The 115,343-nt window shown below is 43.2% G+C and carries 103 protein-coding genes, 1 tRNA gene and 1 rRNA gene (1 of these 105 running past the window's edge); 35 read left to right on the forward strand and 70 right to left on the reverse strand.

Features of this window, described 5'->3' with window-relative positions; translation table 11 throughout:
- The 4 genes from FPZ43_RS04435 to FPZ43_RS04450 all read right to left on the reverse strand — a co-directional run.
- Positions 1 to 101 (reverse strand): 16S ribosomal RNA (locus tag FPZ43_RS04435); the annotation flags it as partial.
- 808 nt (positions 102 to 909) lie between these two features.
- On the reverse strand, positions 910 to 1,422 hold the full coding sequence (locus tag FPZ43_RS04440; protein WP_146380659.1) for a shikimate kinase: 513 nt from the start codon (positions 1,420 to 1,422) through the stop codon (positions 910 to 912).
- Complete coding sequence (locus FPZ43_RS04445) at positions 1,422 to 2,570, reverse strand: BT_3928 family protein (RefSeq protein WP_146380660.1); 1,149 nt, start codon at positions 2,568 to 2,570, stop codon at positions 1,422 to 1,424. The genes FPZ43_RS04440 and FPZ43_RS04445 overlap by 1 nt, the downstream gene beginning before the upstream one ends.
- Before the next feature lie 2 nt (positions 2,571 to 2,572).
- The gene (locus FPZ43_RS04450) at positions 2,573 to 3,055 is read right to left on the reverse strand and encodes a DUF1599 domain-containing protein (protein ID WP_146381115.1); all 483 of its coding nucleotides are present in this window, start codon (positions 3,053 to 3,055) and stop codon (positions 2,573 to 2,575) included.
- Positions 3,056 to 3,281: 226 nt separating this feature from the next.
- Here FPZ43_RS04450 and folP point away from each other — a divergent pair, with 226 nt between their 5' ends.
- Entirely contained in the window at positions 3,282 to 4,136 is an 855-nt protein-coding gene (folP, locus tag FPZ43_RS04455; protein ID WP_261380983.1) for a dihydropteroate synthase, read from the forward strand.
- Between the two features lie 8 nt (positions 4,137 to 4,144).
- Here the strand turns inward: folP and FPZ43_RS04460 are convergent, their stop codons facing one another.
- The 4 genes from FPZ43_RS04460 to recJ form a co-directional block, all read right to left on the reverse strand.
- Positions 4,145 to 4,546 (reverse strand): hypothetical protein, encoded by a 402-nt coding sequence (locus FPZ43_RS04460; protein WP_146380661.1) that lies wholly within the window; start codon positions 4,544 to 4,546, stop codon positions 4,145 to 4,147.
- Between the two features lie 98 nt (positions 4,547 to 4,644).
- On the reverse strand, positions 4,645 to 6,165 hold the full coding sequence (locus FPZ43_RS04465; protein WP_146380662.1) for a GH3 auxin-responsive promoter family protein: 1,521 nt from the start codon (positions 6,163 to 6,165) through the stop codon (positions 4,645 to 4,647).
- A gap of 80 nt (positions 6,166 to 6,245) precedes the next feature.
- Positions 6,246 to 6,983: an LPS export ABC transporter ATP-binding protein gene (lptB, locus tag FPZ43_RS04470; protein WP_146380663.1), complete on the reverse strand. Its 738-nt coding sequence runs from the start codon at positions 6,981 to 6,983 to the stop codon at positions 6,246 to 6,248.
- A 76-nt stretch (positions 6,984 to 7,059) separates the two neighbouring features.
- Positions 7,060 to 8,760: a single-stranded-DNA-specific exonuclease RecJ gene (gene recJ, locus FPZ43_RS04475; RefSeq protein ID WP_146380664.1), complete on the reverse strand. Its 1,701-nt coding sequence runs from the start codon at positions 8,758 to 8,760 to the stop codon at positions 7,060 to 7,062.
- Between the two features lie 133 nt (positions 8,761 to 8,893).
- Here recJ and FPZ43_RS04480 point away from each other — a divergent pair, with 133 nt between their 5' ends.
- From FPZ43_RS04480 to FPZ43_RS04490, 3 genes are read left to right on the forward strand one after another with little or no spacing between them, the layout of a single operon-like run.
- The gene (locus FPZ43_RS04480) at positions 8,894 to 9,481 is read left to right on the forward strand and encodes a TetR/AcrR family transcriptional regulator (protein WP_146381117.1); all 588 of its coding nucleotides are present in this window, start codon (positions 8,894 to 8,896) and stop codon (positions 9,479 to 9,481) included.
- A gap of 39 nt (positions 9,482 to 9,520) precedes the next feature.
- On the forward strand, positions 9,521 to 10,006 hold the full coding sequence (locus FPZ43_RS04485; RefSeq protein ID WP_146380665.1) for a hypothetical protein: 486 nt from the start codon (positions 9,521 to 9,523) through the stop codon (positions 10,004 to 10,006).
- Complete coding sequence (locus FPZ43_RS04490; protein WP_146380666.1) at positions 10,003 to 10,326, forward strand: DUF3817 domain-containing protein; 324 nt, start codon at positions 10,003 to 10,005, stop codon at positions 10,324 to 10,326. Before FPZ43_RS04485 ends, FPZ43_RS04490 begins: the two co-directional genes overlap by 4 nt.
- Before the next feature lie 2 nt (positions 10,327 to 10,328).
- Here the strand turns inward: FPZ43_RS04490 and porD are convergent, their stop codons facing one another.
- The 20 genes from porD to FPZ43_RS04590 form a co-directional block, all read right to left on the reverse strand.
- The gene (porD, locus tag FPZ43_RS04495; protein WP_146380667.1) at positions 10,329 to 11,219 is read right to left on the reverse strand and encodes a type IX secretion system protein PorD; all 891 of its coding nucleotides are present in this window, start codon (positions 11,217 to 11,219) and stop codon (positions 10,329 to 10,331) included.
- A complete protein-coding gene (coaBC, locus tag FPZ43_RS04500; RefSeq protein WP_146380668.1) occupies positions 11,219 to 12,418 on the reverse strand; it encodes a bifunctional phosphopantothenoylcysteine decarboxylase/phosphopantothenate--cysteine ligase CoaBC in 1,200 nt (399 codons plus the stop codon). Before coaBC ends, porD begins: the two co-directional genes overlap by 1 nt.
- Before the next feature lie 95 nt (positions 12,419 to 12,513).
- Positions 12,514 to 12,858, reverse strand: coding sequence for a DNA-directed RNA polymerase subunit omega (locus FPZ43_RS04505; protein ID WP_146380669.1), 345 nt, complete (start codon positions 12,856 to 12,858; stop codon positions 12,514 to 12,516).
- 18 nt (positions 12,859 to 12,876) lie between these two features.
- Entirely contained in the window at positions 12,877 to 13,806 is a 930-nt protein-coding gene (locus FPZ43_RS04510) for an outer membrane protein assembly factor BamD (RefSeq protein WP_146380670.1), read from the reverse strand.
- Between the two features lie 138 nt (positions 13,807 to 13,944).
- Complete coding sequence (locus FPZ43_RS04515; RefSeq protein WP_146380671.1) at positions 13,945 to 14,454, reverse strand: phosphoribosyltransferase family protein; 510 nt, start codon at positions 14,452 to 14,454, stop codon at positions 13,945 to 13,947.
- 47 nt (positions 14,455 to 14,501) lie between these two features.
- Entirely contained in the window at positions 14,502 to 14,825 is a 324-nt protein-coding gene (locus tag FPZ43_RS04520) for a hypothetical protein (protein WP_146380672.1), read from the reverse strand.
- A 4-nt stretch (positions 14,826 to 14,829) separates the two neighbouring features.
- Positions 14,830 to 15,234, reverse strand: a complete 405-nt coding sequence (locus FPZ43_RS04525; protein WP_146380673.1) for a hypothetical protein — start codon at positions 15,232 to 15,234, stop codon at positions 14,830 to 14,832.
- Between the two features lie 26 nt (positions 15,235 to 15,260).
- Positions 15,261 to 16,361 (reverse strand): hypothetical protein, encoded by a 1,101-nt coding sequence (locus FPZ43_RS04530; protein ID WP_146380674.1) that lies wholly within the window; start codon positions 16,359 to 16,361, stop codon positions 15,261 to 15,263.
- Positions 16,362 to 16,415: 54 nt separating this feature from the next.
- The gene (locus FPZ43_RS04535; RefSeq protein ID WP_146380675.1) at positions 16,416 to 16,631 is read right to left on the reverse strand and encodes a DUF2442 domain-containing protein; all 216 of its coding nucleotides are present in this window, start codon (positions 16,629 to 16,631) and stop codon (positions 16,416 to 16,418) included.
- Between the two features lie 138 nt (positions 16,632 to 16,769).
- Positions 16,770 to 17,495 carry a YebC/PmpR family DNA-binding transcriptional regulator gene (locus tag FPZ43_RS04540; RefSeq protein ID WP_146380676.1) on the reverse strand — a complete coding sequence of 242 codons (726 nt, stop codon included), beginning with the start codon at positions 17,493 to 17,495 and terminating at the stop codon, positions 16,770 to 16,772.
- Between the two features lie 100 nt (positions 17,496 to 17,595).
- Complete coding sequence (locus FPZ43_RS04545) at positions 17,596 to 18,546, reverse strand: NAD-dependent epimerase/dehydratase family protein (RefSeq protein WP_146380677.1); 951 nt, start codon at positions 18,544 to 18,546, stop codon at positions 17,596 to 17,598.
- 257 nt (positions 18,547 to 18,803) lie between these two features.
- Complete coding sequence (locus FPZ43_RS04550) at positions 18,804 to 19,481, reverse strand: fatty acid desaturase (RefSeq protein WP_261380984.1); 678 nt, start codon at positions 19,479 to 19,481, stop codon at positions 18,804 to 18,806.
- 43 nt (positions 19,482 to 19,524) lie between these two features.
- Positions 19,525 to 20,376, reverse strand: a complete 852-nt coding sequence (locus FPZ43_RS04555; RefSeq protein ID WP_146380678.1) for a 4-hydroxy-3-methylbut-2-enyl diphosphate reductase — start codon at positions 20,374 to 20,376, stop codon at positions 19,525 to 19,527.
- A gap of 67 nt (positions 20,377 to 20,443) precedes the next feature.
- A complete protein-coding gene (locus FPZ43_RS04560) occupies positions 20,444 to 20,665 on the reverse strand; it encodes a hypothetical protein (protein WP_146380679.1) in 222 nt (73 codons plus the stop codon).
- A gap of 31 nt (positions 20,666 to 20,696) precedes the next feature.
- A complete protein-coding gene (locus tag FPZ43_RS04565) occupies positions 20,697 to 21,350 on the reverse strand; it encodes a carotenoid biosynthesis protein (protein WP_146380680.1) in 654 nt (217 codons plus the stop codon).
- A complete protein-coding gene (locus FPZ43_RS04570; RefSeq protein WP_146380681.1) occupies positions 21,329 to 22,417 on the reverse strand; it encodes a glycosyltransferase in 1,089 nt (362 codons plus the stop codon). Before FPZ43_RS04570 ends, FPZ43_RS04565 begins: the two co-directional genes overlap by 22 nt.
- A 1-nt stretch (position 22,418) precedes the next feature.
- Positions 22,419 to 23,039, reverse strand: coding sequence for a lysophospholipid acyltransferase family protein (locus tag FPZ43_RS04575; RefSeq protein ID WP_146380682.1), 621 nt, complete (start codon positions 23,037 to 23,039; stop codon positions 22,419 to 22,421).
- A 5-nt stretch (positions 23,040 to 23,044) separates the two neighbouring features.
- Positions 23,045 to 23,671, reverse strand: a complete 627-nt coding sequence (locus FPZ43_RS04580) for a lysophospholipid acyltransferase family protein (protein WP_146380683.1) — start codon at positions 23,669 to 23,671, stop codon at positions 23,045 to 23,047.
- Positions 23,668 to 24,486 (reverse strand): alpha/beta fold hydrolase, encoded by an 819-nt coding sequence (locus FPZ43_RS04585; RefSeq protein WP_146380684.1) that lies wholly within the window; start codon positions 24,484 to 24,486, stop codon positions 23,668 to 23,670. The genes FPZ43_RS04580 and FPZ43_RS04585 overlap by 4 nt, the downstream gene beginning before the upstream one ends.
- A 45-nt stretch (positions 24,487 to 24,531) precedes the next feature.
- Positions 24,532 to 25,755 (reverse strand): 3-deoxy-D-manno-octulosonic acid transferase, encoded by a 1,224-nt coding sequence (locus FPZ43_RS04590; RefSeq protein ID WP_146380685.1) that lies wholly within the window; start codon positions 25,753 to 25,755, stop codon positions 24,532 to 24,534.
- A gap of 248 nt (positions 25,756 to 26,003) precedes the next feature.
- Here FPZ43_RS04590 and FPZ43_RS04595 point away from each other — a divergent pair, with 248 nt between their 5' ends.
- Genes FPZ43_RS04595 through FPZ43_RS04610 form a run of 4 tightly spaced genes read left to right on the forward strand, consistent with a single transcriptional unit; the run spans position 26,004 to position 29,830 of the window.
- Positions 26,004 to 26,993: a UDP-glucuronic acid decarboxylase family protein gene (locus FPZ43_RS04595; protein WP_146380686.1), complete on the forward strand. Its 990-nt coding sequence runs from the start codon at positions 26,004 to 26,006 to the stop codon at positions 26,991 to 26,993.
- A gap of 14 nt (positions 26,994 to 27,007) precedes the next feature.
- The gene (gene galE, locus FPZ43_RS04600; RefSeq protein ID WP_146380687.1) at positions 27,008 to 28,027 is read left to right on the forward strand and encodes a UDP-glucose 4-epimerase GalE; all 1,020 of its coding nucleotides are present in this window, start codon (positions 27,008 to 27,010) and stop codon (positions 28,025 to 28,027) included.
- Between the two features lie 10 nt (positions 28,028 to 28,037).
- The gene (gene rfbB, locus FPZ43_RS04605) at positions 28,038 to 29,090 is read left to right on the forward strand and encodes a dTDP-glucose 4,6-dehydratase (protein ID WP_146380688.1); all 1,053 of its coding nucleotides are present in this window, start codon (positions 28,038 to 28,040) and stop codon (positions 29,088 to 29,090) included.
- 2 nt (positions 29,091 to 29,092) lie between these two features.
- Complete coding sequence (locus tag FPZ43_RS04610) at positions 29,093 to 29,830, forward strand: tyrosine-protein phosphatase (RefSeq protein ID WP_146380689.1); 738 nt, start codon at positions 29,093 to 29,095, stop codon at positions 29,828 to 29,830.
- 107 nt (positions 29,831 to 29,937) lie between these two features.
- Here the strand turns inward: FPZ43_RS04610 and FPZ43_RS04615 are convergent, their stop codons facing one another.
- The gene (locus FPZ43_RS04615) at positions 29,938 to 31,176 is read right to left on the reverse strand and encodes an ABC transporter permease (RefSeq protein WP_146380690.1); all 1,239 of its coding nucleotides are present in this window, start codon (positions 31,174 to 31,176) and stop codon (positions 29,938 to 29,940) included.
- Positions 31,177 to 31,322: 146 nt separating this feature from the next.
- Here FPZ43_RS04615 and FPZ43_RS04620 point away from each other — a divergent pair, with 146 nt between their 5' ends.
- Positions 31,323 to 32,186, forward strand: coding sequence for a peroxiredoxin family protein (locus FPZ43_RS04620; protein WP_186461762.1), 864 nt, complete (start codon positions 31,323 to 31,325; stop codon positions 32,184 to 32,186).
- A gap of 74 nt (positions 32,187 to 32,260) precedes the next feature.
- Here FPZ43_RS04620 and FPZ43_RS04625 read toward each other — a convergent pair whose 3' ends face one another.
- A complete protein-coding gene (locus FPZ43_RS04625) occupies positions 32,261 to 32,614 on the reverse strand; it encodes a HesB/IscA family protein (protein ID WP_146380692.1) in 354 nt (117 codons plus the stop codon).
- A gap of 36 nt (positions 32,615 to 32,650) precedes the next feature.
- Between FPZ43_RS04625 and FPZ43_RS04630 the strand changes: the two genes are divergently transcribed.
- The 4 genes from FPZ43_RS04630 to FPZ43_RS04645 all read left to right on the forward strand — a co-directional run bounded on the left by FPZ43_RS04630 (position 32,651) and on the right by FPZ43_RS04645 (position 36,629).
- On the forward strand, positions 32,651 to 33,235 hold the full coding sequence (locus FPZ43_RS04630) for a DUF7935 family protein (protein ID WP_261380985.1): 585 nt from the start codon (positions 32,651 to 32,653) through the stop codon (positions 33,233 to 33,235).
- 660 nt (positions 33,236 to 33,895) lie between these two features.
- Positions 33,896 to 35,320 carry a chromosomal replication initiator protein DnaA gene (gene dnaA, locus FPZ43_RS04635; protein ID WP_146380693.1) on the forward strand — a complete coding sequence of 475 codons (1,425 nt, stop codon included), beginning with the start codon at positions 33,896 to 33,898 and terminating at the stop codon, positions 35,318 to 35,320.
- A gap of 302 nt (positions 35,321 to 35,622) precedes the next feature.
- Positions 35,623 to 36,081, forward strand: a complete 459-nt coding sequence (locus FPZ43_RS04640) for a nuclear transport factor 2 family protein (RefSeq protein WP_146380694.1) — start codon at positions 35,623 to 35,625, stop codon at positions 36,079 to 36,081.
- A 47-nt stretch (positions 36,082 to 36,128) separates the two neighbouring features.
- The gene (locus FPZ43_RS04645) at positions 36,129 to 36,629 is read left to right on the forward strand and encodes a hypothetical protein (protein ID WP_146380695.1); all 501 of its coding nucleotides are present in this window, start codon (positions 36,129 to 36,131) and stop codon (positions 36,627 to 36,629) included.
- A 65-nt stretch (positions 36,630 to 36,694) separates the two neighbouring features.
- Here FPZ43_RS04645 and ettA read toward each other — a convergent pair whose 3' ends face one another.
- Entirely contained in the window at positions 36,695 to 38,377 is a 1,683-nt protein-coding gene (gene ettA, locus FPZ43_RS04650; protein ID WP_146380696.1) for an energy-dependent translational throttle protein EttA, read from the reverse strand.
- Positions 38,378 to 38,472: 95 nt separating this feature from the next.
- On the opposite strand from ettA, the gene FPZ43_RS04655 reads away from it, so the two are divergent.
- A complete protein-coding gene (locus FPZ43_RS04655; protein ID WP_146380697.1) occupies positions 38,473 to 39,345 on the forward strand; it encodes an FkbM family methyltransferase in 873 nt (290 codons plus the stop codon).
- A 447-nt stretch (positions 39,346 to 39,792) separates the two neighbouring features.
- Complete coding sequence (locus tag FPZ43_RS04660) at positions 39,793 to 42,327, forward strand: ATP-dependent Clp protease ATP-binding subunit (protein ID WP_146380698.1); 2,535 nt, start codon at positions 39,793 to 39,795, stop codon at positions 42,325 to 42,327.
- 70 nt (positions 42,328 to 42,397) lie between these two features.
- On the opposite strand, the gene FPZ43_RS04665 is transcribed toward FPZ43_RS04660, so the two are convergent.
- The gene (locus tag FPZ43_RS04665) at positions 42,398 to 43,474 is read right to left on the reverse strand and encodes a carboxypeptidase-like regulatory domain-containing protein (RefSeq protein WP_146380699.1); all 1,077 of its coding nucleotides are present in this window, start codon (positions 43,472 to 43,474) and stop codon (positions 42,398 to 42,400) included.
- A gap of 142 nt (positions 43,475 to 43,616) precedes the next feature.
- Between FPZ43_RS04665 and FPZ43_RS04670 the strand changes: the two genes are divergently transcribed.
- The gene (locus tag FPZ43_RS04670) at positions 43,617 to 44,018 is read left to right on the forward strand and encodes a hypothetical protein (RefSeq protein WP_146380700.1); all 402 of its coding nucleotides are present in this window, start codon (positions 43,617 to 43,619) and stop codon (positions 44,016 to 44,018) included.
- A 73-nt stretch (positions 44,019 to 44,091) separates the two neighbouring features.
- Here FPZ43_RS04670 and FPZ43_RS04675 read toward each other — a convergent pair whose 3' ends face one another.
- The 4 genes from FPZ43_RS04675 to FPZ43_RS04690 all read right to left on the reverse strand — a co-directional run bounded on the left by FPZ43_RS04675 (position 44,092) and on the right by FPZ43_RS04690 (position 49,330).
- A complete protein-coding gene (locus FPZ43_RS04675) occupies positions 44,092 to 44,904 on the reverse strand; it encodes an enoyl-ACP reductase FabI (protein ID WP_146380701.1) in 813 nt (270 codons plus the stop codon).
- An 83-nt stretch (positions 44,905 to 44,987) separates the two neighbouring features.
- Positions 44,988 to 46,709 (reverse strand): DNA repair protein RecN, encoded by a 1,722-nt coding sequence (gene recN / locus FPZ43_RS04680; RefSeq protein WP_146380702.1) that lies wholly within the window; start codon positions 46,707 to 46,709, stop codon positions 44,988 to 44,990.
- An 87-nt stretch (positions 46,710 to 46,796) separates the two neighbouring features.
- Positions 46,797 to 48,836, reverse strand: coding sequence for a M56 family metallopeptidase (locus FPZ43_RS04685; RefSeq protein ID WP_146380703.1), 2,040 nt, complete (start codon positions 48,834 to 48,836; stop codon positions 46,797 to 46,799).
- 119 nt (positions 48,837 to 48,955) lie between these two features.
- Positions 48,956 to 49,330, reverse strand: a complete 375-nt coding sequence (locus tag FPZ43_RS04690; protein ID WP_146380704.1) for a BlaI/MecI/CopY family transcriptional regulator — start codon at positions 49,328 to 49,330, stop codon at positions 48,956 to 48,958.
- 192 nt (positions 49,331 to 49,522) lie between these two features.
- Here FPZ43_RS04690 and FPZ43_RS04695 point away from each other — a divergent pair, with 192 nt between their 5' ends.
- Positions 49,523 to 50,293, forward strand: a complete 771-nt coding sequence (locus tag FPZ43_RS04695; RefSeq protein ID WP_146380705.1) for an MBL fold metallo-hydrolase — start codon at positions 49,523 to 49,525, stop codon at positions 50,291 to 50,293.
- Here the strand turns inward: FPZ43_RS04695 and FPZ43_RS04700 are convergent.
- Together FPZ43_RS04700 and gcvP are read right to left on the reverse strand one after the other, a co-directional pair.
- Positions 50,290 to 50,709, reverse strand: a complete 420-nt coding sequence (locus FPZ43_RS04700) for a response regulator (RefSeq protein WP_146380706.1) — start codon at positions 50,707 to 50,709, stop codon at positions 50,290 to 50,292. The two genes, FPZ43_RS04695 and FPZ43_RS04700, sit on opposite strands and share 4 nt — an antisense overlap.
- 257 nt (positions 50,710 to 50,966) lie before the next feature.
- Positions 50,967 to 53,876, reverse strand: a complete 2,910-nt coding sequence (gene gcvP / locus FPZ43_RS04705) for an aminomethyl-transferring glycine dehydrogenase (RefSeq protein WP_146380707.1) — start codon at positions 53,874 to 53,876, stop codon at positions 50,967 to 50,969.
- Positions 53,877 to 54,142: 266 nt separating this feature from the next.
- Between gcvP and FPZ43_RS04710 the strand changes: the two genes are divergently transcribed.
- The gene (locus FPZ43_RS04710) at positions 54,143 to 55,975 is read left to right on the forward strand and encodes a gliding motility-associated C-terminal domain-containing protein (protein ID WP_186461763.1); all 1,833 of its coding nucleotides are present in this window, start codon (positions 54,143 to 54,145) and stop codon (positions 55,973 to 55,975) included.
- A 152-nt stretch (positions 55,976 to 56,127) separates the two neighbouring features.
- The gene (locus FPZ43_RS04715; protein WP_186461764.1) at positions 56,128 to 59,229 is read left to right on the forward strand and encodes a gliding motility-associated C-terminal domain-containing protein; all 3,102 of its coding nucleotides are present in this window, start codon (positions 56,128 to 56,130) and stop codon (positions 59,227 to 59,229) included.
- Here FPZ43_RS04715 and FPZ43_RS04720 read toward each other — a convergent pair.
- Positions 59,226 to 59,942: a pyridoxine 5'-phosphate synthase gene (locus FPZ43_RS04720; protein ID WP_146380710.1), complete on the reverse strand. Its 717-nt coding sequence runs from the start codon at positions 59,940 to 59,942 to the stop codon at positions 59,226 to 59,228. The two genes, FPZ43_RS04715 and FPZ43_RS04720, sit on opposite strands and share 4 nt — an antisense overlap.
- 119 nt (positions 59,943 to 60,061) lie before the next feature.
- Here FPZ43_RS04720 and FPZ43_RS04725 point away from each other — a divergent pair, with 119 nt between their 5' ends.
- Positions 60,062 to 61,054, forward strand: a complete 993-nt coding sequence (locus FPZ43_RS04725) for a polysaccharide deacetylase family protein (RefSeq protein WP_261380986.1) — start codon at positions 60,062 to 60,064, stop codon at positions 61,052 to 61,054.
- Positions 61,055 to 61,223: 169 nt separating this feature from the next.
- Here FPZ43_RS04725 and FPZ43_RS04730 read toward each other — a convergent pair whose 3' ends face one another.
- A complete protein-coding gene (locus FPZ43_RS04730) occupies positions 61,224 to 62,837 on the reverse strand; it encodes an aminopeptidase P family protein (RefSeq protein WP_146380711.1) in 1,614 nt (537 codons plus the stop codon).
- A 91-nt stretch (positions 62,838 to 62,928) separates the two neighbouring features.
- On the opposite strand from FPZ43_RS04730, the gene FPZ43_RS04735 reads away from it, so the two are divergent.
- Positions 62,929 to 63,459, forward strand: a complete 531-nt coding sequence (locus FPZ43_RS04735) for a hypothetical protein (RefSeq protein ID WP_146380712.1) — start codon at positions 62,929 to 62,931, stop codon at positions 63,457 to 63,459.
- 84 nt (positions 63,460 to 63,543) lie between these two features.
- On the opposite strand, the gene ahcY is transcribed toward FPZ43_RS04735, so the two are convergent.
- On the reverse strand, positions 63,544 to 64,860 hold the full coding sequence (gene ahcY / locus FPZ43_RS04740; protein ID WP_146380713.1) for an adenosylhomocysteinase: 1,317 nt from the start codon (positions 64,858 to 64,860) through the stop codon (positions 63,544 to 63,546).
- 225 nt (positions 64,861 to 65,085) lie between these two features.
- Entirely contained in the window at positions 65,086 to 65,940 is an 855-nt protein-coding gene (locus tag FPZ43_RS04745) for a M23 family metallopeptidase (RefSeq protein ID WP_146380714.1), read from the reverse strand.
- A 207-nt stretch (positions 65,941 to 66,147) separates the two neighbouring features.
- Here FPZ43_RS04745 and FPZ43_RS04750 point away from each other — a divergent pair, with 207 nt between their 5' ends.
- Positions 66,148 to 66,558: a BrxA/BrxB family bacilliredoxin gene (locus FPZ43_RS04750; protein ID WP_146380715.1), complete on the forward strand. Its 411-nt coding sequence runs from the start codon at positions 66,148 to 66,150 to the stop codon at positions 66,556 to 66,558.
- Between the two features lie 180 nt (positions 66,559 to 66,738).
- Here the strand turns inward: FPZ43_RS04750 and FPZ43_RS04755 are convergent, their stop codons facing one another.
- The 3 genes from FPZ43_RS04755 to FPZ43_RS04765 all read right to left on the reverse strand — a co-directional run bounded on the left by FPZ43_RS04755 (position 66,739) and on the right by FPZ43_RS04765 (position 68,988).
- Complete coding sequence (locus FPZ43_RS04755) at positions 66,739 to 67,152, reverse strand: VIT1/CCC1 transporter family protein (RefSeq protein ID WP_222430940.1); 414 nt, start codon at positions 67,150 to 67,152, stop codon at positions 66,739 to 66,741.
- A 403-nt stretch (positions 67,153 to 67,555) separates the two neighbouring features.
- A complete protein-coding gene (locus FPZ43_RS04760; RefSeq protein WP_146380716.1) occupies positions 67,556 to 68,551 on the reverse strand; it encodes an NHL repeat-containing protein in 996 nt (331 codons plus the stop codon).
- Positions 68,552 to 68,900: 349 nt separating this feature from the next.
- Positions 68,901 to 68,988 (reverse strand) — tRNA-Ser (locus FPZ43_RS04765).
- Positions 68,989 to 69,235: 247 nt separating this feature from the next.
- Here FPZ43_RS04765 and FPZ43_RS04770 point away from each other — a divergent pair.
- Entirely contained in the window at positions 69,236 to 70,207 is a 972-nt protein-coding gene (locus tag FPZ43_RS04770; protein ID WP_146381121.1) for a polyprenyl synthetase family protein, read from the forward strand.
- 59 nt (positions 70,208 to 70,266) lie between these two features.
- Entirely contained in the window at positions 70,267 to 71,058 is a 792-nt protein-coding gene (gene cdaA / locus FPZ43_RS04775; protein ID WP_146380717.1) for a diadenylate cyclase CdaA, read from the forward strand.
- A 7-nt stretch (positions 71,059 to 71,065) separates the two neighbouring features.
- On the opposite strand, the gene FPZ43_RS04780 is transcribed toward cdaA, so the two are convergent.
- Both FPZ43_RS04780 and FPZ43_RS04785 read right to left on the reverse strand, forming a co-directional pair.
- A complete protein-coding gene (locus tag FPZ43_RS04780; protein ID WP_146380718.1) occupies positions 71,066 to 71,446 on the reverse strand; it encodes a hypothetical protein in 381 nt (126 codons plus the stop codon).
- Positions 71,447 to 71,584: 138 nt separating this feature from the next.
- On the reverse strand, positions 71,585 to 74,074 hold the full coding sequence (locus FPZ43_RS04785; RefSeq protein WP_146380719.1) for a M1 family aminopeptidase: 2,490 nt from the start codon (positions 74,072 to 74,074) through the stop codon (positions 71,585 to 71,587).
- Positions 74,075 to 74,232: 158 nt separating this feature from the next.
- On the opposite strand from FPZ43_RS04785, the gene FPZ43_RS04790 reads away from it, so the two are divergent.
- The 6 genes from FPZ43_RS04790 to FPZ43_RS04815 all read left to right on the forward strand — a co-directional run bounded on the left by FPZ43_RS04790 (position 74,233) and on the right by FPZ43_RS04815 (position 84,078).
- Complete coding sequence (locus FPZ43_RS04790) at positions 74,233 to 75,561, forward strand: Gfo/Idh/MocA family protein (protein WP_146380720.1); 1,329 nt, start codon at positions 74,233 to 74,235, stop codon at positions 75,559 to 75,561.
- Between the two features lie 22 nt (positions 75,562 to 75,583).
- The gene (locus FPZ43_RS04795) at positions 75,584 to 76,954 is read left to right on the forward strand and encodes a 3-keto-disaccharide hydrolase (RefSeq protein ID WP_146380721.1); all 1,371 of its coding nucleotides are present in this window, start codon (positions 75,584 to 75,586) and stop codon (positions 76,952 to 76,954) included.
- 186 nt (positions 76,955 to 77,140) lie between these two features.
- Entirely contained in the window at positions 77,141 to 77,395 is a 255-nt protein-coding gene (locus FPZ43_RS04800) for a hypothetical protein (protein WP_146380722.1), read from the forward strand.
- A gap of 315 nt (positions 77,396 to 77,710) precedes the next feature.
- Positions 77,711 to 80,176 carry an ABC transporter permease gene (locus FPZ43_RS04805; RefSeq protein ID WP_146380723.1) on the forward strand — a complete coding sequence of 822 codons (2,466 nt, stop codon included), beginning with the start codon at positions 77,711 to 77,713 and terminating at the stop codon, positions 80,174 to 80,176.
- Positions 80,177 to 80,184: 8 nt separating this feature from the next.
- On the forward strand, positions 80,185 to 81,651 hold the full coding sequence (locus FPZ43_RS04810; RefSeq protein WP_261380987.1) for a serine hydrolase: 1,467 nt from the start codon (positions 80,185 to 80,187) through the stop codon (positions 81,649 to 81,651).
- A gap of 159 nt (positions 81,652 to 81,810) precedes the next feature.
- On the forward strand, positions 81,811 to 84,078 hold the full coding sequence (locus tag FPZ43_RS04815; protein ID WP_146380724.1) for a GH92 family glycosyl hydrolase: 2,268 nt from the start codon (positions 81,811 to 81,813) through the stop codon (positions 84,076 to 84,078).
- An 84-nt stretch (positions 84,079 to 84,162) separates the two neighbouring features.
- Here FPZ43_RS04815 and FPZ43_RS04820 read toward each other — a convergent pair whose 3' ends face one another.
- The 9 genes from FPZ43_RS04820 to FPZ43_RS04860 all read right to left on the reverse strand — a co-directional run bounded on the left by FPZ43_RS04820 (position 84,163) and on the right by FPZ43_RS04860 (position 98,960).
- Positions 84,163 to 86,226, reverse strand: a complete 2,064-nt coding sequence (locus FPZ43_RS04820; RefSeq protein WP_146380725.1) for a beta-L-arabinofuranosidase domain-containing protein — start codon at positions 86,224 to 86,226, stop codon at positions 84,163 to 84,165.
- 10 nt (positions 86,227 to 86,236) lie between these two features.
- Positions 86,237 to 88,075, reverse strand: coding sequence for a glycoside hydrolase family 2 protein (locus FPZ43_RS04825; protein WP_146380726.1), 1,839 nt, complete (start codon positions 88,073 to 88,075; stop codon positions 86,237 to 86,239).
- Positions 88,076 to 88,220: 145 nt separating this feature from the next.
- Positions 88,221 to 89,096 carry a glycerophosphodiester phosphodiesterase family protein gene (locus FPZ43_RS04830; protein ID WP_146380727.1) on the reverse strand — a complete coding sequence of 292 codons (876 nt, stop codon included), beginning with the start codon at positions 89,094 to 89,096 and terminating at the stop codon, positions 88,221 to 88,223.
- Positions 89,097 to 89,160: 64 nt separating this feature from the next.
- Positions 89,161 to 90,714: a DUF5689 domain-containing protein gene (locus FPZ43_RS04835; protein ID WP_146380728.1), complete on the reverse strand. Its 1,554-nt coding sequence runs from the start codon at positions 90,712 to 90,714 to the stop codon at positions 89,161 to 89,163.
- Between the two features lie 29 nt (positions 90,715 to 90,743).
- Positions 90,744 to 92,183 carry a SusD/RagB family nutrient-binding outer membrane lipoprotein gene (locus FPZ43_RS04840; RefSeq protein WP_146380729.1) on the reverse strand — a complete coding sequence of 480 codons (1,440 nt, stop codon included), beginning with the start codon at positions 92,181 to 92,183 and terminating at the stop codon, positions 90,744 to 90,746.
- An 11-nt stretch (positions 92,184 to 92,194) separates the two neighbouring features.
- Positions 92,195 to 95,620 (reverse strand): SusC/RagA family TonB-linked outer membrane protein, encoded by a 3,426-nt coding sequence (locus FPZ43_RS04845; protein ID WP_261380988.1) that lies wholly within the window; start codon positions 95,618 to 95,620, stop codon positions 92,195 to 92,197.
- A 9-nt stretch (positions 95,621 to 95,629) separates the two neighbouring features.
- Positions 95,630 to 96,598 carry a FecR family protein gene (locus tag FPZ43_RS04850; RefSeq protein ID WP_146380730.1) on the reverse strand — a complete coding sequence of 323 codons (969 nt, stop codon included), beginning with the start codon at positions 96,596 to 96,598 and terminating at the stop codon, positions 95,630 to 95,632.
- A 213-nt stretch (positions 96,599 to 96,811) separates the two neighbouring features.
- A complete protein-coding gene (locus tag FPZ43_RS04855; RefSeq protein ID WP_146380731.1) occupies positions 96,812 to 98,311 on the reverse strand; it encodes a calcineurin-like phosphoesterase C-terminal domain-containing protein in 1,500 nt (499 codons plus the stop codon).
- Positions 98,312 to 98,384: 73 nt separating this feature from the next.
- On the reverse strand, positions 98,385 to 98,960 hold the full coding sequence (locus FPZ43_RS04860) for a sigma-70 family RNA polymerase sigma factor (RefSeq protein WP_146380732.1): 576 nt from the start codon (positions 98,958 to 98,960) through the stop codon (positions 98,385 to 98,387).
- A 208-nt stretch (positions 98,961 to 99,168) separates the two neighbouring features.
- Between FPZ43_RS04860 and FPZ43_RS04865 the strand changes: the two genes are divergently transcribed.
- The 3 genes from FPZ43_RS04865 to FPZ43_RS19220 are packed head-to-tail and all read left to right on the forward strand — an operon-like array spanning position 99,169 to position 101,078.
- On the forward strand, positions 99,169 to 100,467 hold the full coding sequence (locus tag FPZ43_RS04865; protein ID WP_146380733.1) for a BamA/TamA family outer membrane protein: 1,299 nt from the start codon (positions 99,169 to 99,171) through the stop codon (positions 100,465 to 100,467).
- Positions 100,468 to 100,490: 23 nt separating this feature from the next.
- A complete protein-coding gene (locus tag FPZ43_RS04870) occupies positions 100,491 to 100,856 on the forward strand; it encodes a cupin domain-containing protein (RefSeq protein ID WP_146380734.1) in 366 nt (121 codons plus the stop codon).
- 48 nt (positions 100,857 to 100,904) lie between these two features.
- Positions 100,905 to 101,078, forward strand: coding sequence for a hypothetical protein (locus FPZ43_RS19220; RefSeq protein ID WP_186461765.1), 174 nt, complete (start codon positions 100,905 to 100,907; stop codon positions 101,076 to 101,078).
- A gap of 60 nt (positions 101,079 to 101,138) precedes the next feature.
- Here FPZ43_RS19220 and FPZ43_RS04875 read toward each other — a convergent pair whose 3' ends face one another.
- The 7 genes from FPZ43_RS04875 to FPZ43_RS04905 form a co-directional block, all read right to left on the reverse strand.
- Entirely contained in the window at positions 101,139 to 102,101 is a 963-nt protein-coding gene (locus FPZ43_RS04875) for a hypothetical protein (protein ID WP_146380735.1), read from the reverse strand.
- 9 nt (positions 102,102 to 102,110) lie between these two features.
- Positions 102,111 to 103,211: a toxic anion resistance protein gene (locus FPZ43_RS04880; RefSeq protein WP_146380736.1), complete on the reverse strand. Its 1,101-nt coding sequence runs from the start codon at positions 103,209 to 103,211 to the stop codon at positions 102,111 to 102,113.
- Positions 103,212 to 103,251: 40 nt separating this feature from the next.
- Complete coding sequence (locus tag FPZ43_RS04885) at positions 103,252 to 103,866, reverse strand: TerD family protein (RefSeq protein WP_146380737.1); 615 nt, start codon at positions 103,864 to 103,866, stop codon at positions 103,252 to 103,254.
- A 6-nt stretch (positions 103,867 to 103,872) separates the two neighbouring features.
- Positions 103,873 to 104,427, reverse strand: coding sequence for a TerD family protein (locus FPZ43_RS04890; RefSeq protein WP_146380738.1), 555 nt, complete (start codon positions 104,425 to 104,427; stop codon positions 103,873 to 103,875).
- Positions 104,417 to 105,265: a phosphoribosyltransferase family protein gene (locus tag FPZ43_RS04895; RefSeq protein WP_146380739.1), complete on the reverse strand. Its 849-nt coding sequence runs from the start codon at positions 105,263 to 105,265 to the stop codon at positions 104,417 to 104,419. The genes FPZ43_RS04890 and FPZ43_RS04895 overlap by 11 nt, the downstream gene beginning before the upstream one ends.
- Complete coding sequence (locus FPZ43_RS04900) at positions 105,237 to 105,953, reverse strand: HAD family hydrolase (RefSeq protein ID WP_146380740.1); 717 nt, start codon at positions 105,951 to 105,953, stop codon at positions 105,237 to 105,239. Before FPZ43_RS04900 ends, FPZ43_RS04895 begins: the two co-directional genes overlap by 29 nt.
- Positions 105,954 to 106,135: 182 nt before the next feature.
- Positions 106,136 to 106,951, reverse strand: coding sequence for a TerC family protein (locus FPZ43_RS04905; protein WP_146380741.1), 816 nt, complete (start codon positions 106,949 to 106,951; stop codon positions 106,136 to 106,138).
- 228 nt (positions 106,952 to 107,179) lie between these two features.
- Here FPZ43_RS04905 and FPZ43_RS04910 point away from each other — a divergent pair, with 228 nt between their 5' ends.
- Positions 107,180 to 108,700 (forward strand): choice-of-anchor I family protein, encoded by a 1,521-nt coding sequence (locus tag FPZ43_RS04910; protein WP_146380742.1) that lies wholly within the window; start codon positions 107,180 to 107,182, stop codon positions 108,698 to 108,700.
- 9 nt (positions 108,701 to 108,709) lie between these two features.
- Here FPZ43_RS04910 and FPZ43_RS19485 read toward each other — a convergent pair whose 3' ends face one another.
- From FPZ43_RS19485 to FPZ43_RS04925, 4 genes are all read right to left on the reverse strand, one after another.
- Entirely contained in the window at positions 108,710 to 108,835 is a 126-nt protein-coding gene (locus tag FPZ43_RS19485) for a hypothetical protein (protein ID WP_261380989.1), read from the reverse strand.
- A 26-nt stretch (positions 108,836 to 108,861) separates the two neighbouring features.
- Positions 108,862 to 109,881: a cytochrome d ubiquinol oxidase subunit II gene (locus FPZ43_RS04915; RefSeq protein WP_315897958.1), complete on the reverse strand. Its 1,020-nt coding sequence runs from the start codon at positions 109,879 to 109,881 to the stop codon at positions 108,862 to 108,864.
- Positions 109,878 to 111,206 (reverse strand): cytochrome ubiquinol oxidase subunit I, encoded by a 1,329-nt coding sequence (locus tag FPZ43_RS04920; RefSeq protein ID WP_146380743.1) that lies wholly within the window; start codon positions 111,204 to 111,206, stop codon positions 109,878 to 109,880. Before FPZ43_RS04920 ends, FPZ43_RS04915 begins: the two co-directional genes overlap by 4 nt.
- Before the next feature lie 166 nt (positions 111,207 to 111,372).
- Positions 111,373 to 111,813: a DUF4395 domain-containing protein gene (locus FPZ43_RS04925; RefSeq protein ID WP_146380744.1), complete on the reverse strand. Its 441-nt coding sequence runs from the start codon at positions 111,811 to 111,813 to the stop codon at positions 111,373 to 111,375.
- A 164-nt stretch (positions 111,814 to 111,977) separates the two neighbouring features.
- Here FPZ43_RS04925 and FPZ43_RS04930 point away from each other — a divergent pair, with 164 nt between their 5' ends.
- A complete protein-coding gene (locus FPZ43_RS04930) occupies positions 111,978 to 113,402 on the forward strand; it encodes a DUF3943 domain-containing protein (RefSeq protein WP_146380745.1) in 1,425 nt (474 codons plus the stop codon).
- On the opposite strand, the gene FPZ43_RS04935 is transcribed toward FPZ43_RS04930, so the two are convergent.
- The 3 genes in view from FPZ43_RS04935 to FPZ43_RS04945 are tightly spaced (at most 37 nt apart) and all read right to left on the reverse strand, a layout consistent with a single transcriptional unit that may run on beyond the window.
- The gene (locus FPZ43_RS04935) at positions 113,365 to 113,829 is read right to left on the reverse strand and encodes a luciferase domain-containing protein (RefSeq protein WP_146380746.1); all 465 of its coding nucleotides are present in this window, start codon (positions 113,827 to 113,829) and stop codon (positions 113,365 to 113,367) included. The genes FPZ43_RS04930 and FPZ43_RS04935 overlap by 38 nt on opposite strands.
- A gap of 1 nt (position 113,830) precedes the next feature.
- Positions 113,831 to 114,757: an SRPBCC family protein gene (locus tag FPZ43_RS04940; RefSeq protein ID WP_146380747.1), complete on the reverse strand. Its 927-nt coding sequence runs from the start codon at positions 114,755 to 114,757 to the stop codon at positions 113,831 to 113,833.
- Between the two features lie 37 nt (positions 114,758 to 114,794).
- Positions 114,795 to 115,343 carry the 3' portion of a TIGR01777 family oxidoreductase gene (locus FPZ43_RS04945; RefSeq protein ID WP_146380748.1) on the reverse strand. It continues 378 nt past the right edge of the window, so 549 of the gene's 927 nt are visible here — the last part of the coding sequence; its start codon lies off the right edge, out of view; the stop codon is at positions 114,795 to 114,797.

Genomic DNA, 115,343 nt, shown 5'->3' on the forward strand with positions numbered 1-115,343 from the left:
CGCCACTCTCATTAGGAGCAAGCTCCCAAATCCCGTCCGACTTGCATGTATTAGGCCTGCCGCTAGCGTTCATCCTGAGCCAGGATCAAACTCTCCATTGTAAAATGTGTTTGTTTGTATCCAGACCCTATTAACTCAATCAATAGAAATCTGTAAAAAAAAATATTCTCTTACAGTATTTTCAGATAACTGAGCTCTCTTTTGTTTGTTAACAGTTCGTGTCTCCACTCACCGTTACGCTGCATTATTTTATTTTCTAATCTCTTTAAGAACTTCTTCGCTTCATCTCTCGAATCTGCTTTTATATCTTCAGCCGTTGCGGCTTCAAATCTTCAATCTTTTCGCTCCTGAGAATTGCTCTCAGGCTTAACGTTTTAAAGTCCGTCGTTTCCGATTTCCTCTCCCCCGTTTCGGGTTGCAAAGGTAATAACCTTTTCTATTATTTCCAAACTTTATTTTTTTAAATTTTTAAAGTCCGGTTTTTCAATTAACAACCGCTTCTCCTTTCGTCGTTGCGGGCTGCAAAGGTAGCAGCTTTTAGTTAATTCACAAACTTTATTTTTAAATTTTTGTTTGCTTTATTTCAGAGAACATCCCGCTATTTCGTTTGCGGAGTGCAAAGGTACGCATCATTTTTGCTTTTGCAAATCATCCTTGCAAAAAAGTGATAGTGTAAATTTAACACGCTGAAAATAAGCTTTAAAATTTTGTCTCTCATTTATCATTACGCAGTTTTAATAGCGCTAATGGCAGTCTTGTAGTAATACCACTACTTAAAACGATTAGATAAAAAAGGGTCGTGTTAGGGATAGCAACGGATACCGGCCGTGAAAAGGGTTTATGCCGAGGGATAGCTTAATGCATGCAGGCGTATGAGTGGAGAGCCCGGCCGTTAGGCAACGCCCATAACTATACTAAAGGTAAATCCAGTTTTTGGGCAAGTTTTTCAACATTCATATCTATACCACTAATATGGTAGCTGGCTTTTAAATAATACTGCTCGCGTTCGGCAAGTTTTTCGGTTATCAATTCAACAAGGTCGTCGCCCTTTTTTCCCTGCAATACCGGGCGCTGTGTTTTAGCGTTTTCGAGCCGGCCAGCCAATGCTCTTGGCGATAGCTCAATATACAGGGTCTTGCCGTGCTTGTTCATCCAATCCATGTTATCGAAAAAAACAGGCAGCCCCCCACCTGTAGATACTACCGTGTTAGTTTTGTAAGGAGTGGTTTTTAATATATCCGACTCAAGCCTTCTGAAAGCATCTTCGCCATGTATGGTAAAATACTCAGGAATGGTCATACCTGCACGATCTTCAAATTCGTGGTCAAGATCAATAAACTCGTACCCTAAAGCCGCCGACAGTTTACGGCCCCATGAAGTTTTGCCGCAACCCATAAATCCTACTAAAAAAACCAGGCTCATTATTTATTGAAGTAATTTTTTACCAGATCATCATACTTAGGCATGTTGTGATAATGCCATTTATTAACAACCGTACCATTCTTTATTAATATAACGCCGGGGTTTGAGCGGACCATTGTTTTAAGCGGCACGCCGTCTGCATAAAAAAGTTCGCTTACAAGGCGATGCTCTTTGGCAAACTTCTGGGCATTCTCGGGCGAGGTAGCTGTTAATAATATCGTGCGGGTATTAAAGTTTTGCGTAAGATTAATGGCCAGGGCGTTGATACGGTTCAAAGCGTCGGCATTGGTTTCGTTTAAGTCGTAAGCAACTATCCATAGGGTATAAAAAGGATTATTAAGCAATTCTTGGTTGTAGGCATTTCCTTGTGCATCTTGTATGGCAAGGTCACGAATTTTAGGTTCAAAGCCCTTTTTAAGCAATTTACTTTCCGGGTTACCCTCAACTACCCATGTACTATCTTTCCAAATGCCGGTTTTAAGGTATTCTTTATCCGTCATAGTTTTGGTTTGCTTAGTTTTTTTGTTTGTTAGGTGATAGGTTATCTCAAACTCATCAGTTGGTGCGCCCGGCGGCGTTTGCATTTGCTGCCAAATGTTCGCCCCTATTTTATAAGGTAGGAAATCTACCACGGGCAAAAAATTGTATGTATAAACCCCAAATCCAACCGAAACAACGGCAGATGCTGCCAACGCTACATCACCTGCTTTTTTATCAAATAAAGGCCGTAAGCTTTTGCGGTTTACAAACAGTACCAATACAAGCACTAACAAAATAAGGTCTTTAGTGAACGATTGCCACGGCGTAAGCGGTATGGCATCGCCAAAGCAGCCACAGGTTTGTACCACTTTAAAATATGCAGAGTAAAAGGTAAGAAATGCAAAAAAGATAATTAACAGCAACAATCCCCAAACTACCTGCACGGCTCGCGCCCCGATAAGCAGGGCAAAACCCAATATCATTTCAAGCGCGCAAAGCACTATGGCAAGGCTTAGCGCCAGGCCGTTTAACGAAGTTAGGTGGAACACCTCGAAGTACTCTTCCAGTTTGTAGGAAAATCCAAGCGGATCATTGGCTTTTATCAACCCGGAGAAGATAAAAAGCAAACCCACCGCTAAGCGGCACAACCACACTAAACTATTCTTCATACTTACTTTACTCCTAATTTAATCAGCGCAAACACCGCGTAATTAAGCATATCCTGGTAATTGGCCTTTACACCTTCCGAAGCAAGGGTTTGGCCCTTGTTATCTTCTATTTGTTTTACGCGTAACAGCTTCATTAGTATTAAATCTGTTAATGAACTGATGCGCATGTCGCGCCATGCCTCGCCGTAGTCGTGATTTTTGGCAAACATCAATTCTTTTGTTTCGTTTGATTTTTCGTCGAACATCTTCTCTACAAAACCCGCCTCCAATTCAAACGGCGTTTCAGATGCTATTTCGAGTTGCATCATGGCAATAAGGCAGTAGTTTACAATGCCTATATATTCGCCGGTGATGTCTTCATCTATCTTGGCCACCTTTTTTTCTTCGAGGGTGCGGATGCGCTGCGCTTTGATAAAAATCTGATCGGTTATAGATTCGGGCCTGAGTATGCGCCACGCCGTTCCGTAATCGCGGGTTTTTTTCATGAAAAGGCCTTTGCAAAGGCTAATTACTGCTTCGTATTCGGTTGCGGTGTTGTTCACGGTTTAATAATGGTGCTAATTTATTGGTGTCGTCTATCCTGTTCGGGTGCCGGGCGAATGATTACCTTGGTGCCTTTTAAAGAAAAGTGCCGAACAGGAATATAAAGGCCTTTATAAAGTAGATTTTACTTTACAACTTTGCAGCCTTCGGTGACCTCAACATAATAAAGTGGCTAAAGATACATTTTTTCGGAAAAAACTAACCCTTAACGCCGGCGGCAGATTAATTGATTTAACCAACCCGCTTGTTATGGGTATCATTAATATAACGCCCGACTCATTCCATGCCGATAGTCGCAAAAATGGTATTGATGAAATTGTTAAACAGGCAGGTGCTATGCTGGCAGATGGCGCTGCAATACTTGATATTGGCGGATACTCCTCACGCCCCGGCGCAGCCGAAGTGAGCCCGCAGGAAGAAGCCGACCGTGTGATACCTGGCATTGAAGCGATAGTGAAATCCTTTCCTGATGTTATTATTTCTGTGGACACCTTTAGGGCAGATGTGGGGGAAGCTGCTATAAATGCGGGTGCGAATATTATCAATGATATATCCGGCGGGGAACTGGACGATAAGATGTTTACGACGGTAGCCAGGCTGCAGGTACCTTACATACTGATGCATATGCGTGGCACCCCGCAAAGCATGACACAGCTAACCGATTATGATGATGTATTTGCCGAAGTATACAATTATTTTGCAAAGAAGATTTACCAGCTAAGGCAGCTTAATGTGCATGACATTATACTTGACCCTGGTTTTGGTTTTGCTAAAAAGGCCGAACAAAGCTACACGCTTATGAACCGCCTTGAAGATTTTGCACCGCTTGAGCTACCGATACTTACCGGTGTATCGCGCAAGCGAATGATTTATAATTTATTAGGTAACACAGCTGCCGAGGCTTTGAACGGAACAACCGCACTTAATACCATTGCGTTAACTAAAGGTACCAACATACTGCGGGTACATGATGTTAAGGCAGCGGTAGAAGCTGTAAAGATTTGGGAGGCCTGTGATGCTTAACCTATTATTTATTTGCTACTAATTTTACGATACTCGTAAGACGGACCATCTGCAGCGGATGAACCGATAATAATGCGGCCCGACACGGATTGCATCCAGGCATCCTTGTAAGTGGGATTGGTAAAAGTGATTATCCCGAATTTCAGCGAGTCGCGGGTTTCCGTTATGTTGATGCTGAATTTGCCTTGGGCGGTTATCTTATTATCTATATAACGTGAATAGGTACTGTCTTTATTGAACTGGTACATATCGCCATTACCAGTAGGTGCCGGCCTCGGCATGGAGAGGCCACCGTGTGTAGCAGCAAGTTCCCAACGGCCAAATAAATTCGCACTCATCGGCTTGCTATCCTGCTTTTGGCAAGATATAACTCCCGCCGCCGCAAAGAAAATCAGTAATGCTTTTTTCATTTTACAGGCTTTATAATAGCATTACGCGGCAGGTGCAGATAGTGCAACAGCTTGGATGATATATTATTGTGCTGATATGGCTAGTGTAGACCCTTAAATTACCCTACCAACTCCAGCATTTTCAAAATACTGTCTACGTATTCCCGATTGTTGGCCAGGCGGGGTACTTTGTGCTGGCCGCCAAGTTTACCTTTCTCTTTCATCCAGGTAAAAAACGTGCCGTCAGCTACTTTGCGCACAAGGGGGCGGCGCAGGGCCATGTCTTTAAACCGCTTGGCATCGTAATCTGAATTTACGCGGCGCAGGGTTTCATCCAGCAGGTCTACAAACCTCTCAAACTCGGCTGGCTTTTTTACAAACTCAATGAGCCACTCGTGAGCGCCACATTCGTCACCGTTAAAGTATACCGGTGCGGCTGTATAATCACGGATGATAGCACCTGTTTGCTGGCAGGCCTCGAGCAGGGCGCGCTCAGCATTATCAATTATAAGCTCTTCGCCAAAGGCATTTATGAAGTGCTTGGTACGCCCGGTTATTTGAATGCGGTATGGCGAAAGTGATGTAAACCTAATAGTATCACCTATCATGTAGCGCCATAAGCCTGCGTTGGTGGTGATGATGAGTGCATAATTCTTGTCCAGTTCCACCTCGTCAAGCGTAAGTGTCTTTGGATCATCGTCATGCAGATACTCCAGTGGTAAAAACTCGTAGAATATCCCGTAATCCAGCATCAACAGCATATCGCCGGGCTCTTCCAGATCCTGAATGCCAAAGAAACCTTCGGATGCATTATAGGTTTCCAGATAGTACATGTCGCTTTTAGGGATCAGCTTGGCAAACTGCTCGCGATATGGTGTAAAGTTAACCGCACCATGAAAGTAAAGCTCAAGGTTTGGCCAAACTTCTAACAGATTGCTTTTCCCGGTAATTTCAAGGATACGTTTAAACAGTAATATATTCCAGGTAGGTACGCCACTAATACTGGTAACATTTACATCTTTAGTGGCATAAGCCATCTTCTCAATCTTCTCTTCGAAGTTTTCGAGCAGGGCGATATCTAAGTGCGGGGTGCGGTAAAATTCGGCCCATAGGGGCAGGTTTTTCATGATAACTGCCGATAAGTCGCCAAAAAAAGTATCGTCATTAAGCTGGCTTACCTGATGGCTACCACCCAATGTTAGGCTTTTACCTGTAAATATGCGGGCGTTTGGTCTGTTATTAAAGTAAAGGGTAAGCATATCCTTACCGCCTTTGAAGTGGCATTCCTCCAAGGACTCTTCGCTTACAGGTATAAATTTGCTTCTGTCGCTTGTAGTGCCTGATGATTTTGCAAACCAACGGATCTCCGACGGCCAAAGCACATTTTGCTCGCCCTTTAGCATCCGCTCTATATAGGGCTTCAGCGTATCATATGTTTGGATAGGTACGCGCTCCTTAAAGTGCGCAAGATTCTGAATGCTTTTATAATGATGGGTTTTGCCCCACTCGGTATTTTCGGCCCCCGCTATAAGTTGCTCAAACCATTCTTCCTGCACCTCATTAGGGTATTTCATAAAAAGCTCAATCTGATGGATGCGCTTTTTCATGAACCAGGTAAATACCGAATTAAAAAGAGTCATAGGCTGCTTGGCGGGGCTGGGTTAGTGTTGGTTTGCCGCGCTATTGGTGATCTTGGCAAACTTCTCAAATATATTATTTACTAAGCAAATGTCTTTCTTTTTAAAACGAAGTTGGCCCCAAGATAAACCTTACGTACCAGTTCGTTCGCGGCCAAAACTTCCGGCACGCCCGACTCAAGAATTTTACCTTCAAAGAGCAAATAAGCCCTATCAGTAATCGATAACGTTTCCTGTACGTTGTGGTCGGTTATCAAAACACCAATATTACGGTTGCGCAACTTGGCCACCATGGATTGAATTTCCTCTACGGCGATAGGGTCGACCCCGGCAAAGGGCTCATCAAGCAGTACAAAGTTTGGTTCGGCAGCCAGGGCGCGTGCAATCTCGGTACGCCGGCGCTCGCCGCCCGATAGCAGGTCGCCACGGTTTTTACGCACTTTATGTAAACTAAATTCGTCTATCAACTCTTCCAGCTTGTCGCGTTGCTGTTCCTTGGTCATTTTGCCCATCTCTAGCACCGCTTTAATATTATCCTCAACAGATAGTTTACGAAATACAGACGGCTCCTGCGCAAGGTAACCTATACCCTTTTGTGCCCGGCGGTACATGGCATCGTTGGTAATGTTTTCATCATCCAAAAAAATCTCGCCGCTGTTTGGCCTAACCAAACCCACTATCATATAAAATGATGTGGTTTTACCTGCACCGTTTGGGCCCAGCAAACCCACAATTTCGCCCTGCGAAACGTTGAACGATACATCGTTAACCACGGTGCGCTGTTTGTATTTCTTAATTAAATGATCTGCTCTTAGTATCATTAGCGAAAATTCAAAAGTTAAAAATCGAAATTAAAACCAAAAGCCGCAGCTCTTTTTACTTTAAAACTTTGACTTTTTAATTAAATCTAATCCCTTTTATATTCAATTGTATAATACGTTGGTCACGCCATACATTTTCTTCAATGCTGTAACAAACGTCGAACGGAACGTTAGGTTTTAATTGGGGCAGGTATTGGGCATGATTAAACGCTATGCAGCTAAACGATGCCGAGCCGGGCTGCATGATAAACATTTTTACATGATTGCCGCCAACCAAACCTGCATTGCCGCTAACATACACATTTTTACTCATGAACACCGGTGCCATATTTTCCGGCCCGAAGGGCGCAAACTGGTTCATGACCCTAAAGAATTTCGACTCGATATCTTTTAATTCCAGTTCAGCATCAATATTTATTTGTTGGATAAGCAATTCGTCGGGAATGGTAGCACTTACCACCTCTTCAAATTTATCTATAAATGCCGGTACGTTTTCGGGCTTCATGGTAAGGCCGGCAGCATACTTATGACCGCCGAATTGAATGAGCAAGTCGCTGCAACCACATAGGGCTTCATACAGATCATATCCAAGAACCGACCGGGCCGAACCCGCAACATGCCCGTTGGATCGGGTTAGTACAATTGTAGGCCGGTAATACTTTTCGGTAAGGCGAGATGCTACAATACCTATCACACCTTTATGCCAGTTCTCATTAAAAACCACAGTCGATTTCCTGTTGATCATTATCTCATCATTATCTATGAGGCTCAATGCTTCGTCGGTAATTTGTAGATCATGACCTTTGCGTTCGATATTATGCGTGTTGATGAGTTCACCCATTTCCCGGGCTTCCTCCTCATGGCAGGATATCAGTAAGGCAACGGCATGCTTGGCGTCGTCAATCCTCCCGGCAGCATTAATGCGCGGGCCCAGTAAAAAAACTACGTCGGCTATACTTAGGTCTTTGCTTTTTCCGGCAACCTGCATCAAAGTTTTTACACCCGTACAGGGGTTGTCGTTGATTTTTTGCAAACCCAAATGCGCCAACACGCGGTTTTCGCCAGTTATGTGTACAATGTCGCAAGCTATACTGATGGCAACCAAATCCAGGTATGAGGCCACCTCTTCAAAATCAATATCATTTTTTTGAGCGTAGGCCTGTATTAATTTAAAGCCAATGCCACAGCCAGAAAGTTCTTTGTAAGGATACTCGCAATCGCTCCGCTTTGGATCCAGCAATGCTAAGGCATCCGGCAGTTCATCCCCGGGCAAATGGTGATCGCATATAATAAAATCTACGCCAAGTTTATTGGCGTAGGCAACCTTATCCACCGACTTTACGCCGCAATCTAATGCGATTATTAACCCGAAGCCGTTTTGAGCCGCGAAGTCAATACCCTGAGTTGATATACCATAGCCCTCCTTGTAACGATCGGGTATGTAGTAAGCAATATTGTCGTGACACTTTTTAAAAAATCTATAAACCAATGCTACAGCTGTGGTGCCATCAACGTCGTAATCGCCGTAGATCATCACCTTTTCATTTTGGGCAATGGCTTGCTCTATACGCAGGATGGCTTTTTCCATATCCTGCATCAAAAAAGGATCATGCAGGTGCAGTTCGCTCGGGCGGAAGAAAAACCGCGCTTCTTCAAAATTAGTTATGCCACGATTTACCAGTAAACGGCTTAAGACAGGGTTAATGTTGAGGTCGGCAGCTAATTGCTGTACAACGTTTTCATCTGCCGTATTTTTTAACACCCACCGTTTACTCATGTAGTAATATCGCTTAAAAAAGATGTAAAGATAGCCATTGCATGCAAAACGTAAATAACAGGCAATAATTTTAATTGCTTGTGTATTTCAATTTAACAGCTTATGTTTGCAAACATACCAATTAGTATTTTTAATGTCCAAAGCTGAAATTACACGTAAAATGATCCTTCAAAAGTCTTTCGACTTGATTTATAGGCAAGGTTACCAAGCTACTAGTATTGATACTATTTTAGCAACCACACAAGTTACAAAAGGTGCTTTCTTTTATCATTTTAAAAGTAAAGACGATATGGGCCTGGCTATGATTAACGAGATTGTTTATCCGGGTATGTATGAAACGCTTGTAAAACCTTTGCAGCTAGCTGATAGCCCTATACAGGACATCTATACAATGATGAAAAATCTGCTGTTCAAAGTCCCTTTCATGACGGCAAAATATGGCTGCCCTGTGGTGAACCTTATCGAAGAAATGTCGCCTGTTAACGAGTCATTTAAAAAAGCGCTACTTAAACTTACCGACCAATGGCAGTCAGCCATTGCCCAAAACTTAGAAATGGGAAAGGAGAAGGGTGAGATACGTGCCGATGTGGATGCCGGCCAAGTGGCGTGCTTTGTTATTGCCGGCTACAGCGGCATACGTAATATGGGTAAAGCCGCCGGTGCAGGATGCTATGAGATTTTTCTACAAGAGTTTAAAAATTACTTGAACAGACTCTCTTAATATTTTTTAATCTAAAACATACCGATCAGTATTTTTTATATGTATTTAACATTATTATTTTTTCACTCTGCTACGCGCTGGCTTTTACTATTTGCATTGATCTATACTGTTTATAGCGCTTTTGCAGGATATACAAAAGGCAACAGATTCACCAACGCGGATAACGCATGGCGCCATTGGACGGCTACCATCGCCCATATACAATTGGTGCTTGGTATGCTGGTTTATACCCAAAGCCCTACTGCAAAATTTTCACTCAATGCCATTGGCGGCAATGGCCATATACGCGAGCCCTTCTTTTTTGGTGTGATGCATTTGATATTGATGCTCACTGCAATTATTGTATTAACCATAGGCTCGGCAATGGCTAAGCGTAAGGCAACAGACGCAAAGAAATTCAAAACGATACTGATATGGTTTGGCCTGGCTTTGTTAATCATATTAATCGCTATTCCGTGGCCGTTTTCCCCTGTGGTACAACGCCCTTATATACGCACACTTCAATCCACCAATATTTTATTATGATACAACTATTGAAAAGCAGCGTTGGCCGCTTGCGCATTATTGCATTTTTAGAAGGCATTTCTTTATTAGCACTCATATTTATAGCAGTACCACTCAAACATTTCGGCAACACCCCCTCAATGGTGAAAGCAATGGGGCCGGTGCATGGCGTGCTTTTCCTACTATTTATATTTAACACCATAAGTGTAGGTGTCGAGCAAAAATGGAATTTTAGGAACACCACCCGCAAGGTGTTGCTGGCCTGTATTATTCCATTCGGTACGTTTTATATAGACTATAAAATCTTAAAAAAAATAGATTGCAGCAAGCAGGGAAAGTAGCGCTACTTAAGCGTTTGGTATTTATTGCCGTTGGAAGGATCGATCTGCATCAGGATGTTCATGGCCTGTACGCGCTCCGGCGGCGCGGCTTTGCTGTATATGGACACAAGCTCATCATCCTTAGCGGTAAAAAAGGCCAGCGGAAAGTATGAGCCAAGCCGCTTACGATCTACTTGCGAAAGTAGCGGTAAGATAGCGCTGATGGTCTTACGTCCTTTTGACGGGTTATCGGCCATTACATCCAACCCGTTACGATGATAGTCATACATAAAGCTGCGCAGATTAAGATATAGCTTATTGTTAAGGTTTTCGGCAAGCCAGTACCGGTTGAGCGTATTGTCGAAAGCTTTCCACCCTCTGAAAGATGATGTTTGGGCATTAACAGCTACGGTTTGCGCAGCCTGAAAATATGGCGTACCGCCATAGCGTGAAAACGAATCATAATCCATGCCTACAATCACGTAAGCGTAGAAAGCCATTATCGAGCTTAAATTGCTCTGAAAAGTTTGATCGGTGTAATCTATGGTCTGGCCTTCGGTATACGTGAAGTCAACATCCCTATCATTAATATTAAGCAGTGTACTGGTGTAAGTTGAGTTAAACACCGGCCTTGACGACTGCACCTGTAACTCTCCGCTAAAACCCGTGCTGCCATCCCAATTGGTAATATTAAATACAAAGTTGCAGTTGATACGCTCCTGCGGGGCAATAACATCTGCACTCCATTTGCGGCCATTCAAAAAGTCGCGCATGGCTGTTTCCAGCGTTTGCAAAATGCGCCTGTTGGTTATTTGCACCTTGGGCGCTACTACCCTTACCCGCGCATTCAAATCCTGCCCTTGCGAATAGCAAAAACAGGTAAGCAACAATGCAAGCAACAGCAGTTTTTTCATCAGTTTATTAATTGTAGCAACTTGGCGCAAATATCCTTTGCCACCTCGGTTTTTGATTTAAGATCATAAACCGTTTTTTTAAGTTGGCGGTCTATCAAAGTTACTTTATTAGTATCGCTTTTAAAACCCGCGCCAGCATCATTTAAGCTGTTTAGCACAATTAGATCCAGGTTCTTTTTGTTCAGTTTTTCAATGGCGAATTGTTCCTCATTTTCCGTTTCCAGCGCAAAGCCAACGAGCACCTGCCCCGGCTGCTTTTTGCTACCAAGGGTTTTTAAAATATCGATTGTCTTTTTTAAGTCGATAGTTAAACCGTCATCATGCTTTTTGATTTTCTGCGTGGCCACATTGGCCGGCGTATAATCGGCCACGGCAGCACACATTACACAGGCATTGGCGTGCTCAAAGTTTTCCAGGCAGGCATTAAGCATTTGCGCGGCGCTGATTACATCTATCCGCTTAACAGATTTTTGTTTACTTATCTGTGCAGTTGGCCCGGCGACAAGCGTTACTTCGGCACCCAGACTCGCCAACTCATCGGCAATAGCAAACCCCATTTTGCCCGATGAGTGATTCCCAATAAAACGCACCGGATCAATAGCCTCATAGGTTGGGCCCGCAGTAACCAATATCCTTTTGTTTACCAACGGTAATTTACCTTTGATATCCGCCTCAACAAAAGCAATGATTTCTTCAGGTTCGGCCATTCGGCCCTCGCCATGCAGACCGCTCGCCAGTTCGCCACTGCCGGGGGGAATCAAAATGTTACCAAATTGCTGTATTGCTGCGATGTTGGCACGGGTGGAATTGTGTTTCCACATATCCAGATCCATTGCCGGGGCAAAATATACCGGGCACTTGGCCGAAAGATATACGGCAGTAAGCAGGTTATCAACCAATCCGCCTGCCATTTTTGCCATGGTGTTGGCGCTTGCCGGCGCTATAATCATGGCATCACCCCAAAGGCCAAGCTCTACATGGTTGTTCCACTCGCCAGTGTCAGGTTTAAAGTAGTCCACATAAACCGGCCTTATTGAAAGGGTAGAAAGTGTAAGGGGTGTAATAAAATTGGCTGCATCGGGCGTCATCACAACCTGCACATTGGCGCCCGCCTTAATTAGTAGCCTTACAAGGGTTGCCGTTTTATAAGCGGCAATACTGCCACATACACCTAAAATGATATTCTTACCCTCAAGCATAAATTAAAGTAAAAAATAAAAAGTCAAAATTCAAAAGCAGCACTAAAGCTATCTTTATGAATTTTGACTTCTAAGTTTTGAATTAAGCCTACGGCTTATAACTCCCTTGCTTCTTTAGCCGGGTTGCGGTAATAAATTTTGCTATCCAAAAACTCCTGAACGGCTACCAAAGTAGGTTTAGGCATTTTTTCGTAATGCTTAGATATCTCAATTTGCTCGCGGTTTTCAAAAACCTCTTCAAGGTTGTCATTTGCTGATGCAAACTCTGATAATTTTTGATGTAACTCTTCCTTGATATTGTTTGATATCTGGTTTGCCCTTTTGGCCATAATAACCAGCGACTCGTAAATATTTTCAGTCTTTACGTCCAACTCACGTAAATCGCGAGTTACTGTGCTGCTGGCAACAGCTGGTTTGGCGTTATTATTTGTATTGCTCATGTCTTGATATATTAAATATTAATATGGTATTTTTTGATTGCCTCTATCCTTAACAGATGGCGGCTGGGTTGCAACAGTATCTTTATCGGCCAGCTTTTTAGCTAATTTCTGGTCAATTTCGGCCTGGGCTATTACTCGTTTTGCGCGCTCGATACCGCGTTCGCTATCCTTTTTCAGGTCCTGGGCATCTCTTAAATATTTGCTGCCTTCGTACTTCTCGGCAAACTGATCGGCGTAGGTCATTGCCTGGCCAAAACGCTCTTCCTGTTTGTACTCACGGCTAATGCGCGCGTACTCATATTGGGCCTTAATAATTAAAAACTCCATTTCCTCGGCATACTTGGTATCCGGGTAATCGCGCAAGGCATTGTTGAATGCGATAACGGCCGCCTGGTAGTCATTAATTGTTAAATAAAGCTTTGCATTTGCATAGGCTTTTTGCTCAAGTTTATCGCGCAGGTTTTGAATCAGCTTACTGGCCTCGGTCACGCGGTCGCTTTTTGGGTAAAGGTTAATAAACAACTGCAGCGACTCAATTGCCTTTGTAGTATTCTCCTGATCTAAAGAGTATATAGGCGAATCCAGATAAAAACAATACGCAGCAATAAAACGGCACTCTTCCGCTTTAGGGCTCGATGGATAGGTATCTGCAAATGTTTTAAAGTGATAACGTGCCGATGTATAATCTTTTAGCTTATAGTTGGTATAAGCGTAATAATAATATAAATCTTCATAACCGGTACGGCCACGATAACGCTGTACCAGATCCTCAAATAAACCAAGCGCTTTTGAGTAATCCTTTTTGTTATAGAACTTTACAGCCTCCTGGTATTTTTTGGTATTATCATTACTCGCTTTAAGTTTTTCGTATTTGCTTTTGCATCCGCTAAATACAGCGAGAATCAACAGCAATACGGCCGAAAAAGTGAGTACTTGTTTTTTAAACATTTTGCAAAGATAGTTGAATATTATAAATCAGTCAATTATTTATTTATGAGCGAATATATAACGACGGTTTTGCTCCTTTTATATAAGGCCAATGTATTTAACATCTTTTAACGTTACGACTGATTTTTAGAACCGAGATTACTTTAAATAAACAGCATCTTCCTGCCCTTCCTTATTCAAAATAACATCAACATGTTCTTTAATTACGGTTGACAGCGCTATACCGGCATAATCTGTAGTTACCGGGAAGCTTTTGTGGTTACGATCAACCAATACCACCGTGCGCAACTTTTTTAGCGGCACATCCAGGAAAACGCCAAAACCATACGCAAGGGTTTTACCGCTATTCAATACATCGTCTACCAAAATTATAACCTTGTTGCTGCATTCTTCAATATCAAAATTGATATGTGCCTGCAAACTGGTACTATCTTTTTCCAGCTCTATGGTTAGTAAACGGCTGCTAAAAGGAGCAATTTTATCCAATACATCCTTTAAACGCTCGGCCACCTGGTTGCCGCGCGGCAATATGCCGGCTATCAGGATTTCCTGCTCATCAAAATTGTCTTCCAATACCTGGTAAGCAATCCTATCTATTTTTTGCTGTATCTGTTTGCTGTTTAAAACAAGGATCTTTTTGTCAGGCATGGTGTAAAGCTATATTGAGAATTGTCAAATATAATATTCTATTATGGTTAAGCAGACTTTCCGTCAATCTCATCAATTAAGTTAGCACAAATGGATTGATCTGAAAGGTAAACGCCTTCTTGGATTTTTGATTTAAAGCAATGATAATACACATCGAATTCATGTCCAAAAATACTCTGCCAATCATTATCTTGATGCTCGAATAAACTAACCTTAGCGGCAACTATTAACATGAAGCTGGCTAAGTATTGCCGATATTTACCTAAGATATTGTTGGTATCGTCAAATGACGGGGGGCTATCACTAATTATCTGCTCGACATCGATAAAATACTCGGCCAAAGAAGGAGCCACATCCAAAATATTCCTCATTCGCTTATCCCGTTACATACGGATAATACACGAAGTTTGCCCCTTCCGGCACCACTACAAACAGGCACATAAAGTCATTTGGATTTTTATATGTGCTTAAAAAGCGCTCTTTCAATTCCTTTTTAATGATGCCCTTCTCAACAAATTCCTCGATGGTTGACGCATGGATGCTCCACTCGGTGTTAAGTTCGTCGCGGTTAAGGATCATCTCGCCCAATGCAATTTCATGCTGATGAGCTACAAATATCGGCGTAGCAGACAGGCCCTCAACCATTATCTCGATGGCTACTTCTTTGATGGATTCATTAAAAAGTTTCAGATCGCGTTCCAGGCTTATAAGCGGGCTTTCTTTTTTGGGCTTATTATCACCGCTGCCGCGTTCCTGGTTAAAAAGTTGTTCGGTATCCATATATTTTAAGTTGGATATATTTAGAATTATTCCTGCGGCGGTTTGGGTTTAAACCTTGGCTTGAAACCGGCAGGTTTTGTAATTGGCGCATCAGCAGGTTTACCTTCTTCCGGTGCTTGTTGCACATCGGGCTTAACCTCATTAGCAATTTCGTCAGGATTGTTTGCAGGCTCAGCGGCTTTTGCACCCAGTTCTTCCGCATTTTCTATTCCAGATGGCTTTGGTGCCATCTTCATATTAAATCGCGGTTTAAAACCTGCAGGCTTTGATACCTGCTCTCCCACTTCCGGCTCATCTGTTTTTGGAGATTTATCTTCAGCCGCAGCACTATTAACTTCAGGTTTTTCGCCTTCTACATCACTTTTCGGCGATGCCATCTTCATATTGAATCGCGGCTTAAAGCCAGCCGGTTTTGGTGCAGTGGTTTCTGATGTCGGCTCATCAGTCTTTTCCGCGTCAACGCTTTTGACTTCAGGTTTTGAATTTTCACCTTCAGAATCCGCGCTTTCAACTTCAGTCTTCGGCGCAGCCGTTTTTATGTTAAAACGCGGCTTAAATCCTGCAGGCTTTGATGTTGGTGTTTCCGTTGCTGAGTTTTCCGATTTCGCACTTTCGACTTCGGTCTGCGGATTTTCAACTTCCGGCTTGGGCGCGGTCATTGCTTTATTGAAGCGTGGTTTAAAACCGGCAGGTTTTGGTGCTGGTGTTTCACTACCTACTTCCAACTGCGGACTTCCGGTTTCCTGACTTTCCACTTTAGCCTCTGAACTTTCGACCTCCGGCTTCGAATTTGTAATTGCTGCTTTAAATCTCGGTTTAAAACCAACTGACGGCGCTGCAACCGTTTCTCCAAGAGACTCGGCAATGGTTTGTTCGGCAATCTGGTTTTCGATATGTACCTTGTCGGTCTTTACCTCGGATGCAAGATGATATTGTAACCTTAATTTATTAAACCAGTACTTTTTGGTATGGTCGAAAGATTTTTCGCCCATTTGTTCGAAGTGCGATTTAAATTCCCAAAAAAGCCCGGGCTGGCCAACCTGCAAAGCAGCCAGATCAATCTTCTTTTTAGCGAAAAACTCTTCGAACGTCATTATTGTAGATTTGATATATGAGATTTTAGACATGAGACCCAGATAAAGTCTTGTCTAAAATCTCACATCTAATGTCTCATATCTCCTTTAAAGGTCAACATTAACATCAAGCTTATTAAACCTGATGCCTTTTTCGGTTTGTTCCCAGTCTTCAAGTTCCTCTTCGGTGGCTTCCATAAGTTTGGGGAACCACTCCAGGGGTATAGCTTGCTGTTTACCATCAGCCTTTTCAACAAAAAGTAAGCCGTGGGCAAAAGTTACTTTAACCTTTTTTTCCTGTTTGCGTGTTGATAGTAAAGGCATGGTAGTAAGTCAAAAGTGTAAAGTTAAAAGTCAAAATACGTGTCATTGCGAGCGATAGCGTGGCAATCTCAACGCTCTCTAAAAACGCGAGAAGATTGCTTCGTCGTTACACTCCTCGCAATGACGCAATTACTACAATTACTCTGCCATATTATGGTAAACGGCCTGCACATCGTCGTCTTCCTCTAAGCGGTCAACAATTTTAAGTACATCGGCAGCTTGCTCTTCGGTAACGGCAGTGCTCGATTGTGCTATACGCTCCAACTTGGCAGATTTAGTTTCGATACCCAACTCCTCTAATGCTTTCTGCATTTTGCCGAAATCCTCATAAGCGGCATGGATTACAGCAACGCTGTTACCTTCCTCATCAGCCTCCACAAAAAGATCCTCTAAACCGGCGTCGATAAGTTCAAACTCCAGCTCTTCCAGATCGCGGTCGCCCGGATCAAAAGTGAATACCGATTTACGGCTGAAGATAAAATCAAGCGAGCCCGTTTTACCTAAAGTACCACCATATTTTGTAAAATAGCTGCGTACGTTAGCAACCGTGCGGTTGGTATTATCTGTAGCGGTTTCAACCAATATGGCAACGCCGTGCTGGGCGTAACCTTCGTATACCAACTCTTCGTAATCCTTTTCGTCGCGGCTGCTGGCGCGCTTAATGGCTGCCTCAACACGGTCTTTAGGCATATTTACCGCTTTGGCATTTTGCATAGCAGTGCGCAGGCGCGAGTTTGAGTTGGGGTCGCCGCCGCCGGCCTTAACCGCCATTACAATCTCTTTACCTAAACGTGTAAACTGCACGGCCATTTTGGCCCAGCGTTTAAACTTTCTTTCCTTACGAAATTCAAATGCTCTTCCCATAATTCCCCCCAGCCCCCTAAAGGGGGAGCCGGAATTTTATATTTAAATATATTGTATATGTTAAGCTATACTCCAATTCCCCCTTTAGGGGGTTAGGGGCTTAAACTAACTCTTTTAAATTTTGCAACATATCCTGCGTCATTCTCGGCAGGTCGTACTCTAATTTCCAACCCCAATCCTGCTGTGCCTGACTATCATCAATTGATTTTGGCCAACTATCGGCAATTGCCTGGCGCGGATCAGCATCTGCATAGCTTATCTCGAAATCAGGCAAATGCTTTTTAATTTCATCGGCCAGTTGTGTTGGCGTAAAGCTGATGCCACCCAGGTTATAGCTCGATCTGATACTGATTTGTTCGGCAGGTGCATCCATTAATGTAATAGTGGCGCGAATAGCATCTTCCATGTACATCATTGGCAAGGCTGTATTTGCCGATAAAAAGCTTTGGTATTTACCATGCTTTAAAGCTTCATGGAAAATATGTACGGCATAATCTGTAGTGCCGCCGCCCGGATTGGCCTTCCAGCCTATTAAGCCCGGATAACGAATGCTGCGCACATCTACGCCATATTTTGTGAAGTAATATTCGCACCAGCGCTCCCCTGCCAGCTTGCTAAAACCGTAAACCGTATTAGGATCCATCACACAGTACTGAGGCGTATCATATTGCGGCGAATGCGGGCCGAACACTGCTATAGAGCTGGGCCAAAAAACTTTAGCCGTTTTAAATTCAACAGCAAAATCCAATACGTGAAGCAAGCCTGTCATGTTTAAATCCCAAGCCATCTTTGGCTTTTGCTCCCCCACTGCCGATAGCATTGCCGCTAACAGGTAAACCTGTGTTGGGCGGTGCTTGTCAAATAAATGATGCAGGTTGTCTTTATCAAGCACGTTCGCAAACTCGAACGGGCCATTGTTACGTATAGCGTATGTAGGGCTGTTTATATCTGATGCTATCACGTTTTCGGCACCGTGTATTCCGCGTAATGCAGTTACCAGTTCGGTACCTATTTGCCCGTTAGCACCTATCACTAAAATCTTTTCGCTCATTCAATCACAGGTTTGGCTACAAAGGTAAATTTTTTCGGCTGAACGCAAATTTGAGTAGTAAAGAAATTACGTTGGGTTGTGAGTGGCTTTAAGGGTGATAACTATCACAAGAAGCCATTTCTATAAACTATCTTATTACACACCCCACTTTGTCATTCTGAGCGGGATCGAAGAACCTGTTGGCAAACTATTCGTCGGCAAGTAGATGCTTCACTACGTTCAGCATGACAGAATTGTAAGTTATTGAATAGCGTAAGTTACTTTTCTTTAGCTGTCCATAACTTCCACCACGGTAGCCATGGTGCGTCATGGTGTTCATAATGGTAACCGAAAAAGTAACAGGTTATAAAGGCAAAAAAGTGATTCCGAGGTAAACTGCGCGACTGGTGTTTATTATCGTGCTCGCCTTTATGGGGCAGATAGGTGCCAAAATAAAACAATTGAAGTGTACTTAGTAACGATGGCGCTACCCAAAACAGCAACAGGTTTTGCTGCGGGATCCAGATTTTTAGGATATTAAATACAGCAGCCATAACTACTATTTGCCACAAGGACAGATAATTTCGGATAAACCTTACGTACCAACTAAAAAAGCCGCCGTTGTGGTAGTCAGGGTCGGTATCGGTATGTACGTGGTTATGGTGCTGGTGGTGCTTTGTATAAAGCTTAGGGTACCAAAAACTGGCGTATAATAACGTGCTTAAAAATCCTACAAAATTGTTGATGCTTTTGTTGGGCGCCACGGTGCCGTGCATAGCATCATGAGCGGTAATAAATAAGCCTGTGTAAAGGTGCATCATTAGCAACACTGCCAAATAAAGCAGCGGGTTGCCAAAATCTATCTGCCACTGCATTAACAATACGAAGCTGACCGACCAGCTGCCTAGTACCAGCAGGGCTACAAAAAGGCCAAAATATGATGGAAATTTTTCCAAGTGTTTTAGTTACTATGGAATGTATACAACAAATAGCGTGCTGCTAATAAGTTTCAATTGCGGCTTTCACCTGCTGCATAAGCCACATTGGTGTTGATGTTGCACCTGCTATACCAACAGTATCGCCGGGTGCGAACATACTTCTGTCCAATTCATCAACCGATGACACGAAATAAGTGTCAGGATTATGCTTGCGACAAACTTCAAACAACACCTTGCCGTTAGATGATTTTTTGCCCGACACAAATACCACTTTATTAAACCGAATTGCAAAAGCAGGCAGATCCTTATCGCGGTTTGATACCTGGCGGCAAATAGTATCATTGGCCTTTACCTCGTACCCACGGGCAAGCAATTGATCTTTTACATTGTAAAATTTCTCCATGCTTTTGGTGGTCTGGCTATAAAGCGTAAACTTCTCGGGCAAGTCAGCATCATCAAGTTCGGCAATATCCTGAAACACCAGTGCGTTTCCGTTGGTTTGCCCTTCCAGGCCAATAACCTCGGCGTGGCCGTGTTTACCAAAAATCAGGATCTTCTCGTTGGCATCGTACGATGTTTTGATGCGGTTTTGCAGCTTTAATACTACAGGGCAACTTGCATCAATTAAAGTGATGTTATTTTCGAGCGCTACCTTATAAGTTTCGGGCGCTTCGCCATGTGCACGGATCAGCACTTTTTCATCGTGCAGATCAACCAGGTCTTCATGGGCAATAATGCGCAAGCCCTGCGCTTTAAGGCGCTCAACTTCCTCATCGTTATGTACAATGTCGCCAAGGCAATACAGGTAGCCATCTTCGGCCAGTATTTCCTCGGCCATATCAATGGCATAAACAACCCCGAAACAAAAGCCGGAATCCTGATCGATAGTTACTTTTAAATTATAGTCGCCCATTGGGTTACAAAAATACAGCAATTAAGATGAAAGGAGAAAGTGTTGTGGTAAAAGGTTTGTAAATCAACTACCAGTCGATATTATATGAGCCTTTGTCAGGCCATAAAGCCAAACAAAAGCGTCCCTTATACTCACTTATCTGCAAATCTATAATGCGACCGGATGCTGCAAACAATTCAACTTTGATATTTTCTCCCGGCAATAACTCAAGTAACGTTCCTTCAGGCTCTAACGATAAATAAAGCTTTTTACTCAAGGTGTTTGTTAGCGTTATTTCATTTGGTTCCATTTTTGAAGTTTTAAAATATTCAATTGTTTATTTATATCACCAACCCCAACAACCCAAAAAACACAAACTCCACCAATATCAATACAGGGCCAACAATGCTTTGCTTTTTAAATTTAAAAGCTTCAAAAATGTAAAGCAATATAAAGCTGAGCAAATACCAGCACAGGTAGTTTTTAAAAGGGATGATATTATCCTGCCATTGCCAGTAATCAAGTTTAATGGCTACGGGCTCAATCAGTAAATCAAGCAGCACCATTATGGCTGCGCCTATTGCAACCCTGGCAAATAGGCTTTTCAACCTGCTGCGCTGCAGGGTAACGCCCACGCCATATATTAACAGAAACCAGTTAATGCCAATTGTTAGCGGGATATCATTGAGCTTTGTACCCAGCGTTGGCCCGTAAGCGTAATTGCCGAAAAGCCAGTAGCCATGCACACCAAGCCACTCTGCCGTGTAACCGGCTAAGTATATTATTGTTGCAAACAGCAGGAGTTTTGTATTGATGGTGTCGTGACTTAACAAAATAATCGCCAGCATCAACAGTAAATGAAACGGCACTATCTGCAAAAACAACGGCCGGCTAACCGGCAATGCTAACCCTACCAAACCAACTAAGTGAAATAGAATGATAATGCCGGATGCGAGGCGCGGTTTAATGGTCGTCATATTTTGCGGCCCTTCCATGTGGTGGTTTTGGTAATGCGTTTTTGTATAGATGTTATGCCAATAAGCAACAGGCTTATCATTTGTATGGGATGCAAAAGCAGGTTTTTTGCAACGTTTTGGCCCGACAGGTAAGATATCATTAACCGCCCAAGTAAAATAATGCCTATCATCATAAAGGCAAAATTGATGTTCATGGTAAGGATGATGAGTACCGGGCCGCCAATTATTAACAAAAGATATATCAAAAAGCCAAATATGTTATAATTGAAGGCAGCTAAAAAATTCTTCCCAAAACCGTTTATAGCTTCCGTATAGCTTTTATACATACGGCAACTAATCATGCCGTTTGCTAACAGCGCCTCGCCATTAAGCTTTGCCTGTTTTACCAATTTCATGATCTCTACATCTTCCACTACCTTTCCCTTCGCTACCAGGTGCCATTGGTAATCGATATAGGTCTGCGCATCAAAAAGCATAAACTGCCCGCTGGCCGCTGCTACCGATGGGCTCTTGATAAGATAAACCAAGCGCAATGGCAGCAGGTTAAGCAATATATAATGCATTAGCGGCACTACCAAAAGTTCGCCGTTGGTACGCATATCCTGGTTGGTAAAAAGGCTTAGCAAACTGAGTTTGCGCAGATACATGCGGTGCAGTGCGCTATTTATAAGTCCGTTATTTACCTGTTCGTCAGCGTCTAAAAACAAAAAGAATTTCCCTTTTGCCAATTGTGCCAGTTGATAACAGGCAAAGTTTTTACCTAACCAACCGGTAGGCAGGGGCTGCCCTTTTATCACCCGGAAAGCATGATGCTGCTGCGCAAAGGCCTCGCAAACGGCAAAGGTATCGTCGGTTGAGTTATCGTCAAGTATAATTACCTCATAATTGGGATAGTCCTGCTTGTGTATAGATTCCAGGAGCGGCAATATGTCTTCGGCCTCGTTGCGGGCCGGTATCAATATCGAAACCTTGTCTGTGTATGCCTTACTTATTTTTGGCAGTTTAGGGTTCGACACAAAATTGAACAGCGTTACTGCAAAGCGGAGTATAATAAATACAGATACTATTAATAGTGCTATGATCAATTTAAGCTGTTTTTTGTGATTGTACTGCCAGCGCCTTATTATAATGTGACGCGTAAACCTGGCCTATATCTTCGGCAGTAAAGCTTCCCTGAGCCGGTGCCGTTAAATAAACGCTGGCCGTAGGCTTTTCGTGCTGCATGTTTTCAATAAAAGTTGCCGACAGTAACGCCTGATATTTACCCGCTGCCGCTTTCATGATTTTGAACAACCCTTTTTCGAAATTTACAACATCAGTAAAGTTTGAGTGCAATTTACCCTGCGGAAATATCAGTAACAAGTTTTCCGGATCCTGAAGCAACTGCGCAGCATAATTTAATGATGTAACCATATCCCGCGATTGCTTATTTACTGAGAAAGCGCCCATATATTTAAAGAACGATACTTTTTTAACGGTGTCCTCGATAACCATTACATGAAAGTTTTTTTTAATGGCTCTTTGGTTTACGTAATACATCAAAAACCCGTCCCACCAGCTAAAATGGTTGGCTATTAACAACACCGATTTGCCGGCATCTATAGTTACATCATTATTGTCAACGCCATTGAAATTTGTTTTGATAATCCTGTTGATATACCAGTCGAAAAAAATGCGGACAAGTTTGTTGCGTTTTGGGTAAATCATAAAACTTAATGCTTAACGTGTACCTGGGCTTCGAGCGCCTGTTTGTGAAAAGCATCTATTTTGGCAGCAAGCTCGTGAAACGGCACTTCGCCGGCTATACCGCAATCATATAAATGAAAATAAGCTGATGGCTTAAGGCTTTCAAAGTATTCTACAAAGCATGCGTTATAAATGATCTGGCATGGGCCTTTTATGTTTTTTATCAAGCGGTCTATCCCCTGCTCAACCTTTAAATCTGTTGTGTAATTCGATATCAATTCGCCCTGGGGAAAAACTACCACTAAGTTTTCCGAATCATCCAACAAGCCCGCTGCATGTTGCAGGGATTTAATCATCTCGCGCGATTTTCTCGGCATTGAAAAAGCCCCTAAATGATTTGCCCACATGCGTGCCTGCAAATGGTCTTCCTGCATCATTATGTACGATTGCCGATGCAGGTATTTATAAGCCAGATAATTTGCCCAAAGCCCGTCCCACCAGCCAAAATGATTGCAAAGCAACAATACAGAGTGCCCGGGCTTAACACTTACCGGAGTAGCTACCTCCAGCCTGTTGAATATCCTCCGCATCCTGAAGAACAGGTATTTGGCAAACATATCGGCCATAAACTTTTTGCGTTGGGCAGGTATCATCGGGGTAAATTTACTAAATACTCATCCAGTTGTTTAATTACCAGCCAGTGCCCTAAAGGCAGTTCGTGCACGTCGGCGTTATCAAGCATACTAATAAACGGCATCGCAGCTGATTTCGGAAATAACTTATCATCCCTGCCAAAAATCAACGTACAATTAATTTTATGCTGATTGATGAGCGATGCCACTTTGCTAATATCCGGCTTTAACATGCGGATGAGGTTTAGCGTATAATACACATCCTGCCGTTTTTGTTCGGTATCAACCTCGTTATAGGCTATAGTATAAAGGCTTTGGTCAATAAATCCTGCTTTGAGAGCATTTTTAAGCAGGCTTGGCGCAAGCCATTTGCTTTTGCAAATGTTACGAAACAGGAAGCGACCAACAGGTTTGTGTAACATCAGGTTAAAACCCTTATGTACTGCAAGTCCATCAGGTGCCATCAATATTATAGCATCTATCAGGTCGGCATATTCTTCCAAAAGTATTAAAGCTATATTTGCCCCGATAGAGTAGCCCATTACCGAGAAACGCTGCCTGCCATAAACAGCAAACCATTGCTCAACGTATTGCCTAACCATGTTGCGGGGCATCCCGTCAACAATTTGCTGCTCGGCCCATCCGCTTAGTTTACTCTCACCATGAAAAAAATGGTCGAAACCGTATACGTGATATTGCTGTAAAACCGACTGCTCAAGCACATGGAATTGTTTCCCTGTCATGCCATAACCATGAAACGCCAGCATAGGTTTATTACCTATGCCATATTCATGAAAATGTGCCTTGCCCAAACCGGGAATGTCCAAAAAACCCATAGCAGGCAATATTAATAAATTAAAGGGTAATTGCCGCTTTCCTGACTACAACAGAGGATGCTTATCTATTATGTAACTCATAATAGTGTTAGTAGCACCAATGTGGCTGTCTACATAATGCTTTGCAATTTGTGCAGCTGCGTTGCTAAGATCTTCGTTGGCCATTAACCGGTTGACTGTGGTAAGCAATTCTTCCTGGTTATTTATGCTAAAACCCGCGCCTTTTTCAATAAGATCACGAGCCTCTTTAAACTTTTGATAATTTGGCCCGAAGATTACCGGCACGCCAAAGGCAGCAGCCTCAAGCGTATTATGAATACCCGCGCCAAAGCCTCCGCCAATATAAACCATATCCGCATACTGGTACAATGCAGACAGCATCCCCATGTTGTCGATAATCAGCACGCGCGTCTGCTCGTTTAAGGCTTCGATGTTTGAATGACGCACTGTTAATATGCCCGACAATGTTTGTTCGAGCCCGGCAATTTTTGAATCGCCTATTTCATGCGGTGCAAATACAAAGCGCCATCCGGGATGCTGGTTAATAAGTTGTGTAAACAAAGCCTCATCGGCAGGCCAGGTGCTGCCGGCCACAAAAAGTTTTTTCCCATTTTTAAATTCTGCTATATGTTGTAATGCTTTTGGCGCTTGGGCGTTTGCCCACACCCTGTCAAACCTTGTATCGCCGCTTATGGTAACATTGCTTATGCCTAAATTTTGCAGCAAATGTTTCGAAGGGATATCCTGCACAAAGAACCAGGTAACCATTTTAAGCATTTCGCGGTGCAAGCTGCCATACCATTTAAAAAAAACCTGCCCGGGCCTGAATATGCCCGAGATTACATACAAAGGAATATGCCTGCTGTGTAATTGCTTAAAATAATGATACCAATACTCGTACTTGGTAAAAACTGCCATTACCGGGTTTATGCTATCTATAAATTGCCTGGCATTTTTGAAAGTATCCTGCGGAAGGTAATACACAGCATCAGCCAGCGCCGTATTTTTACGAACCTCGTAGCCCGACGGCGAAAAAAAAGTAATGACTACCGGCACATCAGGATATTTGCTTTTCACTTCTTCCAGTACAGGCCGCCCCTGCTCAAATTCACCTAATGAGGCAAAGTGAAACCATAAAGATTTGGGCAGGGCCTTTACAACCTGGGCCTCCCTCCCTTTAACCAGCAGCTTTGCCTTGTTGTTAAATAATGCAGCAAGGGCTAATAGCTTGGTGTACAGGTATATGATAATGTTGTAGGTAGCAACCATTTTTTATAATAGTTATTATTATCTTCGTCGGGTTTAAAGTAGCACTTAAAAAAAGCCCTTGCGAAGATAGTTACATGTTTTAAAATGTGTTTACGCGTTGCGCTAAAAGCTACTTACGGCAAAGCCGTTTCTCTGGCATAATAAGCTTGTACAGGGGAATAAGTTTTGCAAAATCCGGAATGCAGTCACAGAAAAAACGTCCGAATTGCTATTTTATAACTACACCGAAAACAAACTAAGATAAGCTAATGGCTCGCAAACGTATTTTAATTACCGGCGCAGCCGGCTTTTTAGGCTCGCATCTGTGCGACAGGTTTATTAACGAGGATTTCCATGTAATTGCCATGGATAATCTTATCACCGGCGATTTACGTAACATAGAACATCTTTTTAAACTCGAAAATTTTGAGTTTTATAATCATGATGTTTCAAAGTTTGTACACATCCCCGGCGAGCTGGATTACATACTTCATTTTGCTTCGCCTGCAAGCCCTATAGATTATTTAAAAATCCCTATTCAAACCTTAAAGGTAGGCTCATTAGGTACCCATAATTTATTAGGATTGGCACGTGCCAAAAATGCGCGCATGCTTATTGCGTCAACTTCAGAAATTTACGGCGACCCATCTGTTAATCCACAACCCGAAGAATACTGGGGTAATGTAAACACTGTTGGTCCCCGTGGTGTTTATGATGAAGCTAAGCGTTTTCAGGAATCTATTACCATGGCTTATCACACCTTCCACGGTGTAGAAACCCGTATAGTACGGATATTTAATACGTACGGCCCGCGTATGCGCCTTAATGATGGCCGCGTATTACCTGCATTTATTGGTCAGGCTATCAGGGGAGAAGATTTGACCGTATTTGGCGATGGTTCGCAAACCCGCTCTTTTTGTTATGTAAGCGATTTGATCGAGGGGATTTATCGTTTGCTTTTTAGCGACTACGCTTACCCGGTAAACATTGGTAACCCAAGTGAAATTACCATTAAACAATTTGGCGAAGAAATTATCAAGCTAACCGGCACTAAGCAAAAAATGATTTTTAAAGATCTGCCGGTAGACGACCCTAAACAGCGCCGCCCCGATATAACAAAAGCTAAAGAGTTATTGGGATGGGAGCCCAAGGTATCTCGCGAAGAGGGCTTAAAAATAACTTACGAGTATTTTAAATCCCTTCCTACAGATGTGCTTGAAAAGGTTGAACATAAAGACTTTACCACCTACAATAAATAAATTAAATACTCCCTATGAAAATTTTAGTTACCGGCGGGCTTGGTTTTATAGGCTCACATACTGTTGTTGAACTGGTAAATGCCGGCTACGACCCTATTATTGTTGACGACTTGTCCAATTCCAATATCCGTATACTGGATCAGTTGGCTAAAATAATCGGATACAAACCTGCTTTTTACCAATTTAACCTTTGTGATGCACAGGCTATTAAAAGCTTTATGGAACAAGAGCCGGATATTAAAGGCATTATTCATTTTGCGGCCTTTAAAGCGGTAGGCGAATCTGTAAAAGAACCGTTAAAATACTACCGTAATAACTTTTATTCGCTTATTAACATACTCGAGGCATACAACAGCAAAGGTGTAAACCTTGTATTTTCATCAAGCTGTACTGTTTATGGCCAGCCGGATGTTTTACCGGTAACAGAGGATGCGCCGGTTAAAGCAGCTCAATCGCCTTACGGCAATACCAAACAAATTGCCGAAGAAATTTTGCAGGATGTTATAGCTGCGGGCAGTAAGCTAAAAATTGTATCGTTAAGGTATTTTAACCCGGTAGGCGCTCATGATAGCGCGCTTATTGGCGAATTACCGTTAGGCGTACCGCAAAACCTTGTACCTTTTATTACGCAAACAGCCATTGGCAAACGCGAAAAACTAACCGTTTGGGGTGGCGATTACGACACTCCGGATGGCAGTTGCGTTAGGGACTATATACACGTAGTTGATTTGGGCAAGGCGCACGTTGCCGCCCTCAAACTGATGGAAAAACAGGATTTTAAAGGCTATGACATGTTTAACATTGGCACCGGCAACGGCAGCTCGGTGTTACAGGTAATTAAAGCTTTTGAAAATGCTACGGGCGTTAAACTGAATTATGAGGTCGGCCCCCGCCGCCCGGGCGATGTGGAGAAAGTTTGGGGCGATGTTACCAAATCAACAGAGAAACTTAATTGGAAAACAGAACTTGACCTCGACACAATGATGTCGTCGGCATGGCAATGGGAAAACTATATTGCAAAAAATCCGTTGTAAACTACTTATCATGAAAAAAATTATCATTACTGGTGGTGCCGGTTTCATTGGCTCGCACGTAGTACGCAGGTTTGTAACTACCTATCCCGAATACCAGATCATAAACCTGGACAAATTAACTTACGCGGGCAATCTTGCTAACTTAAAGGATATCGAAAATGCGCCTAATTACAAATTTGTAAAAGGTGATATTGTTGATCTGGAGTTTATAAACAATCTTTTTGCTACAGAGCAGCCAGACGCAGTAGTTCACCTCGCTGCCGAATCGCATGTAGACCGTTCCATTACCAACCCGCTGGAGTTTGTAATGACCAACGTTGTTGGTACCGTAAACTTGTTGAATGCCGCTAAAAACCTTTGGAAAGGCGAGTATGACAAAAAACGCTTTTACCATGTGTCAACAGATGAGGTTTACGGCACACTGGGCGAAACAGATATGTTTACCGAGCAAACTGCGTATGATCCACATTCGCCATACTCGGCTTCTAAAGCCAGTTCAGACCATTTTGTGCGTGCTTACCATGATACCTACGGCATGGATACCGTAATATCAAACTGCTCTAACAACTATGGCTCATACCACTTCCCGGAAAAGCTGATTCCGCTTGCTATACACAACATTACAGAAAACAAACCTGTACCAGTTTACGGCAAAGGCGAAAACGTGCGCGACTGGCTTTGGGTTGAAGACCATGCCCGCGCTATTGATGTAATTTTCCATAACGCAGCTACAGGCACAACTTATAATATTGGCGGCCACAACGAGTGGAAAAACATAGATCTGATTCAATTACTTTGCCGTATATTGGATAAAAAACTTAACCGCGAAGAAGGCGAGTCGGCTAAATTAATTACTTATGTAACAGACCGTGCCGGCCATGACTTGCGTTATGCTATTGATGCCACCAAACTTAAAAATGAACTTGGCTGGACCCCATCAATAACATTTGAAGAAGGGCTTGAGAAAACTGTAGATTGGTATTTATCAAACAATGAATGGCTTAAAAACGTAACATCGGGCCATTACCAGGATTACTACAGCGAGCAGTACAATAACCGTTAATAATGTTTGGATTTTTTAAGAAGAAGGAAGTCAGGAAAGCGGTAGATTTTAACTACAGCGCTATTGCTACGGATATGCACTCGCATGTGCTGCCGGGTATAGACGATGGCGCGCAAACACCTGAAGAATCAATTGTACTGATCAAAAAAATGATGGAGCTGGGGATAAAAAAAATTATTGCTACCCCGCACATCATGATTGATTATTATCGTAATGATCACGACAGTATCTTTAACGCGCTTGCTATTCTTAAGGAAGAGCTAAAAAGGCAGGAAATTGATATTGATATCAGCGCCGCTGCTGAACATTATTTTGATGAAACGTTTGAATCCCGTATAGACGAACGCAAAGTTTTAACAATGGGCGATAACTATGTACTGTTCGAGTTTTCGTTTGTTAACCAGCCGCTCAACGCCTTTCATGTAATTCAAAAAATGCGAGACATGGGCTATAAACCAATTTTGGCTCACCCTGAGCGTTACAGTTATATGGATATTGAGCAGCTTAAACGCTTCAAGTTAATGGGTTGTAATTTACAGCTTAACACCATATCACTTACAGGCTATTACGGCAAAACGTCAAAAAAAATGGCGGAAGATATGGTAGACAATCAACTGGTTGATTTTATATCAAGCGATATGCACCACCCAAGGCACGCTCAAGCGCTTGAAGATGCGCTGCAATTTCCTCATCTTGAAAAACTACTTTTTAATTATCCGTTGAAAAACGTGCTATTGTAAAAGCAATATGTTATAAAAAAAGAGAAGGCCTTGCTTAAACAAGGCCTTCTCTTTTTTTATATATTTCCTGCTAACTATATACTAATCACTGACAACTACTATAAAATTTACTCGTACCGCAATGCCTCAACAGGATCAAGCCCGGCTGCTTTTTTGGCAGGATAAAAACCTGATAACAGTCCTATTGCAGTACATAATGCAACCGCGGCAAACAGCCATAACCATGGCACAACAAACGTACCGCTTATTTGCACGGCTATAAGGTTGCCAACTGCCATGCCCAATATCATGCCCGCAATGCCGCCCAATAGGCAAATTACAATTGCTTCTATCAAAAATTGCTTGCGTATAACAGCCGGGGTGGCTCCTATGGATTTACGCAAACCAATCTCCCGGGTACGCTCGGTAACCGATACCAGCATAATGTTCATCAAACCTATTGCGGCACCTAATAACGTAATAATACCAATAGCAAAACCTGCAACCGTAACATTGTTTAACTGGCCGGTAAGTTCTTCCTGTATCGAGTCGCTCCGGAATATTTCAAAATTATCCGGCTGACCAATGCGCAGCCCGCGAACATTGCGAAAAAGAGATGTAGCCTCGCCAGTGGTAGCATCGAGCGCTCCCGGACCGCTAACGGCAATGGTAATACTAAAAGTTGGTTTTGATGTAGCCGCAATTTGCCTGGCTTTTAGCACCGGGATAATACAAAATTTGTCACCCCCGAAGCTATTTGCACCTTTAGAGGCAAGCACACCAATAACCCTAAATTTATTACTACCCAGCAATATTGTTTTGTTTATAGCATCGTCCTTTTTAAAAAGCTGTTGCTTTAAGTCGTCGCCGATAATAACCACGTTTGCCCCGTGCTCCAATTCTGAAGATGAAAAATTGCGGCCAAAAGCAATAGTGTGTCCTTTGATAGCTACGTAATTATCATTACTCCCAATAACGCGCAGGTTAGGGTTAGTTTTTACGCTATTATATTTTGCTATCGCCGTACCGCTTACCGTGACATCTACACTACTGCGCACAGGCATCTTAAAAAGTTTTATAAAACGGTCGGCTTGTTCGTAAGTAATCACAGGGTATATTTTGCGGTGCCCACCTTTGCCAAAGCTAATGCCCGAGCCACGGTTTTGTATGGTGAAGGTATTGGCACCTAACCCCGCAAAGGCATCGTTGGTGTACTGGCGTATGCCTTCTATAGCGGTTAATATCCCAACAAGTGCCATAATACCAATAGCAATGATGAGGGCCGTAAGAGATGTGCGCAAACGGTTACCACCGATTGACTGCAGCGCTATTGATATGTTTTCTTTTAAAGTAGTTTTTACAGCCATGCTTCAGCGTAATCATTTAAGCAATTGTTTGACTGCTATGACAGGGGATTTGTTACACAGTATCATACTACATTTTTCACCTTCAAACTAAAGTATTTTTTGCTATGTACATGGCTTTAGTTAACTTAAAGGCATATTATCACCAAATGAAAAAGCATATCATTTTAGCAGCTACAATGTTGGCATTCTTGCTGCCAGCAACTGCGCAAAAAACGATAATACGCAATATAAAAACCTTACCCTCTAAGGTCGGCCAACGCATACCGGATGAAACATCAGTAGTTAAAGATTCAACCGGGAAAGTGTTAACATATAATCAGTGGCACACTATGATGATTGAAGGTACGCATAGCTTACGCAGAAGTAGCCTCGATCCCGAAAATCAGTATAAGTTAGTAAGGTTGAGCCCAAGAGAACAGAAAGAACGTAAAAAAAGATTAGCCCTATATCAGTCTGGCCAACTGCAACCAACAGCAGCACCACAGGAAATTCAACGAGCTATCGGGTCAGCGCCTTTGGCACAAAAAGACACCGAAGAGGAAAGGATGGCAAGGTTGCCAATGCCTCGCGAAAGCGGCTCATTTGTTAACGGAACAATTCCGGCAAATTTTCACCTGTTTGATATGGATGGAAAGCGCGCTGATTTAAAGGAACTAAAAGGCAAAGTTGTTGTGCTTAACTTTTGGTTTATTGGATGCCCACCTTGCCGCCAAGAGATACCTGAACTTAATAAAATTGTAGATGGACATATCAATAACCCAAATGTTGTGTTTTTGGCTATCGGCTTGGACAGAAGGAAGGATATACAAACCTTTACAGGCGTAAATCCCTTTAAATACCGCCAGGTTGCAAGCGGGCAAAGCGCTGCTGATATTTACGGAGTGCATTTATACCCCACCAACGTTGTTATTGACAAAACAGGAGTAGTAAGATTCAACTCATGCGGTTTTGCTGCAAACACTCCCTACTGGATAAATAAAACTATTAATGAAAGTCTGGCAGCCAATTAATTTAAAATTCGGCGTAAAATCAAAAAAGCTTCTGCAAAATGCAGAAGCTTTTCTATTATAGACTTTTAAAATACTTATACCGAGAATGAGGAACCACAACCGCAGGTGCTTGCTGCGTTGGGGTTATTGAAGGTAAAGCCACGGGCATTAAGGCCGTCCTGAAAATCAATTTGCATCCCGGCAAGGTAAAGGCCATGCGCTTTGTGCATATAAACTTTAACACCATCTATATGATACTCCTGATCGCCGTCCTTTTTTTGATCAAAACCTAAAACGTAGTTCATGCCCGAGCAGCCGCCGCCTTCAACGCCAACGCGCAGGCCAAAATCGTCGTTAAGTTCCTGCTGATCTCTTAATTTAAAAAGTTCTTTTACCGCCCCTGGTGTAAAGGTTACCGGTGCAGTTAAGGTTTCAACACTTGCGCTCATCTTATTTTAATTTAACTATAACAAATATAAGGTAAAATGCAGAGTTTTGTTGGCCGGGCCATATTTATGACCCTTGCCAAACACTTTCAAACAATGCTTTACAATCTTCTTTTAGATATTATAAAATATACCATTGCCGGCATTGGCATTATATATATAGCCTTTTACTTGTTTAAGCCATATCTCGATAAAAGTAATAATATACAATTGCTTGAACTTAAAAAGGAGATAGCCGCCCAAACCCTGCCCTTACGCCTGCAGGCATATGAAAGGTTGATTTTATTTACCGAACGCATCAACCCCAGCAACCTGTTAATACGGCTTAACGATAGCAGCTACACCGCCGCAGATTTGCATGCCGTAATAGTATCGGACATCCGCACCGAATACCAACACAACGTAACCCAGCAAATTTATGTAAGCTTGCAAGCCTGGGGCGTGGTAAAGCGAATGAAAGATGATACCCTTGCCTTAGTAAATAGCGCCGCCAAGGGCATGCCCGCAAACGCAACCGGGCTTGACTTAAGCAAAGTGATACTAACCCACCTTGGTACGCTTGAGAAAAATCCTTACGATGTTGCTACAGCCATGATACGCCAGGATATCGAGGAGCTGTTTTAATTAAATCTGCTTACCTATATAAAGGTGTACTGTTAATTATATTGTTAATTTAACAGCCTGCAACTCCTTTAAAATTTATTGCTCTGTATTTGTGCTACATAGCATTGTCTTTTAAAAATTATCAACATAGCAACAAACAATGTAAAGCTACTGCCCGTTTAAGATGCCGAAAGAAGTGGTGACAGGAAACAGCAAAAAATAGCCAAGCAATTTGGCTGAGTCAATGCAGCGGATTAATAACCGTTCTGCTTAATTGAAAGCGACCGGTGCGATGCCAAAATCTCAATTAGGGACACAAATTTTGGCTCCTGCTTTTTTAGAGATAACAATTACAAGATTTGCGTTTTAAGATATTTAATATCTTAATCCATAAGGATTTTGCAACGATGCTTTTCGTTCAAAAAACGCAAATTCCTTGTTCAAACTTTAAAAAATGCAACAGGGCTTTGCAGAGGCAGTTTTCCACACTTTCACGCAAAATATAAATATTAAAAGTTGATTTGGTGGCAATTAGCCCACATTTTTTTAAAAATATATTTCTAAAAAAAATGTTAATAACTGTTTTTTAATCCGCTTTTTTTTAGAATATTCGATGTTCCGAAACGGCCGAAAATTGCCACACCCGGAACACTGTAAATCAAGATATTACTCGATCCCCATATGGAAAAAACTTGTACTAACGTTTGGAATAGCTGCCTTCAGATCATTAAAGACAACATACCGGCCCAGAGCTTTAAAACCTGGTTTGAGCCGATAAAAGCTTTGAGGATGGAGGGAAGCGTTCTTACTATACAGGTACCAAGTTTATTCTTTTATGAGTGGCTTGAAGAGCATTATGTAGGCTTGCTGCGCAAAACAATAAAGAAACAACTTGGCGACGAAGGCCGGTTGGAGTATAATATTGTTGTTGAGCAATCATCCGCTAAGCCATATACAACCAACATGCCCTCTAACGGAAATGGTGCCGAAGCAAAATCGCAAAGTATGCCGATACCTATTTCTATTAATAAGGACATTAAGAACCCTTTTGTGATACCGGGTTTAAAGAAACTCAATGTCGACCCTCAACTTAACCGTAACTATACGTTCGAAAATTTTGTAGAGGGCGATTGCAACCGTTTGGCCCGATCTGCCGGCTACGCAGTGGCAGCAAAACCAGGCGGCACATCATTTAACCCGTTGATGATTTATGGTGGTGTAGGTTTGGGCAAAACCCACCTTGCACAAGCCATTGGTAACGAGATAAAGCGTACCCTTCCGGACAAGCTTGTATTATATGTAAGCTGCGAAAAATTTACCCAGCAGTTTGTTGATGCGCTTAAGCATAATAACATTAATGACTTTGTGAATTTTTACCAGGCCATTGATGTGCTGATCATGGATGATGTGCACAACTTTGCAGGTAAAGAAAAAACACAGGATTTCTTCTTCCATATATTTAACCACCTGCACCAAAGCGGCAAACAACTGATCATTACCTCAGATAAAGCGCCTAAGGATTTGGCTGGTTTAGAAGAGCGTTTGCTATCGCGTTTCAAATGGGGCCTATCTGCAGATTTGCAGGTGCCTGATCTGGAAACACGCATGGCTATCCTTAAAAACAAGATCTACCAGGATGGTATCGACCTGTCTAACGAGGTGGTTGAATACGTAGCCCACAATATTGATAACAATGTGCGGGAGCTGGAAGGCGCAATGGTATCATTACTGGCACAATCAACCCTTAACCGTAAAGAGATTGACCTTAACCTGGCCAAGCATATGCTGAAGAATTTTGTAAAAAATTCGGCAAAGGAAATTTCAATGGAATACATACAGAGCCTTGTTTGCGAATATTTTGAGGTGCCTGTTGATATGGTAAAATCACAAACCCGCAAACGCGAAATTGTACAGGCCCGCCAAATCTCAATGTACCTGGCTAAGGCACATACCAAAAGTTCCCTTAAGTCAATCGGTAGCTTCTTTGGCGGCCGCGACCACTCTACCGTTATCTATGCCTGCCAAACGGTTGAAGATCTAATTGACACCGATAAAAAGTTTAAAGGCTATGTTGCCGATATCCAGAAAAAACTAAAAATGTCTTAATTGACTTGACATATTTTGAAGCCTCGCATTCGCGGGGCTTTTTTTGTTTATCAATTCAATATCACTACATTAGATAAACCATAACCATTATTCAAATGCCCCTGCTAAGACGATTCTACTTATTCGTTATATCAGTAATTATCTGTGGCCTTATAAATTTTTGCGCATTGGCTTTTCTTTTTAAAGAAGACTTTCATAGAAGTTTTATAACATCTTTAATAAGTGGACTGGGCGCAGGCATAGGCATATTATTGGCTATCCACTTCAAAAAGACACAGCCAAGTAATTCTTAAATTACTTCTATGAAAAAGCTTTTTATCATTTGTACCTTAATTTGCGTTTCATCCCTTTTGCGCGCCCAGCAAAGCGAGGCCAATGCCGTTAAACAAACTATAAATACCATGTTTGCTGCCATGAAAGCGGGTGATAGCACAGCGCTTAAAAATACATTTGCAAAAGGGATGGTATTGCAAAGCGTTGTTAACAGAAAAGACGGCACAACTGCTTTGATAACCGAACAGCCAGAAGTGTTTATTAAGCAGGTTGGCGCCCCGCATAAGGAAATTTACGATGAACGCATAACCTTTGGCGATATAAAAATAGACGGCACACTGGCAAGCGTATGGACGCCTTACAAGTTTTACCTGGGCGACAAATTCAGCCATTGTGGTGTTAATTTCTTTCAATTGATGAAAGGAGCTGACGGCTGGAAAATTATTTACATTGTTGATACCCACCGAAAAGACAATTGCCCTGAATAAATTTCGATAATGAATCTTAAAGAGTATATTGACTTGATTCTATCATTATGGAACGAATTTCATTTACTATTTTTTTAACCTTGTTGCTGTTCTCTTGTAACAGTAACAAGCAAGATAAGTTCGATACATTTAAGACATTGACGGATATGATGAGTAATAACTTGCCAAACGCAAATTATACTATTTCAATACCTGCAGACTATACGATTGTTGAGAGTCGAGCTGGAGACTTTTCAGTATACTATATAAAACGAAAAAATTCAGCGAATAAATCAGGATTTAATGCCACTATGTATATAGGAAATCATCCATCAAAATTTCCAGTTGTAGAAAAATGCAAACTGAATAATAAAAACTCAATTATATTACAGAATAATGTACTTTGGGAAATTTATAGTTGCAAGGATGATTTTTTTACACAGACGTTTTCAAAAAATAAATTTAATCATGGATGGGATCAAATGATCCACGCGGCAGGCCGTTCAAAATCAAGGGCAGGAGTTGATACGATTCTCTATATTTTTTCAACATTAAAACCGAAAAAGTAACCAAAAACGGCCGGGCAATTTGCCCGGCCGTTGTCTTGTATCTTGATTTCTTTTTGTTAAATTATTTACACAGTCAGCTTTTTATACTTAATCCTTTTAGGAGCAGCATCGCCAACGCGTTTCTTGTAATTTTCTTCATAGTCGCTGTAGTTACCTTCAAAGAAATAAACCTGAGAATTCCCTTCAAACGCCAAGATGTGGGTACAAACCCTGTCGAGGAACCAGCGGTCGTGGCTGATGATAACGGCACAGCCGCCAAAGTTTTCAAGGGCTTCTTCCAGGGCTCGTAAGGTATTTACGTCGATATCATTGGTTGGCTCATCCAGCAGCAACACGTTCGATCCTTTTTTCAGCGTAATGGCCAGGTGCACACGGTTGCGCTCTCCACCAGATAATACGCCAACTTTCTTCTGCTGATCCGCACCGTTAAAGTTGAATTTGGATACATAAGCGCGCGAGTTAAGCGGGCGGTTACCCACCATAATATTATCTAACCCATCGGTTACATTTTCCCAAACAGATTTATTCGGGTCAAGGTCGTCATGCATCTGGTCAACATAGCCAAGCGCAACAGTTTCGCCTACACGGAAGTCGCCAGCGTCCGGTTTATCCTGACCTGTAATTAAACGGAACAGGGTAGTTTTACCGGCACCATTTGGCCCTACAATACCCACTATGCCGGCAGGCGGCAAACTAAAGTTCAAATTCTCGAACAATACTTTATCACCATAAGCCTTGGTAACGTTATTGGCTTCAATAACCACATTACCCAAACGCGGCCCCGGCGGAATAAACAGCTCCAGCTTTTCTTCGCGTTCCTTAGTTTCTTCAGAGGCTAATTTGTCATAGTTTGATAAACGCGCTTTTGATTTGGCATGGCGGCCTTTTGCGCCCATGCGCACCCACTCCAACTCTCGCTCCAGCGTTTTCTGCCGTTTGCTTTCGCTTTTCTCTTCTTGTGCAAGACGTTTTGATTTTTGATCAAGCCATGATGAGTAATTACCTTTCCAAGGCAGGCCCTCGCCCCTGTCAAGTTCCAGAATCCAGCCTGCAACGTTGTCAAGGAAATACCTATCGTGCGTTACAGCTATAACGGTACCCTTGTATTGTTTAAGATGCTGCTCCAACCAGTCGATAGATTCGGCATCCAGGTGGTTGGTAGGCTCGTCAAGCAGTAAAACGTCCGGCTCTTGCAACAGCAAGCGGCATAAGGCCACGCGGCGGCGCTCCCCTCCCGATAATACTGAAATTTTGGTATCGGGCTCGGGGCAACGCAATGCATCCATTGCACGTTCCAGTTTGGTATCAAGTTCCCAGGCGTTTACAGCATCAATCTGATCCTGCAGCTCGCCCTGGCGGGCCATCAGCTTATCCATTTTGTCTGCATCGCTGTAATATTCCTCAAGGCCAAACTTCTCGTTGATATCTTCGTATTCTTTTAAAAGAGCTGTAGTAGCGGCAACGCCTTCTTCAACTATCTCTTTAACTGTTTTTTCCGGATCAAGCTCGGGCTCCTGGCTTAGATAGCCTACCGAATAACCCGGTGAAAAAACAACCTCGCCAATGTTAGTTTTATCGATACCGGCAATGATCTTTAACAATGATGACTTACCAGATCCGTTTAAACCTATAACGCCAATTTTAGCGCCGTAAAAAAACGACAGGTATATATTTTTAAGTACTGTTTTTTGTGGCGGGTAAACTTTGCTTACGCCAGCCATTGAAAATATTATTTTTTCGTCAGCCATGTGGTTCAAAAATTATGTTGCAAATATCTATTAAAAGGACAATTAATGCACTATGTTTTTAACATATGCTACCATCTTAATTGCTATTTTGCACAATGCTCCGCACCATAAAATTCATACTCAATCATCCATTTACCAAGGGGCATAAGCTGCAGGCAATATTGGGGTTTGTTAAGTGGCAAATAACATCAAGAATAACAAAAAGGCCTGCTGTATATCAGTTTACGAAAAACAGTAAGCTTTGGGTATGGAAAGGCCTTACCGGTGCCACCGGAAATATTTACTGCGGCTTACATGAATTTGAAGACATGGCATTTTTGCTGCACTTTTTACGGCCGGGTGACTGGTTTACCGACGTGGGGGCTAATATTGGAAGCTACACCATATTGGCATCAGGAGAAGCCGGCGCAAATTCGATAGCGGTTGAACCAGTTCCTGCCACATTCTCAAACCTGCAGCATAATATCAACTTAAATGAGCTTGCCATTAAGGTAAAAGCTCTTAATATAGGCTTGGGGAGCAAAAAGGATATTTTAAGATTTACCAAAGGGCATGATACAGGTAATCATGTGGCTAATGACAACGATACCGACATCATAGAAGTGCCGATTGATACGCTCGATAACATCATGACAGACAATGCGCCAATTTTGATAAAGATAGATGTTGAAGGATTTGAAACCGAGGTTTTAAATGGAGCAAAAAAAACACTGGCATCTGCCAAATTAAAAGCAATTATTATTGAGCTAAATGGCGCAGGCCGCCGTTATGGTTTTGAAGATGCTAAGATACATACTATGCTATTAGACCATGGCTTTAAGCCCATGCGATATTTGCCCTTTAAACGGCGGCTTGAGACCGGCAGCCTCAACACCGAGCATAACACACTATATATACGCGATTTAGCCTTTGTTGAGAAGAGGCTTATAACAGCAAAAACCGTTTATATCAAACATCGCCCGCTTTAGGTACCAATTTTAACAGAGTGTTCACAAGTTTTCATGATATTTTCACGGGTTGCTTTGTATCTTACAATATAAATCGTTTGATTTATTTTATTCGTATATCAATTACGGCGCAAAAACCGGGCTATGCCGTATTGTCATAGTTAGTGACTAATTGCCTGTTAGGGCAGGCCAATTTAAAATAGCTTAATACTATTAAACTATTTTGCAGACGAGGTATCAAATAGACTATAGATTACGTTTTTATACTTACAATCAAGGGTTTTAATAAAGATTTAAAAACAAATTACCAGGCGTTCAATTATTCTTTGGGTAGGCATTCATCATTAAATTGTCTGATTGCATCAAGGTTAAGAAACTGGCAATATTGTTGATAATTGTTTAACATCGTCTTGACAGATAAAAACAAATATTTAGATTAGGGACGATCAATTAATCAGAAAGGTATATATGGAAGCTAAATTTTCGCCGAGGGTTAAAGATGTGATACAGTACAGCAGGGAAGAGGCGTTGCGCCTTGGCCACGATTACATTGGTACTGAGCATCTTTTGCTTGGCCTTATCCGTGACGGAGATGGCGTGGCAATTAAATTATTAAAAGGGCTAACCGTTGATACCGCTAAACTACGCCGTGCTGTTGAGGATGCTGTAAAAGGAACAATAGGCACTAATGTACATATAGGCAGTATCCCGTTAACCAAACAGGCCGAAAAAGTATTAAAGATCACTTACCTTGAAGCCAAAATATTTAAAAGTGACGTGATAGGCACGGAGCATTTGCTGCTGTCTATCCTTCGCGATGAAGACAACATCGCTTCACAAATACTAATGCAGTTTAATGTAAACTACGAGGTATTTAAAAGCGAAGTTGAATCGAATAAACACGATGTTACCGACGAAATGCCGGGATCATCAACAGGTGGAGATGACGACTTTAAAGATGATGACTCATTTACGCAACCTAAAAAGGTATCTGACATTAAATCAAAGACACCTGTACTTGACAACTTTGGCCGCGATTTAACGAAAGCTGCCGAAGATGGTAAGCTTGACCCGATTGTTGGCCGTGAGAAAGAGATTGAGCGTGTATCGCAAATCTTATCGCGCCGTAAAAAGAACAATCCTATTTTGATAGGTGAACCTGGGGTTGGTAAAAGTGCCATTGCCGAGGGTTTGGCGCTGCGCATTGTTCAACGCAAGGTATCTCGTGTATTGTTCAATAAACGTGTAGTTACTTTAGATCTGGCCTCTTTGGTTGCAGGTACTAAATACCGCGGCCAGTTCGAGGAGCGTATGAAAGCGGTAATGAATGAGTTGGAGAAATCTCCGGATGTTATCCTGTTTATCGATGAGATCCACACTATTGTAGGTGCGGGTGGTGCTTCGGGCTCGCTGGATGCATCAAACATGTTTAAACCGGCTCTTGCCCGTGGAGAAATTCAATGCATTGGCGCAACCACTCTTGATGAGTATCGCCAGTATATCGAAAAAGACGGCGCGTTGGATCGTCGTTTCCAAAAGGTAATGGTTGAGCCTGCTACTCCTGATGAGACAGTAGAAATACTTAACCGCATTAAGGAGAAATACGAGGAACACCACGGTGTTACTTACACACCTGAAGCTGTTAATGCTTGCGTTACTTTGACCACCCGCTACATTACCGACAGGTTTTTACCGGACAAGGCGATAGATGCGCTTGATGAAGCCGGCTCACGTGTGCACCTGACTAACATCCATGTTCCACAGGAAATTTTGGATATCGAGCAAAAAATCGAGCAGATCAAAATCGAGAAGAACAAAGTGGTTCGCAGCCAGAAATACGAAGAAGCTGCAAAACTACGCGATACAGAGAAACATTTGCTTGAAGAACTTGAGCAGGCCAAGGCGGCGTGGGAAGCTGAAACAAAATCTAAACGTTATACTGTAACCGAAGATAACGTTGCCGAAGTTGTTGCCATGATGACAGGTATACCTGTACAACGTGTTGGCCAGGCCGATAGTGCAAAACTATTGGGCATGACAGATACCATCAGTGGTAAAATCATCGGTCAGGATGATGCCATCAAAAAGCTTACACGCGCTATACAACGTACTCGTGCAGGCTTAAAAGATCCTAAAAAACCAATCGGATCATTCATATTCCTGGGGCCTACCGGTGTCGGTAAAACCGAGCTTGCCAAAGAGCTTGCCCGCTTTATGTTTGATACCGAGGATGCGCTTATACAGATAGATATGAGCGAGTATATGGAAAAATTTGCTGTATCGCGTTTAGTAGGTGCGCCTCCGGGCTACGTTGGTTACGAAGAAGGTGGTCAACTTACCGAAAAGGTACGCCGCAAACCATATGCAGTAGTGTTGCTTGACGAGATTGAAAAAGCACATCCTGATGTATTTAATATACTGTTACAAGTGCTTGATGAAGGCCAATTAACTGATTCGCTTGGTCGTAAGGTCGATTTCAGGAACACCATCATTATTATGACATCAAACATTGGTGCACGCCAGTTGAAAGATTTTGGACAAGGTGTAGGTTTCACAACCAATGCAAAAACCACCCAAGCAGAAGCGCACTCACGCGGTGTGATTGAAAATGCTTTGAAACGTGCTTTTGCCCCTGAGTTCCTGAACCGTATCGACGATGTTATCGTGTTCAACTCGTTAGGTAAAGACGAGATCTTCAAGATCATAGATATTGAATTGGCTTCATTATTTGGCCGTATCAACAGCTTAGGTTACACTATTGAGTTAACTACCGAAGCCAAAGAATTTATTGCCGACAAAGGTTACGATTCGCAATTTGGTGCAAGGCCGCTTAAACGCGCCATCCAGAAATACCTGGAAGACCCAATTGCCGAAGAAATACTCAAAGGCGAACTTACCGAAGGCGATATTTTAGTTGTTGACTTTAATAAGGAAACAAGTGAGATAACGGTATCTTCAAGAAAAAATGAAGACAAAAAAACTGAGGAAGAAGAACAGAAATAATTTTCTGCAGTAAATATCAAAAAGCCCTGTTTGCATTGCAAGCAGGGCTTTTGTTTTGTAATAATGCTTACTACTTTTCCTCGGTTGGTACAAAGTCTATAGGTAACTGATCGCCCACTCGCAAGGTTCCCCACCTGTAATTAAACAATACGCTTTCCGGGTTTAGCAAAACGCCATTATCATCAAAGAATGCATTTGGTTGCAACAGCTCGATTTTCCCAACATTTTCACCAGGCTCCCGCCAAACTGGTGCTCCGTTTTTATCAAAAGTAACTGCGGTATACCAAATGTATAATGGGATGTTGTTAGTCAGCATGTATATGCCAGGCATTTTTGTACGTTTAGCAAACGTATAGGCACTTGCCGTATCCTGCGCCACAACGTAAATTTTCTGACCAGGCTTTAATCGCCTGTCCGACCTTACAATAATAAAATCGTCGTTTAGTTTATTAGCTACAAGATCTCTAAAGAATTGCATAGGAGAGCCCTTGTACACGGCATTCCTTTTTTTTCTCCATTTACTTTGCTGCCGCGGTGTACCCTCCATTTCTTCATAAAGTGCGGTGCCCTCATAAAATACACGCCTATTTTTATAATTCACTATGCAGGTTTTTAGATAGTATTTTACTTTATAACCCAACGCTTTGTTTTCGAGCTCTATATAGTCTGGCCCGCTATCGGCTGTAAGCATTTTAGTCTCGGGGTCATAATCAATATTTACCACATCGGGATTTATTATAATTGTTTGGCGAGCAAGATCCGATGTTCCTAAAAATTCCTTTTTAAACTCATTAAAATATTTTTCGCGGTTGAAGTTAGGCCTGATTTTTACTTCACTTAGGGCAATTGTTTTGGGTAACAGCTTGATATCACCTAATGCTATTGCATCATTGGTAACCATTACTGTTTTTTTGTAACCCTCGAAACCAACTATAGTCACTACAAGGTCGTACTGCCCTGACTTCACGTTATTGAGGGTGAACCGCCCCTGTTCGTCTGTTTTATCCCCCACTGTGGCATTGCTTAAAAAAACACTGGCGCTAACTAAAGGCGTATTGTCTATTCCATTAACCACACGGCCTTTAATTTTGACCTGGGCAAGTAGCCCTAACGGGAACAATACCAAAAGCAGAATAAAGCGTTTCATGTAAGGAAGGTATCAGTAGAAATAAATATAAACTATTCGGTTAGTTTGTTAAACCTTTTTGTAAAACTTTCGTCTTTATTAATATAAACAACAAACCTCCATCGCTGCGTTGCGATGTATCAATTCTTTAAACCACCAGTAAATGAAAAAACTCTTATCTATCCTATGTATTGCGGTTATCGGGCTTACTGCCTCATCATGCAAGAAAGAAACTATTGTAGCGCCAAATAACAATCAAACCATCATCCAATCAGTTAATTCAAGCGCCTGGGTTAGTACCGATGGCGGTGCAACCTATGCTGTTGATTTAGACGTTCCTGAAATTGATAGCTACGCTAATGACAATTATGCTATTTTAGTATACATATCTTTTACAAACGGCGTGTGGGAACAAGTACCTGAAGTTTACCAGGGCAATGCCTTTAGCTTTACACACAACCCTGGCTTTGTATCACTTTATGCGCAACGTGCTGACGGTGCACAGGCTGCCACCCGGCCAGACAATATGCAGGTAAAGATTGTATTGGTAGATTCACAGCCGTAACAATATGATGTTGTTATAACAAAAAAAGGTCGTCTTGATATCAAGGCGACCTTTTTTGTTTATATAATAATCCTTATTTCTCCATTTGCTCGATAACGGCCTGGGTAACGCCGGTGAAAGAAAAACCACCGTCGTGAAACAGATTTTGCATAGTAACCATGCGGGTAAGATCGCTAAACAGGCTAACACAATAATCGGCACACTGGTCGGCATTGGCATTGCCAAGCGGGCTCATTTTTTCTGCGTAGTTTATAAATCCGTCAAAGCCCTTTACGCCGCTGCCCGCAGTGGTACGCGTAGGTGACTGTGATACGGTATTGATACGCACGTTCTTTTTAACACCATACTGGTATCCAAAATTACGTGCAATACTTTCCAGATAAGCCTTGTTATCGGCCATATCGTTATAGTCCGGAAATACACGCTGGGCAGCAATGTACGTTAGTGCCAATACAGATCCCCACTCGTTGATTGCATCCATTTTCATGGCAGCCTGCAAAACGCGGTGAAAACTAAGTGCAGATATATCTAAACCTTTGTGAGTGAAGTCATAGTTATTATCGGTGTAAGCAATGCCTTTGCGCACATTAAGACTCATGCCTATCGAGTGCAGGATAAAATCAACACCGCCGCCAAAATGCTCCATTGATTTTGTGATCAGGTTGTTGATATCATCAGTACTGGTAACGTCGGCAGGGATAACCGGTGCGTTGCATTCTTCGGCAAGCTTATTAAGCTCGCCCATGCGCAATGCCAGCGGTGAATTGGTTAAAACTATTTCGGCACCTTCGGCTACACAACGCTGTGCTACCTTCCAGGCAATAGATTGCTCATTTAAAGCACCGAATATGATGCCTTTTTTTCCCTTTAATAAATTGTAAGCCATTTATTTTACGTTTGGTTTTAATGTGGCAAAGTTATAAAATAAGTTTACAGTTTGCAGCGGGTAGTTTTGCAGATAAGATACTGTTAGGCATTTAACAACTCACGTGCATTTTGTATTGCACTTTCGCCTGGCTTATCTCCGCTTAACATTTTAGCTATCTCAAGTACACGCTCGTCGTTATTAAGCTTCTTAATACGGGTATAAGTAGTTTTAGCGCTGTCGTCTTTGTATACAAAATAATGGCTGTTACCCTTGCCGGCAATTTGCGGCAGGTGGGTTATGGTAATTACCTGCAGGTTTTGCGACAAGCGCTCCATTACCTGCCCTACTTTGTTGGCAACCTCTCCGCTTACACCGGTATCTATCTCATCAAAAATAATGGTAGGCAATGCTGTGTATTCTGCTATGATTGATTTAATGCTCAGCATCAGTCTGCTCAATTCTCCTCCCGATGCTACCTTGCTCATATCCGCAAGCGCATGACCCTTATTGGCCGAGAATATAAACCGAATAGTATCTATCCCATTTTTAGTAAGGTGGTCAGAAAGTCCGGAAGACCGTAAGTCCACAGATGGAGTTATCTTTCCGACTTCCTGACTTTCCGATTCTGCTACTATTTGCTCTATCTGCATGGCAGAATTACTCATGCCCATTTCGCTCAGGTTTGCCAATACTTTTTGTATGATAACGGGGATAGCCTTTTTCCTATTGGCCGATAGCTTCGCTGCAAGTTTTTCAAGCTCCTGCCTGGCAACACTGATTTGCCTATGCAACTTTTCAATCATATCATCGCCTGATGTAGCCTGAAGTATTTTTTCGGAAAGGTCATCCTGTATTGCAAGCAGTTCGGCATTTGTCGTAACGCGATGCTTTTTTTGCAGGTTGTATAACATACCAAGCCGTGTGCTGACTTCCTCGGCACGGGCCTCGTTTGTTTGGGTGCTCTGCTCGATCGTTTCAATCTCGGCCGCAATGTCCTTCAGTTCGATAAGCGTGCTCTTCAAACGTTCCTGCAATTCCTCAATTGTCGGGTTGTATTTTTCTATAGCCGATAATTGCTGTCCTGCTTCGCGTAGCTGCCCTATCGCAGCGGTCTCGCTCTCCTGCATCAAATAATTTGCATTCAGCAGGCTCCGTTTTATCTCCTCGGCGTTATTTAAAGTGTACAATTCCTTTTCAAGTAGTTCCTGCTCATCTGCTACAATAGCTGCCTTTTCCAACTCATCAAACTGAAACTGGTAATAATCCAGGTCGGCCTTGGCTTTATCATTTTGCTCAATCAGCTGCTGTAACTGTGTTTGCGACTTTTTGTAAGCCTTGTATTTTGTCTGGTAATTGTATAAAACATCGGCGTGGCCTGCAACGCCATCAACTACCATTAGTTGAAAGCCCGCATCGTTTATTTCGCGGGTTGCATGCTGCGAATGGATGTCTATCAAACGCTCACCAAGTTGCTTAAGGGTGGCTAGATTTACCGGCGTGTCATTTATAAAGGCACGCGATTTACCATCGGCAGAAATCTCTCTGCGCAGCACAGTTTCATCTTCGTAATCCAGATCATTATCCTCAAAAAAGTCGTTGAGCGGGAAGCCGGTTATTTTAAACAGTCCCTCAATAACACACTTCTTTTGCTGATTAAAAAAGTAACGGCTTTCTGCACGTTGTCCCAACAATAACGACAAGGCACCCAAGATAATAGACTTACCCGCGCCGGTTTCGCCCGTAAGTATATTCAATCCCTTATCAAAAACGATTTCGAGATTATCTATCAGCGCGTAATTTTGTATGGTTAGCTTTTGAAGCATAAAAAAAGTATCCCCTTTTATGAGGATACTAAATTACGGTTTTTCTTTTTTGCCTTAACGGGAAGACAAACTATTTAACTAATTTTTTTAGTTATTTTCGGTTTTTTCCGGTGCTTCTGCAGGTTCGGTTTTTTCCGGTTGTTCTGCTCTTTCGGGCACTTCATCCACCTCAACGTTGTCGCTATAAATACGGTACTGCTTTTTGTAGGCTGCTAACTTCTTTTTAAACTCCGGCGTATTCATGTAGGCGCGCAGTTTAAGGTTTGCCACCCTCATTTGTTCTTTAATAGCTTTAATTTGCTGGCTATTGCCATATTGATGCATTTGCATACCCAACTTGCGCATCTGCTCCTGCTGATCCTTAATAGCCGGATTGTTATAAACTTTGCGCATTTCATCGCCATACTGCCTCATTAATTCCTGCTGCTTTTTCAACTCCGGATCCTCAGTGTATTTGCGCATTTGCTGGCCCAGCTCCTTCATTTTGTCCTGCTGTGCCAATACATCTGCCGGTATATTCTTATTAAGCTCGGCCTGGTATGCTTTGTAATTTTCGCTTTGATATTCGTTCTTATTGTAATAAGTTTTTTCGGGAATATTATATTTTTTAGCGAGTTTGGCGTTCATATCTTTAAACTCTTTCGATTCGTAATATTTACTCATCACGTCGCCCGCTGCGGACATCTGTTTTCCCAGCTCTTCAATTTTACTGCCTTTGCCAGACCATGCCTTTTCATAGTCAGCCGCTGCTTTCTCTTGAGCCGCCGTTGCTTTCTTTACAGCATCGCTTTCATAAAACGCACTGATCTGTTTGCCTAAACGCTCCATGTCGGCAGTTTTGGCCTTAAAGTCGGCGCTTTCGTAATACTGGCTAATCAGTTCGCCCTGTTTTTCAATGTCCTTGCTTAGCCTGCTCAATTCAGGATCGTTCAGGCCTTCATAGGTCTGGCCAAATTGCTGTACCCTAACCGTTCTGCTGCGATTTTTTGCTGCAGCTTTTTTGGCAGCCGCAGTACCTTTATCACTTGTAACCACTTGGGTTGCTTTTTTTACCGGCACCGTATCGGTTTGCGTTACCAGTTGCTTAATAGCTGGTACAATTGCTTTTACAGATATGCGGCCCTGGGCAACCTCGGGTTTTAATATGGTAAGAGCACTTATACTTACGGTGAGTATCAGCATAGCCACTACTGTAGGCCGCACGCTTAATGTTTGTTTTTTAGTTTTCATGATACGTTCAATTCTGTTTAGTAAATGGTATTTTTTGCCAGTGACAGCCAGCGCTAACTGTAACGTATTTTGGCGGGTTTGCTCCAGCTTGTACAGGGCCTTCGCATATATAATGGGATTTTGCGTAGCATCCACAACCATATCGTCGCAGGCATTTTCGCGTTCCTCTCCAATTATCTTGTTAATAAGCAACACACAGGGGTTAAAGAAAAGTATAGCCGTAATAACCTGCTGTGCAAGGTTTACCAGGTAATCATTACGTTTAATATGGGCCAGCTCGTGCATTAGGATTGCTTCAATTTCATCGGCGTTAAGGTACGTAGCAAGGCTAAAAGGCAGCAATATTACCGGCTTTACGTATCCCGTAATGCAGGGCACATCAACTAACCTGCTCAGGCCTACTGTTACTTTCTTAGCAATTCCGAATTTTTTAGCGAAGCGGCTTATCTGCTGTTGCAATTGCACATCAAGGCTCATGGTTTGCTTTACAATACGGATTTGCCTGCGGGCAACTAAGGCCCGTGCCGAGTTAAACAACAATCCAAAGGTGTACAACACCGATATGTACGGCAGGTACTGCTGTATGCTATAATAATAGCGCATGCCTTGCTGATTAAGTTTGTGCACGTTGGCAGGTAAATCAATTAACACTTCGGTACCGCCTGCTGGCACAGTCGACCAATCATAAGCCTGCACCTCGTTTATAAGTGTTACAACAAACCAACCTGTTATACCAGCCAATGCAGTAACAGCAATCTTATACTTTTTTGAAGCAGATAAATCTCGTGCTGCGGTAAAAGTTATCCTCAACAAAAAATAAATAAGCAAAGCCTGCCATAACGAGTGTATAATGGTTATACCTATTACCTGGCTGATGTTGTAGAGTATTGCTGACATATTTTTTAAATTTCTAAATACTAATTGATAACTCCGGATCCTAAAACCAAAACTCTAAATCAGTCTACACCTATTAACTACTCGCTGATAACTGCCTACTGATGACTGACAACTGCTAACTAATCCTTACCCTCAAACTGATCAAGGAAACTCTTGATAGCATCGATCTCATCTTTTGAGGCCCGATGTTGCCCAAGTGCCTGTATAACCAAATCTGAAGTTGAGCCTTTAAATACAGTATTGATAATTTTATCTAAAGCTCCTTGTTGGGCTTGCTCTCGGGTTATCAACGCTTTGTATAAATGCGTTTTAGATGATGCATCGCGTTCCAACAACCCCTTTTCAAACATGATCTGCATCAGTTTTAAGGTGGTGGTATAACCTGCATCTTTGCTTTTAGTCAATTCATCATGTACTTCGCGCACGCTGCACTGCCCCTTTTTCCAAATAACCTGCAATATTTCTAATTCGCTTTCGGTCGGCTTAATATCCATCTGTAATTATGTATCTACGAAACTTGTCGTACAAATATGTACGATATATTTCGTAGATCAAAATTTTATTTAAATATTTTACAAAAAAGACGCAAGCAGCAGCAAAACGTTACGCCAAGGTCATTTATAATGCATTAGAAACAAGGATTAAGCTATACTGGTTATATTTGCACTGCACACAGGCAGCTATATATGGAAGTTTTTGTTTTAGGAGAAGGTTCGTACTCGGTAGATGTTACCAAGAAGTTTGTTCCGTTTAACCCAGAATTGGATAAACGTGCCGACAGGCCGGGCTCACTGTTTATTCATGTAAATCCTTTTTTGATTAAAACATCAACTGATCTGATTCTGCTGGACGCAGGGCTTGGTTATAAAGATACCCGCGACGAATTACTGCTGCACCAACATATCCGCAATGCAGGGTTCGACCCGGAAGATATTACGCTTGTGTTAATGAGCCACCTGCATTACGATCATTCGGGCGGCCTGGTAGTTGAGCGCAACGGTAAATTGGAGCCGAGCTTTCCTGCGGCAACGCACGTTATACAACGGCAGGAGTTTGAATTTGGCCTTAGCGGCAAGTCATCTTCATATCACCAGGAAATTTTTGAAACGCTGCAACAATCTGCAAAAATTGATTTTGTTGAGGGCGATGGCGAATATAAACCGGGTATCAGGTATGAATTATCTGGCGGGCATAGTAAATATCACCAGGTATTTTGGCTGGAAACAGAGGGCGAAAAAGTGTTTTTTGGCGGAGATGAACTGCCCGAGCCTGAGCAATTACTACGAAAATTCGTTGCTAAATATGATTACAACGGACACCGCGCGGCCGAATTGCGCATCCAATACGGTAAAACCGCTGCACAAGAGGGCTGGACCTGCCTGTTCTACCATGCCCGCATAACGGCAGTGGGCACAGTTAAATACACAGACGAGGCATTTACTGTTATCCCTACTTAATTTGCAGATAATTCAAAAAGCTCTTTTATTTTTTCCACATTAAGTGGTTTTGATACAAAATCTTTTACCAGCGGGTATGAGCGTGCCTTGTTTATATCATTACTGAACACAGATGATGAAATGATGTAGATTTTACTTTTGCCCAGCGGATCCAAATTCAACCGCTTGTACTCGTCCAAAAATTCCCAGCCGTTCATAATCGGCATGTTGATATCAAGAAGTATATAATCGGGCAACTTTGATGGATCTTTCTCCTGTATCTCAATCAGTTGCTCAATAGCAAACCTGCCGTTAAGGCAAGCCATTATATCAGTATTAATTAATGCCTTTTTGATAAGTTTAATAGAAATAAAGTTGTTTATTTCATCATCATCAACCAATAAAACACTTACTGTTTTGGTACTATTAGGGCTCATGCTTTTTTATACGTGTGCTTGAAATAAAAGGTTATATTCCCTTTGGTTGTAAATATAAGTTTTCAGTAATAAAACTCAAAAGTCGTTATAAATTCACCTCTTAAACAATGTAACACATTTTGTAGTAGAAACTACTATGCATTTTGGTCATTTTTTTTTAAGCGATGTTAATCCAACTTTAGATAAGGGCTACATATTTATGTAAACAAAGCTAGGCCCCATATCGGGGCCTTTGCTATGTTTAGTTATCGGTTTACTCAGGTACCGTATTCTGGTGTGGTTACTTCGCTTTCTTCAAACTCATAGTCGGTAAGCGGCGGGCATGAACAAATCAACGTACGATCGCCGTAGGTATCATTAACCCTGCCTACTGATGGCCAGAATTTATATTGCGCCACATACGGCAGCGGGAAAGCTGCTTTTTGGCGGGTGTAAGCATGCTCCCATTCGTTGCCGGTAATTACGGCAGCGGTGTGAGGTGCGTTTTTAAGCGGGTTATCGGCTTTGTTGCTTAGTCCGCTTTCTACATCAGCAATTTCGTGGCGGATAGAGATCATAGCATCGCAGAAGCGGTCAAGCTCGTGCTTAGGTTCCGACTCGGTAGGCTCAACCATCACGGTACCCGCAACCGGGAAAGATACGGTTGGTGCATGGAAACCATAATCCATCAAACGTTTTGCTATGTCAGTAACTTCGATGCCGAATGATTTAAACGAGCGGCAATCCAATATCATTTCGTGTGCGCAACGGCCTTTCGATCCGCTGTAAAGCACCGGATAATGGCTCTCTAAACGTGCCTTGATGTAATTAGCGTTCAGGATAGCGTATTTGGTTGCGTTAGTTAATCCGTCACCACCCATCATGGCGATGTAAGCGTGAGAGATGATTAGGATAGACGCAGAGCCCCATGGCGCAGCAGATACTGCGTGGATCGCCTTACCATTATCAATATCAACCACCGCATGGCCCGGAAGGTACGGAACAAGGTGTTTTGCAACACCGATAGGACCCATACCAGGACCACCGCCACCGTGAGGTATACAGAATGTTTTATGCAAGTTAAGGTGGCAAACATCGGCACCTATATTAGCCGGGCTTGTTAAACCAACCTGGGCATTCATGTTGGCACCGTCCATATAAACCTGGCCGCCGTTGTCATGAATTATCTGGCAAACTTCAATGATTGACTCTTCAAACACACCGTGGGTAGATGGATAAGTTACCATCAGGCACGAAAGGTCATTTTTGTATTGCTCGGCTTTTGCTTTAAGATCCGCTACATCAATGTTACCGTTATCATCACATTTAACAACAACTATTTTCATACCGGCCATAGCTGCAGAAGCAGGGTTGGTACCGTGTGCCGATGCAGGGATGAGTGCTACGTTACGGTGTGCATCGCCCCTATCGTTGTGATAAGCGCGGATAACCATTAAACCTGCATATTCGCCCTGTGCACCTGCGTTTGGCTGCAGGCTCATGGCTGCAAAACCGGTAATTTCGCTAAGCCAATTGTTCAATTCATCAAACACCTGCATGTAGCCGCCTACCTGGTCGGTTGGTGCAAAAGGGTGCATTTTGCTAAACTCCGGCCAAGTTACAGGAACCATCTCGGTTGTAGCATTAAGTTTCATGGTACATGAGCCCAAAGCAATCATCGAGTGGCAAAGCGAAAGATCTTTTGCCTCTAATGATTTGATATAACGCAACATCTCATGTTCTGAGTGGTGCGAATTAAATATTGCGTGTGTAAGGTAATCTGACGTACGTTGTAAAGCTGCCGGTATAACTCCAGAAACATCGTTTCTTAAGCCATCAAAATTTGCATCGGCAAGTGTTTTACCTTTAACCTTAGCAAAAAAGCGCACCATTGTTTTAATATCTTCTGGCGATGTAGTTTCATCAACAGAAATAGTAACCACGCTCCCGCTGAAGTTAAGATTGCTCTCGTTGTTCAGCGCCTCAGATTTTACCGGGCCTGCCAGCTCGCCAACATCAAACTTAATAGTATCAAAGTAAGTAGTGTTAAGCTGCTCGTAACCAAGTTCGTTAAGTGCCGATGCCAAAAGCACGGTTAAACCGTGTATGCGTTCAGCAATCAATTTTAAGCCTTGCGGGCCATGGTACACCGCATACATACCAGCCATAATAGCCAGCAATGCCTGCGCGGTGCAAATATTTGATGTTGCTTTATCCCTGCGGATGTGCTGCTCACGTGTTTGGAGCGCCATACGCAGCGCATAATTACCGGCACTGTCAATAGTAACGCCAATTATACGGCCCGGGATAGAGCGTTTATATTCCTCTTTGGTTGCAAAAAATGCAGCATGCGGCCCGCCAAAACCCATAGGTATACCAAAGCGTTGAGATGTACCTACAACAATGTCGGCACCCCACTCGCCCGGAGGCGTTAACAGCACAAGGCTCATCAAATCGGCCACTACCGTAAGCTTGATGTTTTTTGCATGCAATGCCGCTGCAAAATCAGTATAGTTGTAAACCTCGCCATGGCCTGCAGGGTACTGCACCATAGCGCCAAACATATCAACATTAAGCTGAGCTGTACGGTGGTCGCCAATTTCTAATTTAATGCCGTAAGGTTCGCTGCGTGTTTTAAGGATATCGATTGTTTGCGGGAACACTTCCTCGCTCACAAAAAATACATTTGCCTTTGGATTTTTGCGGAGGCTGTATTGCATAAACATAGCCTCGGCTGCTGCGGTACCTTCATCAAGTAACGATGCATTTGCAATTTCCATCCCGGTAAGGTCAATCACCATGGTTTGGAAGTTTAGGAGCGCCTGTAAACGGCCCTGGGCAATCTCGGCCTGGTAAGGAGTATATTGCGTGTACCAGCCAGGGTTTTCAAGAATATTACGCTGAATTACACCCGGCACTATAACATCATAGTAGCCCTGGCCAATGTATGATTTAAAAACTTTGTTTTTTGAAGCTGCCTGCTTCAGGGTATTTAAATAATCAAACTCACTTTTCGCGGCGGGCAAATTAAGCGTATTTTTAAGCCTGATCTGGTCAGGAACGGTTTGCGCTATCAATTCGTCGAGCGAATCAACACCGATTGTTTTCAACATTTTATCGGTATCTGCCTGGTTTGGCGCTATGTGCCTGTGCTGGAATTTTTCCTGATAATCTATGTTCAGCTTCATTGAGGATGGGTGCCTTAAAATTTACCGCAAAGGTACAAAAACCCAATCGAATAACAATTGAGTAATAGTATAGTGACATTGGTTTTACAGGGGTTATTGTACTCTTTCTTTAACAAGCACTCCCAAAGGTATATTGGTAATGTGCAAAGATTTAGTTAAATTAGGAGTATCAACTGGCTATGCTTTATCGCTTAATGTTATTGTTTGCATTTCTGGTGCCCTTATCTGCACTATGCCAGTTATTACCTCAAAAACCGAAAGCAGCAGTGGATTCATTTTCACATGCAGACAGCCTTAAATGGGATGGAACGGGTTTGATCGTGGACACGTCTTATTTATCCATAGTAAACATAAACAGCAAAAAACGTTTAGGCTCCATAACCGGGATTAAAATAATCGGTAAACATCATATCAGATACAGTTGGCGTAACACCTATAATAAAGAAATTTCAACCAGCCGAAATTTAACTAATCAGCCCGCCGGGTCATACACCTTAATTGTAAGCGCGAAAGTGAATTCAAAGCTGATTGAACAAAAACTGGGGCCATTTGACATATCGTGTACTGACGGACCTGTTATTGACTCAACAGGCTACACGGTAATATCCCCAGATTGCGACGGTAAAGGTGGTTCCATAAGAAACATAAAGGTATTTGGAACAGGAACAATCAAGTATGCATGGTATTCAATTAATTTAAATACAAAGGAAGCTACGTATTTAACCAATACGCCTAATTTGCCTAATGCACGGGTAGGCACATATCAGCTAATGGTTTCAGATGAGATCTGCGGACCAGTTTATAGCAAATATATTTCCGTATTACCTTATAAGGAAATAGCTTTCAACTTAAGTAAAGTTGTCGTAACACTAGCAAGTTGTGATGCATACCCATCTGTGACAGGTATTGCCTCACAAAATTTAAGAAATTTTTTATTTCAATGGGAGTATCCCTTTGGAACTATCATAGCCACCACTGCAGATTTACGTGATTGGTCTGGCGGGGGGAGGGTTTATCTACGAATGAAGCATAAGTGCAACCCAAACGAATCGTACCAGTATGTGTTTGACCTTGGCCCAGCTATTACCAGGAATATCCCTGTTTTTAGGTACACAATCAGAAATACATGCGGTGCTCAAAACACAGGTTCTGTAACAATAGACGCATATCCGGCATATGTTACAAATTTTAGATGGGTTGATGAAGCGGGCAAAAACATGGGCTTCGGCAACGAAATAGTTAATCTTCCACCTGGCAAATACACACTTTATGTAACGGACGAAATGGGTTGCGAAAGGTTATACGATATCTTCACAATTGATGAAACGTATCCAGTAACTATTACAAACAACGCCGAAACAATTACATCCGATACCTGCAACTCCTATACAGGAAGTATTAAAAATATTAAAATAGAAAACGGTTACCCACCTTACACTTACCGGTGGACGGATGCCGGTGGCAAGCTGGTTTCAGACCAATTGGATTTAACAAATGCCGTTGCCGGAAACTATACTTTACAAGTGCTTGACGCAACAAGTTGCGAGGCCGCTGAAAAAAAATATACCATAGGAAACCTTAACGTATATGATGATGCCCCGATAAATACTACCACTTACATATGCACAAGTGGTGAGGCCACATTTAGGGTGAGTAGGGCACTGCCTGGCCGCCGTTACCGGCTTTATGATGCTGAAAACGATGTTACACCTATAGATGAGAATGCAAATGGGGAGTTTAAAATCAATGTTTTTAACGAACGGGATTTTTATGTAAGTGTAATAAGAGGCGACTGCGAAGGCCCGCGTAAAAAAGTAGCAATCCGTATTGGTTTTATACTAACCGATTTGACTAACACCTTCACCCCCAACAACGATGGTATTAATGATTTTTGGCTGATACGTAACGTGGATAAATACACCGATGCTTTGGTACAGGTTTATGACCGGTCCGGCTTGCAGGTGTTTCAGTCGCGCGGATACGCAAAGCCCTTTGATGGCATTTTCAGGGGCAAAACGTTACCGTCAGGCACGTATTACTATGTAATAACTTTAGACAGGGGTTGCAAGGTATCCGGCAATGTCACTATATTGCGGTAGCAAACCTTTACCCATTACAATGCGCTTTTCTACGGCAAAAATACAGGTTTTCTTTGCACTTGATATAAGCTGTCTACACCATCGCACCTTGGTTGTAACTACTAATGCGCCATCAATTTTTTATGTATTGTAGGTGGGTTCTAATCTTTGTCTTGTCAATAATATTTGCTGTACAAACCCATGCGGAAACATTTACTGTAACCAGCAATGGTGATAGCGGCCCCGGTACTCTCCGTGAAGCTTTGACAAAGGCAGCGGCCAATGGCGATGCTGAAAAAGACTTTATATATTTTAACCTGCCGGATGTGAGCGAGGCGGGCAGGACGATAGCTATAAAAAGTTTATTACCGAAAATGACATCAAACTTAGTGATAGACGGTAGTACGCAACCAGGAGCTAATTTTGGTGTTGCTGATGCGAAAGTCCAGATTACCTATAAATTCATATACCCTGATCAACTCAACCTATTCTATAGTGACAATGCTAATCTTATCGAAATCTATGGTCTTTATTTAAACTGCGATTCAACAGGTTGGGGCGGAGCCGCAATCGGCATAAGCAATTTTGACAAAGTAATCATTGGCGCACCGTCAAAAGGGAACATGATAAATGGCGCCAACGTTGGTATCCATAATGGCAATACATGCATTTATCAAAGCAACAATTCCGGAACTGACCCAACCGGAGAAACCGTAGCATATTCTACGGTTGGAATCACTTGCGCCGATGTTACTGTTGGAGGGGCTGAGGTAGCTGGGAATGTTTTTTTCAGGTTATATATAAACTTCGATAGATTAGTTGGCAATAATTTAATTTTAAGCCACAACAAATTCGGGACTAACTATAATGCCACAAAACAAGTTCCTACTAATATTTATTCTCAAATAACGCGTTGCACTATACAGAGCAGCAATGCAACCAACCCTCAGCCGTCGGTTAATGCCTTAATTGCCGACAACATATTTGTAGATGAATATGTGGGTATTTTATTATCAATTTCAAACTTAGACGGACAAATTAAAATAAAGGGAAACGGTTTTAATACCGACCGTTCGGGGACAATAAATTATCTTGAAAATGTCAATGATATGTCCATGTACGCCTTAATATTAAATGGCAAAGCTAAATTTTTGGTAGGAGGAGATATGCCTGACGATAAAAACTTTATAACATACGCTCATACGGCAATTGCATATACCCCTAACGATAACGTAATCTTAAAACGCAATAGCATATTTTGCGTTAGAGGGATAACGTTTTTAGGAAACGAAAATGAAGAAATAGTACCCAAAGTGAAAATAACATCGGTTTCGGTAAACGGAATTGCAGGAACAGCAACGCCTAATACAGATATCGAATTGTTATACAGCAATTGCAACTGTTATCTTCCTGCTCCTAAAACATATTTTGCTACAGTTAAAGCTAACGCCACCGGAAGCTGGTCTTATGTAGGCCCACTGTTAGGAAATGTTATGGCCTCAGCCACATCGAATAGAATTACAGGAATGTTTGCAGGGACAAGCTTCAATGAAGACGATGCACTTGTAGAACAAACACCTTGCAGTAATACGGGGACTATTAAAATAATGAATACCGTATATAATTTCGGTTACCGCTGGTATAACAGTAATAATGAACTTGTAGCCACAACGCCAGATTTAATAGATGTTGCTGCCGGAGTGTATACATTAAAAGTGGGTGTAGGATCCGAGTGCGACTTCACCAAAACCTATGAAATAAAAGACAATACTATAACTGTAACTACTGATGACTTAGAAAAAACAAACGCATCATGCAATAGTGGGGGCTCGTTAAAAGGCATTAAAATTACATCGCAATCTTCTTATCGCAGCCGTTGGATTGACAAAAATGGAAGCGTTGTTTGTGACAATTGCCTTGATCTGACAGGAGTTCCCGCAGGGCAATACAGCTTAGTTGTTGGAAGTACAACCGGACAATGTGAGCAAATTTTTGGTCCTTATGAACTTCAAAACACCAACGGCGTACAGCTTGTAACCACCAACGTCAGTGTACGTCCATCAACCTGTGGGCTGGCCAACGGATATATCAGGGGTCTGCAGGCGCCAGGAGCCACTACCTTTATATGGACGCGCGATGATGGCAGCGTTGCAGGCAATACGCTCAACCTGGAGAATATCCCGCCAGGTAATTATCGCCTTACAATCAGCAACGCCACGTGTGCAAACTATGCCGACTTCCGCATTGATGCTGTTACACCTACCGTTTACCCGCAATTTGCGGCTACCATTACAAAAACATGTGCCGCCTTCCCTACCGGCACCATCAGCATAAATACGGATGGTGCGCAAGATCAGCCAGGAATTTTCAGATGGGTGGATAGCCAAAACAACACAGCAGGCTACGGAAAAACAATTCAATATTTGCCTGCCGGTACATACAAACTTTACCTTACAGATGCCGGCAGTTGCGAAAGCTTCTATAAAGAATATACCGTAGATGCATATCCCGAACTTACCATTGCGTTTGGCAACGCGCATGATATTTATTGCGGGGTGGGCAAGGGAAGTATCGATGCAGCCATTGTGAGCGGTGGTACGGGCAATTACTTTTACGAATGGAAAGATGGCAACGGCAACGTAATCCCTGGTAAAACACAACCTTTTATAAACGATCTTGATGCCGGCACCTACACCCTGTCCGTAACAGACGGCGGCTGCAACCTTGCGATGCTTACTTATACCATAAAAGAACAAACGCAAATTATCCCGGCGCCAATCATAGCAGATGTAGAGGTAACGCGCACCGGCAACACCACTTTACAGGTTACAGATCCTTTCCCTACTGCAATTTACAGGCTATATGATTCGGAAACCGGTTCAACTCCACTAGCCGAAAGCAAGGGCGGCAGCTTCACGGTAAATGTTACCGGCAATCGCAGCTATTATATAGAACTGAGTTATGGTGAGTGCGAAAGCCCGCGCACACGTGTGCGTGTTGTGTTAACTATCCTGAACGTAAACATCCCTAATACATTTACCCCTAATGGTGATGGCTTTAACGATTATTGGACCATTACTGGTATTGAAGAATCGAAGATAGCTACGGTAAAAATATTCGCCAGATCGGGGCAAATGGTGTTCCAATCTGTAGGTTATCCAAAACCCTTTGATGGCACACAAAATGGCCAGCAGCTCCCGGCAAGCACCTACTATTACATCATCGAACAAAAAAACGCAAAGCCTATTTCCGGCTATGTAACCATACTACGTTAAGCCAGTTGGCGCAGATACATTTGCACAGTATTTTCTAACCCGTAATAAAGGGCATCGCTTATAAGGGCATGGCCTATACTTACCTCATCAAGCGCAGGTATATTTTCGGCAAAGTATTTTAGGTTTTGCAAATCCAGGTCGTGCCCGGCGTTTATGCCAAGCCCTGCCCTCTTTGCTGCTTCTGCAGCTTTTACATACGGTGCAATGGCCTCTTCGCGGTTTGCAGCATAGCCATGTGCATAGGCTTCGGTATACAACTCAATACGGTGTGTGCCTGTAGTAGCTGCGGCCTCAACTATCTCAACCACTGGATCCACAAATATGGATACGCGGATACCTGCGTCGGCAAATATCTTAATAGTATCTTTTAAATACTGCTGATGGGTTATGGTATCCCAGCCATGGTTTGATGTTATTTGCCCTAAAGCATCGGGCACAAGGGTAACCTGCTCGGGCTTCACAGCCAATACCAAATCAACAAATTTTTGCTCCTGGCAATTACCTTCTATATTAAATTCGGTTGTTACAATCTTCTTCAGGTCGTAAACATCCTGATAACGTATATGCCTTTCATCAGGCCTTGGGTGTACAGTTATGCCCCGCGCACCAAAGCGTTCACAATCTTTAGCAACTTGTATCAGATCAGGATTGTTGCCACCGCGCGAATTTCGCAGGGTAGCTATTTTATTTACATTGACAGATAAACGGGCCATAGTATTTTACAGATGTGCAGCAAATATCAATAATACATTAATAACAATTAAATGAATTTTGTACGTATTGGGTTTTAAACTTTTTTAGCTGTAAAGCATTTAGTATCATTATTACAATCATGAAACCTGCTTACAACCTTTTTGCCGCTTTAGCTATTTTAATAATGGTTCCGTTTACAAGCATTGCACAGGCCAATTTTACCGGCATTACAAGCTACGAACCATTTTACGGCCATGCCGAAAAAGCGCCGCAGGACTGGATGGTGTTGCGCCGTTTCGAAAACGCCGGTCGCAGGTATTTTTTGCTTGTAAACCCACAAACGCTCGACACCAAAATAGCCGACGATGGGTTTTACAAAATAACGCCTATGAGTTACCTACAGGCGCGTAAATATTTTTCAAGTCCGCCATATATTAAAGTCTTAGCCAAAGCGGAAAGCAAGTCTGTTACCATCCAGGATGCAGGCATTGAACGTGGCATGCCAAAGGAAACGGGTATCACATTAACCGCCGACCTTTGCCCTTCGCACCGCCCGCTCGACAGGCGCATTTTCACAGATATTATTAACGGCTTTAAATCTGTTGAAAGCCCTGTACCCATAGCACTTTCGGTAAGTGGTTTGTGGATGAAGCATCATCAGCCGGATATTGCCTGGTTAAAACAGTTACAAGCCAACCATGAGATTTATATAACCTGGGTAAACCATTCATACAACCATCGCGTAAGCAAAACCAGCCCCCTTAAAACCAACTTTTTACTGGAGCCCGGTACAGATATTAATTACGAAGTTTTGGAAACAGAAAAGACAATGCTAGCCAACGGCCTGCTGCCATCTGTGTTTTTCAGGTTCCCTGGCCTTGTATCAGACCAGCAATTGGTATACAAGATAACCGGCTTCGGCCTTATACCTATTGGTACGGATGCCTGGCTGGCAAAAGGGCAGCAGCCACAGGCGGGCAGTATTGTACTGATACATGGCAACGGGAACGAGCCTGTGGGTGTAAATGACTTTATAAAGCTATTACAATCAAAAGCCTCGTCAATAGCTAATAAGCAATGGTTATTATATGATTTAAGAGAAACCGTGGAAGAAGACGGTAGCGGCAGGTAGCGTTTTCAACGTCGGTTTAGAAAGCATTTTTTAAGATTAGTGCTTCGTCAGGAATACCCTTACTTTTAAACATTTCACTATTCTATCAATTTCATCAATTCTTCGAATTCGAGTTCAGACAAAAAAAGCCGCTCAGTAAACTGAACGGCTTAGATATAATAAAATAATCCTATTTAAGCGGCGGGAATTTCGCACCGTCAAATATACTGCTTTGGGCGGCCATTTTCTCCACATCCTGCCATTTTCTTGGCGCATCTATAGATAGGTTTGTGCCCTTATCCTTACCTATCAAAATATCATCTTCAATGCGCACACCAATGTTCCACCATTTTTTATCGCACGGGCTGCCCGCCGGTATGTAAATACCAGGCTCTACGGTTATCACCATATTTTCCTGCAAGCCACCTTCGTAAGCGCCTTTGTCGTGAACATCTAACCCCAGGTGATGTGATACGCCATGAGTATAGTATTTACGCAACTCTTTAGCGTCTTTAATAATGCCCAATTTAATTAAACCAGCAGCTAATACTTCCCCAGTTTTCTGCTCGAGCGATGCATATGGTACGCCTTGCTTACACATTTTAAACACCTCTTCCTGCGCATCATAAACCAACTGGTATATGGCTTTTTGGTCTTCGGTAAATTTGCCGTTTGCGGGTACAGTACGGGTGACATCTGCCGAGTAACCATGATACTCGGATCCAACATCCATCAGTACCAACTGGTTATCGATACTTGTGCGGTTATTCTCTTCGTAATGCAAAATACAGCCATTAGCTCCTGCACCAACAATTGGCGGGTAACCCTCATCTTCGGCACCATACCTTTTATGCACATAAAGCAAAATACCTTCAAGCTCCTTTTCGCCCATGTTTGGTTTTATGGCACGCATCACTTCGGCGTGGGCTATGCTCGATAACTGTACCGACTTACGCAGCAAAGCCACCTCTTCAGGTTGTTTAATGCCACGCAAAGCCGTAGTAAAATCGGCAAACATATTGGCAGCACCGTATTGCTCATTGATTTTAGCCTTTGCCGCAACAAGCGATGCGCTATCCGGCTTGGCCGCAAGCTCTTTTATTATAGCGTTGTTATTATAAACATCGGCGCTTAGGCTTCTTTTAAGGTAATTGATAATTTGAGGGAGATTGGCCGGCGTTGCATACCTATTTACCACGTTAAAACTGTTCATTAAGGCTTTATCGACTTCCGGCAATGAAGCTTTGGCTTTAAAAGCATTTACCATTTTGGCCAATCCTTCGTCGCCACCAATATCTGCAGGCAACTCATCGGTTATAATGGTTTTAAACTTTTTGAGATCTATTGGAAATTTGGCAAAATCGGCATTGTTGTAGGCTCGTTTGAAACCAAGCTGTGCCTTTGCTCCTTCTACGCCTAAACGGCGGCCGGTCCACGATTCGCGCTGCGGGTCGCGCGGGCGAACAAACAGCAATTCGTTATAACTGGTATCGCCCTGCCCCTGCTGCTCTTTAAACACAAGCAACATTGCATCAGCCTCCTTGTAGCCCGAAAAGTAATACATATCCGGGTTGGCATGATACACGTAGTTAACATCGTTCGAAAATACGCGCTCCGGGTATGCAAATATTACAGTTACCGAATTGGCTGGCATCAGTTTGCGCAAAGCCTCACGGCGACCGGCATGAAATTCTTTGGTAAGATAATCTGTTGGGAGTTTAAGATCAGGTGCCTGGGCAAAACTGCTAACAGCCCCCAAGATTAGCAAGGCGGCCAAAGCAAGGCCTTTTTTCAATAGTTTCATTGTAGTTTAGGGTTTGTTTACAACCCGCGAAAGATACAATTAAAATTTTAGTTGATGAAGAGACCTTGTATCGTTTTTCTATATTTAAACTATGAAACCTAAACGCATGGTCATCGAATCAATTATAGTTATAAGTTCATTTGTATTAACCGCTTTACTGCTTAATGCATTAACCGGGTCTCCGGTTTTCGGCAAAAAAACTATAGACATCAATTTACATGACACCTATTTTGTAATTGAGTTATCGCTACCGCTAATATTAACGCCGGGGTTAATATTCATTACAATAATCTATTTATTTAGAAACACATACGCGCACTTTAAAAATCACTTACAAAATCTTGTACTTTTAGGATCATTATTTTTGCTTAATCTCTTTACTATACAAGCTATACAACCTGTCACTAAAGTCACCGCGATGCTCGGTGGCAAATGGACAGTGCAACCACCGTTGCCAAACCAAGCGCAATCGGATAAAGTTCCGGTATCTCCGGTTAGTGAACTTGCTGATATTTTGTTTTATGTAGAAATAATATTACTGCTGATATTAGTTGCAGCAGCTGTTTTGACGGGAAAGAATTGGAAACGCAAAAATCGTAATGTTGATGCGCTGCCGAAATAAATTCGGCATGACCATTTCCTTAAATAAAAAAGGGACATGGCCTCAACCACATCCCTTTTTTAATTTTGACTTTTGAATTTTTACTTAGTACCTGTAGTATTCCGGTTTAAATGGACCTTCAACAGTTACACCAATGTACTCGGCCTGATCCTGGTCTAAAACTTCCAGTTCGACACCAATTTTTGCAAGGTGTAAACGGGCAACTTTTTCGTCAAGGTGTTTAGGCAAGGTGTATACTTTGTTTTCGTAAGCGTCGGTATTTGTCCAAAGCTCCAATTGCGCCAAAGTTTGGTTGGTGAATGAGTTACTCATTACAAAGCTTGGGTGGCCGGTAGCGCAACCAAGGTTAACCAAACGGCCTTCAGCCAAAACAATCACGTCTTTACCATCAATTGTGTATTTATCAACCTGTGGTTTGATCTCAATTTTATGATCGCCATAAGCACCGTTTAACCAGGCCATGTCAATCTCGTTATCGAAGTGACCGATGTTACAAACAATAGCTTTGTCTTTAAGGGCACGGAAATGCTCCTCGCGCACAATGTTTTTGTTACCTGTTGCGGTAACCACAATATCAGCCTCGGCAATTGCTGTGCTTAGCTTTTTAACTTCATAACCTTCCATTGCTGCCTGCAAAGCACAGATAGGGTCGATCTCGGTTACAATAACACGCACACCTGCATTGCGTAATGAATCGGCAGAACCTTTACCTACGTCGCCATAACCGCAAACAACACCTACTTTGCCGGCCATCATTACATCAGTAGCACGACGGATAGCGTCAACTAATGATTCGCGGCAACCGTATTTGTTATCAAATTTTGATTTGGTAACCGAGTCGTTAATGTTTATTGCAGGCACCAATAAAGTACCGGCTTTCATGCGCTCATATAAACGGTGTACACCGGTGGTAGTTTCTTCAGATAAACCTTTAATACCGGCAGCCAGTTCAGGGTATTTATCGAATACCATGTTGGTTAAATCGCCACCATCATCAAGGATCATGTTTAATGGCTGGCGGTCTTCGCCAAAGAACAAAGTTTGCTCAATACACCAGTCAAACTCCTGCTCGTTCATACCTTTCCAGGCATAAACAGAAATACCTGCAGCAGCAATTGCAGCAGCAGCATGATCCTGAGTTGAAAATATATTACATGATGACCAGGTAACTTCGGCACCCAGCTCAATCAAGGTTTCAATTAGTACGGCAGTTTGGATAGTCATGTGCAAACAGCCTGCAATACGCGCACCGGCCAAAGGTTTGCTTGCGCCATACTCGGCACGCAGTGCCATTAAGCCCGGCATTTCGGCCTCGGCAAGTTCAATTTCTTTACGACCCCATGCGGCAAGCGATGGGTCCTTTACTTTATTTTTAACGTACACAGTTTCTGCTGTCGACATATCTATTTAAAATTTTTTACAAAAATATACTAAAGTTTTGTGAAACTGAAATTATTGTTATGGAAGGAGATTTGTAGCTATTGAGTAAGTACATAGTTGCCAATCTGCCGAGGCCGAATAAATGCAATAAAAAGCCCGCTCTTAAATAAAAGAGCGGGCAGAATTTATACTGATAAAAGATTAAAGAACTAATCACTAATCTCTTAATCAACTAATAACTATCCCTTACATATTCAAGCTCAAATACTGCTTAGGGTTTACTGGTTGCCCGTTGCGGCGCACTTCGTAATGGAGATGCGGGCCTGTTGAGCGACCAGTTGAGCCTACTTTACCAACCTGGTCTCCAACGGTTACACGCTGGCCTTCTTTAACATTGATCTTGGATAGATGGCCATACCAGGTTTCGATATTATTGGCATGTCTTATCTTTACGCAATTACCATAGCCTCCCGCACGGCCGGCAAATACTACCCTTCCACTGGCGGTGCATTTAACAGGGTCGCCTTTGTGCCCCTTAAAGTCAATACCGGGATGAAATTCATTACCGCCAAAATTGAACGGATTATCACGATGGCCAAAAAATGATGTAAACGAGCTTAGTTTTGGATAGCCCATAGGCATGTAGGCAATATTGCTTACCAACCTATCCAGATAGTTATTAAAGTCGTTAAACAATTTGGTTTCGTTAACCGGCTTGTCGCTCTCAACATTTATTTTTTTGAAAGCCACGTTGCGCAGTCCTCGTTTGCGCATGTAGGTATTAATGGTTTTAAGCTTAGCCTGTATATCGGTAATGTACTGTACGGCTTTGCTTTTGTTGCCTTCCTTTTCGGCATTCGCCAAAAGCGCGGTTGAACTTTCCTTTTCCAACTGGCTTTGTAATGATTCTATCTGCGATTGCAGCCTGCTGTTCTCCTGGCTCTTCTTAAGATTATCATTACTGAGCCTGAAGATGGCTGTCATCAAAATCATCACGGTAATTAATACCGCGGCAACAACCATTTTTATACTGTTAAAATAACGCGCTTTTACCTGAGCCACCCGTGGGCTGGCCTCATTTTTTGAGGAAAGAATACCCATAACCTAAAAATCCTGCTTTAAGTTTAATCAATTAGTTTATTACTTAGGGAATTAGCTGATGCTAACAGAATGCAAGATAACTAAAACTGAAGCTCCCTGCAAACCCTGTCATTTATAACCGAAACGTCAATTAATTGGTAATATTCTTAACGGGGTTAATTTTTATGAATGATTAATTATTTTTGTAAATAAATTAAGAGAACACATATGTATCCAGAATATTTAGTTGCCCCAATGCGGGAAGAGTTAACCAACAATGGTTTTGAAGATATGCGTACTGCAGATGCCGTACAACAAGCTATTAAAAGCGAAGGCACTGTGTTTGTAGTTGTAAATTCGGTTTGTGGTTGCGCTGCTGCAAATGCACGCCCTGCAGCCCGCGTTGCAGTACAAAACGAAAAACATCCCGACAAAATGATCACTGTTTTTGCGGGTATGGAGCGCGATGCTGTTGATGCTGCACGCAACCTGATGTTGCCTTTCCCTCCGTCATCGCCATCAATGGCTTTATTTAAAGATGGTAAATTGGTACACATGATAGAGCGCCACCAAATTGAAGGCCGCCCTGCACAAATGATTGCTGATAACCTTATTGGCGCATTTGATCAGTACTGCTAAGCGAACTTCACGAATAGAGATTATAAAAAAGACCGGCTTTATTAGTCCGGTCTTTTTTTATTCAAAATATTCTTAACCCAAGATAATGCGGTGCGTTTAACTCTCTACGCCTAAGCTTCCTAACTAAATCCCCAGGAAAAAAACTATGCCACCACCAACTATAACTTGTAGAACTGTCGATCACAGAGGCGATTTCATGAACTTATACCTGATCATGGCAATAGCTACCAATTCAAAAGCTACAACACCGTAGGCAAGATGTAAAGCCATAGTTATGTTATCTACCAAAAAAGGCAAGGTGTGTAACATCCCTCCTATGGCGGTGGCAACGCCGGTGATAATACCCCGGGATATGGGGCTACCACGTCCGGTAACTTTTCCATCGTCAGACAAAGCTTCGGCCAATCCCATGCTTATCCCGGCACCAAGTGATGCAGCAAGGCCCACAAAGAATGCTTTATGAGCCTGATGCGTAAGCCCTGCCGCAGCAAATAGCGGGGCGAGTGTGGAAACAGACCCATCCATCAAACCTAAAAGCGCCGGCTGAACCCTTTGTAATACGTATTGCGCTTCACTCACTTTTTGTAATGACATATACCAATTACGAAGAAATTCACCACAATGTTTTAAATACAAAGTATTGATAATTAGACAAATTATAAACGATTTAATGGTTTATAATTTGCATGTTGCTTGAAGTTATAAATAGCTAAAAAAACCAAAGCCTGTGGAGAGCGAGTGATTTCTAAATGCCTACATTTTCCCGCTTCATTTGATTACGTCAGTTAGCTGATCCAACCCGCCATTATTCTCCAATTTATCATCAGCGTAACAATAAAAAAACCTGTACTTATTCTCATAATCATTTTTATTGCTACACCAACTTAAGTAACATGTCCAAGGTAGCAATGCAAATCGTAACCGTTATTCGACCGAGAGTAAACTAAATGCACACATGCAAATTAGCTAAGAGCAAGTGTGCATTAGCGTTGGTTATCTACTGGATTGTGACCTTCCTTATCACGTTCCTGATGTCGGTAACAAACAACGCCGTTTCACTGTTTGATAGCGCGAGGTTAGCCGCTACAACGTCAGCGTTCAGGCCAACACCATCTCGGCCATCGGCCGCCCCTAAAGGTTTACATACCGTAGTAATTACACCGTCTTTTATTTTTTTAACGGCATTACCATCAACAATATATAGCGTCTCGCCGTTTTTGGTGACTGAGATACCGCTTATAAAAGTAAAGGGCACGTTTGGAAAAAGCTTTGTAATAGTTCCCTGAGCGCTTACTTTGAACAACTGCGTAGCCGTACTTACATATTTCACACCATTAGGACCTAAACCTATACCTCTAAGTGTTTCATAAGAAGCAAGGAGGGAAGTGAAGTCAACTAAATTCCTTTTGATAGTTGTTCCGGTGATGTTACCTATAGTTTTACCGCCTACAAACCACATTATACCTTTGCTGTCTTGTTCCATATCCAAATTTGAGTCACTGTTGGATACCCTGTTGTACACATCTATGCCTTTTGCCTTATTGTAAATTCTGATGCCATAACCAGTAGATACGATATACAGTGTGCCACCTGGCGAAATAGTAACGGCTTCTGGTAATAATCCCCCACCTGTGTCCGTATTATACGAAAGAGGCACTGTGGATACAATATTTTGAGTGGATATTTTACGTATCGCGCTGTTAAAGAAATCCGCAATATATAAGCTGCCATCGCCACTTACAGATATACCATGCGGTTTCCAGAATTTTGCTTTCGGTCCGGGGCCATCTACCAAATTAGGCGGTTGGCTTTCTGCATTAAAGATGCCGGCTATTGTCCGCACTGTATATAACTCTGGCGTAGCAACGGCACTCAAACTTTGTGGAGCGTTGGTAGCTTCTGATTGTAAAATCGCGTCCGGAGAAGCGCTCTCTTTTTTGCATGCCGACAATACACAAGTAATTGCAACTAAAAATAATATGTATTTTTTCATAGTGATAATTTCATGCAAAAAACGGATTATAAGCAATGAAAAATAAGCTAAGCGGATGTTGTACCTCGATATGTGTATCTAACGCGTTCTGCAACCCCATCCAGGTAAAAGTTGGATAAAACCTGTGCAGATTTACACAGTAGCAAGGTATGCAGCTTTAGAAGCATCTATTATTGCACGGCCAAGATGGTCGTTTTCGGACAAGATGAAATACTTAACCTGGTTGATACCTTTATAAACGATTTAATGGTGAAGGGTTTGTCCTTTATTTTAGCATAGACAGCTAAAAATTAAAAGCCCGTTTTCATGCGAAATACGAGCTTTTAATTTTTTTGATATTCATTTTCAGCGGAGAGGGAGGGATTCGAACCCTCGATGCACTTTTGGCGCATACACACTTTCCAGGCGTGCTCTTTCGACCACTCAGACACCTCTCCGGGGCCTTTTCAAGGGGAGTGCAAATGTAGCAAATACCGCCAATAAAAAAACGGGGCCGGATTTTAAACCCGGCCCCGCCTCAAAACGAAAACTTTAACTCACAAAAACTAAACTTATGTACTTATTTTAAACTACTATTATATAGAGCATATTTACGGGCAAAGGTTTAACCGGTATATAAAATTATTGATGTTTGCGCATCTATTTTTTTTACCTTACGTTTGCTGCGGATTGCCGGTTACTGTAATGCTGAACATCAACGAGATTAAGAAACCCATTGCGTCAGAAATTGATGTTTTTGAGGAGAAGTTTAAAGCTTCCATGCGTAGCTCGGTGCCGCTGCTGGATCGTATTACCCACTATATTGTAAAGCGCAAGGGTAAGCAAATACGCCCTATGTTCGTGTTTTTTGCAGCTAAACTTGCAGGTGGTATCAACGAGGCTACTTACCGTGGTGCAGCCCTTGTAGAATTGCTGCACACTGCTACTTTGGTACACGACGATGTTGTTGACAACTCTTACCAGCGTCGTGGTTTTTTTTCTATCAATGCTTTATGGAAAAATAAGATTGCCGTTTTGGTGGGCGATTACCTGCTATCAAAAGGATTGTTGCTGTCTATAGATAACGGCGATTTTAAATTGCTTAAAATAGTATCTGAAGCTGTTAAACAAATGAGCGAAGGCGAACTATTGCAGGTAGAAAAAGTACGCCGTATGGACATCAGCGAAGATGTTTATTACGATGTTATCCGCCAAAAAACGGCATCGTTAATTGCTTCATGTTGTGCCTGCGGGGCGGCCTCTGCCGGTGATGATGACGAAACGATCGAAAAAATGCGCCTGTTCGGTGAAAAGATAGGCATAGCATTCCAGATCAAGGATGATATGTTTGATTTTGGTACCGACGATGTAGGCAAGCCGCTGGGTATCGACATTAAAGAAAAAAAGGTTACGCTACCGCTGATCTATGCGCTTAACAATGCTGATAAAAGCGAAAAACGCAAGATGATTGATCTTGTTAAAAACCATAATGATGATTCTAAAAAAATAGCGCAGATCATTAGCTTCGTGAAGGAGAAAGGCGGCCTGCAATATGCCGACACGCAGATGAAGCGTTTTACTGAGGATGCCTTTGCTATTTTAAATACCTTCCCACCAAGTGAGGCCCGCACCGGGCTGGAGCAACTGGTGCGCTACACCACCGAGCGCGACAAATAATCTCCTGTCATAATGCCCTTAGCCTGGTTATGTTAACTTAAACTTGTTAACTTCGTGCAATGCATTCCTTCGACCTAAGTTTTCTTAAATTCGGGGTATTTGATATACTGGATGTACTGATAGTTGCATTTATAATCTATCAGTTGTACAACCTGATCAGGGGTACCATCGCAGCCAATATTTTCATAGGCCTCATAACCATATACTTATTGTATAGGGTGGTGAATGCGCTCGAAATGCGTTTGCTTGCCGGCATACTTGGCAAATTTGCCGAGGTTGGCATCATAGCAGTTATCATCGTTTTTCAGCAGGAAGTAAGGCGTTTCCTGTTATTGGTAGGTAAAAACGCTTCGCTACAACGCAATAAGGCATGGTGGAAATATTTTTTTGGCAAAGATGATGCTGAAAAAAACAACTATGCACGCATCAAACCAATTATTGATGCCTGCAAAACCATGAAACAGAGCCGCACGGGTGCCCTTATTGTTTTTACCAAATATTACGACGAACAATTTTACCAGAACAGCTGCGAAGTATTAGATGCCAAGATATCCAAGCGTATGCTGGAAAGCATTTTTCAAAAAAACAGCCCCCTGCACGATGGCGCTGTCGTGATATCTGAAAACAAGATAAAATCTGCGAGCTGTATATTGCCAGTTACCGAAAAATCTGACCTGCCTGCTCAATACGGGTTACGGCACCGCGCAGGTATTGGCGTTACCGAGGCTAATGATGCCACGGCTATAATTGTATCAGAAGAAACCGGCGAAATATCGTACGCCAAACAAGGCCGCATTAAAATGGACCTTAGTTTTGCCGAACTTGAAAAGCTATTAAATAAAGATTTTTAAGCAGGTATTAAGGAGTTACCTTGGCAATCTTTTTAGGCGCCCCCATATTGGTACCCACTATCGGCATTTTCGAAAAACCATCTATTTTCTTTACAGGAGTGTTAGCGTTATCTTCTGTTACCTGTACGGGCATCTTGTAACCGTCAACGGCCACTATTAATGGAGCGTTGTTAGGCGATATTCTTGTGATGTCACCACGGTTGGCCAAAGCCGGGAACGGATTAGGCTTTACCAAATCATTTATTTTGGAAAGCGTACGCCAGCTGCTATCCTTTTTAAGATCAAATTTTGGATTAAACAACCCATCAAGCGGTTTTACCGGTTTAATTTGAGCAGAGGCAGCGCTACCTGCCGCCAATAACGTTAGAAAGAATAATGCCTTCTTCATGAGCGTGACCGTTTAGTTGTGTAAAGTTAGCTAATCATTTAACCAATAACGTGTTAAATAGGGTTAAAAAGTGTTAAATACAAAAGCCGCTCCTGTTAAGGGGCGGCTTTTAGCGTGTATTAAGGTTAGGGTGTAGGCTTATTCCGCTGCATTTACATCGGCAATACCTTTGTCAGCAGCAGTTGCTGATGCGGCATCATTTAGCTTTGTACGCTCGGCTTTAATATTTGTTAGCAGGGTTACCACTTGCGGGCCAACACCGTATTTTTTGTACTTGGCACCAAAATCAGCAATGGCTTTAATGCCGGCTTGTGCATAAGCAGGGTTTTGCACACGGGCAGTAAAATCTGCAAACTTGCGCATAATGTTAACCTGTGTTTGCGGCTGCCCATTTTTAAAGGCATCGTAAACATAGTTCCACTGCTCATCGCTGCCACTGGTTGCGTAAGTATTTAAAACAGCTTGCTTTAAAGCGCCTTGGCTGTCTTTCTCGTATTGTTTAGCCAATGGCATAGCCTCGGCAGGGTTTAACAAACTAATTGCTGTTAAAGCAGCGCCCTGCACGGCGTATGATTGGCTGTTTAATGATTGCTTGAACAAGTTCATGTTGCCGGCAGCTTTAAGCTTGCCTAAAGCTGTAAGAGCTGCCGCTTTTACAAGTGTATTTTCATCTATTTGAGCCAGATTTACCAGTATAGGCTGGGCAGCGTTTCGTACATCATCATTTGTTAAATCGGCAGCTTTAATGGCTTTTATACGCAGCTCGTAGTATTTATCTTTCATCGCAGCAATGATTACGCTACGCGCACCTTTGTCGGTTTGCTTTTTACCGGCGGCTGTAATGGCTTCAAACCTGTCCAAAAATAGCGGGGCATTAAAGTATTGAAATACGTACTCCTCTAAAGTTTTGGCATCTGTTTTTTGCGTAAGGATAACCTTATCGCCGTCAACGTTAACTAAGTCTGGCTTCGATGCAACTTTAAATGTTAATGTATCAGCTTTGCTGCGCATCCAAACGTTATAGCGTGTTTTCTTACCGCCCGCGTAAATATCAACGGCCATTGGCAGGATAAAGGCATTGCCATCCTGGTTTTGGGCCAGGTAAACGGTTTGCGTTTTGGTAGCATCATCATATTTATAGCTGATGTTTAATACCGGATGGCCTGCGCCATAGTACCATTGGTTAAAGAACCAGTTAAGGTCGCGGCCGCTGGCTTCCTCCAAAGCTAAACGCAATTGCTGCGCTTCGCCGTTTTTGAAAGCGTTTGATTTTAGGTAGATGTTTAAGCCCTTATAAAATGCAGCATTGCCAAGATAGTTACGCAGCATGTATAAAATACGACCACCTTTTTGGTAGGTAACCACATCAAACACATCCTCCTTATCATTATAGTGGAAACGAACAAGATTTTTGGTTTTGGCATCCGGCTGGCTCAGGTAGTTAACCATATCCTCATAAATATGCGCATCGCCGGCATCTTTACCATATTTATACTCGGCCCAAAGGGTTTCGCTAAAATCGGCGAATGACTCGTTTACTGTTAAGTTGCTCCAGCTTTCGGCAGTCACATAATCGCCAAACCATTGGTGGAAAAGCTCGTGCACAATGGTGCTTGGCCCCTGCCCGTAATAGGTATCCAACAATTCGCGCTTAGTAGCTTGCACATAGTCGCCATGCAGAGTTGCACTCGTATTCTCCATTGCACCACTTACATAGTCGCGCACAACAATTTGTGAGTATTTGTTCCACGGGTAATCAACACCTAAAGTTTTTGAGTAAAACTCCATCGCCTCGGGCGTAAAGCCGAAGATATCTTTAGCGTAAGGTGCATATTTAGGCTCCAGGTAATAGCTTACTTCCTTGCCTCTCCAGGCATCTTTGGTAATCTTAAAATCGCCAACTGCCATCATAAACAGATATGGCGAATGCGGCAATTCCATTTTCCAGGTATCGGTACGGGTACCATCAGCATTAACCTTTTGCGAAGCTAACCTTCCGTTAGATAGCGTTACATACTTATTAGGCACGGTCATGCTAATTTCGTCTGTAGTTTTTTGGTTGGGCTTATCAATTGTAGGGAACCATGCAGATGATCCTTCGGTTTCGCCCTGGGTCCATATTTGCGTTGGCTTATCTTTCTCGATACCGTCCGGGTTAATAAAGTAAAGACCTTTAGCATCGCTGATGGCCATGCTTCCTTTTGATTTTAACTCGTTTGGTTTAGATGTATAGTCGATGTAAACGGTATAGCTTTCGGCATTGGTGTATGTTTTATCAAGCTTTATGTTAACCGTTAAGCTATCGTACGTAAATTTAAGCGGTATATTTTTTCCATTTTTTACAATGGCAATGCTTTTTAAGTCCATGCCTTTTGCATCAAGCCTAAGGCTGTCGGTTGGGTAAAAGTGAGGTTTCAAAGTAACCCACTCTTTCCCATACAGATAACGTTTTTTGTAATCGAAACGCACATCCAACTTGGTGTGCACCAGGTCGTTTATTTTTGTCGGGGTCTCGCGGTAAATTTTAAATGCGGCGCTTTCCGCCGGTGCCTCTGTTTGCGCCCGTGCACTGTTTAAGGCAAAAGCACTGATACTGCCGGCTAACAATGCGGCGTACAAAGTTTTCATATTGTTAATAGTTGGGGTTAATACGTAGTAAAACCTAAAATTATAGGATTTATCCGGATCTAAGACAAGCAAAAAAACTTAATGTTACAGTTAATACCTTTTAAATATTAAATTAGCCGTACCAATTATACATCAATCATTTACCTAATATTAATATTATGCATCGCCGTAGTTTTTTAACAAATACTGCTATTGCCGGTACTACGTTTTTAGTAGGCTCATCTTTACAGGCATCAGCCGGAATATTTACCGGCGCACCTAACAAAAAAATTGTTTTAGGCGTAATGGGCGTAAATGGCCGTGGCGATTTCCTGGCACACAAGTTTGCCGGCTTGCAGGACGTTGAGATAGGCTATATATGCGATGTAGACAGCAATGCGATGGAGCGATGCATAGCGGGTATTGAAAAAGCCACGGGCAAACGTCCCGTTGGTATTAAGGATATCAGGAAATTGCTTGAAAAGAAAGATCTTGACGCGCTGGTAATTGCCGCGCCCGATCATTGGCATGCGCCGGCCACCATCCTGGCCTGCCAGGCTGGTAAACATGTTTACGTTGAAAAGCCATGCAGCCACAACCCGCGCGAAGGCGAAATGGCTATCGAGGCAGCAGCAAAATATAAACGACTGGTGCAAATGGGCAGCCAGCGCCGCTCGTTTACCAATGTGCAAAAAATGGTCGAAGAGTTGCACCAGGGTGTTATCGGTCGTGCATATTTTGCAAGGGGCTGGTATGCTAATAATCGTAAACCTATAGGCGTTGGCAAAGTGGTACCTGTGCCCGCTAATTTAGATTATGAACTTTGGCAGGGTTATGCCCCGCGCAGACCTTACAAAGACAACCTGATACACTATAACTGGCATTGGAACTGGAACTGGGGCACCGGCGAGGCGCTCAACAACGGTACACATGAAATTGATGTAATGCGTTGGGGACTGGGCGTTGATTATCCTGAAAAGATAACATCATCGGGAGGGCGCTTTGCATACAAGGATGACTGGGAAACGCCGGATACACAAACCATTATGGTTAACTTCCCTAACAACACGGCTATATCATGGGAAGGGCGCAGCTGCAATGGGTTTAATAGTGAAGGCGTTGGCCGTGGCGTTGTATTCTACGGCGACAAGGGAACTATTTACTACGGCGGGGGCAACAGCTATACCGTTTATGACCTTGATAACAAACTTGTAAAGGAAATTAAAGACGACACCAAGGTTGACCCTACCAATAAAGTAAGCCCTACCGAAATGCTTGACAGGGTGCACCTGCAAAACTTTATCAATGCCATACGCGGCGAAGAGAAATTAACACAAGATATCATTAGCGGGCATAAATCAACCGTGATACCGCAACTGGGTAATGTAGCGCAGCGCGTTGGCCGCGTGCTGAACCTCGATCCGAAGAACGGACATATCCTTAACGATAAAGAAGCTGCCAAACTATGGGGCCGTGAGTATGCCCAGGGCTGGGATTTGAAAGTTTAACGTCAACCATCTACCAAATACTATGAAAAACCTAAAGACGATTTTATTGGCTGCAAGTATTGCTGCAGGTGTACAAACCTCACAGGCTCAAAACGGCTATACCAACTTATTTAACGGCAAAGATCTTAAAGGCTGGAAAGTGCTTGCGGGCAAGGCCGACTATAAAGTGGAAAACGGCGGCATAACCGGCACAGCCGTATTGAACAGTGGTAATACCTTTTTAGTAACCGAAAAAGAGTACGGCGATTTTATTTTGGAGCTTGATGCCAAAACCGAAAGTACCTTAACCAACTCGGGCATACAGTTAAGAAGTCATTACAACCCTGCAGGTAAGGATGGCAAAGGCCTTGTTTATGGTCGCCAATGCGAAATTGACCCGAGCGACAGGCAATGGACCGGCGGCATTTATGACGAGGGCCGCCGCGACTGGCTTTACCCTATGGAGCTAAACGGCAAAGCAAAATCTGCCTGGAAAAATAGTGCCTTCAATCACATCAAAATTGAATGTATAGGTAACACCACCAAAACGTGGATAAATGGCGTAGCTACTGCAATGGTAGTTGACACGGTTGATATAAAGGGCTTTATTGGCTTGCAGGTGCACGCTATTGAAAATGCAACGCAGGCCGGCAAAAAGGTATATTTTAAAAACATCCGCATTAAAACAACTAACCTTAAGCCCGAGGCCTTTAGTAAAGATGTATACGTAGTAAACCTGCAGCCCAACAACTTATCGGCCTACGAAAAGCAGGACAGGTGGAATTTATTGTTTGATGGTAGATCGTCGGCCGGCTGGCGCAGTGCCAACAGCAACAGTTTCCCTGCAAAGGGTTGGAAAATTGGCGATGGCATGATAAGCGTGCTACCATCAACCGGCGGCGAAGCTACTAATGGCGGCGATATTATAACCGACAAACAATTCGCAGCGTTCGACCTGTCGTTCGAGTTCAGGATGACAACAGGAGCCAACAGCGGCGTTAAATATTTTGTAACCCTGTACGAGAAAACCGTAGGCTCGGCCATTGGTCTTGAGTACCAGGTATTGGATGATGCAGTACACCCCGATGCCAAACTTGGCCGTGATGGCAACCGCACGTTGGCATCTTTATACGATTTAATAACAGCGAAAAAGCAACCCCGCTTTGTGCACCCCATAGGCCAGTGGAATACGGGCCGGGTAGTGGTATATCCGAATAATCATGTGGAACATTATTTAAATGGCATAAAAGTACTGGAGTACGACCGTGGATCGGCCGCTTACCGCGAGCTTGTTGCACAAAGCAAATACAAGGTATGGAAAGACTTTGGCGAAGCGAAAGAAGGCCACATATTGCTGCAGGATCATGGCCACGAGGTAAACTTTAGAAGTGTTAAGATAAAAGAGCTTAAATAAAACAGGCTCCATTTAATAAGTCTTCGACAGGCTTATACTGACGCAACACAAAGTGTCATGTTAAGCCTGTCGAAGCACTTGCCGCTTGGCTAACTCGTTGAAAAGCTTAGTCGGAGGTTATCACTACAAATCATCATTTAAGTACCTTACTCAAGGTTTTCTCAGAAATTTTGCAATATTTGGACTATGCAAAACGACTTGACCGCGGTACAATTACTTCGACTTTTCCTGGAACCCCACTTTGCCAATGTAAGTATTGTACCTCACGGACTTAACGCTGAAACAGGTCGGCCGACACTTAAGATCTCCGGTCTTAGGAATAAGAAAGAAGGCCGCGTGTTTATCGACGAAGCAATACTGCTTGACTTATTAACAGCACCCAACATGGAATCGATTTTTCAGGGCCTGCTGGATATGATGCTCGAACAAACCGAAAAATAATATTCGAATTACCCCTTCTTCTCTTTCTGCAATCGTACACCCACCGTCCGAATCCGAACGTTTTGCAGATATTAAATCATTATAATTGCTTGATTATAAATAATTTAAAAAAATGGCACGGCTTTAATGTAAATTAGTGGCTATCTAAGCTGCATCTATAAATTACACCTTTAAAGTGATTGCCATGATTAAAAATTTCCTACTTGACGATATACTGATAACAGCATACGATGTAAGTGGCCACGGCGTAAATCCACAACTGTAAACCCTGCTATAATTTCAGGAGCGAATAAGCAAACTATAACCTTTTAATACATGTTGGGCAACTATTTAAAAATGGCGTGGCGCGTTCTTGTTCGCCAAAAAGTTTTCTCTGCAATAAATATATTCGGCTTGGCTATAGGTATGATTTCCTGCCTGCTGATAGTGCAATACATCAGCTTTGAACTAAGTTTTGATGACATGCACCAAAACGGGGCAAACATATATAGGGTAAAACAGCAAACCATTAAGGAAGGTAACATTATTGAAAATTCGCCCAAAACATTTGCTGCGGTAGGGCCGGCCATCAAATCGGAGTTGCCTGAGGTTTTGCAAATGGCCAGGATATCTAAACTGGAAGGCCAGGTAAGCATCGCCAGCTCCAAATCGTCATTAGTTTTTAATGAGAAGAGGCTATACCTGGTTGACGCTTCATTTTTGAAAATGTTTTCTTTCCCTTTGATAGAAGGGACAACCGCTGCACTTGATGCACCCAACACGGTAGTCATAAGCCAGGCTATGGCTACTAAATATTTTAATGGGCAACAACCAATCGGAAAGACGCTACAAGTTCAGCAGCAAATATCGGGCACTAATATTACTGCAACCGTCACGGGGATTTGCAAAAATGTTTCTGTTAACTCACACCTGCAGTTTGACATGTTACTGTCTGCTCCTAACAACGCCGGCGATTGGGTATACCCGGATTTTTATACCTACCTGCAATTGACACCCGGTACAAACCAGCAAATATTTGAGGCGAAGCTCAACGGCTTTATACACAAAATAGCGGGCAATAGTGCTAATAACGCAAGTTTTACACTTGGCAAAACAGATCTTTCAAAAGTCAATCTTGCATTACAACCTTTGCGCGATATTCATTTATACTCGGGCTTCGGGCAAGATATCAGTACACCAGGTAACGGCAAAATGGTTTGGTACCTCGGCTTAGTAGCTGCATTAATATTGATAATTGCCTACGTCAATTATATCAATTTATCTACCGCCAAAGTAGTTGAACGGGCACGCGAAGTAGGTGTTAGAAAAGTGTTAGGCTCGCAAAAATCACAATTAATAACACAGTTCTTATTTGAATCTGCATTGGTTAGTTTTTTCAGCGTAATACTTTCGATAGTTGCCGTGATACTGGTTATGCCATTGTTTAGTAACTTATGTGGTGAACAAATGCAATTTACACTTTATAAAGATCCCGTTTTGTTACCTGGATTTTTATTGATAGTGTTTGCGGGCATCATATTGTCGGCCATATACCCGGCGCTGGTACTGGCTAACTACAAACCTGTGCACGTGCTAAAAGGCAAATTTGCAAGCAGCGCAAGCGGCCTTATGCTACGAAAATCCTTAACCGTATTTCAGTTTGCTGCTACTATTATAGTTATGATAGGTACGCTTGTAGTATACAGGCAGGTTAATTTCATGAAAAGGTCCACCAATGGGATGGACATGAAACAAACGCTTGTTGTGCTTGCGCCGCAGGTGGTAAGAGCCAATGATGACGATGCCCGTAGCTATGCCCTAAACGACAGCGCTTTTCGTACCGAAGTAATGCGCAGTCCTCGGGTACAAAGTGCAACAGCATCCTCGGCAATACCCGGGCAGGATATTGACTACGTAATGTCATACATCAACTCATCAGGAGGTGCAAAAGGCAATGGCGTAAGGCTGCCTACCCTTGAAATAGGAAGCACGTTTGTTAAGCAGTTTAAGGTAAAAATGTTAGCGGGTAGTAGTTTTAAGTTCGACCCAATGGCCAGGCGACAACCAATGATCCTGAACGAGGCTGCCGTAACGTCATTAGGATTTAAAAGCCCACAGGATGCCATTGGCAAAATCATCAATACAAAAAATGGCCGTGGGCGCGTATTTGAAAATGAGATTGTAGGTGTAATGAAAAATTTTCATCAAACATCGTTAAAGGATGCTTTTACGCCCATTGTTTTCAGGGAGATTGACCCCTCGAGTATTACCCATTACGAAATCAAGATAAACACTGCCGATATGCACGCAGCCATTTTGCAGGTCGAGCAAGCATATAAACGCACCTTTGCAAATGCTGCATTTGATTACTTTTTTCTTGACGAATATTTTAATCAGCAATATAAAACTGAGCAACATTTTGGGCAGGTGTTTGGCCTGTTCTCTGGCTTCGCCGTACTTGTGGCTTGCCTTGGTCTATTTGGGCTTACAATTATCACAATTAACCAGCGTATTAAAGAAATTGGTGTGCGCAAAGTCTTAGGCGCTTCGGTAGCAGATATTTTGACGTTGATAACCAAAGACCTTGTTATGCTTGTAGCTTTAGCAAGTACAATTGGTTTGCCGGTAGCCTACTGGGTTTGCAATGGTTGGCTTCAAAGCTACCATTTCAGGATAGAAATTAACGCCTGGCTACTTGCATTGCCTGTATTAACCGTGCTTGTAATTGCATTAGCAACTATTAGCTTTCAAAGTGTAAGGGCCGCACTGGCTAATCCGGTTAAAAGTTTACGTACCGAATAATTTATGACATGATAAAGAAACGAATTTTTATAATAGTTACAACTTTCCTATTTGGGCATATCATCTCTGTTGCCCAATCCTCTGTACAAAGCAGCGACACCCTTAAGCGGCAAATTAATCTGGTAGAAAGCAACCTCGCCGGCTCGGTGCGCACAACCGATCAAAAGCCATGGACAATTCAGGAACGTATGGCCTTTTACAAGGTGCCGGGTGTTACGGTTGCCGTAATTCGCAATTACAAATTGGCGTGGGCTAAAGGTTACGGATGGGCAGATGTCGCCGCAAAAATCCCGGTGACCGAAAAAACGCTTTTCCAGGCAGCTTCGGTAAGTAAATCATTAAATGCTGTTGGCGTATTAAAGTTGGTTCAGGAAGGAAAGATCGACCCGGATAAAGACATCAACTATTACCTTAAAAGCTGGAAATACCCTTATGACTCTGTATCTAAGGGGAATATCATCAATATCAAACACCTGCTAAGCCATACCGGCGGCATAAGCGTGCATGGGTTTGGTGGCTATAGCGTTACCGACAGTTTGCCCACTATTGTACAGGTATTGAATGGTACAAAACCGGCCAATTCTGAACGTATAAGATCATTAACGGCGCCCGGTGCCAAGTTCGATTACTCGGGCGGCGGTGTTACAGTTTCGCAATTGATACTAACCGATATTACCGGGCAACCGTATGATACATACATGTATAAAAACGTACTGAAACCAATGGGCATGGATAACAGCAGTTTTACCCAGCAGCCAGCCAAAAACAGGGCTGCCTTACTTGCTACAGCGTACAGCGCCGATGGTAGTGAAGTTAAGGGCAAATATCACATTTACCCGGAACAAGGCGCTGCCGGTTTGTGGACCAACCCAACCGACCTGTCTAAATACATTATTGAAACGCAGCTGGCGTATGAGGGCAAATCGGCCAGGGTACTTAACCAGCAAACAACAAAATTGAGGCTTACCCCCTATTTAACCGGCGGCGCACTGGGCGTATTTATTGACAGCCTTGCCGACGGTGTTTATTTTCAGCATAGCGGCGGCAACGAGGGCTTCAAATGCCAATATTACGGCAGCCTGCAGGGAGGTAATGGTGTTGTAGTTATGATCAATTCTGATAATGCCGGCATCATTGGCGAAATTGTAAACAGTGTTGGTAAGGTTTATGGTTTCAAGGGGCTTAATCGCTCAAAGGTATATACAGAGGTAGCCGTAGATGCAGCTGTTTTGCAAACTTATGTGGGCGAGTATGAAATGAAGCCGGGCTTTATTTTAACGGTAACACGCGAAGGCAACAAACTTTTTGCACAGGGAACCGGGCAAGACAAGATCGGATTATTTGCTGAAGCGCAGAACAAATTTTTCCTGAAAAATATTCCTGTTGAACTGGAGTTTATTAAAAACAATAAAAACGAAGTAATTACCTGCCGAGTATTTCAGGGCGGTGTTATTGATGCCAAAAGGATCAAATAATTGACTAACATAAGGCATTGAGCCCGGCGTTAAACACGGCGGGCTTTTTTTGTGCCCAGCCCATATCACCGCCATGGTACGTCCTGATTTAATATTTAATGAATAATTAAACTGCTCGTTAATCTCGATATATTTGGCTTGCATCTAACAAACTAATTCATGATAAAAGCTAAACTACTGGTATCTGCCATAGCTATGATCGGCACCTTCGGTACTGCAAGCGCTATTGACGGCCCAAAAAAGCCTGTGGCAAAAACACCTGTCGATTACGTTAACCCAAACATTGGTAACATAAGCCATATGCTTGTGCCCACCTATCCTACAACGCACCTGCCAAACAGCATGATGCGTGTTTTCCCGGTAAGGCATGATTACACCACCAACTATATTGGCGGCCTGCCACTGATAGTTACACAACACCGGGCCGAATCCAGCTTTAACTTTTATCCTTACCAAGGTGCCGAAAGCGGCATATCGCCCCAAATGAATTTGAGCTACGACCAGGAGCAAGTTACACCGTACCGTTACAAGGTATATCTTGATGAGTTAAATATAGGTGCAGATTATGCCCCATCGTACCAAAGCGCGGTTTATAAAATAACGTTTGATAAAGCCGGTACCCCTTACCTGGTTTTTAATTGCAGGCGCGGAAAGATCACGGCCAATGGCAACGTAATCAGTGGTTCCAAAGATTTAGGCAACAAAACTACCGTTTACCTTTATGCAATTACAGATGCTACGCCGGTTAAGGTAGGCGTACCTGCGGCTGGCGGCGTTACCTGGAATGCCGAGCCAAAGGCTGCCATTGCGTTGCAATATCCGGCATCGACAAAAAGTATCGGCATGCGCTATGGCGTATCATTCATCAGCATAGAACAGGCTAAGAAAAACCTGGAGCGCGAAATAAAAGGCTTTGATGTAAATGCCGTTGCAGCTGTTGGGCGTGCCATATGGAACAATGCGCTTGGTAAAATTGCAGTGTCGGGCGCGTCTGATAAGGAAACAACTGTATTCTACACATCGCTTTACCGCACTTATGAGCGCCAAGTAAATATCAGTGAAGACGGCCGATATTTCAGCGCGTCCGACGGGAAGGTGCATAGCGATGAAGGCCACCCATTTTATACAGATGATTGGCTTTGGGATACATACCGTGCTGCGCACCCGCTGCGCATACTGATTAATAAAGATGCTGAGAATGACATACTACGATCATACATATTGGCGGCACAGCAAACCGGCCAAAACTGGTTACCCACCTTTCCGGGTGTGGCTGGCGACGAACGTGGCATGAACTCCAACCACGGCATTGCTAGTATTGCCGATGCCTGGAACAAAGGTTTACGAGGTTTTGACCTGGCTAAAGCTTATGAGGTAAGCAAGGGCGCTATAGAAGACAAATCACTTATCCCATGGTCGCACGCTGTACCGGCAGGCGAGCTTGATGAATTTTATAAAAAGAATGGCTACTTCCCTGCACTTAAACCGGGCGAAGAAGAAACCGTGGCCAACGTTAGCAAATGGGAAAAGCGGCAGCCAATTGCCGTTACACTCGGTACATCATTTGATGAATGGTGCCTGTCGCAAATTGCGCAAAATTTGGGCAAGGCTGATGAGGCAAAACATTACCTGAAGGCATCATACAATTATCGCAATGTGTTTAACCCCAAAACAGGATTTTTCCACCCGAAAGATAAGGATGGCAAATTTATTGAACCTTTGGACTATCGTACATCTGGCGGGCCGGGCGCAAGGGATTACTACGACGAAAACAACGGATACATATACCGATGGGATGTACAGCACAACATAGGCGACCTGGTTGCTTTGGTAGGCGGTAATAAAAAATTTGTTGATGCACTCGAGAATATGTTTAACGAGCCCTACCCTATGGCGCGCTGGAGTTTTTACAACATCCTGCCAGACCATACGGGCAATGTTGGCATGTTTTCAATGGCTAATGAGCCCAGCTTTCACATACCCTATTTATATAACTATGCCGGAGCCCCATGGCGCACGCAAAAACGTATCCGCTCGCTGCTTGACCAATGGTACCGTAACGACCTGATGGGTGTACCCGGCGATGAAGACGGTGGCGGGATGACGGCCTTTGTAGTATTTAGCCAGTTGGGCTTTTATCCGGTTACACCGGGTTCGCCTACCTATAACATTGGCAGCCCTTGTTTTCCATACGTAAAAATGAATATGGGTAATGGTAAATACTTTGAAATTAAAGCACCGGGGGCATCATTTACAAATAAGTATATCCAATCTGCAAAGTTAAATGGCAAGGTTTGGGACAAGCCCTGGTTTAGCCATAGTGATATTGCGAACGGTGGTGTGCTCGAGTTGGTGATGGGTCCGGTAGCCAACAAAGCATGGGGCGTAAGTTCGCCGCCGCCATCTGCGGCGCCGATGCCGCAATAAATCCTTACAATAACCTATCAACACAAAAGCCTTCAGATCAAATAATCTGAAGGCTTTTGCTTTATGCAAATATTAATGAGTAGACTATTGCACCACCGGGAACGCCGATATCCTTAACCTTGCGCCACCCATTGGTACCAACGTTAATTGCGTTACGGGCTCACTGGTTTTAACCGGGCTTTGCGGCAATACGCTGCATAAGCCGTATTGATCAATCACCCAGTTATCAATCTTTTTCCCCTGCGCTACAATTTGTATAGGTGTGCCGGCATTGGTAAAAGGATTATTGTCTGCAGGCCAGGCGCGTTGCACAACCTTAAACGATTTTTCTGGCTGTTTATCGTCCAGTATCAAACCATAGTTCCAGGCTGATGTTGGATGGATCTCAAAAGATGGCCACTTTTGCTGATCGGCACCTTCCTGCCAGCCCGAATCGCCCATGGCCGTTTTCTTACTGTCGCCCTTAACGTATTTTTCGTCTATCTTTAAAGAGTAAGTTAATGGGCCATAATTTACACTTACACTATTCTTGTTTTTGGCCCACTCGCGCAACGTGATCTGCATAGGTAAACGAAGCATAATTTTATCGCCGTTTCTCCAGGTTTTGGCCAGGCGTACGTAATCGCCGCTTGCGTCAGCAAGTTTAACCGGCGCACCGTTCACACTTACTTCAGCATTTTTACACCATGCAGGGATACGCAGGTAAAGCGGAAAAGAAACTGGTTTAGCTGTGTTAACAGTAAAATTCACCTGATCCTGGAACGGATATTTTGTGGTTTCGGTAAGGGTTACCTTTGCACCATTGCCAACTGTTGCATTTACCTTGCCCTCGGTGTATAGCTGGGCTACCAGGCCGTTGTCGGGCGTAGCCATCCAGCTGTTCTCGGCATAGTAAACCCAACCTGCGGCGTGGTTGTGCTGGCAGCAGCGACTGCTAAAGGGGTTCATCATTAAGAATGGCCCGTTGTTATCAATTCCCGGGCTATGGTTTTTGCCATCGCTCAACACCATGTTTGGTGCAGTTAAATAACGCAATGAGCGGTAGTCGGGCATAAACGCAGCCGGGAAAGTATTAAACGCCACATCATCGCAGTTATCGGCCCAAAAGGTATCGCCGGTAATACCCAGCAGCATTTGGTCTGATGTCATTTGCTCAACCATGCCGCAGGTTTCAACTGCCTGGCGCGGATCGTCATATCCTTTTCGTGCGTTCTCATCGGCCCCAAACATACCCCCCGGCACCTGTCCGTAAATATTGCGGATCAGCTTAAAATCGTTATATGTAGCATCCAAATCTTTTGGATCATGGCTTTGCAAATAAAACGTAGCCGGTTCTCTAAAACACTGCGCAATATTTACGTTATGCCAGTTGGGCAGGTTGTTTGCCTGCCGCCAGTTGGCCGTGTTCTTATCAAGCTTCGCGGCAAGGTCAAGCAAAAATTTATCGCCGGTGCGGTTATACAGCCAGTACACACTTGCGATATTATCGCCGCCACGGCTATTTTCCCAGTAATCTTTCAATAGCTTGCTATCCGGCACAGTTAGCTGGTACTTAAAATACCTGGTCATGAACGGAATTACACGCGGATCCTTGCTATACTCATAGTACGATTGCAGGCACCACAGCATTGGCATGTTAGTCCAAAGGTCGCGGTTGCCGTTACGCTCAACAGCAGGGCCGAAATCGCCGTTATCGCGCTGGTTGTTCAGCACGGCGTCAATCCAGAATTTGGCTTCGGCAATCATTTTTTTATCGCCCAGCATGTAGCCAATGTTTGCATAGCCTTTTAGCCAGTAGGGTAATTCCTCCCAGCCGTACTTGCCTTTTCCCTCTTTATTAAGCCAGGCGTTGTCGGTTTTAGATAGCCACACGCTTATCTCACCAAGGTTACCGGTAAGGCCGTCACGCTGCAGTTCGAGCATCTTTTTAAGCCAGCCACCCGCCTTTACACTGCCAACCGGCAGCTTTACAAAATATGCCCTTTGCAGCGGCGCTTTATTGCTTACATAGTTTGCATTTACCGCATTGTTATCAATCTTCTTTAGCACTGTAGCCTTTATTGCCTGTGCTGAAGAAAATTTTATGCCGGCAACACTAATCACAAATGATAAACACAGCAGCTTACTAATATTACTAAGTTGATTCATGACGTTGGTTTTATTTTACTAATGCAGGGTTATATAACTTAACGTTTTCCTGGTGCAGTTTTTCTACCGGCATCTTTATCACTTTCCTGTCGTACGTTAAAAAGCCGTTAATCTCGCCTTCAACATCTGTTGTTTGGGTATATACCGCTGCAGATAGGCCCAAGGTGATCAGTTCCTGCAGCCTGTCGGTAAAGCTGGCGTATTTTTTAAACATGTCATCACCGTTCTTAAAGGTTTGATAGCCCCAGTTCTTCTCCTGCCAATTATGCCCCTCAACAGGCAAGCCCAAGCCGCCAAATTCGCCCAATACAACTGCTGTAGTTTTTCCGAAAATATCCGGCCTTGGCATGGCAGGTTCAGGGTAATTGTGCAGATCAACCATGTGCCCGGTAGTGTAAAAGTTACCACCGCTGGCACTATTAACCAGTCGCGACGGATCATTTTTCATGGTCCATTCAGTTATCTCCACAGTTTTAAACTGGCCCCATGCCTCGTTAAACGGTGTCCAGACAACAATGCTTGGGTAATTATGCAATGCAGCCATAATAGCTGTCCACTCCTTACGGTAATAACCTTCAGATTCGGGCGTGCGCTTTTGTTCAGTGCCATGGTCAATTACACCGGGGCGGTTTTCCCATCCGTTGCCAAGGTCGCCGCTTGGCATGTCTTGCCAAAGCAACATACCCTGCTGATCGCAATAGGTGTAATAGCGGGCAGGCTCAACCTTAATGTGCTTGCGTATCATGTTAAAGCCCATCGCCTTCAACTTGTCAATATCATACGTCATAGCCTCGTAGGTTGGCGGGGTGTATAAGCCATCCGGCCACCATCCCTGATCGAGCGGGCCATACTGGAATACAAATTTATTGTTCAGCATTATCCGCTGTACGCCGTTTGCATCCGGCGCTAACGATATCTTACGCATGGCAAAATAGCTTTTGACATCGTCAACAGGCTTGTTGCCGCGTACCACGGCCACCTTTAAATCGTACAGAAACGGATCGGTGGTTGACCATAAGTGAGGGTTGTTTACATTAAGCACGGCAGTAGCACCTGCATCAACCGTCTTTTCGTCAATTACGATTTTGCCATTCATGGCCGTTACTTTAATCTTGTCGCCCGGCTTAGCGTTGGCCACATCGGCAGAAATCGTTAGCGTTTTAGCATCGATATCCGGCGTTTGTTTGGTTGATGCAATGTGCGTATTGGCTACACCTTCCAGCCAAACAGTTTGCCATATACCCGTAACAGGTGTGTACCAAATACCTTCGGGCTTTTTAACTTGTTTACCACGCGGCTGCGGGCCATCATCTGTCGGGTCCCAGACGCTTACTACAATATCCTGGTTGGCACCGCTTTTAAGGAACGGCGTGATATCAAAACTGAAAGGATCGAAACCACCTTCGTGCTTACCTGCGCTTTTGCCGTTCACAAAAACCTCTGTACGCCAGTCAACCGCGCCAAAGTGCAGCAACACAGTTTTACCTTTTAAAGCGCTGTTTAATTTGATGCTGGTTTTATACCAAAGCATGCTATCCTTACCAACGGTTTTACCTACGCCCGATAAGGCCGACTCCACCGCGAAAGGCACCAGTATTTTACCGGCATAAACCGTTGGTTGGCTGTTAGCCTTTGGTTGGATTGCATAGTTCCACAAACCGTTTAGGTTTTGCCAGTTGCCCCTAACCATTTGCGGGCGGGGATATTCGGGCAGCGTGTTTTTAGGGTCTACCTTTTCTGCCCAGGGTGTTGTGATCCTGTTTTTGATAAGGTGCCAGTTGCTTTGTTGCGCATTGGCCGATAGGCTAGCCGCTGTGAGAAACGCAAGGCAAAGTTTAAGTTTTTTCATTATAGAGCTTTAGTTGTTTATAAATGCTTTTGCGGCTGTAATTTATAAAAAAACCGCCCATTTGAAGGCGGTTTTTGCTTTTACGTTAAATTGCTTCTTAAAAGTATGATTTTAAAGGTGAGCTCGAGGCAACCAAATTTAAACCTTACAATCGGTTGGGATAGTCTGATATAATGCCATCTACACCAAGTGCCTTTATTTCCTTTATCTTTTCGGGATCGTTAACTGTCCACGGAATGATCTTGATTCCCTTAGCATGGCAGCCATCAACTACATCCCTGGTTACCATCTTATAATCGGGGCTGTAAATAGTGGGTTTAAAAGAAAGTGTGGCAAGGTTTTCATTCAGAGTCAATTTATTTGACACCAGCCAGGCTGTGGGTACTTGCGGATATTGCAGGTGCATGATCTCGAGCGTGCGGGCATCAAACGATTGAATAATAACGCGATCAAGTACCTTTTTATCTTTTAAAACGCCTATCAGTAAGTCAACAAACTCTTTTGGCCCGGGATGTTCAATATTATCTCCTTTTGGGCTAGTCTTGGTTTCGATATTGTAATGCGGCGGCTTGGCTCCTTTTTGTTTAGCGTATGCTTCCACAGTATCAATTAAGGCCGATAATAAGGGGATATTCACCTTCATTTTCTGCTGCTCCGGAAATTGCGGGTAATACTTGCTGCCAACGTCATATGTCTTAATAATGCCATAAGGCATGTTGTACAATCTAAGTGCCTTACCGTCTGCTTTTGTCAGCGTATCGCCGTTTGGTTTTAAAACGAATTTTGGATTGAGATACTGGTCGTGGGATACAATGGGTAGCTTTTCTTCACTGAACGATATATCCATTTCAAGCGTAACGCCCAAATCGACTGCCTTTTTCATGGCTGCGATAGTATTCTCGGGCATAAGGCCGCGGCCACCGCGATGGCCCTGTTTATCAAACGTCTGCTGCGCCGTGGCGGTTTGCGTGATTAGGGTGGCTATTGCAATTGTAAGTGCTTTTGTAAATTTATAAGTCATGCTAACCGTTTTTGTAAAAATAGAAAAGCCGCCTACAATGTAGGCGGCTTAGTTTTAAAATATATTAGTTAGTCAATTTGTTTCCGTCGGCACCGCCCTCTATGTCGGTTAAGCCGGCCGTGGCTGAAAGCGTCAGGAAAGTAAATGTGCGCGGTGTTATCCAGGTTTTAGCCGTTGCATCAAAATTACCGCCCAACTTTACAAATATCCCGGCATCGGCAGGGGTCGAGTGTGGTATTACGTACTGATTGGTTCCCTGGAAAAAGAACGGCTGTGCTGCACCAGTGCCGTCAACGCTGCTATAGCGGTCGTTATCTGCAACGCGGTAACCTTTATTTGTTGTAGCATTATACATGGTGGTTTTACCCGTACCGCCAAATATAATAGCATCAACCGGTACAGATGCTTCGGTAACGGTTACCCCATCAAAAATGGCAATACCGCCTGCATTACCGCTGTTTGGCAACAAGCCCGAGCTTTTGCTGCCGAAACCGTCGCCATCGTTAGTTACATAAGCTATAGCACGAATCCATTTGGCAGAACTGATATCGGTAGTGTTTGGCCCGTTGATACGCTTATTGCTACCACCTACATAAAAGAACTCGCCTTTGGCAACGGTGCCTTCGGTAAGGTTAAATTTATACGTACGACCACCACCGGTTGCCCAGCCTGCTCCCGGTGCATCGCCTGCGTTTGGTGCAGCAGTGCCTGCATTGGTACACGTAACCACAGCCATAGGTGTTTTACTGAAATCGATAGCACGGGTAGCCCTGAACTGGAAGTACTCGTAATTACCATCGGCACCTTTGGTATCATTGATGTAGCCTGTTATAATTACCGGTGCTTTACCCAAATTCACGTTGGGGTCTGGCGGGGCGGTTATATCGCTCACGTCTGATATGCCGCGCGGCCATAACTGCAATATTTGCCCGCCGTTGGCATCCTGGCCAACAAATAAAATACCTGCTACGGTTGCGCTTGCCGGTAGTTTGGCTTTCGCAAAGCTTGATGTTGCTTCGGTATGCAGCATGATGCTGTCTGCACCATTTACCAGAAAACGGTCGCCGGCAAATGTGTCCTCAAACGTTGGTGCCGGGGATACCGTTGCTGTTTTTATCTGTACCAAAGTATTTTCATATTGATCCGGGTTTTGTTTGATAGAATAGCTTGATGCCGATGTGACCCTAACAGCATTATTTTCTGATACCTTTTGGATATTAGCCTGTGTAAGGCCTGTTATTTGTAGCGAGCCGTTTACACGTTTTAACACTGTATTTTCAACATTGATAAGCAACGAATCGCCGGAGTGATATGTGCCGGCTAAGTCGCCAAGGTTAAAAGAGATGCCGCGCAAAACGCCCCTGCGATAATTTTGCATCACAACTACACCTACCGGCACGTTGCCCGAATCGGGCCTCGAGATTACCGTTCCAGTAATTTGGTAAGCACCCAGCATGTTATCTTTTGTTAAAGTAACATCATTACCCCTGTAAATTGCGCGTAAATCGCTCACGGCAATAATTGGGCTAAGCTGCCCCTCGGCAAAATTCTGCTTTTTGCATGAGCCAAGCGCAAAAGCGGCCAGGCAAAGCATTATGTAAAAAAATCTCATTTTCATATCTGTTTAATTTCTGATAACCGTTTTAACTATTTCTGCCACCAAACTTTGGTGTTAATATCATCGGCACCCTGTGCAGCTACCGCGGCATTGTAGTTTGCCGTATTACTGGTTTGCACATATGTTGGATAACTTAAGCGGGCCGGCATTTTTCCGCCGTTTAGGAAGCCCGGCCCCGTAGGCAATACCGGGTGGCCGGTACGGCGATACTCAAACCATTGTTCCAGGTCGGTAAAAAACAGTGCGTAGTATTTCTGCTTGTGTATAAGCTCCATCTTTTGATCCAGCGTGTAGGTATCATCCCACTTCACTTTCTGGAAACCAAGGTACCCGGTTGGTACCGTCAGGTTCCAAAGGCTAATGGCGTTGGTGGCACCGGTTTCATAGTAGGTTTTGGCCGATTTGGTTGTCCAGCCTTTTGCGGCGGCCTCAGCTAAAATAAATTGCAACTCCGAATAGTTCATCACATTGCCTAGCAGCGCCTCTGTTTGTAACGAAGTAAGCAGGGTAGATTTCGACGGCGGCGCCTGGCCCGGCTGGTAACCGCTTGGGATGCCTGCATATTCACCATCGGCCAGGGTGGCCCAGCGGCCAATACGCGGGTCGCTCCACTCGTTCAGGTTATCTACAAAAAAGCTGGCGAGTTTTGGTGTATACCAATCTGCGGGGCGCCATGTAGCAAATGGCGACACGTACGGCGATACGCCTGTCCATTTTAATATGGCCGAATCATCATTGCTTGCCATAACCGGGTAGTTGGCCGGGTTGGTATCAATCATTTCGGTAATTTTGGCCGGCGTATTCAACTCTGTTTTAGCCGAAACCCTTAACAGCAACCTGAGGTATAATGAGTTACCAAACTTGCGCCATTTAGCAGCATTACCCCCAAATAGCGGGTCGCTTGATGATGCTACATTTGCGCCTGTTTTAAGCAACGTATTTGCTTCTTCAAGTTGCGCAAACATACCTGCGTAAATATCCTGCTGCTTATCAAACTTAGGCGTAAACAATCCGTCCTTGCCCTGGTTGGCCTCGGTAAAAGGCACATCGCCATAGGTATCTGTAAGTAGCGAGAATACCCATGAGCGGCATATCAACGCAATAGCCTGGTAAGTTGGGCTTGCTGTTTCGACACCACCGCGGTAAACATCGTTAAGATTGGTTAGCTCCAGGTACCAGTTGCGGTATAAATAATCGGCCTCGGCTTTGCGTACATCATAACGGAAAATTTTGCCGTCGCCGTCGCCCATGTTTACCGTTACCTGCATCAGCTCGTTTTGTATGCGCTGGCTGCGGTTCATGTTTGTAGCCACAATATCAGTTATTGATTGAGCCAGCAAAGCCTGCGGAAGCGGTTTTTCGACCGCGTTAGGGTTAACGCTTAATTCTTTAAAGTCCTTCGTGCAAGATGTTGTGCACAAAGCTGATACTAATGTTACCAGATAAATGATACGTATATTGGTTTTCATCGTCATAATAATTAAAAGGCTACAGTTAGGTTAACACCAAAGGTGCGGGTTGAAGGGAACTGCCCCAGCTCGAAACCCCTTGCAATGGTTGGCGTACCCTGCGCATTGGTGGTAAGGGTACCAAACTCAGGGTCAAAACCCGGCCAGTTGGTAATGGTTAATAAATCGCGGCCGTAAATGCCCAGCGTAGCACGCTGCAAACCAAGTTTACTTAATACTTTAGGGCTAAGGCTGTAGTCAAACCTTGCTTCGCGCAGCTTTATATAATCGGTTGAATAGGTTGCACCTTCTACGTTATCGCGGCCGTAATGCGCATTGTAATACGTTGGTATATCCTGTGCAATTACATTGTTAGGGCTGTATGTACCATCAGCATTACGGATTACGCCGTTACCAATTATACCGTTGTACCTGCCCGGTAGCGTATTGGTGGTTTTACCCTGCTCGGCCAGTACAGCAGCTGTAAGCGAGTAAGCCACTGCACCATATTGGGCATCAACCAAAAAGCTCATGCTAAACTGTTTGTACCTAAACTGGTGGCCCATGCTCATTTTCCAAAGCGGGATAGAGTTGCCGATGTATTTAACACTGTCTGTCAATTGCGGGTAGCCGTTTTGGTAAACTATCTGGCCATCAGGCGAGCGCTGGTAGCCACGCCCATATAATGCGCCCATGCTGTTACCAACTTGTGCCACTACCTGGCCCCTGCCACCCGGGCCGCTTTGCAATGTTAAAGGCAGATCATTTGTTAATGATATCACCTTATTGCTATTGGCCGAGAAAGTGTAGTTGATGTTCCAGTTGAAGCTTTTTGTTTTAACAGGTGTACCGTTTGCGGTGATCTCGATACCACGGTTTTGCACATCGCCTGCGTTTATCACCGCCTCGTTGTAGCCTGTTGCGGGATCGAGTGCGTTGCGCAAGATTTGCGATTTGGTGTTGCTTTTATACAAAGCCACATCCAAACCTAAACGGCTGCCAAAGAAACGGATATCGGCACCAATCTCAGCACTGGTTGTTCGTAACGAGCGGAGATCGGGGTTAGCCACCAGCGTTGGGTTATACAACCCGCCGGGGAACGTGGCACTTGCTACATAATTATATGATGTTAAATACGGGTCCTGCCCGCCGCTGCCCACGCTGGCGTATGAGCCGCGAAGTTTTGCATAGCTGATAAACGATGGCATTTTAACCATTTCGGATATTACAGCACTTAAGTTAACCGACGGATAGAAGAACGATACGTTGCGGGTTGATGTAGCCGAAGCCAAAACTCCGTTCCAGTCGTTACGCCCGGTTATGTCCATAAACAGGAAGTCTTTATAACCAACTGTGGCAATACCATAAAAGCTGTTAATCTTGTATTTGCTTTGGTATGGGTAAGCTACCAACACACCCGCCTTATTGGCCAGCGTGTAAACGCCCGGATACAAAAGCGAATCAGCACGCAAGTCGGCACGGTTGTACGTATTTACAAGCATGCTACCACCTGCAGATATGGAAGCCGACCAATCCTTATTGATTTGCTTGGCATATCGTAGCAAGAAATCGTTGTTGATTTCTTGTGAATTGATGCTTTGCGTACGGAACATACCTTTCCTGAACTTTTCGGTATCGTAAGGCCTTTGCTGCGAACGCTGATCGTATGATGTGGTAAGCGCAGTACGCACCATGATGCTAAACTCCTTTGTAAAGTTGTAGGTTGCCTGTATGTTACCCAACACATCATTACGGGTAGACTTATTCAGCATCTCGTACGAGATCAGGTAAGGGTTATCCGGGAAACTGCTGAACGGGTAGCTTTGGTTGATGTTGGTTTTACCCGGCAACCAGTAATCTTTTAACCAGGCTAAATCACCATTTGGTACCCAAAACATGTTCCAGTACATCAACGATTGATTGTTGTAACCGGTTGACGGAAGGTTGTCGCTGGCTTTGTTGGTATAGCTGATCTTGGCATTGATCTGCAACTTATCGGTAACCTTTTGATTAGCGGATAACGCTACCGTGTTACGCCCGTAACCTGTGTTTGGCAGTATCCAGGTGTTTTTAACATTGGTGGCCGAAAAACGTACCGATGTTTTATCGGTACCGCCATCAAGCGTTACGCTGTTAGTGTATGTTTTGCCGGTTTCAAAAAAGTCTTTACGTGCATTTGGGTAAGCTACCCATGGCGTGCGTGTGGTACCACCGGTATGCGTAATAGGATCATACTGAAAATACGACTGCCCATCAAACTTGGGTCCCCATGCCGAGCTGGTGCTGCGTGTGCTTGCGCCGTCGGCAGTGGCACCAAATGAGTAGTAATTTTCGCCATCGGCACCCTGTCCGTATTGGTACTGATAATCTGGCCAGCGTGATATTTGCTCGAAGGCCGTATTGGAGTTGATTGTTACACCAATGCCTTTTTTAACGCGGCCGCTTTTAGTAGTAATAATTATAGCGCCATTGGCACCGCGCTGGCCATAAAGTGCAGCAGCACTTGGGCCTTTTAGTACGGTTATATCCTGTATATCCTCTGGGTTGATGTCATTTAAGCCGCTGCCAAAATCCACCGGCGATTCGCTGTCGAGATAAGCGCCGTTACCGGTATCCGTGCGGCGGCCGCTACCGTGGTTAATAACCACACCATCAACCACAATTAATGCATCATTTTCGCCTGTAAGGTTACTTTCGCCGCGTAAAATAATTTTATTTGAACCGGATGGGCCACCGTTTGAGCGGATAAGGTTAAGACCAGCCACCTTGCCAGATAATGCATCCGTCCAGTTATTCGATAATGCTTCTGTTAACTGCTCGCCCCTTACTTTGGTAACGGCATAGCCCAACGCCTTTTCCTCGCGTTTAATACCAAGTGCAGTTACCACAACCTCGTTAAGTGCGTTGCTGGTAATGCCCATTACTATTTTGGTATCTTTCGTATTTTTGGCGAAGGCAGTGGTTTGCGGCTCAAAGCCAAGCATGGAGAACGTAACGTTTGCGCCACTTGTTACACGGATGTTAAACCTGCCGTCGGCATTGGTAATGCCCAGCATCTGTTTGTTGCTGCTCACGGTAACGCCTATCAGCGGCAGGTTATCATCGCCAGAGAATACTACGCCACTTACAGCTACAACATCAAGCTTTTTGATGACCAGGTTGCCGCCAATGTTTTTCATGCCTACGTTGGCCTGTATCTCTACCTGCCTCATCAACTCATCAAGGCCCAGATTCCTTGAGGCCAGGTGTATTACTTTGCCTGTGTTGATATCGGCATCGTATGATACCCTGAATTTGTAAACCGCTTGCAGGCGGTCAATTATTTGGGCAATGCTTACGTTATTGCTAAAAGTGAGTTTGTTATTGTTGATCTGGGCAGTCGCTGTCAGCACCGTTGCAGCGGTAATGAAGCAGCATAGCAATAGCTTGCTCATGTTAAGTAAAAGTTTACGATACATAGCGTTTGATTAATATATGAGGATAGAATTTTCGTTTTTAAACCTGTATTTGATGCCTGTTGCATAGTGCAGGCCATCCAGCATTTTGGCAAGGCCGTAGTCTTTCATTTCGCCGCTAAAGCCGGAGTGCTTGTTTGCAGAGGCGGCAACCTCGACCCTTACATTATAGTAGCGGGTTATTTTTTGCGCTATTTGTGCGGCATTACTGTTATTAAAGTATAGTACACCGTTTTGCAAGCTGGCCGCATCACTCACATTTACAGGCGTTTTATTAATTTTTGCATTGGCCAGCATATAATTGAGCTGCTCACCTGCTTTTAACATGGTGGTTGTTTTGCCGTTAACTACGCCAACCAGGCCGGTGGCTACCTTAACTTCTTCATTGTTACCCTTGCGCGAGTAGACATTAAAGGAGGTGCCCAATACGTTTACTTTTGAACTATTGGCGGTATTTACAATGAATGATTTTTGGGCATTGTGCTTAACATCAAAAAACGCTTCGCCAGTAAGTGTAACCTCCCTTGTTTTGCCGCCGAAGCTGTTGCTCACCACAAGGTTTGAATTTGGGGCCAGGTAAACTACAGATCCGTCGGGCAGTTGTACCTGCCTGCGTTCTTTAATTGTTTTTACAATTACCGGGGCATTGTTTGCACTGTCATGATGTATCCGTAGCGAATACCAGGTAGCAAAGCAGGCTATTAACACTGTTGCAGCTATACTAAGCAGGCCAAATAATCGAGTTATTTTTCCCTTTTGCTGACTGGGTGTTGTTTGCTCAAAAACACGGTCGAGCACTTTTACCCATTCCTTATGCACTACATCGTCGCTAACCGGCTGGGTAAGCTGTTTTTGTTTTAATTGCAGTTGTTTCAGTATAATTTTATTCTCGGCTTTTTCGCTAACCCAGGCTTCGACAGCGGCTATCTCTTCTGCCGTTGCTTCTGCGTTAACGTACCTCATCAGTAATTCCCAATTCATTTGGTGATCTTTACATAAAGAGGCCCGGGAAGCCCTATTCCACCAAAAGAAATTGTTAATAGTGGATAAACTTTTTGTTAAGGACGGTTTGAGATAGTGGGTAGTTGGCAGTTACTAGTTAGAAATTTGCATTTCTGTCATTGTGCCACGTTGCTATCTTTTAAAAAAAAGCGGCCCGCTCGCCGGGCCACCTATTTATTAAATTAAAACACGTTAAAGGGAAATCTCTTGCGAGTATTGCTTACCAAATCTATCGGTAGCAACAACCTTAATGACTTTTGCCCCGGCAGACGGGCGGGCAAAAAACAGGTGGTCGGTTAGGGTTGGGTCAACCCATTTATGTTTTTTAGGGAGTTGGTCGCCGGCATACAACTCAACCGTCCAGGGGTCAAAATCAACGCGCTGCTGCATAGAGCCTTTCGGCGCGCCATCCTCAAACCACTCTACCTTCCATTGTTTATCCCAGTTCCAAACGTTGGCCGCAACTTCGTCCGGCGCATTTTTCACATAGCCTTTTGGGTAAATTTTAAGTTGGTAATCTTTTGGCTTATTGGTGGATTTATAGAACCAACTGATGTCGTTGCCCTGTACTTCATAAACGGCGTAGCCTTCAGGCGTGCCGTCACTGCATATCGGGCCTGTCCACCAGGCACCGCAAATGGTACCGTGTACGTGCTCGGTTATATTGCCGTTTTCCCATTTTTCGTTCATATGGGTGTGGCCCGACATGATGTGCACCTTATAAGGCGCTAATATTTTATATAACTGCTCGCGGTTTGATACCGTTCCGCCCAACTCTTCCTGTTTATCGTTGTTGCGGCGCATGGCACCCGTATTGGTTGGGATATGCAACGATACCACCACGGTGCTGCCTGGCTTCACTTGCTTTAAATCCTGCTCCAGCCATTGCAACTGTGTTTCGGTTAGGTAGCCTATATATTTTTTAGCTGTGCCGATGAAAAACACATCATCCAACATTACATAATGAATATTGCCGCGGTTAAAAGAGTAGTATGTAGGGCCAAAGTTTTGCTTAAAGGTATCGGCCGAGTAATCATCTGTGCGTGCGTTAAGGTCCATATCATGGTTACCTATCACGTTAAAGAACGGAACACCCGTTATGCGTACAGCTTCGCGGTAATCCTCAATCAGTTCAAAGTGATCCCATACAAGGTCGCCGCAGCCAACGGCATGCACAAGCGTCCCGGCAGGATAGTTTGATACCAGGTCACGTAGATCGGGTGCCGGGCGGTCAATCAAGGCCTGCGCATCTTTTTTAGATATAATTTGCGGATCGGCCCACACCACAAACACATGGTTTTTATCATCCTTTTCCAAACGCTCCAACTGAAAGTTGGCCGTAAACGTGTTTGACTTGGTATCAATTGCCTTATAAAAATTTGCAATACCCTTATTATGCGGTATGGCGTAACCTGCCGGGATGGTAATGTATACAAACCTGGCGGTCTTATTGCTTAGCAACTGATAATTGCCGCTTTTATCTGTAAGGGCAATATTAACGCCATCGGTTACGGCAACGTTAGGTATGCCTGCACCGTTGCTTTGCACCCTACCTTTAAGGGTAAGGTTGGTGATGTCAATTTTATCAGCAAGGCCGGGGGTAGTTGGGTTGGCAAGGGTAATACCTGCAGGCACAGTAAGCGCTGCGCCGCCAAGGCCAAGCACTTTTATAAAATCTCTTCTGTTGGACATATCTCTCGGGGATTGATTTGTTGCTTTTTTAAAGTAAGAGCAACTAAACAGCAATTTCCACCAAAAGAAATAATTAAATTAACGTGAAGATTATGTTAACAAGCATGAGCCCGCCGGCAATAGTTGCTTTATCATAATTGCTGTTATTCATATAATAACTCAACTGCTCAATGGCCTCGCGCATGTTGTATTCAACTTTCTTTTCGGTTATGTCGAGCGTTTTAGCTATTTCATGATTTTTTAAACCACAAAGGCGCAGGTGTATTATTTCCTTACGTGTGGCGGGCAACTTGTTCATTAATTCTTCAACTATCCGTATCGACTCTTTGGCTACAATACGCTCGAGTGGGTTAAATGAATCTTCGGTGATGTCCCAGTAATCTTCTGTAAGTGCACTGGCCGACTGTACATTCAATGCCTTCAGGGAACCGTTTCGCGCGGCACGAAAAAGGTATGACTTAATGAATTGAATCTGCAGCTTGTCTTTTTGTACCCAGAGATTCAAAAAAAGATCAGACAGTACATCTTTAGCCAGATCATCGTCCTTAACTATAGATTTTACGTACCGGTACAAAGCTGCGTAATGTTCCTTGAAAACATTTTCGAATTGTTGCAGATCAAAAAAGGGGGGAGTACACACCGTTTCCATAAACGTCACAAAGTTAATAGTAAGGCATTTTGGCAACTAAAACCTCTTATTAAGTTTATGTTAATTTTTGATCGTTGCTTTAGACATAGATTTGAGGCCGTAAATTTTTAAACTGGTAAAAACATTTCATCAAATTACTGTTAAATAACAAACGTTTAACTTGAAAGCACAACCTATATATAACTGTTTGCCCTACAGCTTAAAGCGCATGGTAAAATACTTTTGCCTTTGTGTTGGCTTTGCAAGCATAGTTGGTGTTGCCAACGCACAAACCGACACAACAGCCGTAGCACTAACCCCCGATACCGCCAAGAAACAGGTGGCTAACGATCCGGGGTTAAATCAACAATATGATATCGCCGACTTATTCAGGGACGTTTTCCACCCGAATAAAAAGCCTGATACACTAAAGCAAAAATCGGGCATCACCATTATACCCAATGTGGCATCAAACCCAAGTATAGGCTTCCAGATTGGTATCAAGGCGGTTGCGGGTAAAGTTTTGGGCGGTAATCCTAAAACTACGCTACTATCAGTAGCAGCTACTTCTGTATCTATCACCACAAAAAACATCATCTACTTTTATCTTACGCATAACGTTTACACGCCCGGCAATAAATGGAACTTTCAGGGAAGTTTGGTAGCAGCCAAAACCGTTACGCCCGATTTTGGTATCGGTATAGGCAATGCAGCCACCGGAAGCATTGAAGACGAGGTGCTGAGCAACCCATCGCGCAAGCCATATGTGTTAAACGCCTACTACTTTAACCTGCGCGAAAAGGTTTATAAGCAAATAGATAAAGGCCTGTTTTTAGGCGCCGGTATATCTATTGATGCCCGTACCAGCATTAAGGACCGTAAAACGCCCGAAGGCCAATTAACGCCTTATAATATTTATACCGACAGATACGGTTTCCGCAGGGATAAATATTTTTCGAACGGGTTTTTATTCAACGTGCAATACACCACGCGTGACAATCAAAACCGTGCTTACAAAGGTATTTATGCTGATGCCGGTATCCGTGTAAACCAAACCTGGATTGGCAGTGATAAAAATGCGGTACAATTAAACACCGACTTTCGCAAATACTTTAGCCTGAGCAGTACCAACCCCGAGCATGTGCTTGCCTTTTGGAACTGGACATCATTTGTAGTGGGTGGCGCATTGCCATACCTCGAATTACCGGGTACGGGCCGTGACGGTAACTTCCGCAGCGGGCGTGGTTACACCGTTACTTATTTTAAAGGCACACAATACTTTTACTCGGAAATGGAATACCGTTTCCCGATACTTGCCAACAAATTCATCAGCGGGGTGACTTTCCTTAACGTACAAACCGCAAATGATGACTTAGGCACCAAGCTGTTTGACAGGTGGCAGCCAGGCGGAGGCGCAGGCTTGCGCGTATTGTTCAACAAAGCCACCCGCACAAACCTTTGTATAGATTATGCTTGGGGTAAATATGGCGCGCGCGGCTTGTTCCTTGGCTTGAACGAGGCATTTTAACGCAAAGTGCTATATTAGCACTGATGATAAAGGCTTACAAACTTACAACAGGTGCCGACGGCCACTCGCATGTTGAAACCGGCCACCTTACCGACGGTGTTTTTTATAATGCAGCAGCAATAAGTTTTAAAGAAACTGCAGCTCATGGGTTTTTAGACTGGCACCCTGCCCCACGTAATCAATATGTGATATGCCTTACCGGCACGCTTTTGTTTACCATGAACTCGGGCGAAGAATTTACACTAAGCCCGGGTGAAGTACTGATTGCAATGGATACAACCGGCAGCGGCCACAAGTGGAAAATGCTTGGAAACGATCCATGGCGACGCGCTTACGTGCCGTTTAACGATGAAGAGAATATAAATTTTGTATCTGAAGCCAAAGCGTAAAACCATACTGCTTTATATGCGTTAGCTTTTTAAATCAACTAACACACTATGAACAGTTTTTTCAAAGCATTGATAGCCGGCTGGGGCGCAAAAAAATTAGGCGGTGGCTGTCTGTCAACCATTGTGATATTCATTATCATTTACACCTTATTGGGTAAATGCGATAATGACCCTAAGGCAGCACCTGTACCTGCAAAAGCGAAAGTGCACAGCGTAAGATAACACACCATAAACTATTTCATTTGCCCTGGCTGCTGCCGGCGGCAAATGAAATAAATTTGCCTACATCATATCGGTATTCAGCATTGCCTTTAAGATATTTGCCTGCGCATCAAAGTTGGCAATGTTCTGCATAAAGTTAACATCAGATATTTTCTTGTAATGGTCGGCCATCAACTGCCTGATATTGGCAGGCAAATTGGTTTTGGCTACCGCGATATTGCTTAGCAGCTGGTCATTCTTGTTCTTCAGCTCATCAACAATATTATCATGCCTTTCAACAGCAATTGTTTTGCTGATGGCTTTCATTTCGTCAGCATCGCAAAGCAGGAACAGATTACGCGTTGGATAAAAAATGTAGAAAATATCGGTATCGATAATTTTGTAAACCTCAATAATAAGGTTGCCGGTCTTTAAGCCGCAAAAAAACGCCGATTTAAAATCGTACTTGCAAAGCAGCCCCATCAGTTTGCGCTGTATTATGGCGTGGGCATTAGTATAAACCTCCTTTGGTTCAAACTCAATCAACTTCATGAGCACATCACTCTCTACCGAAAAATAAAATTCGTTGGCGTAACGCGCGCTAAACTGATTTATATTTTTAGAAAACGGATAGTTGGATGTATCGTCAGACAGTTCCTGATACAACCGCCTCAGCGATGTGTTTATTTTCAGCGATTGGCGCTGCATCTCCAGCTTGAAAGATGCTTCGGTAAGTACTTCGCTCTCCAGGCTGGCAATTAAATCATTATTCACGTGCATTTCGTCAACCAAAATGCTTACGCTTTTCTCGTTGCTTTTTTTAATCTTCTTTAACAGCTCAACCACTGTTTCGGTGAACTGTAAATGAAACAGCTCGAGCTTGTTGACGTCCAGCTCTTCGCTGTTTTCAAACAATTGATGAATAACCTGTGTGCGCAGGAATACCTTGTAGATAATATCATCAGCAAAAAAAGCTGCTAAAATTTGCAGCTTACTTATTATCCTTAAAGAGTGGGTTAGTATTTCCTTGCGGTTATCATCCATTCGCCGTAATTACCTGGTATTAGTAACGTTCTTTTTAAGTTCGGTTTCCAATGTTTGCAACTCGTTGTTAAGCGTTTTGCGGTTTTGGGCACCTTGTTCGTGTATCTGTTTTACCTCGTTTAAAGTTTCAATAAGGTTTTGCGTGGTACGTTTCAAGGTATCTATAGATACAACCGTTTTTTCGTTTTCGCGCGCTACATCAATGCTGTTTTGTTTAAGCAGCTCGGCATTTTTTTGCAGGATGGTATTGGTGGTATCCGAGATCTTTTTCTGCATTTCCACATTTTGCTTTTGCCTGTGCAGGGCAACCGCAATGGTTAACTGGTTTTTCCAAACCGGTATAGTGGTAGATACAATTGATTGTGCCTTTTCGGCAATTGATGTATTATTGTTTTGTACTACACGTATCTGCGCTAATGATTGTAGCATGATAAACCTAACCACTTTAAGATCGGCAAGGCGCTTATCCAAACGGTTTACGAAGTCTCTCAGATCAGCAATCTGGTAATCTTCATAAGCCGATGGGTTGGCGTCCATCTGGGCAAGCTGTTCGCTCAACTCGTTATGCTTTAACTGGCCCGAGATTATGAGCTCCTCCATTTGCTTAATGTAATTAACATTACTATCAAACATGGTTTGCAACGAGCTATTATCTTTTATAGAGTTAACGCGGCCCGCCTTAATTTTATTGGTGATCTTATCGATATTGCTTACTACCGTATCGTATTTAGCAAACAACTTTTTAGCATCGAAAACCAGTTTTTTAAGGAAAGGTATGCCTGCCACAAAACGTGTAAATGCATTTTGCTGCAACTCATCAACATCAACATAGTTAAGCTCGTTAAGCAAATCATTAATCAGCAAACCAACTTCGCCCGAGTTATAGGTACGTACCGAAGTAAGGAACTCGTTGCTGTAACGCTCCATTGAATTTTGAACATCAACGCCATAGTTAAGGATGGAGTTAACATCCTTAGGGTCGATAGACTTACTTATTTCCTGGAACTTCTGCGTTTCCGCAGGCGTCACGGCTGTCAAATCAACGTTGCCCTCTTTATCTAATTTGGCGCCGCCCTGGTTAAGGTCTATACTCGGCAGGTTATTTTCCATTGTGGTAGTAATTAAGTTTGGATAAGATTAAGGTTTATGCTTACAGGTAACGCTGCATTACTGTGTTAACCGTTTCCTGTAATTTTTTGTCTTTAGTTGGCTCACCAATGGCATTAAATTTCCATTCGCCGTTACGTTTGTAAAATACGCCCATCACCATTGATACGTGCCCGGCGAAACCTGCTCCATGCGCAATATCATATTTTGCAAACACCTCGTTAACACGTGTTGGCGTACCCTCATAAATGCGGATTGATGCAAACGGAATGCTGCCAAAATCATGCCCTCTAAAACTGTTCAAAACGAAAGCAACATGCTCTGTAGTGGCATTTAGTTGGCCCAGGTCAAGCGTAATTACCTCGTTATCCAGGCCGTCATCACCACCTATATCGCCGGTTAGGTCATCGCCGCTATGGCGTACAGCACCGTTTTTTGATTTAAGGTTACCAAAGTAAACTACCTCTTCCAGTTGCTTATTGCCGTTAAACAAAGCGCAGCTTGCATCAAGGTCAACCGCTTCTTTACCGCCGCCAAAACCGAGGAAACCTTTTTTTTCAATAGCGCCCCAGTTAATGCCTACGCATATGTTTTGCAGCTTGCTGCCATTGCTTTTTTCAAGACTAATGCGCTGCCCTTTTTCCAGATTAATTGCCATTATGGTTTAGTTGTATTTGGTTAAATAATCGGCCAGGCCACCTTTCATGCCTACACCTACTGCTTCAAACTTCCACTCGTTGTTACGTTTGTAAATACGGCCAAACTCCACAGCCGTTTCTATCGAAAAGTCTTCTTCCAACTCATACTTCAATAAATCGGCACCGGTAGCTGCATCAGCTATGCGGATAAATGAATTGCGCACCTGACCAAAGTTTTGGCGGCGTGTCTCAGCCTCGTGTATGGTCACAACAACGCATATTTCGCTTACAGTGGGGCTGATTTTCGAAAGGTCTATTTTGATTTGCTCATCATCACCGTCGCCGGCACCGGTAAGGTTATCGCCGGTATGCTCAACAGCGCCATCAGGTGATTTTAAGTTGTTATAAAAAACAAAGTACTCATCAGCTATAAGCTTTTTGTTATCGCCCATTATAAATACCGAAGCGTCGAGGTCAAATGCTGCCCCGGTAGATGAAGTATTGGTATCCCAGCCCAGGCCTATCACAAACTTTGGTGCGTTGATAGCTTCGCGCTGGCCTTTTTGCAAATTAATTGCCATGTTGTTTCAGTTTTTGGTTATTCGTAAATAATAGATGTTCAAGATAGCTCAAATTCTGTATATATGACTCCATTGTATGGTAACTGTTACCAAGCGCCATATTATAAAGTTCTGCGGCAAACCCGCGCGACTGCCTTTCGATGAACGAGCAGAAGTCGGCATAATCATAGCACAGTATATATTTTACTATCCTGGTGTTAACGGCAAACGCGCCGCCATTGATGATCTTATGCAGATCAAATATGGTTTTAACATCGTGATAATTCAAATAGTTTTCAATATTGGGATGAATGTCGGTATTGGCAAGCTCGGCAAAATAAAGCATCCATACATCGTTGTGCAGGTCATAATGCTTTATCATTTTAGTTATCATGCGCTCGTGGCTGCCGGTAATTTTTATATCATCCAAAAACAGCAGCGTTTTATCTTTTAAAAAAGCTGCATCTATATGGAACGAGTCGTTACCAATTAATGTCATGCGCTGTGCGGCATCAAGCGCCCCATAATCGTCTTTGTAAGTTATGGTGCGGTGCACCTTGGTTTCCTGCACCACGGGCAAGTTACTTTTTGCCAGCCAGCGGTTAAGCTCAAACACAAAATGGTTCTTCATAGCAAAAGTAGCCGTCGGGATAAAAGAGTAGGGGCTCGACACCACGACGATTTGCTTATCAGGTGTATTTTTCGCCAGTACTTCGCTAATAAATCCTTGCGCCAAATCGGTACCAAAATTTGCGGATATGTTGTTATCGCCGAACTTAAAACGACTGTATTGGCCGGCATCAAACCCAAAGGCAGTACTGCTGTAAATTTTATGAAGTGAATATATTTTGTGAAGCATGGTTTAGCAGGTTGGTTATAGGTGTATCATTCGAGTTTACAAGCAGCGCATTCAGGCCCATTGCCCTCGCGCCATCATAATCGGTTTTTATGTTATCGCCAATATGGATGATTTCGGCCCGGTCAATTGGTTTTATAGCCATTGCTTTATCAATCATTTGCTGATAAAAAGCCTTATTGGGTTTTGAATACCCCGATTCGTCAGAATAAAGCTGAAAATCGAAGTAGCTGCCAATGCCAAGCTCGTGCAATACCTTGCGCAAGGTAGCACCTCTTATAAAGCCCGTATTGCTTAAAATATTGATGCTTGTATTATCACGTTCTTTTATGTTAGATAATACTCCGGCGGTTCTGTTACAATAAATATGGGGCAAATTCTCAAACAGCAGCACTTCCATCTGCAGGTATATCTCATCGATATCAAAATTTTGCAGCGATACCTGATTATCATTTATAAGGCTGATGATCATCAGGTACATTTCGTCGGCATCGATATTTTTGCCTGTTTGTTCATTCACTGCATTGCACATTAAATCAACCTGCCTGAAAATTTGCTCCACCTCGGCCAGGGGGCGCTTCACAAAATTGTAGCGTTCATAAAACCACAGGCTGCGCAACTTTTTAAAAAGCGGGTTAGACTTTATGAGTGTCAACCAAAGGTCGAACGAGTAATGTTTAAAATAGGTCATGGCGGTAAACGTAGTAGTGTTGGTATAATGAATAAATTACCGCCTTAGCCGTTAACTCATCGTCAACTTAATAATAAATAACATTAGCCGTACTAAATTAACGGTGGCATTAAATACAAAATGCGCCTTAAAATAGCGCATTCCGTGTAAATTCAAAGTTGGGTTCAGCAAACCGGTAGCAATCAGCTTTTGTCGAGTGTCTTTTCTGCGTTCTCGGCTACCTCGGGTTCAACTATGTGGCGCTTCGGAAAATTGAACAGTAGAGATGAAAGTACAGGCAAAATAAATATGGCAACAGTAAATATTGATACAAACAGGTCAGTTTTTTCGCCCTCAATGGCTTCCGCTATTGGGGTTCCCGGGTAAAAATGGGTGTATAACGACGAACTAAGTTTTATACCTAATACGCCGATAACAATAAAAGCTATGGTTTCCAGGAAAGTGAACTTCTCCATCAGTTTAACAAAAGCCTGTGCCACAAAACGCATAGCCAAAATACCTATGAATACGCCTGTATAGATGAGAAATACGTGATCTGTAAATGCTACGGCTGCAAACACGTTATCGATGCTAAAAGCAAGGTCCATAACCTCAACTAATGCTACAGTAGCCCAAAAGCTGCCTATTAAACCCACCGTCGATTTATAGATCCAGCTTTCTTCTTTCTTAACCGCCTCGTCTTCCTCTTTATCGCTGCCTGCTTTCTTCCTGAAATAATCAAAAGCAAGGTACAGCAAGTATAAACCACCCAATGGTTTTAACCACCAAATTTTCACCAGCCAAGCCGCCAAAAACAGGCAGATACCCCTAAAAACGTATGCCCCAATAATACCGTATCGTAATGCTTTATTGCGCTGTTCTTTAGGCAAATCAAGCACCATGGTAGCCAGCACTGCGGCATTATCTACTGATAGTAAGCTCTCGATTACTATTAAATTTAAAATGATCAATAACCCTGCCTTAATGTCTTCGCCAAGCAGCGTATGTAAAATATCCATCCGGGTGTACTTATTAGTGTGTATTGCAATAATAAACAGAAAATGTAAGCTTACAGTTAGCTGCTTATTATTTCTTTTGATGAGCAGCGGGCATTATTGTTACAACTGCCGCAGCTTAATATGGCTTTACAATAATATAACATTATTAATGCAGGCTTAAAACTACTTAGCGCTTTAGTTAACGCTGCAGTAATAATTTCGTCTTTTAACACATACACACTAAAATTTATGAAACGTTTTTTACTTGCACTCTTTGTGTCGTTATCCCTTTACAGCTGTAAAAAGGACAATATGACCCAGCCAACAGAGCCCGAGTTTTTTGTAAATGAAGACCCGGCTACCTTTGCCGAAACAGGCTCGCTTGATATTGGCGATGCTGGTGCTGCCGAAATATCTGCTTTCGACCCGGCCACCAACCGCCTTTTTGTGGTTAATAATTCGGCCAGCCTGAATAAAATTGATGTGATTGATTTTAAGGACCCGGCCAATATGAAAGATATTGGCTCCATAAGCGTTGCGCCTTACGGCGGTTACGTGAACAGCCTTGCGGTGTCCGAAGGTAAGCTTGCCGCAGCCATCGAGTCGACCAACAAACAGGCCAACGGCAAAGTGGCAGTTTTTAAAACCGACGATTACAGCGAGGTTAAAGTTATCACAGTAGGTGCCCTGCCCGACATGATCACCTACTCGCCCGATGGTAAATTTATATTAACCGCTAACGAAGGCGAGCCGAGTGATGATTATAAGAACGACCCGCCAGGATCCATTTCTATTATATCTGTTGCTGATAATTATGCCGTTACCACTGTTGACTTTTCGGCATTTGCGGGCCAAAAAGCTGCACTGATGGCCAAAGGCTTCAGGATATTTGGCGTAGGTAACGATTCTGTAAAAGATATCGAGCCTGAATACATCACCGTATCATCCGATTCAAAAACGGCCTGGGTTACTTTGCAGGAAAACAACGGCATTGCTAAAATTGACCTGACCACCAAAGCCATCACCAATATTTTCCCGCTGGGCTTTAAAGACTATAATGTTGATGGTAACGAGATTGACCCGAGCGACAGGGATAACCAAATGGCATTGGCGAAATGGCCCGTTAAAGGCATATTCATGCCTGATGCTATTGCCGTGCTCGAAAAAAGCGGCATCCCATATCTGTTTACCGCAAACGAAGGCGATTCACGTGAATACAGCGCATTTGTAGAAGTTAAGCGTGTTAAAGACGTAAAGCTTGATGCTACTGCCTTCCCTAATGGCACAGCCTTAAAAACAGATGCACAATTAGGCAGACTAAATATCACAACCACGCTTGGCGATACAGATGGCGACGGCGATTTTGATGCGCTGTACTCATTGGGTGCCCGCTCTTTCAGTGTATGGAACGGCACCAACGGCAACCTTGTTTTTGACAGCAAGAGTGAGCTTGACGTAAAAAATATTGCAGCCGCAACTTACGACGATACCCGTAGTGATGATAAGTCTGTTGAACCTGAAGGTATAGCCATTGGTAAAATAGGCAACAAAGACGTTGCGTTTGTGGGCCTTGAAAGAGCCGATGCAGTTGCCGTTTATGACGTTACCGACCCAAACAAGCCGGTTTACTTACAACTACTAAAATGCGGCGACGCGCCAGAAGGTGTCTTAATCATTCCTGCTAAAAACAGCCCTACTAAAAAGAGCCTGTTAGTTATTAGCAGCGAAAATGATGGGGTGATAAAAGTATACACACCTAAAACCATATAACAATTACTGTTAGTTGCAAAGGCCCGCGGTTAGCGGGCCTTTTTTTATATACTTGGCAGCCGGTAGTGATGAACTCGTTTCAGCATCCCACCAAACAGGCATATCAGCATGTGAGATGCCGATATGCATCGGCATGACGTAATTATCGGATGAAAAATTAACTAATGCACCTCTTGTTTCCGCTTGTCGAAACTGTAAACGAGATAAAACAGGGCAGGCAAAATAAATAAGCTACCTACCAATAAAGCCGAACCAAGTGCATTTAACGTTTTTTGCGGCGTTTGCTGCCCGAGTAATGAAAGATGCCCACCATTTTTAAGCAGGATGATATCCGGGTAATGTGTGTAAGTACCTGCAATAAGCAGCGAAGTGATAAACATCCCTGCAAAAAACCTGGAGAGTTTAACGTCGCCACGGCTTATCATCAACCATAATAATGTTAGTGATGCAAGGGACGCAAAAACAGCTATAATACTAATTGTGTTACCAAACAACCAGGTAAGCATGGGCACGTCTGCCAGTAATGATGCGCCGAAAACTAGCGCCACGCAAACTACCAAAGCAATATTCATGGTGCGCGCTTTGCGGATGTAACGCTGCTTCGCTTCGGCATCTTTAACTTCGCCAAACAAAAATACAGCTGCCAAAAAGCCGCACAGCGATACTGTGAAAAAGCCAACCGCGATAGCAAAAGGGTTGAACCATGAGGTGATATAGGCCGACACAAAATCAGTGGCACCGGTATCAATAGTTCGCGATACTGCACTGCCCGCTATGATGCCCAAAAATAGCGGGGTTATAAAGCTGGAGTACACAAATATTTTGTTGTAAACCTTTTGCATCCCATCCTTTACAGCATCGTAATGCCTAAAGGTAAAGGCCGTGCCCCTGGCTATAATGCCCATTAACATGACCACCACAGGTATGTGCAGATAGGTAGATACCAAGCTGTAGATACCAGGGAAACCTACAAATAGTATTACAATAGCGATGATGAGCCACATATGGTTTGCTTCCCAAATTGGCCCCATTGCACTATAAGCAGCCTTTCGTACGCTCGATTTATTTTTTTCGGACGTGAACAGTTCCAGGATCCCGGCGCCGAAATCGGCACCGCCCATCAGCAGGTATAACAGTAGCGACACCCACAAAAAAGCAATGATTACATAAAGCATTATCATACCATTTGGGGTTTAGCGTGAACATCATAAATCTCCGGAACCATCTTTATTTGCCGCTGAAGCAGAAATATAACCGCAAGCGATAATGTGAAGTACACCGCCGTAAACAAATAGAATGACCATGCTATACCCGGCATTGGTGTAACAGCATCAGCAGTACGCATAATGCCGTTTATAATCCAGGGTTGGCGGCCAACTTCGGTTACTGTCCACCCGGCCTCAACAGCTATAAACCCAACCGGCGTGGCGAAAATAAACAGCTTGAGAAACCATGGCGCGCGTAGCAGGTCGGGTTTTTTCCAGGCGGCAAAAATGTAAAGCAACCCCATAGCCATCATTAGCATACCTAAAGCAACCATAATTTGAAAGGCGTAATGGGTAACTGCCACGGGCGGCTGGTCCCTTTTATCAAACTTATCCAGGCCCGTAACCACACCGTCGGTGGTGCCGTGTATCATTAAACTGAGCAGCCCCGGCAACTTAATAGCGTATTTAATTTTTTTGGCCTTCTCATCAGGTATGCCGCCAACAATCAACGGCACGTTATTTCCCGTTTCAAAATGCGCTTCCATAGCGGCCAGTTTGGCTGGTTGGGTTTTTGCCACGAACTTGGCAGATATATCGCCGCTTAACGGTTGCAGCAACGCAGCTGCAATACCAAACACAGCCGCAATTTTGAAAGCAATGCTATGGAAAGCGATATTTTTTTTCCTAAAGATCATAAGAGCATGTACACCTGCTACTGCAAACCCGGTTGCAGCAAAGGCGGCGATAGTCATATGCAATGCCTGCGAGAACCAGCCCGGGTTAAACATGGCCTTAATAGGGTCGATATTGGTATAAACACCATCCTTAAAAGTAAAACCGCTTGGGCTATTCATCCAACTGTTAGCTGCAACTACCAATATGCCCGATGCTATACCGCTTATGCCTACAACTACCCCGGTAAACCAGTGGAACCAGCGGTTAAACCTGTTCCAGCCGTACAGGTAAAAACCAAGCGCGATAGCTTCGATAAAAAAAGCCGTACCCTCTAACGAAAATGGCATTCCGAATATAGGACCAGCCTCCTTCATAAATCCCGGCCAAAGCAGGCCGAGCTCAAAGGATAGTACCGTGCCCGAAACTGCCCCGGTTGCAAAAAATATAGCCACACCCTTGCTCCATGCCTGGGTAATATTCTTATAATTTTCGTTCCCGGTACGTAGGTAAATAAAGTGTGATACTGCCATAAAAAATGGCATCACCATACCAATGCACGAAAATATGATATGAAAGCCCAGTGAGAGGGCCATTTGCGAGCGGGCAGCTAAAAAATCGTCCATAGCGTTAATGTTTAAGCCTTTTTGCAACACGTGATAGTGCTGTAAAAATACTTGATTATTTGTACGCTATTGTGCTGATGCAATGCACAATTGTTCAATTTATAATCAATATTTATTATAAATAAACTTGATTATAAGCTATTTGAGCACTATACGAATATAATACTTAACGAATAAGAGCAGTTTTCTGGAGTATAGTGTAAATGAAACAGCCAATGCATACAGCAGCAAATGCTTCCAAAAAAGCAAAGCAGCACAGCATAGCTGTTAATACAGTTGCTGCGGTAACCCAGTGCATTAACGCTACAAAAAGTATCAACAGGTTAAAAACAAGACCCATCCCGGCGGCAAAGCGCTTAGGGCCACGGTCGGTTGGTTTTTGCTTAAGTTTAAGTAAGGCGGCAAGCAGGCCTGCAAGTTTGGCCAACAAACTATACTGTGGATTACCTAACATTCGGGGTAAAAAATCGACTATTACAAATACTATGATCAAAATATAACCTGTAAGCAGGTAACCTATGCCGCAAACCGATACCAGCAGGGCTATTAGCCTCATCTTATTTTCATCAACCTTTACATGGTCTATGGGGCAGCTTAACTCACTCATATGATTATAATTCGGCACTAAAGATATAGCCAAAGTTTATCTTAACTAAATAATTTAATAACCAACAATTTAACTTCAAAACAAAACGGAATATTATGAAACCATAACATACCTTAACTGTTAGGTAGCTTTTAAATAACGCCCACTTAACACGTACTAATATATTGAAAGCACTTTACGTATTTGCCGCTTTATTAATCAGCCTTGTTTGCTTACAAGTGCCTATAGATGCTCTTGCCCAAAACCCTACCGAAGTTAATAAGCTTATACCAGACAGCGTTGGCAAATTGCCGCCGCCACCCATGCTTCCACAAGCTCAGCCTCAGCCTAAAAGATTTGGCCGTGCAGCCTGGCAATTGGGCGTTGCCGAAGCCACGCCTTTTATATTTAATACCATATCGGGCGCGCCATACGCGAAGGTAACTTTCAAGTCGATAGGTTATAACTTAAACCCTACGCATTGGGCATGGGATAAAGATATTTTCCAGACCAATCAGTTTGGGCATCCATATCATGGAAATTTGTATTACAGTGCTTTTCGTACAAATGGTTATAGCTTTTGGCAATCGGCAGCGGCCACGGCAGCAGGCAGTTACCTGTGGGAAACATTTGGCGAGAATGAGGCACCATCACCTAACGACTTTGTAAATACCACCTTTGGTGGGGTAGTGTTAGGTGAGATGACACATAGGCTTGCTAACCGTTTGGTTAATAACCGTACAACAGGCTTTAAGCGTACCATGACCGAGGTAGCTGCATTTGTTATAAACCCAATGAACGGGCTTAACCGTATTATTGATGGCAAGTGGGGCAAGCGCAGCAGCACTTTAACCGCCAGCGATTCAACAATAGTGAGTGCCGAGTTTGATCTGGGAGCCCGCAGCTTTAACTCCAGGAATAGCAACTTTATCAAATATGGGCAGTATGGTTGGTTTGCGCGTGCCAAGCTTATTTACGGTAACCGTTATGAAGATTTCAGCACGCCGTTCAGCAACATGTATATCTCGGCTGAATTTGGTCGTGACGATAGTTCGGCGGTAAATAACATCAGCGCATACGGTTCACTGGCCGGCTGGGAAATACGCTCGAGCCGCTCGTTGCAGCATTTGCTTATCCTGTCGGCAAATTATGATTATATTAAAAACGAGGCTTTTTTTTATGGCGGGCAAAGCGTAAAGCTTAACTTGTTTTCACAGTGGGCTCCTGTACGTAAATTTAAATTTACCACAACCGCGGCTGTTGGTGCGGTTGTGCTGGGTGCAGTACCCGACCCATACCTTAAAAACGGCCGCAACTATGCCTACGGATCCGGCGTGGCGTACTCCGGCGGGGGCGGTATAAACTTTAAGGACCGGCTTTTTTTAAGCGCCGATTACCGGGGGGCTTTACTTTACACGCTTAACGGAAACGAATCGCACTACTTTTTACACACCGTTACCGGCGAGGTGAGGTATGCGTTTAAAAATGGGTTTTCTATCGCTACCGAGCCGGGCTATTTTGTGCTCAGGGGTGTTTACAAAGAATATCCTAACTTTAAACAGCTGTATCCCTTTACACGAATATCGGCACGGTATAGTGTGAATTTGTAGGCGACATTTTGGCTTTGCGGGTTTTATAGGCTAATTGAAAAATAGACATGGTCAGTTGCACATCACCTTCTGCTTTAATAAACAGGCTTATCCAACCTGTTCCTTTAAAGGTATGATGATCTTGCACAGTAGCATGCTGTTGCATTAACTGATGTTTTTGTTTTCTGCTCAAAGGCATATCAAGTAAGCCATTACTGTGAATATGGCCTAACTCTTTGCCATGATAGTTGAACTGAATCCCGCCATATTTATGAATAGTTAGCCGCATGCCTTGCCACCTCATCAGCTCAGCCTCGATGGTATCTATGTAGCCAAGTACGTGCGGGCGCGAAAATGCCGTCCATACTTTAAGCATTGCGTCAAACACATGCGGTGCTAAAGGCACGTATTTTAAAAACCCAAAGTGTTTAATAACAAAGCCGAACATATCACTTAGCTTCGCTTAGTTTTTTAATATGCTCCATTACCCTGATGTGAACATTACGGGTCACGCTTTCGGCCCACATATCGTAATACCAAACCGGGAAAACGTATAGCCTGTACCAGCTATTGCCTGTAAGCGTGGTGGTACCGTCGCCGTTATCTTTTAGCAGGAACTGGCCGCGCAGTATGTCTATATGTCCCATTATTTCGGGGTCGCGGGGCTGTTTGGTAATGTCAAAGGTAAGATTCCGGTTTTCATCATAGGTTACTATCTTTTCATCAAAGGTATAGCCATTACTGAAAATGCACTTGCGCCCTGCACCCAGGTAGTAACCATCGGCAGTTGACTGTACCGGGCTCGGCATACCCATTTTAAAGAGCCAGTATTTTTCCTTCTCCTCGATGCGCTTATAGGCAACCACGTATTGCCATACTTTGGCTGGCGGTGCTTTTATAACCATTACATCGGCTACCATATTTTCATATTGATGTATTGATGAAGCATCAGTTATAAATATTATTGCAAGTATAGCAACCACACTTACGTTGAGGTTTTGGTTGTTATACCCAAATAGGGCTTTACCAGTAAACGCACCTGCAATCATAAAACACCAAAGCAAAGGAGAAACGATTATAAGGCATATTACCCCTTCGCCCAAAGCAATTAAACTTAAAAAAATAGCCAGAAACGTATTAATCAGCATGTGCTTTAAAATATCCATGCTACTTAGTCCCTCCTTTCGCCAGAACCACGCACAGATCAAGCCCATAGCAAAAGGCAGCACTACAAATTCTGAAAATATTAATGTTGTTGAAGCCGATAAGCCGATATTATCCCTTATAAAAATGCGGGATGCAAGCATTAAAACAAGTGCAAGCGCATTTGAAAGTATAAAGCCAAGGCTTTTTTGAGTAAATAAATTTTTAAACATGATAAGAAAGGTTTTTGAAGTTAGTGAATAAGGTTGATTATATATGAATAGCCAAAAGATCATGCACAGCATGCTTTGCTTTGGAAAAGATAAATTGGTAACCGCCGTTTATAAGCTTGCCCGGTTTTACCCAGCGGCTTTTAAATACCAGCTCGGTTTCGGTGCCGATAATGCGTGCACCTATTTCCATTAGCCAAACAGGGGTTGGAAAACCAAAAGGAACGCCGTATGCATCACGAAGTAGTTGCATAAAATTGCTGTTGGTTACAGCTTCGGGCGCAGTACAGTTAACTACACCATCAACCGCCGTGCTTTGCAGCAGCCACTCGGTGCATTTGGCTGCATCCTGCTCATGTACCCATGAAATGTATTGCCTGCCATCGCCCTGCCTGCCGCCCATCCCTACCCGTACCAGGTTTAGCAAACGCGGAAACGCGCCACCGCTCCTGCCCAATACAATACCCATGCGCAAAGCTACTTTACGGGTATTGGGCGTAATGGTGTCAAACAATGTTTGTTCCCATTGCTTGCAAATGTCAATTGACATACCGTAGCCAATTTCGCCGGTATCTTCGTCCTGCGGGCG

The organism is Mucilaginibacter pallidiroseus, assembly GCF_007846085.1.
In the GTDB taxonomy this organism is placed as follows: domain Bacteria; phylum Bacteroidota; class Bacteroidia; order Sphingobacteriales; family Sphingobacteriaceae; genus Mucilaginibacter; species Mucilaginibacter pallidiroseus.

What these genes read in the sequence shown, in the direction of transcription:
- FPZ43_RS04670 (WP_146380700.1), top strand. Translation starts at nt 43,617, where the DNA reads ATGAAAAAACTCTTATCTATCCTATGTATTGCGGTTATCGGGCTTACT.
- recJ (WP_146380664.1), bottom strand. Translation starts at nt 8,760, where the DNA reads ATGAGTAAACGGTGGGTGTTAAAAAATACGGCAGATGAAAACGTTGTA.
- FPZ43_RS04685 (WP_146380703.1), bottom strand. Translation starts at nt 48,836, where the DNA reads ATGTCAGCAATACTCTACAACATCAGCCAGGTAATAGGTATAACCATT.
- galE (WP_146380687.1), top strand. Translation starts at nt 27,008, where the DNA reads ATGAAAATTTTAGTTACCGGCGGGCTTGGTTTTATAGGCTCACATACT.
- FPZ43_RS04795 (WP_146380721.1), top strand. Translation starts at nt 75,584, where the DNA reads ATGAAAAACCTAAAGACGATTTTATTGGCTGCAAGTATTGCTGCAGGT.
- FPZ43_RS04830 (WP_146380727.1), bottom strand. Translation starts at nt 89,096, where the DNA reads ATGACTTATAAATTTACAAAAGCACTTACAATTGCAATAGCCACCCTA.
- FPZ43_RS04610 (WP_146380689.1), top strand. Translation starts at nt 29,093, where the DNA reads ATGTTTGGATTTTTTAAGAAGAAGGAAGTCAGGAAAGCGGTAGATTTT.
- FPZ43_RS19220 (WP_186461765.1), top strand. Translation starts at nt 100,905, where the DNA reads ATGAACAGTTTTTTCAAAGCATTGATAGCCGGCTGGGGCGCAAAAAAA.
- FPZ43_RS04915 (WP_315897958.1), bottom strand. Translation starts at nt 109,881, where the DNA reads ATGATAATGCTTTATGTAATCATTGCTTTTTTGTGGGTGTCGCTACTG.
- FPZ43_RS04560 (WP_146380679.1), bottom strand. Translation starts at nt 20,665, where the DNA reads ATGGAACCAAATGAAATAACGCTAACAAACACCTTGAGTAAAAAGCTT.
- FPZ43_RS04890 (WP_146380738.1), bottom strand. Translation starts at nt 104,427, where the DNA reads ATGGCAATTAATTTGCAAAAAGGCCAGCGCGAAGCTATCAACGCACCA.
- FPZ43_RS04790 (WP_146380720.1), top strand. Translation starts at nt 74,233, where the DNA reads ATGCATCGCCGTAGTTTTTTAACAAATACTGCTATTGCCGGTACTACG.
- FPZ43_RS04625 (WP_146380692.1), bottom strand. Translation starts at nt 32,614, where the DNA reads ATGAGCGCAAGTGTTGAAACCTTAACTGCACCGGTAACCTTTACACCA.
- FPZ43_RS04780 (WP_146380718.1), bottom strand. Translation starts at nt 71,446, where the DNA reads ATGAAGAAGGCATTATTCTTTCTAACGTTATTGGCGGCAGGTAGCGCT.
- FPZ43_RS04565 (WP_146380680.1), bottom strand. Translation starts at nt 21,350, where the DNA reads ATGGAAGGGCCGCAAAATATGACGACCATTAAACCGCGCCTCGCATCC.
- FPZ43_RS04700 (WP_146380706.1), bottom strand. Translation starts at nt 50,709, where the DNA reads ATGAGCCCTAATAGTACCAAAACAGTAAGTGTTTTATTGGTTGATGAT.
- FPZ43_RS04880 (WP_146380736.1), bottom strand. Translation starts at nt 103,211, where the DNA reads ATGGAAAATAACCTGCCGAGTATAGACCTTAACCAGGGCGGCGCCAAA.
- FPZ43_RS04575 (WP_146380682.1), bottom strand. Translation starts at nt 23,039, where the DNA reads ATGATTTACCCAAAACGCAACAAACTTGTCCGCATTTTTTTCGACTGG.
- FPZ43_RS04520 (WP_146380672.1), bottom strand. Translation starts at nt 14,825, where the DNA reads ATGAGGAATATTTTGGATGTGGCTCCTTCTTTGGCCGAGTATTTTATC.
- ettA (WP_146380696.1), bottom strand. Translation starts at nt 38,377, where the DNA reads ATGGCTGACGAAAAAATAATATTTTCAATGGCTGGCGTAAGCAAAGTT.
- FPZ43_RS04460 (WP_146380661.1), bottom strand. Translation starts at nt 4,546, where the DNA reads ATGAAAAAAGCATTACTGATTTTCTTTGCGGCGGCGGGAGTTATATCT.
- FPZ43_RS04445 (WP_146380660.1), bottom strand. Translation starts at nt 2,570, where the DNA reads ATGAAGAATAGTTTAGTGTGGTTGTGCCGCTTAGCGGTGGGTTTGCTT.
- FPZ43_RS04535 (WP_146380675.1), bottom strand. Translation starts at nt 16,631, where the DNA reads ATGCCTTTACTATCAACACGCAAACAGGAAAAAAAGGTTAAAGTAACT.
- FPZ43_RS04580 (WP_146380683.1), bottom strand. Translation starts at nt 23,671, where the DNA reads ATGATACCTGCCCAACGCAAAAAGTTTATGGCCGATATGTTTGCCAAA.
- FPZ43_RS04530 (WP_146380674.1), bottom strand. Translation starts at nt 16,361, where the DNA reads ATGTCTAAAATCTCATATATCAAATCTACAATAATGACGTTCGAAGAG.
- FPZ43_RS04515 (WP_146380671.1), bottom strand. Translation starts at nt 14,454, where the DNA reads ATGCCTGACAAAAAGATCCTTGTTTTAAACAGCAAACAGATACAGCAA.
- FPZ43_RS04850 (WP_146380730.1), bottom strand. Translation starts at nt 96,598, where the DNA reads ATGAATTGGGAATTACTGATGAGGTACGTTAACGCAGAAGCAACGGCA.
- recN (WP_146380702.1), bottom strand. Translation starts at nt 46,709, where the DNA reads ATGCTTCAAAAGCTAACCATACAAAATTACGCGCTGATAGATAATCTC.
- FPZ43_RS04620 (WP_186461762.1), top strand. Translation starts at nt 31,323, where the DNA reads ATGAAAAAGCATATCATTTTAGCAGCTACAATGTTGGCATTCTTGCTG.
- FPZ43_RS04665 (WP_146380699.1), bottom strand. Translation starts at nt 43,474, where the DNA reads ATGAAACGCTTTATTCTGCTTTTGGTATTGTTCCCGTTAGGGCTACTT.
- FPZ43_RS19485 (WP_261380989.1), bottom strand. Translation starts at nt 108,835, where the DNA reads ATGCCGATGCATATCGGCATCTCACATGCTGATATGCCTGTTTGGTGG.
- FPZ43_RS04590 (WP_146380685.1), bottom strand. Translation starts at nt 25,755, where the DNA reads ATGGTTGCTACCTACAACATTATCATATACCTGTACACCAAGCTATTA.
- FPZ43_RS04595 (WP_146380686.1), top strand. Translation starts at nt 26,004, where the DNA reads ATGGCTCGCAAACGTATTTTAATTACCGGCGCAGCCGGCTTTTTAGGC.
- FPZ43_RS04540 (WP_146380676.1), bottom strand. Translation starts at nt 17,495, where the DNA reads ATGGGAAGAGCATTTGAATTTCGTAAGGAAAGAAAGTTTAAACGCTGG.
- FPZ43_RS04810 (WP_261380987.1), top strand. Translation starts at nt 80,185, where the DNA reads ATGATAAAGAAACGAATTTTTATAATAGTTACAACTTTCCTATTTGGG.
- cdaA (WP_146380717.1), top strand. Translation starts at nt 70,267, where the DNA reads ATGCATTCCTTCGACCTAAGTTTTCTTAAATTCGGGGTATTTGATATA.
- FPZ43_RS04450 (WP_146381115.1), bottom strand. Translation starts at nt 3,055, where the DNA reads ATGAAAAAAACCCGCGATTACGGAACGGCGTGGCGCATACTCAGGCCC.
- FPZ43_RS04660 (WP_146380698.1), top strand. Translation starts at nt 39,793, where the DNA reads ATGGAAGCTAAATTTTCGCCGAGGGTTAAAGATGTGATACAGTACAGC.
- dnaA (WP_146380693.1), top strand. Translation starts at nt 33,896, where the DNA reads ATGGAAAAAACTTGTACTAACGTTTGGAATAGCTGCCTTCAGATCATT.
- FPZ43_RS04545 (WP_146380677.1), bottom strand. Translation starts at nt 18,546, where the DNA reads ATGAGCGAAAAGATTTTAGTGATAGGTGCTAACGGGCAAATAGGTACC.
- FPZ43_RS04870 (WP_146380734.1), top strand. Translation starts at nt 100,491, where the DNA reads ATGATAAAGGCTTACAAACTTACAACAGGTGCCGACGGCCACTCGCAT.
- FPZ43_RS04745 (WP_146380714.1), bottom strand. Translation starts at nt 65,940, where the DNA reads ATGGGTATTCTTTCCTCAAAAAATGAGGCCAGCCCACGGGTGGCTCAG.
- FPZ43_RS04695 (WP_146380705.1), top strand. Translation starts at nt 49,523, where the DNA reads ATGGAAGTTTTTGTTTTAGGAGAAGGTTCGTACTCGGTAGATGTTACC.
- FPZ43_RS04510 (WP_146380670.1), bottom strand. Translation starts at nt 13,806, where the DNA reads ATGTTTAAAAAACAAGTACTCACTTTTTCGGCCGTATTGCTGTTGATT.
- FPZ43_RS04835 (WP_146380728.1), bottom strand. Translation starts at nt 90,714, where the DNA reads ATGAAAATGAGATTTTTTTACATAATGCTTTGCCTGGCCGCTTTTGCG.
- FPZ43_RS04465 (WP_146380662.1), bottom strand. Translation starts at nt 6,165, where the DNA reads ATGACTCTTTTTAATTCGGTATTTACCTGGTTCATGAAAAAGCGCATC.
- FPZ43_RS04485 (WP_146380665.1), top strand. Translation starts at nt 9,521, where the DNA reads ATGTATTTAACATTATTATTTTTTCACTCTGCTACGCGCTGGCTTTTA.
- FPZ43_RS04505 (WP_146380669.1), bottom strand. Translation starts at nt 12,858, where the DNA reads ATGAGCAATACAAATAATAACGCCAAACCAGCTGTTGCCAGCAGCACA.
- FPZ43_RS04525 (WP_146380673.1), bottom strand. Translation starts at nt 15,234, where the DNA reads ATGGATACCGAACAACTTTTTAACCAGGAACGCGGCAGCGGTGATAAT.
- FPZ43_RS04490 (WP_146380666.1), top strand. Translation starts at nt 10,003, where the DNA reads ATGATACAACTATTGAAAAGCAGCGTTGGCCGCTTGCGCATTATTGCA.
- FPZ43_RS04555 (WP_146380678.1), bottom strand. Translation starts at nt 20,376, where the DNA reads ATGGGCGACTATAATTTAAAAGTAACTATCGATCAGGATTCCGGCTTT.
- FPZ43_RS04630 (WP_261380985.1), top strand. Translation starts at nt 32,651, where the DNA reads ATGCAGAGTTTTGTTGGCCGGGCCATATTTATGACCCTTGCCAAACAC.
- FPZ43_RS04845 (WP_261380988.1), bottom strand. Translation starts at nt 95,620, where the DNA reads ATGTATCGTAAACTTTTACTTAACATGAGCAAGCTATTGCTATGCTGC.
- FPZ43_RS04920 (WP_146380743.1), bottom strand. Translation starts at nt 111,206, where the DNA reads ATGGACGATTTTTTAGCTGCCCGCTCGCAAATGGCCCTCTCACTGGGC.
- FPZ43_RS04750 (WP_146380715.1), top strand. Translation starts at nt 66,148, where the DNA reads ATGTATCCAGAATATTTAGTTGCCCCAATGCGGGAAGAGTTAACCAAC.
- FPZ43_RS04760 (WP_146380716.1), bottom strand. Translation starts at nt 68,551, where the DNA reads ATGAAAAAATACATATTATTTTTAGTTGCAATTACTTGTGTATTGTCG.
- FPZ43_RS04935 (WP_146380746.1), bottom strand. Translation starts at nt 113,829, where the DNA reads ATGTTCGGCTTTGTTATTAAACACTTTGGGTTTTTAAAATACGTGCCT.
- FPZ43_RS04885 (WP_146380737.1), bottom strand. Translation starts at nt 103,866, where the DNA reads ATGGCAATTAATCTGGAAAAAGGGCAGCGCATTAGTCTTGAAAAAAGC.
- FPZ43_RS04675 (WP_146380701.1), bottom strand. Translation starts at nt 44,904, where the DNA reads ATGGCTTACAATTTATTAAAGGGAAAAAAAGGCATCATATTCGGTGCT.
- FPZ43_RS04905 (WP_146380741.1), bottom strand. Translation starts at nt 106,951, where the DNA reads ATGGATATTTTACATACGCTGCTTGGCGAAGACATTAAGGCAGGGTTA.
- FPZ43_RS04720 (WP_146380710.1), bottom strand. Translation starts at nt 59,942, where the DNA reads ATGGCCCGTTTATCTGTCAATGTAAATAAAATAGCTACCCTGCGAAAT.
- FPZ43_RS04865 (WP_146380733.1), top strand. Translation starts at nt 99,169, where the DNA reads ATGGTAAAATACTTTTGCCTTTGTGTTGGCTTTGCAAGCATAGTTGGT.
- FPZ43_RS04725 (WP_261380986.1), top strand. Translation starts at nt 60,062, where the DNA reads ATGAAACCTGCTTACAACCTTTTTGCCGCTTTAGCTATTTTAATAATG.
- FPZ43_RS04820 (WP_146380725.1), bottom strand. Translation starts at nt 86,226, where the DNA reads ATGAATCAACTTAGTAATATTAGTAAGCTGCTGTGTTTATCATTTGTG.
- FPZ43_RS04940 (WP_146380747.1), bottom strand. Translation starts at nt 114,757, where the DNA reads ATGTTTAAAAATTTATTTACTCAAAAAAGCCTTGGCTTTATACTTTCA.
- FPZ43_RS04645 (WP_146380695.1), top strand. Translation starts at nt 36,129, where the DNA reads ATGGAACGAATTTCATTTACTATTTTTTTAACCTTGTTGCTGTTCTCT.
- FPZ43_RS04640 (WP_146380694.1), top strand. Translation starts at nt 35,623, where the DNA reads ATGAAAAAGCTTTTTATCATTTGTACCTTAATTTGCGTTTCATCCCTT.
- FPZ43_RS04875 (WP_146380735.1), bottom strand. Translation starts at nt 102,101, where the DNA reads ATGGATGATAACCGCAAGGAAATACTAACCCACTCTTTAAGGATAATA.
- gcvP (WP_146380707.1), bottom strand. Translation starts at nt 53,876, where the DNA reads ATGAAGCTGAACATAGATTATCAGGAAAAATTCCAGCACAGGCACATA.
- rfbB (WP_146380688.1), top strand. Translation starts at nt 28,038, where the DNA reads ATGAAAAAAATTATCATTACTGGTGGTGCCGGTTTCATTGGCTCGCAC.
- FPZ43_RS04925 (WP_146380744.1), bottom strand. Translation starts at nt 111,813, where the DNA reads ATGAGTGAGTTAAGCTGCCCCATAGACCATGTAAAGGTTGATGAAAAT.
- FPZ43_RS04730 (WP_146380711.1), bottom strand. Translation starts at nt 62,837, where the DNA reads ATGAAACTATTGAAAAAAGGCCTTGCTTTGGCCGCCTTGCTAATCTTG.
- FPZ43_RS04615 (WP_146380690.1), bottom strand. Translation starts at nt 31,176, where the DNA reads ATGGCTGTAAAAACTACTTTAAAAGAAAACATATCAATAGCGCTGCAG.
- FPZ43_RS04825 (WP_146380726.1), bottom strand. Translation starts at nt 88,075, where the DNA reads ATGAAAAAACTTAAACTTTGCCTTGCGTTTCTCACAGCGGCTAGCCTA.
- FPZ43_RS04585 (WP_146380684.1), bottom strand. Translation starts at nt 24,486, where the DNA reads ATGGGTTTTTTGGACATTCCCGGTTTGGGCAAGGCACATTTTCATGAA.
- FPZ43_RS04755 (WP_222430940.1), bottom strand. Translation starts at nt 67,152, where the DNA reads ATGTCATTACAAAAAGTGAGTGAAGCGCAATACGTATTACAAAGGGTT.
- FPZ43_RS04770 (WP_146381121.1), top strand. Translation starts at nt 69,236, where the DNA reads ATGCTGAACATCAACGAGATTAAGAAACCCATTGCGTCAGAAATTGAT.
- FPZ43_RS04735 (WP_146380712.1), top strand. Translation starts at nt 62,929, where the DNA reads ATGAAACCTAAACGCATGGTCATCGAATCAATTATAGTTATAAGTTCA.
- FPZ43_RS04785 (WP_146380719.1), bottom strand. Translation starts at nt 74,074, where the DNA reads ATGAAAACTTTGTACGCCGCATTGTTAGCCGGCAGTATCAGTGCTTTT.
- FPZ43_RS04910 (WP_146380742.1), top strand. Translation starts at nt 107,180, where the DNA reads ATGAAACGTTTTTTACTTGCACTCTTTGTGTCGTTATCCCTTTACAGC.
- coaBC (WP_146380668.1), bottom strand. Translation starts at nt 12,418, where the DNA reads ATGCTTGAGGGTAAGAATATCATTTTAGGTGTATGTGGCAGTATTGCC.
- porD (WP_146380667.1), bottom strand. Translation starts at nt 11,219, where the DNA reads ATGAAAAAACTGCTGTTGCTTGCATTGTTGCTTACCTGTTTTTGCTAT.
- ahcY (WP_146380713.1), bottom strand. Translation starts at nt 64,860, where the DNA reads ATGTCGACAGCAGAAACTGTGTACGTTAAAAATAAAGTAAAGGACCCA.
- FPZ43_RS04815 (WP_146380724.1), top strand. Translation starts at nt 81,811, where the DNA reads ATGATAAAAGCTAAACTACTGGTATCTGCCATAGCTATGATCGGCACC.
- FPZ43_RS04805 (WP_146380723.1), top strand. Translation starts at nt 77,711, where the DNA reads ATGTTGGGCAACTATTTAAAAATGGCGTGGCGCGTTCTTGTTCGCCAA.
- lptB (WP_146380663.1), bottom strand. Translation starts at nt 6,983, where the DNA reads ATGATACTAAGAGCAGATCATTTAATTAAGAAATACAAACAGCGCACC.
- FPZ43_RS04900 (WP_146380740.1), bottom strand. Translation starts at nt 105,953, where the DNA reads ATGACCTATTTTAAACATTACTCGTTCGACCTTTGGTTGACACTCATA.
- FPZ43_RS04655 (WP_146380697.1), top strand. Translation starts at nt 38,473, where the DNA reads ATGCTCCGCACCATAAAATTCATACTCAATCATCCATTTACCAAGGGG.
- FPZ43_RS04840 (WP_146380729.1), bottom strand. Translation starts at nt 92,183, where the DNA reads ATGAAAACCAATATACGTATCATTTATCTGGTAACATTAGTATCAGCT.
- FPZ43_RS04440 (WP_146380659.1), bottom strand. Translation starts at nt 1,422, where the DNA reads ATGAGCCTGGTTTTTTTAGTAGGATTTATGGGTTGCGGCAAAACTTCA.
- FPZ43_RS04860 (WP_146380732.1), bottom strand. Translation starts at nt 98,960, where the DNA reads ATGGAAACGGTGTGTACTCCCCCCTTTTTTGATCTGCAACAATTCGAA.
- FPZ43_RS04690 (WP_146380704.1), bottom strand. Translation starts at nt 49,330, where the DNA reads ATGGATATTAAGCCGACCGAAAGCGAATTAGAAATATTGCAGGTTATT.
- FPZ43_RS04480 (WP_146381117.1), top strand. Translation starts at nt 8,894, where the DNA reads ATGTCCAAAGCTGAAATTACACGTAAAATGATCCTTCAAAAGTCTTTC.
- FPZ43_RS04800 (WP_146380722.1), top strand. Translation starts at nt 77,141, where the DNA reads ATGCAAAACGACTTGACCGCGGTACAATTACTTCGACTTTTCCTGGAA.
- FPZ43_RS04895 (WP_146380739.1), bottom strand. Translation starts at nt 105,265, where the DNA reads ATGCTTCACAAAATATATTCACTTCATAAAATTTACAGCAGTACTGCC.
- FPZ43_RS04855 (WP_146380731.1), bottom strand. Translation starts at nt 98,311, where the DNA reads ATGTCCAACAGAAGAGATTTTATAAAAGTGCTTGGCCTTGGCGGCGCA.